This is a genomic window from Mesorhizobium sp. M0159, from assembly GCF_040322295.1.
Classification (GTDB): Bacteria; Pseudomonadota; Alphaproteobacteria; order Rhizobiales; family Rhizobiaceae; genus Mesorhizobium.
Window position 1 is genome coordinate 1 of record NZ_JAMYTF010000008.1, and the last position, 112,989, is coordinate 112,989.

Sequence of the window (112,989 nt, forward strand, 5' to 3'; positions counted from 1 at the left end):
CTGCTTTCCCGGCCTTCAAAAAAGCCCCATTAACTCACCAACCAGGATTTCGCTTCCCGTGCAAAGCCCTCACAAGGGGAGAAGGAAGACGGCGCCACGTTAAATCCTGCCGCCCAGCTCATCCTCAATATGGACGCGTATAATCTCATCAAAACTCGTCTCCGCCGCAAAGCCAAGCTCCCTCGAGCGCCGCGCCTCGAAGCGCGTCGGCCAGCCCTTGACGATCGCCCAGATCGTCTCGTCGGGCTCCTCGCGGATCAGTTTCACCGCCTTGGCGCCGGCGACACGTTCCAGCGCTTCGATCTGTTCGCCGACGGTGACGGCGACGCCCGGCATCGTCAGGTTGCGGCGCGGGCCGACGGCACTGCCGTCGATCTGAGCCGCATGGATCAGGAAATTCACCGCCGAACGCGGGCTGGCGTGTGTGTGGACGACCGAGCGCGGCACCGGCAGGATCGCTTCATGGCCGCTCAGCGGCTCGCGGATGGTACCGGAGAAGAACCCTGAGGCCGCCTTGTTCGGCTTTCCCGGCCTGACGCAGATGGTCGGCAGCCTAATGCCGATGCCGTCGAAGAAACCGCGGCGCGTATAGTCGGCAAGCAGCGCCTCGCCGATCAGCTTCTGCGTGCCGTAGGAGGTCAGCGGCGTCGGGTGGAACTCGTCCGGAATGATGTCGGGAAACGGTGCGCCGAACACGGCGATCGACGAGGTGAAGACGACGCGCGGTGTATAGGCCGCCAAGCGGATGGCATCGAACAGCGCCCTTGTGCCGTCGAGATTGACGCGATAGCCGAGATCGAAATTGGCCTCCGCCTCGCCCGACACCACGCCGGCGAGATGGAAGATCACGTCGGGGCGCGGCGCGACCAGATTTGCCGTCGCGCCCGGCGCTGCAAGGTCGCCGGTGTGGACGCTAATGCCGACGCTGTCGAGGACCGGCGCCTGCGGCGGCACGATGTCGTGAAGGTCGAGCGCGGCGATCTTGCGGCCGCCGAGCGTCCCGTCCTTGGCCAACCTGGCGATGAGCTTGTGGCCGACCATGCCTGCCGCGCCGGTAATCAGAATGCGCATGTCACTTTCCCTTTTTGCGCTGGCTGCGGCTACGCAGCCAGAACACGACGAAGATTGCCACCATGAAGATCGCCGCGACGACGCCGGCAAGCACCGTCGAGACCTTGCCGACCGCCAGCATCACTGTTGGAAGATAATAGGCTGCGATGCCGAACAGCAGCAAAACCCAGGCGGCGCCGATCGCCGCATTGCGGGTGTCGCGGTCCATCACGCGGCGCCAGGGTGGCGAGAGTTCATGTCAATCGTTGCCAATGCCCAGAACTCCCGAAGTCAGTGATAATGGCCGCGGTGCGGTGCCGTATCATGCGCATGATCGTGCTCGTCATCATGCTCATGGCTGTCGGCACATCGGCCGAATTCCGGTTCGACCGTGGCATGGGCTATGCCATGTTCCGCCGCAAGCCGCTTCTTGATCGCGCTGACCGCCATATGCGCGTCGACGCCGTCATTGAGGCAGGCATGCAACGTCGCCATGTTGCTGGAACCGTCGATCGACCAGACATGCATGTGATGCACCTCGCGCACGCCCTTGATCGAGCCTTCGATGTCCCTGGCGATCAGGTCGCGGTCGAGGCTTGCCGGCACGCCTTCGAGCAGGACGTGGGCGGCCTCGCGCATCAGCGACCAGGCCGTGGACAGGATCAGCAGCGCGACAAGCACCGACAGGATCGGATCGATGGGCGTCCAGCCCGTCGCCAGGATCACCAGCGCCGCCACGATCGCCGCGGCCGAGCCTAGCAGGTCGCCGAGCACGTGCAGGATGGCGCCGCGCATGTTCAGGCTGCCGCGGTCGCCGCCATGCAGCACGTAGAACGAGCCGAGATTGACCAGCAGGCCGGCGATCGCGACGACCAGCATCGGCCCGCCGAGCACCGGAGCCGGCGCTTGCAAGCGGCCCCAAGCCTCGTAGACGATCCACAGCGCGATGGCGAAGATGGCGATGCCGTTGGTGTAGGCGACCAGCGTCTTGACCCGGCCGAAGCCGTAGGTGAGGCGCACGGTCGCCGGCCGGCTCGCAAGGTGAAAGGCATACCAGGCAAGGCCGAGCGCGACGCAATCGGCAAACATGTGGCCGGCATCCGCCAGCAGCGCCAGCGATCCCGTCAAGAGACCGCCAAGCGCTTCGACGACCATGAAGCCGGCGGTCAGGCAGGCAGCGATCAGCACGCGCTTCTTGTCGGTCGAGCCGTGCACATGACCTGCGCGATGGCTGTGGTCGTGGACCTGCGAAGCGTGGTCGTGGGTATGCGCCATCTATAGCCCCTGCTAGAGCCTGATCCATCCCGGCAGACTCGGGATGGAGGCTCTATCTTTCTATTTGACCATGATCTTACCCGAAAAACCGGATACCACTTTTCGGGAGCATGGTCAGGCGCCGAACTCGGCGCGGAAATCCTCGAGCCGCCGCTTCTGCTGGCCATCGCTGTCGAAATTAGCCGGATCGAGCCACGCCTCATAGGCTCTGCGCAGATCAGGCCATTCCCTGTCGATGATCGAATACCACGCGGTATCGCGGTTTTCGCCCTTGACCACAAGATGCTGACGGAAAATGCCCTCGAACTTGAAGCCGAAACGTTCCGCCGCGCGCTTCGACGGCTCGTTGCGATTGTTGCATTTCCATTCGTAGCGGCGATAGCCAAGCTCGTCGAAGACATACTTCATGAACAGGAACTGCGCTTCCGTCGCGGCCGGCTTACGCGAGATCAGCGGGCCCCAATAGATGTTGCCGATCTCAATGACGCCGTAGGTGGCGTCGATGCGCATCAGCGTCTGGCGCCCGGCGACCTTGCCGCTGGCCTTGTCGATGACCGTGAAGAACAGCGGGTCTTCGCTGGCTTCCGCCTTGTCCAGCCATGGCTGGAAGGCGGCGCGGCTCTCCGGCGGGTAGTCTGGCAGCCAGGCAAAGCGGCCGTCGACATCGGCCACCGACGAGGCCTCAAACAGGCCGTCGCCGTGCTTTTCGGCGTTGAGCGGCTCCAGCCTGACAGTTCGCCCCTCCAGCACCTTGCGTTCGGGCCGCGGGCGCGGTTGCCAATTCTTGAGATTTTCCGACACCGAAAACTCCAATCCGTTTGACTTTTGCGGGCGGACGCTCACAAAAACGCACGCTCGCTGAAAGAACCACACGGACAGGAAAAATGCTCCACACGATTTCGGCCTTCGACCGCCTCGGCGAGGAAAATGCGTTCGCAGTGCTGGCGCGTGCCACGGCACTTGCCCACCAGGGCCGCGACATTGTCAATCTCGGCATCGGCCAGCCCGACTTCAAGACGCCGCAGCACATCGTCGAGGCCGCGATCAAGGCGCTGCGCGACGGCCATCACGGCTATACGCCGGCCAACGGCCTGCTGGCGACGCGCGAAGCGGTGGTCCGCCGCACGCTGGCCACTACCGGCGTCGAAGTCTCGCCCGAAGCGGTGATGATCCTGCCCGGCGGCAAGCCGACCATGTTCGCGGCCATCCTGATGTTCGGCGAGCCGGGCGCCGAAATTCTCTATCCCGATCCCGGCTTTCCGATCTACCGCTCGATGATCGAGTTCACCGGTGCTGCCCCCATCCCGGTGCCGATGCGCGAGGAGAACGGCTTTGCCTTTTCGGCTGCGGAGACCTTGGCGCTGATCACGCCGAAGACCAGGCTGCTGATTCTCAACTCGCCGGCCAATCCGACCGGCGGCGTCACGCCGCGCGCCGAGATTGAGAAGCTGGTCAAGGGGCTGGAAGCGCACCCGGACGTCGCCATCCTCTCCGACGAGATCTACGACGTGATGACCTATGACGGCGAGACGCACTGCTCGCTGCTCGCCTTCCCCGAAATCCGCGACCGGCTGATCGTGCTCAACGGCTGGTCGAAGACCTGGGCGATGACCGGCTGGCGCATGGGCTGGTCGATCTGGCCGAATGGCGACAAGGGCGCGCATCTCTACGACAAGGTGCGCAAGCTGGCGGTCAATTGCTGGTCCTGCGTCAACGCGCCGAGCCAGTATGCCGGCATTGCCGCCATCGACGGCCCGCAGGACGATGTCGACAAGATGATGCGCGCCTTCGACCGCCGCAGGAAGGTCGTGGTCGAGGGGTTGAATGCCTTGCCCGGCGTTTCCTGCATTACGCCGAAAGGCGCCTTCTATGCCTTCCCCAATGTTTCCAAGACCGGCTGGAAGGCCAAGAAGCTCGCCTCGGCGCTGCTCGAGGATGCCGGCGTGGCGCTGATCGGCGGCCCCGATTTCGGCATTCTCGGCGAAGGCTATGTCAGGCTGTCCTACGCCAATTCCGAGGAGAACATCCTGCGCGCGCTGGAGCGGATCGAGGCGTTCCTGGCGAAGTGAGGACGGCGAAAGGAGAAGCCAGATGTTCTATGCCATTCTTGCCTATCACGAGGAAGAAGCGATTACGGCACTGACGCCTGAGCAGGATGCGGCGCTGATGACCGATCTTCTCCAGATCAACGATCGGCTCTACCAGCAAGGCACCCTTGGGCCGGCGGCCCGGCTCGGCGCGACACAAGACGCCTGCACCTTGCGCGGGCCAGGCACCGGAATGGTTATCGACGGCCCCTTCGCCGAGACCAAGGAACAATTGCTGGGGCTCTATGTCGTCGACTGCGCCAACCGTGACGCCGCCATCGACATTGCGCGCGACCTTCGCCGCGTCAATCCGACCGCCGTCTACGAAATCCGCCCGATTTCGCTATATTTACCCGGCGTGCCGCTTCCGGTCACCCGGCCCTGATTTAGACCGGGTTGAGACTAATTTAGCCTCGCCCGACCAATGGCATCTTCGTCGCCATCACGGTCATGAACAGGACGTTCGCGTCGAGCGGCAGGCTGGCCATATGGAGGACGGCATCGGCGACGCGCTCGACGTCCATCACCGCTTCGGCGGCAATGGTGCCGTTGGCTTGCGGCACGCCGACCGTCATCGCTTGCGCCATGTCGGTCAGCGCGTTGCCGATGTCGATCTGGCCGCAAGCAATGTCGTAGGGCCTGCCGTCCAGCGCCAGCGTCTTGGTCAGCCCGGTGATGGCGTGCTTGGTCGCCGTATAGGGCACCGAGCCCGGCCGTGGCGCATAGGCCGATACCGAGCCGTTGTTGATGATGCGGCCGCCCATCGGCTGCTGCCTGCGCATGGCGCCGAACGCGGCGCGAGCACACAGGAACGAGCCGGTGAGATTGACCCCGACGATGTCGTTCCACACGTCGACCGGGATGTCGTCGATCAACGTCGATTTGTAGCTCGTGCCGGCATTGTTGAAGAGCAGGTCGACGCGCCCGAAAGCCGCAGCCACCGTCTCGAACAGATCGTCGACCTGATCGGCCTTGCTGATGTCGCAGGCGAAGGCCAATGCCTTGGCCTGCGTCGGCCCGGCCGCGGCGATCGCATCCTCCAGCACCGGCTTGCGCCGGCCGCAGAAGACCGTATTCCAGCCGGCCTTGAGCAGCGCCGTGGCGACGCTTTTGCCGATGCCCGTGCCGGCGCCGGTGACGATGGCGGTTTTATAGTCGGTCATGGCTGTACTCCCTGAAAGGGATGAGCCATCGCAAATGACGGGAACCATGGCAAGCCGGCCCAAAGCCTGTGCTCACAAAAAGGGCGGCCGTTGGCGACCGCCCCTGATCCGAACCGGGCATGGGAGGAGGAAAGCCGATCCGACTGCCTGAAATCATGCGCTCACCGGATTAACGAGAAGCTAACGCCAACGGCGCCGAGCTCCGAGGCTTCCTCTTCGAGCTACCAGCGCGAGCCTGCGACCGGTTTGGCCGTGCTGCCCGCTGCCGGCACCTTCGCCGCCGTCACCGTCGCCTCGACATGGTCGACCAGCGCATCCGGCAAGCCGAGACGGCCGGCAAGCAGGTCGAGATAGCCGCGTTCGGCCCGCGTGTCCGGATCGATGGCAAGACGCGAGGCGGTGTAGAGTTCCAGCTTTTGCGCATCGGTCTTGGCCCCGGCGATCAGCACATCCAGATCGAGCGGCGCCTCCAGTTCCGACATCAGGAATTTCTCCGCTTCGGCGCCGACGCCCGCTAGGCTGAGCTTGCCGGCGATCTTCTGCCGCTCTTCGTCATCGACGTGACCGTCGGCCTTCGCCGCCGAGATCATCGCCCTGACCAGCGTCAGCGTGAATTCGTCTTCGCCCTGCGGCGCTTGCGACGGATGGAAGGCGGTATCGGCCGGCGGCGGCAGCAATTCCGGTTCGCCTGCAGCTTGCGTCTCGGCCGGCACGTTGCCGTTCTTGTAGTTCTGGTAGGCCTTGTAGGCGAGGCCGCCGATCGCAGCCAACCCACCAAGCTTCACCGCCGCACCGGTGACCTGGCGGCCTGGGCCGGTTCCGAGCAGCACCGCGGCCAGCGCACCGGCGGCAAGCGGATTGTCCTTGGCCATCTGCACCGCCTGCCCGGCCTTGTCGCGGACGGTCGATCCGGTGCCGGGAATTTGCGAGCCGAGCAGATCGTCGAGGAGCTTCTTGGGATCGAACATCTATGCCTCCAGAATTGGCCCGGCCGAAGGTGCGCGGGCAGGTTTGCACGTCGAAGACCTAGGTCCCGCAGTTTGACATTACAATGACGCGGTGCATCGTTTTGCCCGCTGCCACGCATGACCTCGAATGGAGGTCTGCTGGGATTTCACGCGGAAATTAAAGTGCTGCAGCCTCCTTCCGCGCCAAAAAACGCGTGTCGAAACCAGCTTCGACTTCGAGTAATGTCGCGGCACGTCGCTTGGGAGGAGCCTGGCATGACCAATGAGACAGCCCGCCAGCCGGCACGCGATCCCCAGGAGCTGGAGCGCCTGCTGATTTCACGGCAATGGGTCGGAGACATTGACGGCATGGCAGCGCTTTTCGAGCAGCATGCCGTCATCGACAGCGGTAGCGGACAACTGACGTTCGGCCGCGAAGCCATCCGGGGGCTGTTCGCGGAGATCACCGCAACCGGCCGAAAATTTCAGTCCGGAGATCAGCGCCCGGCTGTCGTCAATGGCGACCTGGCGCTCACCTCGACCCGGCTTCCCGATGGCACCATCACCACCGAGGTCGCGCGCCGGCAGAACGACGGGACATGGCTGTGGGTCATCGATCGCTTCTCTGTTGCTTGACGTGAAGCTAACTTCCGATATGGCGATCGCCGCGCGCTTGCGCCAGCTCGACCTGGTGCTGGCGCTCGGCGTAGCGGGCGCGATCTTCGTTCGAGCGGGCATCGAAGCAATGCGGGCATGAGATGCCGGCAGCATATTTCGGCGACAGCCGGTCTTCTGCAGCCAGCGGATGCCGGCAGGCGCGGCAGAGTTCGGCCTCGCCTTCGAGCAGCCCGTGCGATACCGAAACGCGCTCGTCGAAGACGAAGCATTCGCCTTGCCACAGGCTCTGTTCGCCGGGCACGTCCTCGAGATATTTCAGAATGCCGCCCTTGAGGTGGAACACATCCTCGAAGCCGAGCGACTTCACATAGGCGGTCGCCTTCTCGCAGCGTATGCCGCCGGTGCAGAACATGGCGACCTTGCGCCCCTCGAGCTCGTGCCGATGCTGCTCGACCCAGGCCGGGAATTCGCGGAAGCTGGTGGTGGCGGGATCGACAGCACCTTTGAACGTTCCGAGCGACACCTCGTAGGCGTTGCGCGTGTCGATGACGATGGTGCCCGTATCCGAGATCAGTGCATTCCAGTCGGCCGGCGCAACATAGGTGCCTGCACCTGCCGCCGGATCGATATTGTCCACGCCCATGGTGACGATCTCGCGCTTCAACCGCACCTTCATGCGGTGGAACGGCATCGTTGCGGCGCTGCTGTATTTGATCTCGAGACCGGCGAGACCGTCGATGGATTCGAGATGATCGATGAGCGCCGCGATTGCCGGTTCACTGCCGGCGACCGTGCCGTTGATGCCCTCACGCGCCAACAGCAGCGTGCCTTTGACGCCGCGCGCGCAGCAGAAGGCGGCGAGCGGCGCGCGCAGCGCCTCGAAGGTGTCGAGCCGGGCGAAGCGGTAAAGCGCGGCAACGCGGAAGGCTTGGCTGGGAAGTGTCATCACCAAGCCACTAGACGCTCACGACAGCCTGATCAAGGCAGAGCCGGGAGCGGTCTGATCGCGGAAGGTTTCGAACACCACGCGTGACATCGCGACACGCCGCGTTTCGTGGACAGAAAAACCGCCATCTGCTAACCGGTCGACTTGATCAACAGAGGAGAGACGACGAATGCCCAGCACGACCGAAAAGCTCCTGTCGCTCCTCAACGGCCAGCCGGTCATACCGGTGCTGAAGATCGCCAATCCCGCCGACGCGGTGCCGCTGGCCCGGGCGCTGGCCAGCGGTGGCCTGCCGGTGATAGAGATCACGCTGCGCACCGCCGACGCGCTGGAGGCGATCCGCCGGGTGGCGGGCGAGGTCGAAGACGCCGTCGTCGGCGCCGGCACCATCCTGGACGCCCGCCAGTTCGGCGAGGCGGCGGCCGCCGGTTCGAAGTTCATCGTCAGCCCCGGCATCACCCGCGAGCTTCTCGCGGCAGCCAAGGACAGCGACGTGCCGTTGCTGCCCGGTGCCATCACGCCGGGAGAGGTCATGGCCGCCCGCGAAGCCGGCCTGCGCTTTCTGAAATTCTTCCCGGCCGAACAGTCGGGCGGCACTGCCTCGCTCAAGGCTTTCGCCTCGCCGCTTGCCGACGTGAAATTCTGCCCGACCGGCGGTATCACCGGCAAGAACGCCGCCGACTACCTCAGCCTGCCCAACGTCATCTGCGTCGGCGGTTCCTGGGTGGCGCCGGACGATCTGGTCAAGGCCGGCAAATGGGACGAGATCGAAGCCTTGGCACGCGCGGCAAGCAAGCTCGGGCGCTAGCATCTTCTGCATCAAAAGCCGCGGCCGATCTGGCCGATCTGGTTCGCCGGCTGGTTCCCGCTCATGGGCTCGAACCACGATTCACGCCTTCAAAGGGCGCTGTCCTACCATTAGACGAAGCGGGAGAATGCCGACCGCTGGTTAGCATCCCTGGATGAAGGAAGCCAGTGCCGGCGGTGGAGGTAGCCGCGCGAGGTGCCCAGCGCGGCCTACTCGGTCTTGAAGCGGGCCACCGACATGAACTTGACGGCTTTGCCGGTGAACCGGTTTGCGTCGGCCATCTCGTTGCCCGGCTGGAAGCCTATCGTATAGACCTCGCTCGGTGCCGTACGGACGAAGTCGTAGGCGTAGCGCGGCGCCGTTGTCGCATCTGAAACAGTTGCGACATACTCACCGCTGTGCAGCGCCCACCGGGCGGACTGCGGCGCGGCGGCGACCACCACCGGCTTGGGGCCGGGCTTCAGGTCGCGGGCGGTGGCCCTGGGTTCCTTGCGTGTGGTCTTCACGCCTGCACCGATGACGGCGGCCGGATCGGAGCCTGCCGGGCGGGCAACGATGGCCTCGCGCGGCGATGCCCCGTCGCTCGATGCCCCGTCGTCGCTCGCCGGTTCCTCGAACACCGATGCTTGCTCGGAAAGCGACGCGACCTTGTATTCGTCGGTCGCGCTGACCCGTTCCAGAACGGCCTTGACCTCGTCGGGCTGGGAACTGTCGGGCCGCGCCGACGGCAATACCGAGAATGCGTCGGTGGCGGTGTTGCTCCGCTCGGCCGCACTCGCCAGCGCCAGCAACACTTGCTTGTCCTGCGGCGCAAGACCCACCGACGAAAGATCGGCCGGCAGCGAATGATTGGGCCGCCAGCTCGGCACGGGAATGTTGTTTGCCGCGACCTGCACCGGGCCGGCCGCAGCAGACGGGTCTGCTATGCCGAACGGAACATTTGCCGGCGCCACGCTTGCCGGCGCTTGCGCGGTCGCCACCGCCTGTTCAGTCGATCCAGCCGCATCCGCCACGCCGAACGGAACGTTTTCAGGCGGCTGGGCGCCGACGTCGGTCTTCGGACGCGGAGCAAAATCCGGCAGCGGAATGCTGCGGGCAGGCAATGCCGCGATGATCGTCTCCGGCGTGTCGTTCTCCGGTTCAGGCGCAGGCGCCGGAGCATCGGCGACTTCCGGAATCTGAGCGCGCTTGGCATCCTGAGGCGCCACGATGGCAATGCCAGGCAGGTTGCTGCTCTTGGCGGACGGCGCCGGCTTCACGTTACGGGGCTTTGGCGCCGGCTCGGCCATCGCCACATCGGCGCTGTCGTCCGCCTCGTCGTCGCCACCGCCGAAGAGGGCTGCCAGGAACCCACGGGATTTTTTGGCACCGCCGCTTGCGCTGGCGAGTTCGATGGCCGGTGCGCCGGCGCCCTTGCGGGCTTTGTAGGAGGCGAGCGCCTGTTGATAGCCAGGCAGCGGCTTGCCGTCGCTCGGCACATGCAGCGTCTTGCCGTTGGGGAACACGCGCGCCAGTTCCTGGCGGCTGATGCCGGGCCAGTGGCGTACATTGCCGACATCCATATGCACGAACGGCGAGCCGGAACTGGGATAGTAGCCGACGCCGCCGCCCTGCATCCTGAGGCCGACGTCGCGCAGCTTCTTCAGCGGCACGCCGGGAATATAGAAATCCATCGCCCTGCCGAGCATGTGCTGGCTTTTTTCGGCGACGCCCCTGCTGCGGCTGCGCAGCATCGAATTCGTGGCCGGCGAACGATAGCCGCAGACGACCTGGATGTAGTCGGTCGCGCCGCTCTCCCGATAGGCCTCCCAGACCAGGTCCAGCAGGCGCGGATCCATCTTGGTCGGCTCGTTGCGACGCCAGTCGCGCAGGATGATGTTGATCTTTCGCAAGCCCGCCTGGTCGTAGCGCCCGTTGCGCTTGTAGACGATCTCCGCCTTTTCATGCGTGTGGAGATGATAGAGCTTCAGCGAACGTGTCTCGGCGCTGGCGCCGGTTGCCGCTGCTGCAAGGAACCCGACGGCAACAATCACCGCTGCCAGCCATCTCGGCCAGACGCTCATGTGATAATGCCGCCCGTTTTTGTGTCGTTCGATTCTGTTCAAATCAAAAGGCCTTGCAGGCTGCCGTTTTGTCCCCGGATTTGACCAAACGGATGCGTGGTGTGTGCATCCGAATATCGATCCTAATGGTTAATCATCGCTTATTGAAGCCGAAATGCGGTAACACGGTGGCGATATCCCGCCAAAAATATTGCGCAGGATATCTTGGTAAACCGCTGGTTTAGATCATGTTTTGGCGCCAGCTCGAAACACGATCTGTTACCGTCCGCCTTAATACGTGAACACTGTGGCGAACACCTCGTTTCGAGGCGCAGTTGCGTGGAATGATGTCCGGATGAGAACCGGCTTGGCCCTGTGACTCAGGAAGCGAGCCGTTCGACGCGGCCGGTTTCCGGGTCGATGCCGTATTCCTTGAGCTTGCGGTAGAGCGTCGACCGGCCGATGCCGAGGCGGCGGGCGACTTCGCTCATCTGGCCGTTATAGTGATCGATGGCGAGCTTGATCATTTCGAGTTCGACGTCGGCCAGCGCACGCACATTGCCGCGCTCGTCGAGCGCCCGCAGCGTGCCGAAACGAGGCTTGGCTGGTGCATCGGCGTCGGCGGCTGCGATGCCGCCAGCGGCCGATATGTTGTCGCGCGGCTGGCTGCCCGAAGCCACTCCGGAAGCTGGCCACCCTGGAGTTGGCCCCCCTGAAGCTGGCCACCCTGGAGCTGGCAAGGCGATACCCGAATCGAGATTGACCGTGCCCTCGACTTGCGCCCGGATCTGCGGGAATTCTTCTTCGGTCAGCATGTCGCCGTCGGCGAGCACCGAAGCCCGGAAGACGGCGTTTTCGAGCTGCCTTATGTTGCCCGGCCAGTCATAGGCCTGCAGCATGGCAAGCGCCGCAGCCGAGATGCCTCGCAGGCGGTGGCGCGGATCGGCGGGCGCCACCTTCTCCATGAAGTGCTCAACCAGATACGGGATGTCGTCGCGACGGTCGCGCAATGGCGGCACGAAGATCGGATAGACGTTCAGCCGATAGAACAGGTCCTCGCGGAACTTGCCGTCCTTGACCTGCTGCAGCAGGTTGCGATGGGTTGCCGAGATCAGCCTGATGTCGACCCTGACGGTCGAGCGCCCGCCAACCGGATCGACCTCGCCGTCCTGTACGGCGCGCAACAGCTTGACCTGCACGTCGAGCGGCAGGTCGCCGATTTCGTCAAGGAACAGCGTGCCGGTGTGCGCTTCGACGAACTTGCCGGTATGTTTTTCGGTGGCGCCGGTGAACGAGCCCTTCTCGTGCCCGAACAGGATCGATTCGACCAGATTGTCGGGGATGGCGCCGCAATTGACGGTGACGAAGGGTTTCGAGCGGCGGTCGCCGCTGCCCTGGATGGCGCGCGCCACCAGTTCCTTGCCGACGCCGGATTCACCTTCGATCAGGATCGGAATGTTGGACGCCGCCGCCTTGCGGCCGAGCCGGATCACCCGATCCATCGCCGGACTGTGGGTGATCATGTCCTTGAACGTCAGATGGCCGCCGCGCTGCCGTGACGAGCGCTTCACTTCGCCTTCGAGCGCTTCGACCTTGAGGGCGTTGCCGATCGACGCCTGCAGCCTATCGGGGGAGGCCGGCTTGACGACGAAGTCGAAGGCGCCGTGACGCATTGCCGAAACGACGGTTTCGATGCCGCCCTGCGCGGTCTGCACGATGACGGGAATGTGGATGCCACGCTCGCGCATCGCCTTCAGCACGCCGATGCCGTCGAGCCCGGGCATCATAAGGTCGAGGATGACCACCGACACGTCGCGCGCATTGGGTCCGTCGACAAACTCGAGACCCGCCTCGCCGCCATCGGCGACGATCGCGGTGTGGCCGAATTTCGTCACCGCCGCCTCGAGAAGCCTGCGCTGCACGGGATCGTCATCGACTATGAGTATGGAAGCTGCCATGACTGATCCGACCGTGCCCGCCCGAGAATGCGCCCTATGGATCATCTTGGCACAGGGTTCTAAATAAGCTTTCAAAAAACCCGGTGAATGAATTCCTTAGGATTTGACCGGCTTCTCGTTTCCTCGAATTTTTGTGTCTGGAAGGATCGGCAATGCGCATGGTTTTTGCTCGAAAGCTGGCGGCGGCGCCCGGTCAGGGCGTGGCGGAGCTTGGCGACCTGCCGGAATGGAATCTGGCCGATCTCTATTCGGGCATGGAAGCGCCCGAGTTGAAGCGCGACATCGCCAAGGCCGCCGTCGATGCCATCGCCTTCGAGAGCCGTTGGAAAGGCACGCTCGCCGCCGAGGCCGGGCGTGGCAGCGCCGGCAGGCTTGGCGAGACGCTTCAGGCCTATGAAGCGCTGGAGGAGCTGATCGGCCGCATCGTCTCCTATGCCGGGCTTGTCTATGCCGGCAACACGTCGGATCCGCAGCGCGCCAAGCTCTATGGCGACATCCAGGAAAAGATGACCGATGCCAGCGCGCACCTGCTGTTTTTCGCGCTCGAGCTGAACCTCATCGACGATGGCGCGATCGAAAACGCACTCGCGGCCGATCCGGCCTTCGCCCATTACCGGCCCTGGGTGCTCGATCTGCGCAAGGACAAGCCCTATCAGCTCGAAGACCGCATCGAGCAGCTCTTCCATGAAAAATCGATCACCGGGCGCGGGGCCTGGAACCGCCTGTTCGACGAGACGATGACCGATTTGCGCTTCGACGTCGACGGCGAGGAGCTGACGCTGGAGCCGGCACTCAATCGCCTGCAGGACGCAGACAGCGAGGTGCGCCGCCGGGCGTCCGAGGCGCTGGCCACGACCTTCCGCAAGAATTTGCGCGTCTTTACGCTGGTCACCAACACGCTGGCCAAGGACAAGGAGATTTCTGACCGCTGGCGCGGCTTCGAGGACATTGCCGATTCCCGCCACCTCGCCAACCGCGTCGAACGCAGCGTGGTGGATGCACTCGCCGCCGCGGTTCGCGACGCCTATCCACGCCTGTCGCATCGCTATTACGCGATGAAGGCGCGCTGGCTCGGCATGGAGGTGATGAACCACTGGGACCGCAATGCGCCATTGCCCGAGACCCCGCAGGCAGTCATCGGCTGGGACGAGGCCAAGAACACCGTGCTTTCCGCCTACCAGCGCTTTTCGCCCGACATGGCGGAGATCGCCAGAACTTTCTTCGACCGCAACTGGATCGATGCACCGGTGAGACCCGGCAAGTCGCCTGGCGCCTTCGCGCATCCGACCGTGCCTTCGGCGCATCCCTATGTGCTGCTCAACTACATGGGCAAGCCGCGCGACGTGATGACGCTGGCGCACGAGCTCGGCCACGGCGTGCACCAGGTGCTGGCCGGCGGCCAGGGCGCCCTGATGGCATCGACGCCGCTGACGCTGGCCGAAACCGCATCGGTGTTCGGCGAAATGCTGACCTTCCGCTCGCTGCTCGAGCAGACCACCGACAAGCGCGAACGCAAGGCCATGCTCGCCCAGAAGGTCGAGGACATGATCAACACGGTCGTGCGCCAGATCGCCTTCTACGAGTTCGAGCGCAAAGTGCATGCCGAGCGCAGGAGCGGCGAACTGACCTCCGACAAGCTCGGCCAGTTCTGGTTGGAAGTGCAGGCGGAAAGCCTCGGGCCGGCGATCAAGCTGCGCGAAGGGTACGAGATTTTCTGGACCTATATCCCGCATTTCATCCACTCGCCTTTCTACGTCTATGCCTATGCATTCGGCGATTGCCTGGTGAACTCGCTCTACGCGGTCTACCAGAACGCCGAGCGCGGCTTTCAGGAGAAATATTTTGCCATGCTGCGCGCTGGCGGCACCAAGCATCATTCCGAGCTTCTGGCACCGTTCGGCCTCGACGCGGCCGACCCTGCCTTCTGGCAGATCGGGCTTGGCGTGATCAGCGGACTGATCGACGAGCTGGAAGCACTGGACAATTGATGCGCAACACTGGGTGATGCGCAACACCGGATGACCGGGTTTTCCAGAACAGTTTAGCTGCAATGCATATTGGCGATGGTTCTATTCTTGTCTTGGATATTTGTTCTTAAATAACTTTCCATGGAAGTTTTCCGTTAGATTCCCGTAAGCTGTATGATAGCGTCCGCCCTCAAGCTCAGCCGGGCACGAATGGATCCGGTCGGAAAATCCCGACCGGTCATGGCGTGTCGGCGGATGCGACAACGGTTGTTGGCCAGGGGCAAACCGGTCGCCGACAGCTCGATCGAAGCCGGCTGTTCTGCAAATTGCGGAACCACCATCGAATGGTCCTTCGCCGAGGTCATGGCTCCACAGGCCAGGGCGGACGGATCGGACTGGAGAGAGAAAGACAATGGGCACTTTTTTCTACATGCTCCTGGCGTTCCTGGTAGGTGTGTTGGTTGGCTGGTTCATTTGGGGACGCCTGCGTGGCGAACTCGACAGTTTGCGCGGCGATCTAGACCGCACGCGCAGCGAACGCGACAGATTGCGGGCCGATAGCGACCGTCTGACCGGTGAGTTGGATGCATGCGGCCGCGCCCGCGCCGATCTCGAACGCCGGCTGGGCGAGGCGAAAACCACCCAGGCGCCAACCGCGAAGGCGGCAACAGCCAAGGCGCCAGCCGCCAAGACCGGCGCGACCAAAGCCGCGATGCAGGCGCCGTCAACGCTGATGTCGACATCCGCACCGGCTAAACCGGCGCCGAAGAAATCTGCAACGGCGAAGGCCGCGACCGCGCCACGCGCAAGTGCCGCGAAAACGGCAACGCCGAAACCGCCTGCATCGAAAGCGAGCGCCGCGCCGACGACCGCGCCAGCGGCAAGCAAGGCTGCGCCGGCGGCAAAGAAAGCCGCGACCGGCAAGGCAACAGCCACCGCGGCAGGCAAAGCCAACGATCTGCGTCGCCTGATCGGCATCGGCCCCACCAACGAGCGGCTGCTCAAAGGGCTTGGGGTCACGACCTATGCCCAGATAGCCGCCTGGACGCCCGACGATGTCAAGCGGATCGAGGCGACGTTGAATTTCGACGGCCGTATCGAACGTGAACGCTGGATCGAGCAGGCGAAACTGCTTGCCGCCGGCGACGAAAAGGAATTTGCGCGCCGCTTCCCGACCGCGGGAGAAGCCAGCAACACCTGATCCATCGCAGGCGGCATCTGGAACAAGGCGTCGCCCTCTGGCGCCGCATTTGTTTTTGCCGCCGCGCCTTTGCGTCTTGAGACGCCGCTCCCTCGATTGCACACGGTGGAGCCCCCATATAGATCGATCGCTGGTGACCGCAGCATCCGAGCCTTATGTCCCTGCCCCTGCCCTTTGCAATTTTCAGGAACGACGAGACCGCGCGGCAGCTCGTTTTCGACCGGCCGGCCGAGATAATCGCAGCGCATGGCGAGGCGGACTTTTTGCCTGCCCTGGAAGCCGCGCAGGTAGCACATGACGGCGGCAAATGGCTGGCCGGTTATTTCTCCTACGAGGCCGGTTACCTGCTCGAACCCAAGCTCGTTCCGCTGCTGCCGGCCGGCCGCCGCGCCCCGCTTTTCTGCCTCGGCGTGTTCGACGCGCCAGTCGAGGAGACGATCGCGCCAGGCGATCTGCCGGCTAGCAACGGCCCAATCTTCGACGCCAAGGCAGCCTGGTCTTCGGACGACTACGCCAAACGCTTTGCCAGGCTGCATGACCATATTCGCAAGGGCGACTGCTACCAGGGCAATCTGACCTTTCCGGTCCGCGCGCAATGGTCGGGCGATCCGCTGGCCGCCTTCAACGCGCTGACCGAACGCCAGCCGGTGAAGTATGGGGCGCTGGTCGCGCTCGGCGATCCGATCGTCTTGTCGCGTTCGCCCGAACTGTTCTTCGAGGTGGACGCGGAAGGCATGATCGAGACGCATCCAATGAAAGGCACCGCGCCGCGCGGCGCCACCAAGGCCGAGGACGATCGCCTGAAAGCGTTCTTGCGCAACGACGAGAAGAACCAGGCCGAGAACCGGATGATCGTCGATCTCCTGCGCAACGACATCTCACTGATCAGCGAGGTTGGCACGCTCGATGTGCCGGAGCTTTTTCGCATCGAGAGCTATCCGACGGTCCACCAGATGGTGAGCCGCGTGCGGGCAAAACTTTTGCCCGGCCTCGCCATCCGCCAGATTTTCGCCGCGCTGTTCCCCTGCGGTTCGATTACCGGCGCGCCGAAGATCCGCGCCATGGAGATCCTGCGCGAGCTGGAAGGTGGCCCGCGTGACGTCTATTGCGGCGCCATAGGCTGGATCGCGCCCGGCGGCCGGATGCGCTTTTCGGTGGCGATACGCACCATCTCGCTCTTTGCCAATGGCGAGGCGGTCTACAATGTCGGCGGTGGCGTCGTCTTCGATTCGACAGCCGAAGAGGAGTACCAGGAGTGTCTGCTGAAAGCCCGTTTCGCGACGGGAACACTGCCGATTTCGAACTGATCGAAACAATGCGCTGGGAACCCGGCTCGGGTTTCGTCCGTTTCGACCGCCATCTCGCGCGGCTTTACGGTTCGGCAAGCGAACTCGGCTTCGCCTGCGACCCGCAAAGGGTCGGCGAAGCGCTGATGAATGCGGTCGGCCGCCAGCACATCGCATTGCGCACTCGCCTCGTCCTGTCGCGCAAGGGCGAAGTGGCGGTGTCGGTGCAGCCCTACGAGCCGCTCGCCGCAGACAAGGTCTGGACCCTGCAGCTGGCGCGCGTGCGGCTTGATTCGAGCGACATGCTGCTGCGCCACAAGACCAGCGGCCGACAAACCTATACGCGCGCCCGCGCCGAATATCTCGCCAGCCGCGCCAACGAGGTGCTGCTCGCCAATGAGCGCGGCGAAATCTGCGAGGGCACGATCACCAACGTCTTTGCCGATTTCGGCGACGGCGTGCTGGCCACGCCGCGGCTCGATTGCGGCCTGCTGCCTGGCGTCCTGCGCGGCGAACTGCTGGATCAAGGCCGCGCCGGTGAAGCGGTCTACACGTGGAACGAACTGCAATCGGCCAAGGCGCTGTTCGTCGGCAACTCGCTGCGCGGATTGATCCCGGCGCGGCTGGGCTGAAGCATCTGGAGACAACAATGTTCGTGGTTTCGCTGAACTACAAGGTGCCGCTGACCGAGATCGACTGCCTGCAGCAAGCGCATGTCGAGTGGCTGAAGGCCTGCTATGCGCAAGGTATCTTTGTCGCCTCCGGGCCAAAGCGGCCAAGGACCGGCGGCATCATCATCGCGCGCGGTCCACGCGAGGAACTCGATGCCAGACTGGCGGACGATCCCTTCGCCAAGGCAGGTGCCGCCGATTACGAAATCACCGAATTCACGGCGAGAATGGCCGCCGCCGCACTGGAAGCCTACAAAGAAGCATGAGTTTCCGCACACCGACCCACACACCCTATGACGGCTCGTCGAAACTGTTCACCATCGGGCTGAAGCCGCTCAATCTCGATAGCTGGATCGAGGTCGACGAATATCTGCTGCCCTATCTTGCCGAGAAACGCCGGCTTTACGCGGAAATTCCCGACAAGGTTTTTGTCGAGGAGCAAGCAACGCGCGACGCCCAGCGCGAAGTGCTCGATCTGCTCGGTGCGCATCTGGCGGCGAACTTTCCTGAGACCCACAGGCGTACCGACAATGCGATCGAGGCGATCGGCGGCACCGACGATCTCGAAGGCTCGGGCACCGCAGCTTCTTTCAGCGATGCGCCGCTTGTCGCGGCCTCGCTGCTTGTGCAGGAGGATTTGATCCTGATGCGCCGCGACGACAGCGGCTGGCGTCTGGCGGCCGGCTCGCTCTGCTTCCCCTCGTCATGGTCGCTGATCGAAAAATTCGGCAAGCCGCTGCAGCAGATCCACGCGCCGGTACCGGGTTTCGGCCCGGGCACACGCCCGGCCGATCTCATCAACCGCATGTTCGACGGCCTCCAGGGCCAAGCCGTCGAGCGCTACAACTGGTCGATCCAGGCGGGCGACGCGCTCTACCATCCGCTCTCCAACCTCGAACGTATCGACCGCGCCAGCAGTCGCCCGTCGAGATTCCCGGACGGCGACATCGACGCCCATGTCTTTATCCGGGTCGAGCGGCAGACGCTGAGAAAGCTCCCCGTTTCGGGCGACGTACTCTTCACCATCCGCATCCATCTCGACCCGCTCGCCGTGCTGGAACGCCACCCCGACCGCGCGGCGCTCGCGGCGTCCTTGGCCGAACAACTTCTGGCGCTGGACGAGGCACAACTCGACTACAAGGGGATGACCGCCGACCGTGACCGGCTGGTCGCGTGGCTCAGGGCGCTGGCGCTGTCCTAGAGCAGTTCATCGTCTCACGGAAACGCCGAACCGCTCTATCTCTTTGTTTCTGCGCAATCCCGGACGGAAAACCGTTTCACACCTTTCCTGGAATTGCCCTAAATCGCAGCCAGGCCCAGCAGCAGGATCGCGGACATCGCGGTAAAGACGGTGACGTTGACGTCCCACCGCCAGCCCGCCGGTCCAAACGGCGGCCGGAACGGCAGATAGCCGTTCTCGTCATACAGCACGCCGCCATAGATCGGCCGCGAGAGCATGGCCGCGAAGAATGCTCCATACATAGCCGCGGCCAATCCCCCGGCGAGATAGAGCCGCTCGGCTTCGAGTTGTCCCTTGATCCAGATAAGTCCGAGCGCAATCAGCGCCACTCCGGTGTAGCTCAGCACCTGCCAGACGACATGAAACCGGGCGTGTGGGGTCCACAACGGATTGGTTGCATGTGTGGCGTTCAAGTCGGCTTTGATCGTCGCTACACCGTAACCCACAGTCGCGACGCTTAGCAGAATTCGAGCAAGCAGATGACTGTCATAAGCGAGTTCCATCGCATTTTCCTCCCCTCACGCCGGAACGACTTGAATGGCACCCTGGGCACAGAAGAGCTGCCCATCGGCCAGCCGCGCATAATTATGGACGATCCCCTGCCATCCTTTCGGTGCGACGGACTCCCGGCCCACCGATTGTCCACGTGCCCGGACAGGCAATGCGCCCGCTTCTGGCCGGCTTCCCGCTCGACGATGAAAGGCTCGACGGTTTCAAACAGGGTTTGGCGGAGGCGAATTTGTCGATCGACGATGTCCCGATCCTCGAGACGATCCCAGGCGAGCCATCTGCCGGAGCAGTGGTGTTCGACAGGGCGCCTGAAGCAACCGCGATCCTGACCATGTCGGATTGGCAGGCGATCACAATACTGGACGAGGCGGTTCGCCGCGGCATCGGCGTGCCGGGCCACGTATCGGTCGTTGGCTTCGATGGGACTGCTGAATCCGCACGCACCACGCCTCCGATGACCACTGTGGCGCAAGACGTGATCGGAAAAGGCAGGCTTGCCGCCCGAATGGTTATTGACAATGAAGCCCCCCCGCCAGGTCGTTCTGCCGGTAGAACTGGTGGTTCGAGCCTCCACAGCCGCGCCGAGGGCAAAAATCCGCTGAAACGCGCGGATGCGCCATCCGCATCTGGGGCGGCGCTGGCAGCGTCTTTTCGCTGAGCAGCGTCTGGCACTGAACGGGGCACAACTTGACTATAAGGGCCTGACAGCCGACCGTGACTGTCGGCGGAAGACAACTGTAACTTGTGGCTTGGGGGAACAATGATCCAGCATCTTGGCAGGCCGGTCACGTTCATGGCCGCGATCCTGGTACTGTCGATAGCAGCTGAGGCGGAGCCGAGGCCTGCGCCGACGATCTGCTGGACCTGCCGGTCTCCGAGGCACGTGACCTCTTCAAGCCTGAATTCGCAAGACTGGTCGAGCCGTAGCCGGGATGGCGCGGTGTAACGCCGGCCGTCCGCTTTTCGCTTTATTGTGACAATGATCTATGGTTTGTCGCGCCGCGGCCAAGCCGCTGTTCCGAAGCGTTTTTTGAGGGAGTAATCGATAAATGGCGAATGAAAACTGGCCCGTTTACGGTGAGATCACCGGCCCTGTCGTGATGATCGGCTTCGGCTCGATCGGACGGGGAACGCTGCCGCTGATCGAGCGCCATTTCAAATTCGACAAGTCGCGCATGACGGTCATCGACCCGCGCGACGCCGACCGCAAATTGCTTGACGAGCGCGGCATCACTTTCATGCAGGATGCAGTGACCAAAAAGAACTACAAGAAGCTGCTGACACCGCTTTTGACCAATGGCGGCGGCCAGGGCTTTTGCGTCAACCTGTCGGTCGACACTTCCTCGCTCGAGTTGATGAAGCTCTGCCGCAAGCTTGGTGTCCTCTATATCGATACGGTGGTCGAGCCCTGGCTCGGCTTTTATTTCGACGAAAAGGCCGACAACGCCTCACGCACCAACTATGCGCTGCGCGAGACCGTACGTACTGAAATCGCGAAGAGCCCGGGCGGCACCACGGCGATCTCGTGCTGCGGCGCCAATCCGGGCATGGTCTCGTGGTTCGTCAAGCAGGCACTGGTCAATCTCGCCACAGATCTTGGCTTCGACTTCTCGGAACCCGCGCAGCACGATCGCGAAGGCTGGGCCAGGCTGATGAAGAAGGCCGGCGTCAAGGGCATCCATATCGCCGAGCGCGACACCCAGCGCACCAAGAAGCCCAAGCCGATGAACGTGTTCTGGAACACCTGGTCGGTCGAAGGCTTCATTTCGGAAGGGCTGCAGCCGGCCGAGCTCGGCTGGGGCACGCATGAGGCGTGGATGCCGAAGAACGCCAAAAGCCACAAGAACGGTTCGAAGGCCGCTATCTATCTGGAGCAGCCCGGCGCCAATACACGCGTGCGCACATGGTGTCCGACGCCCGGCCCGCAATACGGTTTCCTGGTGACACACAACGAAGCGATCTCGATCGCCGATTTTTTCACCTTGCGCGGCAAGAAGGGCAAGGTGCAATACCGGCCGACCTGCCATTACGCCTATCATCCCTGCAACGACGCAGTGCTGTCGCTGCACGAGATGTTCGGTGTCGCCGGCAAGGCTCAGCCCGTGCATCACGTGCTCGACGAAAATGAACTGGTCGATGGCGTCGACGAACTCGGCGTGCTGCTCTACGGCCACGCCAAGAACGCCTACTGGTACGGCTCGCAGCTATCGCTGGCCGAGGCGCGCAAGCTGGCGCCCTATCAGAATGCTACGGGCATGCAGGTCACGTCGGCGGTGCTGGCCGGCATGGTCTGGGCGCTGGAAAATCCCGAGGCCGGCATCGTCGAAGCCGACGAGATGGATTACAAGCGCTGCCTCGACGTGCAGAACCCATATCTCGGGCCGGTCAGGAGCTATTATACCGACTGGACACCGCTCGACAATCGGCCTGGTCTGTTTCCCGAGGATCTCGACACCAAAGACCCGTGGCAATTCCGCAACATCCTCGTTCGATAGCAGCGTTGCCTCGACACTCCGCCAGCTTGCAATCGCCCGGAAATCGGGCGATTGAAGAGGGGCGGCCTAGAGCGACGTGCGTCCATTTGGACGCACAAAGTACGCTCTAGCACTTTGAATGTGCGCATCGTGCTTTCCGAAAATCGGATCGATTTTGGGCCGATGCGAGAGGAGAGGATCTTGAAGATGACGATTGCGCAAAGACTGCTTTCGGCTGGCATTGCCGCGGCCGCTACGGTCGCGTTGGCGGCCTGCACGACAACCGGCCCAGGCGAGCCGCCGGTGATCACCGCCAAAGGGGTTGAAGGCTCCTGGATCGACGCGCAGGGCACGGGCTTGTCCACCTTCAAGGGCGGCAGCTTCGCGACCGTCGCAACCGACACCGGCCAGAAGCTTGCCGATGGCAGCTACACCATGACCGGCGGCACCTCGGTCGAGATCCATGGCACTTCGCTGATCCGCCAGACGCCAATCAGCTTCAACTGCTTGATGGTCTCCACCAGCCAGCTCAATTGCACCAGCGCGAGCGGACAGAATTTTGTGCTGACCAGGCGCACCTGAAATCCGATTCCGAATTTACTTTGCACAAGGGCGGCGGCTTCAAGCCGCCGTCTTCTTGCGCCGGCAAAGCTGATGCCGATTTCAGCTTGCATCGACTGAAACGCGATGTGAACATGGCCTGAGAGGGCTGTTACATCCCAGTCAAACAAGAGCGTTAACGCCACTGGTCAAGTCACCCGGGAGACGAGAATGAAGAAGATTGCTGCCATCGCCGCGCTGTCGGCATCGGCGCTTGGCCTGTCGGCTGGGGTATCCTTTGCCGACTACACGCTCAACATCCTGCACATCAACGACTGGCACAGCCGCATCGAGAGCAACAACAAGTACGAATCGACCTGCTCGGCCGAGGAGGAGACCAAGGGCGAATGCGTCGGCGGTGCCGCCCGCCTGGTCACCGCGATTGCGCAGGAGCGCAAGAAGCTGGAGGGCCAGAACGTGCTGCTGCTCAGCGCCGGCGACAATTTCCAGGGCTCGCTCTTCTACACGACCTACAAGGGCAAGACCGAGGGCGAATTCCTCAACCAGATGAAATTCGACGCCGAGGCGCTTGGCAACCATGAGTTCGACGATGGCGAGTCGGCGCTGGTGCCGTTCCTCGACATGATCAAGTTTCCGGTGCTCGGCGCCAATGTGAAGGCCAATGCGCAATCCAAGCTCGGCGACCGCGTCAAGCCGTCGATCGTGGTCGAGGTCGGCGGCCAGAAGATCGGCATTGTCGGCGCGGTCACCAACGACACGCCGGAGCTTGCCTCGCCTGGCCCGAACATCGCCATTGAAGATGACGTCAAGTCGATCACCGCCGAGGTCGAGAAACTGAAGCGAGAGGGCGTCAACAAGATCATCGCGGTCACCCATATCGGCTACAAGCGCGAGCGCGACGTGATCGCCAATATCCCGGGCATCGACGTGGTGGTCGGCGGCCACAGCCATTCGCTGCTGTCCAACACCGACCCCAAGGCGGAAGGCCCATATCCGACGATGGTCGACAATCCGGACGGTTACAAAGTGCCTGTCGTGCAGGCGGCGTCCTATTCGAAATATCTCGGCGAGTTCAAGGTCGTGTTCGACGACAACGGCGTCGTCAAGGAGGCAAGCGGCGATCCCATCCATCTCGACAAATCGATCACGCCCGACCCCGCCGTGCTTGCTCGCATCAAGGAACTCGGCGCGCCGATCGAGGCCTTGAAGAACAAGGAAGTCGCCGAGACCACCAAGGCGATCGACGGCAGTCGCGAAAACTGCCGCGCCCGCGAATGCGAGATGGGCAATCTGGTCTCCGACGCCGTCCTCGACCGGGTCAAGGGCCAAGGTGTCGAGATCGTCATCTCGAATGGCGGCGGCTTGCGCGCCTCCATCGACCAGGGCACCGTCACCATGGGCGAGGTTCTCACCGTCCTGCCGTTTCAGAACACGCTGGCGACCTTCCAGATCTCCGGCAAGGATTTGGTTGCCGGCCTCGAAAGCGGCCTCAGCCAGGTCGAGGACGGCGCCGGGCGCTTCCCGCAGGTTGCCGGCCTGAAATATGCGTTCGACAAATCGGCGCCGCCTAACGGACGCGTCAAATCGGTCGAGGTCATGGAAGGCGGCGCCTGGACGCCGATTAAGCCGGACAAGGATTACCTGGTCGCCACCAACAACTATGTCCGCCAGGGCGGCGACGGCTACAAGGTGTTCGCCGAGAAGGCCAAGAACGCTTATGATTACGGCCCGGGGCTGGAACAGGTCGTCGCCGACTACCTAGGCGCGCACCGGCCCTATACGCCGAAGCTCGACGGCCGCATCACCGAGATCGCCGCGACCGTGGCCCCGGCCGCAGAACCTGCCAACCCTGCCGAACCGCCAAAGCCTGCTGAGGCTGCGCCGGCAAAGCCTGCTGAGCCGGCAATGCCCGAAATGCCGGCCGGCTCTGGCGACATTTCCAAAACACCACCGGCCGTCCCGGCTGAAACAGCGCCGGCACCCGCACCCGCCGAGCCGGCCCAGCCGGCGGCACCTGCGGCTCCGGCCACACCGGCTCCGGCGACCCCTGCTCCGGCTGAGCCGGCACCGGCCGAAAGCAGCCATGTAATCGTCGCCGGCGATACCTATTGGGATCTCGCGGTGAAGGCTTATGGCGACGGCACCAAATGGAAAATAATCTCCGATGCCAACAAAGCCTACGAGCCACGCCGCCTTCCGGTCGGCGCAACCTTGACGATCCCGGCGGCCTCGAAGTAATCCAGCCGCAGGAACGCAATGCACCCGCCCGGCAGACCGGGCGGGTGTTGCATTTCTGGGATAAGGTGCGGCCAGACGCAGCATTTGAAAACCGGCGCGGCATCGCTACTTTCGCCGCGGCACCGTTGGTTCGCGGTGTTGGAGAACCTCATGACGCTTGCCAACCCTGCTGAAATCAAAGCCGAGAAGACTGCCGCCTCGCCGTCGGCAGGGCGCCCTCTGGTCAGGACCGGCAAGGTCGGCGTCATGCTGATCAATCTCGGCACCCCGGACGGCACCGGCTTCAAGCCGATGTGGCGCTACCTCCGGGAGTTCCTGTCCGATCCGCGCGTCATCGAGCTCAACAAGGCGATCTGGTATCCGATCCTCTACGGCGTGGTCCTCACCACCCGGCCGAAGAAATCAGGGGCCAATTATGCCAGGATATGGAACCGGGAGCGCAACGAGTCGCCGCTGCGAACCTACACCCGCGCCCAGGCCGAGAAGCTCGGGCTCGCGTTCGGCGAGCTACCCAATGTCGTCGTCGACTGGGCGATGCGCTACGGCAACCCTTCGACCGAGAGCGTGGCCGAGAGACTGGTCGAGCAAGGCTGCGACCGCATCCTGTCTTTCCCGCTCTATCCGCAATATTCGGCGACGACGACTGCGACTGCCAACGACCAGCTGTTTCGCGCGCTGATGAAGATGCGCCGCGCCCCGGCCATTCGCAGCGTGCCACCCTATTACAACGAGCCGGCCTATATCGAGGCGCTCGCCCGTTCGATCGAAAAGCATCTGGCGAGCCTCGACTTCGAACCGGAAATTGTCATCGCTTCCTATCACGGCATTCCGAAACCCTATTCCGACAAGGGCGACCCCTACCAGGCCCATTGCCTCGAGACGACCCGACTGCTGCGCGAAAAGCTCGGCTGGGATGAAAACAAGCTGATTACCACCTTCCAGTCGCGCTTCGGCGCGCAGGAGTGGCTGCAGCCCTACACCGACAAGACGGTCGAAAGACTAGGGCGCGAAGGCGTGAAATCGGTCGCCATCGTCAATCCAGGATTTTCCGTCGACTGCATCGAGACGCTGGACGAGATCGGCAGGGAAGCGTCCGAGACCTTCCATCATGCCGGCGGCGAAAAGTTCGCACACATCCCTTGCCTCAACGACAGTGCCGAGGGCATGGCGGTGATCGAGGCGATGGTGCGGCGCGAGCTGTCCGGCTGGGCCTGAACAGATCACCCGTCTATGCACCCGCAATCCGTGATCACCTGATTGTAACATTGCTGAAACACACTTAAGTGTTTGGTGGAATCGGTCGCGTGGAATATCCAACATGGCCGGCCTTTGAGGGGAGAGCCAAATGGGTTTCAGTGGTTTTGATATCGCGCTTCTTGTTCTTGTCGCCCTTGTCGTGCTGGTGCTTATCAAGGGCATCCGAACAATTCCGCAAGGCTATAATTATACAGTCGAACGTTTTGGCCGTTACACCAAGACATTGAACCCAGGCCTCAACCTGATCGTGCCTTTCGTCGACCGTGTCGGCGCCAAGATGAACATGATGGAGCAGGTGCTCGACGTTCCGACGCAGGAGATCATCACCCGCGACAATGCCACCGTTGCCGTTGATGGCATCGCCTTCTATCAGGTGCTCAACGCGGCGCAGGCCGCCTACCAGGTCTCCGGCCTGCAGAATGCGATTCTCAATCTCACGATGACCAACATCCGCACCGTGATGGGCTCGATGGACCTCGACGAACTTTTGTCGAACCGCGACGCCATCAACGAGCGCCTGCTGCGCGTCGTTGACGAGGCGGCGCACCCCTGGGGCATCAAGATCACTCGTGTCGAGATCAAGGACATCAACCCGCCGGCCAATCTCGTCGAATCGATGGGCCGACAGATGATGGCCGAGCGCAATAAGCGCGCGCAGATCCTCGCCGCCGAAGGCCTCAAGCAATCGCAGATCCTGGAGGCCGAAGGCCGCAAGGAAGCCGCCTTCCGCGATGCCGAGGCGCGCGAGCGCTCGGCCGAGGCTGAAGCACGCGCCACGCAGGTGGTGTCGGAGGCGATTTCCAAAGGCGACGTGCAGGCGCTCAACTACTTCGTCGCGCTGAAATACACCGAAGCGCTGACCAAGATCGGCTCAGCGACAAATAGCAAACTCGTGCTGATGCCGATGGAGGCCTCATCGCTGATCGGCACGCTCGGCGGTATTGGCGAAATCGCCAAGGAAGTTTTCCGAAGCGAAGGCACCGCCGGTGCCGCACGACAGGCCGCCCGCCCGCCGGTCGTTCGTCCGAGCGAAACCTGAGGCCACAGCCATGCTCGACCGCATTGTTTCTGAACTCGGCCCGTGGAGCTGGATGGTCCTCGGCTTCGTCCTGCTGGTAATGGAGGTCATCGCGCCGGGCATTTTCATGCTGTGGATCGGCATTGCCGCGCTGTTGATCGGCGTCGTCTCACTGCTCGTCTGGGATGCCGGTTTCTGGACCTGGCAAGTCCAGGTCCTCGCCTTCCTCGCGCTGTCGCTGGTCTCGGCCTATGTCGGCAAGCGGCTGGTGGGCGGGCGCCATGATGAAACCGACCAGCCCCTGCTCAACCGTCGCGGCGCACAGATGGTCGGCCGGACGGCGACCCTTGCCGAGCCGATCAAGGACGGGCGCGGCCGCATAAAGCTGGGCGACACGTTGTGGCGCGTCTCCGGCCCTGACCTGCCGGCCGGCACGCAAGTGCGCGTGACGGGCGCCGCTGATACCGACCTGGAACTGACGGTCGAGGCGGTCTAGAAGCCCGCTAGGCAGCACCGATGCGCAGCAGGTCGTGCAGATGGACGAGCCCGATCGGCCGCCTGCCTTCGACCACCATCAGGCTGGTGATAGCCGAGTCGTTGATCGTCTGCAGCGCCGTCGCAACAAGCGTGTCGGGCGCGGCCATTTTCGGCTCTTTGGTCATCACCTGATCGACGCTCATTGCCAGGAGATCGCTGCCGATATGGCGCCTGATGTCGCCATCGGTGATGATGCCGATCAGCTTGCCGTCCGCGGCAGTCACGGCCACGCAGCCAAACCCCTTGCGCGACAATTCGAGGATTGCCTCGCGCATGCCGGTACCTGACGACACCAGCGGCAGCCTGTCGCCGACATGCATGATCTCGCGGATCTGCGTCAGGTTGGCTCCGAGCTGGCCGCCGGGATGGAACGTGCGGAAATGGTCCGGGGTGAAGCCGCGTGCCTCGAGGAGCGCGATGGCCAGCGCATCGCCCATCACCATTTGCAATAGTGTCGAGGTCGTCGGCGCAAGCCCGTGCGGGCAGGCTTCCGGTGCTCGCGGCAGCAGAAGCACAACGTCGGCCGCGCGCGCCAGAGCCGATTTTTCACCCGCGGTGACCGCGACCAGCGGGATCGAGAAGCGCCTCGAATAGGCGATGATGCCCTTGAGCTCAAGGCTTTCGCCCGACCACGAAAGCGCGATTATGGCGTCGTTTCTGGCGATCATGCCAAGGTCGCCGTGATTGGCTTCGGCAGGGTGGACGAAGAAGGCCGGCGTGCCGGTCGAGGCGAGCGTTGCGGCGATCTTCGAGCCGATATGGCCGCTTTTGCCGACCCCGGTGACGATGACGCGGCCATCGATCTGCGACACCATGCCGACGGCTCGTGCGAACGGCTCGGCCAGCCCGTTTTCGAGAGCGTCTGCCAGTGCCGCGACGCCGGCCTGCTCCGTCGCCACGGTTCTCAGCGCCGAGGCAATCGCGGCCTGCCCGTCATGCCGCTTCCTGTCTGGGGATTTCACGTCCATGGACGATGCGATTAGCGCTTCGGCGCGCGCCTGTCCAACGGAATTGCCGTCCCGAACCTCCTGACGGGCCATGCCTCAACGCTCCGTTAACCATCCCCATTTACGGTTTCGTAAGTATGGCGCGCGTGCGCCGCGCAAGCAGTGGTGCCGATGTCCGGGTTTCAGCCTCAAAACAAAATGGGACGAAAGGGCAAGGCGGTTTGCGCTTTGCTGCTGGCAACCAGTGTCTTTGCGTTGTCGCGGCCGGCACTGCTTTGCGCCCAGGAAACCGAGCTGCGCGGCGAGGTTTCGGAATCGACAATCCTGGACGACCAGCAGTACAAGATCAGGCAATCGAGCATAGCCGGAACCCAAGCCGCACAGGCTGCTGCAACCGCCAACGACAATACGCCGCTGCCTACCTATCGCCCGGCCAGCCAAGGGGCGTTGCCTGACGACGGCACGGGCGAGGCGGCCAAAACCGGCGGCACTTTCGATCAACCAGCGGCCATCGGCGATCCATTTCCCGACAACCCTGCTCCGCCCCCCCGACGGCGGCCAAGCGCGACGCAACGCGCCGCCAATGCGGCCAACGCCGAAGACGAGACCGCTGACAGCCAGAAGCGCAAGAGAACCGCGACTGCAGCCGCGGCGGCGACCGACGACACCGATACCGCCGCCATAGACGAGCAGGATACGGTCAACCGCCGTGCCGTCACCATCGATTCCGCCGAGAGGCTCAAGCTCGACCCTGGCGCCGAGCGCACCGAAGCCATCGAAGGCCAGGACAACAAGAACGAGGACGACCCGTTCGCCGCCACCGGCATCAAGCTCGGCTCCTTCGTGATCCGGCCGACGCTCGAGCAAGGCCTGACGTCTTCGACAAACGCCGATTCGAGCAGCCTCGGCAAGCCGGCCTTGCTGTCGGAAACGACGCTGCGCTTCAACGCCGTCTCCGACTGGCGGGAGAATTCGGCGACGGTTGAGGGCTATGGCATCTTCCGCGAAACCTTGTCCGGCTATGACATTCACGAGGCGCAAGGCCGCGTCGACGGCACACTCAACATCGATCTCGACAATGATCTGCGCGCCATCGCCAAGCTGGGCTATGAGGCCTTGCCCGAATCGGCCTCGGCGCCGGACGCGGTCGTCGGCGCCGTTGGCCAGCCGGTGCGCCAGACCGTGAACGGCAGTCTCGCCGTCGAGAAGGATGCCGGCAAAATGCGCTTCGCGCTGACTGGCGCGGTCGAGCACGACATCTTTGGCGACGCCAAGCTTTCGTCGGGCGGATCGCTGTCGCAGAAGGGCCGCGACTCGACGCTCTACACGGCCATTTTGCGTACCGGTTACGAGATCTCGCCTGCCATCACCCCGTTCACCGAAATCGAGATCGGCCGGCGCGCTTATGATTTGCGCGTCGATCCAAACGGCTTCCAGCGCTCCTCGACCAGGCTTGGCGCACGGGCCGGCGTCGAGCTCGATCTCCGCGAGAAGCTTAGCGGCGAGTTCTCGGTCGGCTGGCTGCGCGAAGCTATCGACGACGATGCCCTGCCGGCTATTTCGGGCGCGACGGTCAATGCCGATCTCAAATGGTCGCCGGAACGCGGCACCACGATCGGGCTCACCGCACAGACGACCGCCGAGAACACGACGAATGCGGGCGAAAGCGGCGACATGCTCTATTCCGGCAGCCTCACCGGCGAGCGGCAGATCCGCGCCAACCTGACCGGAAATGCCGCTCTCGGCCTTGAATGGCGCGACTATACCGGCTCCGACGATCATGATTTGACGCTGAGCGCCGAGGCTGGGCTGACGTGGTGGCTGAACCGCTACACCGGGCTCACCACCCGCGCCAGGACTGAAAAACTGACCAGCAACCTGGTTGGGCGCGACTACACGGCCAACAGTATCTTCGTCGGCTTGAAGTTGCAGCGCTAAATGCATGTCGCGCAAAAGTGTGCAGCGGTTTTGCGATAACGACTTGCGTAAAACAAGAACCTAAAGCGCGTCGCATGAGGCCGGTCGAACGCGGCGCGCTTTAGCCGATCAGCGCGGCAACCGGTGTTGAAACTACAAGGCTACGCCGCGGCGTTCTGACGGCGCGAGTTCGTCGAGAAGCGTGCGAATGACACCGGCCATGCTGGCATTCATGTCTCTGCGCCACAGTGCGAAGGCAACGTTGGCCTCGACGAAGCCTTCGGGCGAGCCGCAGTCGAACGTCCGCCCGCGGTAGTGGTAGCCGTAGAAGGACTGTTGCTTCTGCAGCTTCAGCATTGCATCGGTGAGCTGGATCTCGTTGCCGGCGCCTTTTTCCTGACCTTCGAGTATCTTGAATATCTCCGGCTGCAGGATATAGCGCCCGTTGATGTAGAGGTTCGACGGCGCCGTGCCGGTCTTCGGCTTTTCCACCATGCCGGTGATGCGGAAACCGTGATGCGCGTCCTCGCCGCGGCCGACAATGCCGTATTTGTGCGCCTCGGCCGGATCGCATTCCTGCACGGCGACGATGTTGTTGCCGGTCTCGGCGTAAAGCTCGACCATGTCCTTCATGCAGCTTTTTTCCGACTGCATGATCATGTCGGGCAACAGCAGCGCAAAGGGCTCGTCGCCGACGAGCTCGCGCGCGCACCAGACGGCGTGACCAAGGCCGAGCGGTACCTGCTGGCGGGTGAAGCTGGTCTGCCCCGGCGCCGGCTGCAGCCGCTGCAGGCGGGCGAGCTGGTCGTCCTTGCCGCGCTGCGCAAGCGTGTCGTAGAGCTCGAACTGGACATCGAAGTGATCCTCGATGACCGCCTTGTTGCGGCCGGTCACAAAGATGAAATGCTCGATCCCGGCTTCGCGCGCCTCATCGACCACATACTGGATGACCGGCCTGTCGACGACAGTCAGCATTTCCTTGGGAATGGCCTTGGTGGCGGGGAGAAAGCGCGTGCCGAGACCGGCAACCGGGAACACTGCCTTGCGAACTCTCTTCATGTGCCAATTATCCATTTGCATGACTGTTCGGCAATCCCGATTCGAGACATTTTCATGCCGAAATCGAGGATTACTGAACGGCGGGTCAGAAATCTCAGCTGGTAAAGCATTGACGCATCTTTTCACCCCGGACGACACCTATGGTAAACCAAATGCTAACCGGGTTCGGCGATGAATAGTCTTCCTGAGATGAAGAAGGAGGAAAAGATGTCCGTTCGCAACGCCGCAAGGCGCTTCACCAGCGTCCTGACGGCCGCCAGCCTCTCGCTTGCCTTGCTCATGCCCAGCGGGTCGGCTTTTGCCGATGCCGGCTTCCGCCAATGGGTCGCCAGCTTCCGTGCTACCGCCGTGGCGAGCGGCGTTTCCGGCTCCGTCTACGACCAGGCATTCAAGGGCATCAACGATGCTGACCCGGTGGTGCTGGAAAAGGCCCGTACTCAACCCGAATTCACCGCACCCGCTTGGGATTATTTCGACAACCGCGTCCATGACCAGTCGGTCGCCGTCGGCCAGCAGATGGCAAGGAAATGGAAGCCTTGGCTGGACAGGATCGAGGCAAGATACGGCGTCGACCGCTACATCCTGCTGGCCATCTGGTCTATGGAATCTAACTACGGCGAAACCCTCAAGCGCGATGATATCATGCGCAATGTGGTGCGCTCGCTGGCGACGCTTGGTTATGCCGACCCGAAGCGAGCGAAATTTGCCCGCACCCAACTGATCGCGGCGCTGAAGATCCTGCAGACCGGCGACATCGACGAAAGCCATCTCAGCGGCTCATGGGCCGGCGCGATGGGCCATACCCAGTTCATCCCCACCAGCTACCAGTCCTATGCGGTCGATATGGACGGCAACGGCAAGCGCGACATCTGGAATTCGATTCCCGACGCACTGGCGACAGCCGCCAATTTGCTGAGGAAGAACGGCTGGCAGGCAGGCAAGACCTGGGGTTATGAGGTCAGCCTTCCGGACGGCAAGAAGCTGCCCGGAGGCTCGAAGTCGCTGTCGCAATGGCAGGCGTTGGGGGTCAGCCGTGCCAACGGCAGGCCGTTCAAGAACGGTGCGGACAAGGCGACGTTGAAGCTGCCCGGCGGCCGCGGCGGGCCGGCTTTCCTGATGATCAAGAATTTCTCGGTCATCAAGCGCTACAACAATGCCGACAAATATGCGCTCGCCGTGGGCCTTCTTGCCGACGAAATTGCCGGCTATGGCGGGCTTGTGCAGGACTGGAAACGACCGTTTACCAAGCTCTCCTTCGAGGAAAGGCAGGAGCTTCAGAAGCGACTTTCCGAGCACGGCTATTACGACGGCAAGTTCGACGGCAAGATCGGTGACGGATCGAAAACCGCCATCATGGCCTTCCAGGCAAAGGCTGGCTTGACCCAGGACGGGTATCCGAGCAAGGAAGTGCTCAAATGGCTCAGGCAGAACTAGAGCCGGTTGCGGGATGGAGAGGGTGATTGGTTTCGGCTGCGCGCATCCGGTTAATCGTTCGTCGCGTGCCGATCCTCGTTCTGGCGATCGCCGTTCTGGCAGTCGGCTCCGCCAGTGCCTTTCATACCGCGGCCATGGCGCAGGAGCCGGAAAGTCGTGGCTGGTCGCTGCGCGACCTGTTGTTTCCGCGCAGAAGCGAGCGGTTTGAGCAGCCGCCGCCCGAATTCCAGAGAGAATTCCAGAGAACAAAGCCCAGGCCCAAGCTGAGAAAGCCCCGGTCAGTTCGCCGGCCGCCGCCGGCCGAGCCGACAACCCCGGTGGCCGAGAAGGCGCCGGATGCACGCGTCGTTCTGGTGGTCGGCGATTTCATGGCGTCTGGGCTGGCTGAGGGGCTCGACGCCGCCTTTGCCGAGAACACCGGCGTCAGGATCGTCGTCCGTGCCAACGGATCGTCCGGCTTCGTGCGTGACGATGTCTACAACTGGCCAGACCAGGTCAAGTCGCTGATCGCCGCCGAAAAACCGGCAGCCGTCGTCGTCATGCTCGGATCCAACGACCGGCAGCAGATGCGCGTCGGCGATGTGCGCGAGCAGCCGCGATCCGAAAACTGGACCAAGGAATACGAGCGCCGGACCGAAGCGTTCGGCAAGGCCATCGCAGCAACCAAGGTGCCGTATCTGTGGGTTGGCATGCCGGCCTTCCGGGTCTCGAAAATGACCTCCGACATGCTGGCCTTCAACGACATCTTCCGCTCGTCCGCCGAAAGCCACGGCGGCGAATTCGTCGACGTCTGGGACGGGTTCGTCGACGAGAACGGCGCCTTCATCACCAGCGGACCGGACATCAACGGCCAATCGGTGCGCCTGCGCTCCGACGACGGCATCAACATGTCGAAGGCCGGCAAGCGCAAGCTCGCCTTCTATACCGAAAAGCCGCTGATGAAGATCCTTGGGCTGGCCGCGCCGGGAAGCGTGGTCCCGGCTTCTGCCCCGGCCGGCGCTCCCGTCGAGGCGCCGTCACCTGCTGCCGCACCGATAGCTGTCGATCGCACCGTGCCGATGCTGCTCAGCGATCCGGCGCTGGACGGCGGCTCGGAACTTCTCGGCGCCGCCCCGCCGGCAAAAGCGGACAAGCATTTGCCGGGCGAAAGGCTGGTAATCGAGGGCAAGGCGCCCGACGCCTCACCGGGCCGTGCCGACGATTTCTCGTGGCCACCCAAGACACAGCCTGCGACGGCGGCCGCATCCGATACGACGACGGCGATCCGCCAGTAAACAGAACCTCTTCGGAACGGGCTCAGCGCGGCAGCACGCTCGATCCCATCAGCGCCTCGTCGATGGCGCGCGCCGCCTGGCGGCCCTCGCGGATCGCCCAGACGACCAGCGACTGGCCGCGCCGCACGTCGCCCGCCGCATAGAGCCTTTCGACGCTGGTCCTGTAGTCCCGGTCATTGGCCTCGACATTCTTCGAACGGCGGCTGTCGGTGACGATCTTCATCTGCCCGTCGAGTTCCGAGACCGGCCCGCGAGCGGCTGGCCCGGCAAAGCCGATGGCGATGAACGCGAGATCGGCGCGGATGACGAATTCGGTGCCGGCGATTGGCTTGCGCTTTTCGTCGACCTCGCAGCATTTGACCCCGGTCAGCTGGCCGTCCTCGCCGATGAATTCAAGCGTCGCCACCTGGAATTCGCGCTCGGCGCCTTCGGCCTGCGACGATGACGTGCGCATCTTGGTCGCCCAGTAGGGCCAGACCGACAGCTTGTCTTCCTTTTCCGGCGGCTGCGGCCGGATGTCGAGCTGGGTGACGCGCACCGCGCCCTGGCGGAAGGCGGTGCCGACGCAGTCTGAGGCAGTGTCGCCGCCGCCGACGACGACGACATGCTGGCCGCCGGCGACGATCGGGCGCGACGGCCATGCGACCGACTGGATCGGCTCGCCGCCGATACGCTTGTTCTGCTGCACCAGATAGGGCATGGCGTCGTGCACGCCGTCGAGATCGTCGCCCGGGATGTTGGCCGGGCGCGGCGTTTCGGAACCGCCGCAATAGAGCACGGCATCATATTCGGCGAGCAGTTCGGCGACCGGCTTGTCGACGCCGACATTGACGCCGCAATGGAAGCTGACACCTTCGCCCTGCATCTGCTCGATGCGCCGGTCGATATAATGCTTCTCGATCTTGAAATCGGGGATGCCGTAGCGCATCAGCCCGCCCGGCCGGCTCTCGCGCTCATAGACGTGAACGTCATGGCCTGCGCGGCCGAGTTGCTGGGCAGCCGCCATGCCTGCCGGCCCCGAGCCGATGATCGCGACGCGCTTGCCGGTCTTCCGTTCCGGCGGATAGGGCCGGATATGGCCGGTTTCATAGGCTTTGTCGGCAATCGCCTGCTCGATCGTCTTGATGGCGACCGGAATATCCTCGAGGTTCAGCGTGCAGGCTTCCTCGCAAGGTGCGGGGCAGATGCGGCCGGTAAATTCCGGAAAATTGTTGGTCGAATGCAGGTTGCGGATCGCGTTTTCCCAGTCGCCATTGTAGACGAGGTCGTTCCAGTCCGGGATCTGGTTGTGGATCGGGCAGCCGGTCGGTCCATGGCAATACGGAATGCCGCAATCCATGCACCGCGCGGCCTGTTTCTCGACCTCCTTGTCCGACATCGGCAGCGTGAACTCGCGGAAATGCCGGATGCGGTCGGAAGCCGGCTGGTACTTGTGCACCTGCCGGTCGATCTCGAGAAACCCTGTTACCTTGCCCATAGTCCAGTCCCTACTGTCCGGAAGGCACGCCTGGCGACGCACCCGTTAACCTCATAAGGCAGCTGTGGCAACCTTCAGTCCGAGGTCAGGATTCTTGATGAAGATGGTTGCCGGGACGCACGGCCTCCCGGCAATTTCCAAATCTATTCCGCCGCCACGTTCATGCGCATCCGCTCCATCTCGATCAGCGCGCGGCGGTATTCGACCGGCATGATCTTCCGGAATTTCGGCCGGAAAGTCGCCCAGTCGTCGAGGATTTCGCGACCTCGTACCGAGCCGGTGTAGTGGACGTGGTTGGAGATCAGCTGATAGAGCCGCTCCTCGTCATGGCTGGTCATATCGCCGGATACGTCGACACGGCCCTTATGGTCGAGATCGCCGCCATGGTGGAGCAGCTTTTCCATCAGGTCGTCCTCTTCCGGAACCGGCTCCAGCTCGACCATCGCCATGTTGCAGCGTTCGGCGAAATCACCCGCCTCGTCGAGCACATAGGCGACGCCGCCCGACATGCCGGCGGCGAAGTTGCGGCCGGTCTGGCCGATGACGACGACGATACCGCCGGTCATGTATTCGCAACCATGGTCGCCGACACCTTCAACGACGGCGGCGACACCCGAATTGCGCACGGCAAAACGCTCGCCGGCAACGCCGCAGAAATAGGCCTCGCCCTCGGTTGCGCCGTAGAGCACGGTATTGCCGACAATAATGGACTCGGCAGCAACGATTTTCGTGTTCTCCGGCGGGCGGATGACAATGCGGCCACCCGACAGGCCCTTGCCGACATAGTCGTTGGCAGCGCCCACCAGTTCGAACGAGACACCGCGCGCCAGGAAGGCGCCAAAGGACTGGCCGGCCGTGCCGGTGAGCTTGACCGAGATCGTGTCCTCGCGCAGTCCCTTGTGCTTGAAGCGCTTTGCCACCTCGCCCGACAGCATGGCGCCGGTCGAACGGTCGACGTTGCGGATCGGCAGTTCGATACTGACCGGCTGCCTGGCTTCGAGCGCCGGCTTTGCGAGTTCGATCAGCTTGCGGTCGAGCACGTCGTCGATCGGATGCTTCTGCCGCTCGGTCCAGTGCACCGCCTCGTGCGGCGCATCGGGCTTGTAGAACATCTTGCTGAAGTCGAGCCCGCGTGCCTTCCAGTGCTGGATCAGCTCGCGCTTTTCCAGAAGGTCGGTGTCGCCGATGATCTGGTCGAGATGGGTGTAGCCCATCTCGGCAAGCAGCGCCCGCACCTCTTCCGCCACATAGAAGAAGAAGTTGATGACGTGCTCGGGCGTGCCCTTGAAGCGCTTGCGCAGCACCGGGTCCTGTGTCGCGACGCCGACGGGGCAGGTGTTGAGATGGCACTTGCGCATCATGATGCAGCCGGCCGCGATCAACGGCGCGGTCGAAAAGCCGAACTCGTCGGCGCCGAGCAGTGCGCCGATAATGACGTCACGCCCGGTGCGCAGGCCGCCATCGACCTGCAGCGCGACGCGCGACCTGAGGCCGTTGAGCACCAGCGTCTGGTGCGTCTCGGCAAGGCCCATCTCCCACGGGCTGCCGGCATGCTTGAGCGAGGTCAGCGGCGAGGCACCGGTGCCGCCGTCATAGCCTGATATGGTGATGTGGTCGGCACGCGCCTTGGCGACGCCGGCCGCAACCGTGCCGACGCCGACTTCCGAGACCAGCTTGACCGATACGTCGGCCGCCGGATTGACGTTCTTCAGGTCGTAGATGAGCTGCGCCAGATCCTCGATCGAATAGATGTCGTGATGCGGCGGCGGCGAGATCAGGCCGACGCCCGGCGTCGAGTGCCTGACCTTTGCTATGGTCGCATCGACCTTGTGGCCCGGCAGCTGGCCGCCCTCGCCGGGCTTCGCCCCTTGCGCGACCTTGATCTGCATCATGTCGGAATTGACCAGATACTCGGCCGTGACGCCAAAGCGTCCCGAAGCGACCTGCTTGATTGCCGAGCGTTCGGGGTTCTTGCCGCCGCCCGGCAGTGGCAGATAGCGGTCGGCCTCTTCGCCGCCCTCGCCGGTGTTCGACTTGCCGCCGATGGCGTTCATGGCGCGCGCCAGTGTCGTGTGCGCTTCCCTTGAGATCGAGCCAAAGGACATCGCCCCGGTCGAGAAGCGCTTGACGATATCGGCCGCCGGCATCACCTCGTCGAGCTTGACCTTCTTACGCCCGGTCTCTTGCGCAAGCTTGATCTTGAACAGGCCGCGAATGGTCTGCGCCTGCGCCGTCTCGCTGTCGATCTGGGCGGAATAGTCCTTGAACGTCTCCCACGAGCCTTGGCGCACGGCGTGCTGCAAGGTCGCCACTGCGTCGGGCGACCAGATATGGGCCTCGCCGCGCATGCGGAACATGTATTCGCCGCCGACCTCGAGGCTGTTGCGCAGCACCGGGTCGTTGCCGAAGCCGTCGGTGTGGCGGCTGACCGTTTCGGCGGCGATCTCGTCCAGCCCGACGCCTTCGATCAGCGTCGCCGTGCCGGTGAAGTACTTCTGCACGAAGTCCGACTTGAGCCCGATGGCGTCGAATATCTGCGCGCCGCAATAGGACTGGTAAGTGGAGATGCCCATCTTGGACATCACCTTCAGGATGCCCTTGCCGATCGACTTGATGTAACGGGAGACGACTTCGTAGGCGTCGACCTCCGCCGGCAATTCGCCACGCTTGTGCATGTCGAGCAGCGTGTCGAAAGCGAGATAGGGATTGATCGCCTCGGCGCCGTAGCCGGCGAGACAGCAGAAATGATGCACCTCGCGCGGCTCGCCGGATTCCACGACGAGCCCAACCGACGTGCGCAATCCCTTGCGGATCAAATGATGGTGCACGGCCGCAGTCGCCAGCAGTGCCGGAATGGCGATGCGGTCCGGGCCGAGCTGACGGTCCGACAGGATGATGATGTTGTAGCCGCCGGCGACCGCCGCCTCGGCGCGCTCGCATAGCCGGTCGATGGCGCCCTGCATGCCGGCCGCGCCTTCATTCGAACCGTAAGTGATGTCGATCGTCTTGGTGTCGAAACGGTCTTCGGTGTGGCCGACGGAGCGCAGCTTCTCCAGATCGCCATTGGTCAGGATCGGTTGGCGCACTTCGAGCCGCTTGCGGCGCGAATTGCCGACAAGATCGAAGATGTTGGGCCGCGGCCCGATGAAGGACACCAGGCTCATCACCAGCTCCTCGCGGATCGGGTCGATCGGCGGATTGGTGACCTGTGCGAAATTCTGCTTGAAATAGGTGTAGAGCAGCTTCGATCTGTCCGACATTGCCGAAATCGGCGTGTCGGTACCCATCGAGCCGACCGCTTCCTGGCCGGTGGTCGCCATCGGCGACATCAACAGCTTGGTGTCCTCCTGGGTGTAGCCAAACGCCTGCTGGCGGTCGAGCAGTGAGACATCCCTGCGCAGGGCGCGCGGCTCGACCGGGTTCAGATCCTCGAGGATGAGCTGTGTGTTGGCGAGCCAGCTCTTGTAGGGGTGCCTGGTCGCGATCTCCGACTTGATCTCCTCGTCGGAAACGATGCGGCCCTTGTCCAGGTCGATCAGCAGCATGCGGCCGGGCTGCAGCCGCCACTTCTTGACGATCCTTTCCTCCGGCACCGGCAGCACGCCGGCTTCCGAGGCCATGATGACGCGGTCGTCATCGGTGACGATGTAGCGCGCCGGCCGCAGCCCGTTGCGGTCGAGTGTGGCACCGATCTGGCGGCCGTCGGTGAAGGCAACCGCCGCTGGCCCGTCCCACGGCTCCATCAGGGCTGCGTGATACTCGTAGAAGGCCTTGCGGTCCTGACCCATCAGCTTGTTGCCGGCCCAGGCTTCCGGGATCAGCATCATCATGGCGTGGGCGAGCGAATAGCCGCCCTGCGTCAGGAATTCGAGCGCATTGTCGAAGCAGGCGGTGTCGGACTGCCCTTCATAGGAGATCGGCCACAGCTTCGAGATGTCGTTGCCGAACAGTTCGGAATCGACCGAGGCCTGCCGCGCCGCCATCCAGTTGACGTTGCCGCGCAGCGTATTGATCTCGCCATTGTGGGCGACCATGCGGTAGGGATGCGCCAGCTTCCACGACGGGAACGTGTTGGTCGAGAAGCGCTGGTGGACCAGGATCAGCGCCGTCTCGAAACGCGGGTCGGTGAGGTCCTTGTAGTAGGCGCCGACCTGATAGGCCAGGAACATGCCCTTGTAGACGATGGTCCGCGACGACATCGAGACGACATAGAAGCCGTTGTCGACGCCTTTGGTCTCTTCGTGGATACGGCCGGAAATGACCTTGCGCAGGATGTAGAGCCGCCGCTCGTAATCGTCGTCGTTCTCGATCTCGGCGCCGCGGCCCAGGAACACCTGCCGGTGCACCGGCTCGGAAGCGGCGATGTCGGGCGCCTTGGACAGCGATGAATTATCGACAGGCACGTCGCGAAAGCCGAGCAGCGGCTGGCCCTCGAGTTGCGCCACCTCGGCGATGATGCCTTCGATATGCGCCTGCAGCTCCGGGTCGCGCGGCATGAACACGTGGCCGACGGCATAGTGGCCGGGCTTCGGCAGTTCGACCCCTTGCTTGGCCATCTCCTCGCGGAAGAAGCGGTCCGGCAGCTGCACCAGCACGCCGGCGCCGTCGCCCATCAGCGGATCGGCGCCGACGGCGCCGCGATGCGTCAGGTTTTCGAGCACGGCAAGGCCGTCCTCGACGATCTGGTGCGACTTCACGCCCTTCATGTTGACGATGAAGCCGACGCCGCAGGCATCATGCTCGTTGCGCGGATCATAGAGGCCGTGCGCGGCATAGCCGGTGCTGGTTCGCCCAATATTGGTCAGGGACGGATTTTTGACGACTGCCGCTTTCGTCTGCGCGGCCTTCGTCGCAGATGGCGTCATGTCCGTCATCGTCCTGTCCTCCGTTCCGTCCCCTTCGGGCGCTGGTTTCCGTCGGGAAGCGCGTGGCTCCCCTTTCAATCTTGCGGCACGTCTTGCGAAATTCTTGCCGACCGTGCGGCTTTCCGCATGGTTCGCATATGGTATTCGTACAGGCCGGAGCCAGGCTGTCTAGCTGTCGCTCGCGGCAATGCCGCAGAGGCGCAATCATATGCCAATGCGGCCAGTTTTGTGCGACAAAATAAGACAGCACTACTGTCCTAAATTTTTATGACAGAAATTTTGGATGCACACAAGACCGATTCACAAAATTCTTGAGGCTTTCGCGATAGAAAATTGCGCGGAACGCCGTGTCAGCGTAGCCTTCAGTCGCTGCATCTACGCTCATGCGTTTCGCTGGCTTTAGCGGATTTTCGGCATCTGCCACTTGCGGCCGGCATGCGAAAGCGGCCAAGCTCGCATCGATTTCCCCAGCATAGGCAGACGCATGATTTTCGCTTCCGACAATTGGGCAGGCGCCCATCCCCGTATCGCTGCCGGCCTGTCGGGCCATGCCGACGGCTTCTCCACCGCCTATGGCGACGGTGCCCTCGACAAGGCCGTTTACCAGCGCTTCAATGAAATCTTCGAATGCGAGGTCGCGGTGTTTTTCGTCGCCACCGGCACCGCTGCCAATTCGCTGTCGCTGACTACCTATAACAAGCCAGGCGGCATTTCCTTCTGCCATCGCGAATCGCACGTCATCGAGGACGAATGCGGTGCACCGGAATATTTCACCGGCGGTTCGCGGCTTTATACAGTCGAAGGCGCACTCGGCAGGATCGATGCCAGCAATCTGGAACGGGCGGTGGACCGTTTCGCACCCGAAAACGTCCATTCCGGGCGGCCGGTTGCCGTTTCGATCACCCAGTCGACCGAAGTCGGCACCGTCTACACGCTGAACGAAATCGCCAGGATTTCGGCGATCGCAAAGCAGCACGGATTGCCGCTGCACATGGATGGGGCCCGCTTTGCCAATGCGCTCGTCGCGCTGGAAACGACGCCGGCCGAAATGACCTGGAAGCACGGTGTCGACATCCTCTCCTTTGGCGGCACCAAGAATGGCTGTTGGTGCGCCGAGGCGATCGTGCTGTTCGACCTCGAGCGAGCCAAGGAATTGGCCTTTTTGCGCAAGCGCGCGGCCCAGCTGTTCTCGAAATCGCGCTTCATCGCCGCGCAATTCGATGCTTATTTCAGGGGTGGGCTATGGCTCGACACAGCACGGCACGCCAATGCGATGGCGGCACGGCTTGCCGCGGCGATAGAAGATTCCCCTTCGGCCCGGCTGGCCTGGCTGCCGCAGGCGAACGAGGTCTTCGCAGTCATGAAAAAGGCCGAGGCCGAAAGAATGCAAGCGGCAGGGGCGGCCTTCCACGACTGGCACAGGCCGCTCGGCTACGACGGCTACATTGGCGAAGACGAAGCGCTCTATCGCTTTGTCACCAGCTTCGCGACCACGCCCGACGAGGTCGACCGTTTCGGCTACCTGCTCGCCGGATAGCAAGCCTTGCCCACCAGCAAAAGAGCGGCGCATTGCTGCACCGCCCTTTCTTCCCGGGGAGTTGGCGTCCCGGAGTTTAGCTGCCTGGCTTAGGCGGCAGTCTTGGCCTCGATCTGCTTGGCCTTGGCCGGAGCCGAGGTGATCGCGATCTTGCGCGGCTTCAGCTCTTCGGGGATGTTGCGCTTGAGGTCGACGAAGAGCAGGCCGTTCTTCAGCGCGGCGCCGACAACCTCGACGTGATCGGCAAGCTGGAAGCGGCGCTCGAAGGCTCGACTGGCGATACCGCGATAGAGCAGTTCGGAGCCTTCGCCATTGCCTTCCTCCTTGCGCTCACCCTTGACGGTCAGCACATTGCGGTGAGCTTCGATCGAAATCTCATCTTCCGAGAAGCCGGCCACAGCCATCGAGATGCGATAGGCATCCTCGCCCGTGCGCTCGATGTTGTAAGGCGGATACGTCTGGCCTTCCGGCTGCGCAAGCGAATCGAGCATGGTGAACAACCGGTCAAAACCGACGGTCGAACGGTAGAGCGGGGAAAAATCAACGTGACGCATGGTGTGTTCTCCTGTTGAGCAACAAGGTTGCGTATGGCCGGTGCGAAACCCGTGACGGCGTTCCGGATGGGCCAGCGGCCCCGACATTGGCGACCGCATGACAAATTTGGGAAGCCGGCGACGGCATTTCAAGATTTTCCCGCGTCCGAACGGAACCGGTCCCGGCCCACGTCCCGATGCCGATGAACGGCAGATGAACCGTGGCTTCGGCGAGCGTTCAGCCAGGCGGCACTAAAACTGTTCTCGAGATCACGAACAGGTCGCCGGAAAAGGCGACACGACGAGGCCGAACCGGGTGTAACGTCCCTTCCTCCCGGTCGACAGAGGCCGGAAGCACGCCAAGGCTGCTTCCGGCCTTACTTGTTCGCTGCCTGGGTCGACCTCCCCGGCGTCCCGAATTCCTTTTGCTTTTGGCGCATGGGCGTTTATGCCTGACTTGCGCCCACGCCGGCACCGACACCAACCAAACACCGTATGACCGATCTTCTCCACCAGCCCCCTCTCTTCCACGAAACTCCGGGCAATCCGCTGCCGGAAAACACGGCCGGCGGCTTCTTCACCACGCGCGACGGCAAGAAGATCCGCTATGGGCTGTTTGCCGCGGTTGCCCGCCCGATGAAGGGCACCGTCGTTGTCCTGACCGGCCGCAACGAGTGCATCGAGAAGTATTTCGAGACCATTCGCAACCTTACCGACCGGGGCTTTGGCGTGGCAACCCTCGACTGGCGCGGCCAGGGCGCTTCCGACCGGCTGATCGGCGACCGACAGCGCGGCTTCGTCCGGAGCTTCTTCGACTACACCGGCGATCTGGAGCAGTTCTTCGAGGAGATCGTGCTGCCCGATTGCCGAGGACCCTACTACATACTGGCCCACTCGGCCGGCGCGGTGATTGCGCTGCTCGCCGCGCCCTCGATGGCGAACCGCGTGCGCCGCATGGTGCTGATCGCACCGTTCTTCACCGTGCCGGACCTGCCGGTTTCGGTAAAAACCGTCCGCCGCATCTGTTCGCTGTTCTGCCTTCTCGGCCTTGGCCGACTCTATGCCGCATGGGGGCCGCGGCCCAAGGAATCGGTGCCCTTCGCCATAAACAAGCTGACCAGCGACCCGGAACGCTATCGGCGCAATACGCTGATCTACGAAACCTATCCGCAGCTGGCGCTCGGCGGACCGACGATCCGCTGGCTGAAGGCGGCGACGGAGGCGTCCTTGATCGTCAGCGACCCGGATTTCATGGCCAAGATCCACGTGCCCTTGCTGATGATCGCCGCCGGCGCCGACCAGGTCGTCTCGACCAGGGCAGTCGAGGCCTATGCGAGACGTCTGCGCGTCGGCTCGCTAGTGATGATCGACGGCGCCCGCCATGAGATCCTGCAGGAAGCCGATCTCTATCGCGAGCAGTTGCTAGCCGCATTCGATGCCTTCATCCCCGGAATCGGTGACGTCTGAGCCACATACCTTGTCCGGCTTCAGCTCGTGCGGGCGAAATCCATGATCCAGTTGGTCTCCCATGCCTTGCCGCCGTCCGGCGAAAAGGCCTGCTCCCAGCGCGCCGACCCGTCCGTGATCCGCGACCACAGGAAGCGGACCTGGATCGGCTGGCCGTCGAAGACGTCTTCGCACAGGAACGTGCCGACGCCCGCCACGAAAGTGCCGCGCATCGGAACATCGATGGTCGACGGATTGCGGCCGTCGATCCACCAGATCGACCATTGCCTCGCCGCAGGGTCGAAGGTCCGCAAGGTGGCGGCGCGATAGGGCCCGCCGGGCAATTCAATCCAATTGTCGTCGACATTGCCGAGGCCGCCAAGGATCGGCCGCACCTCGCACGTGCCGCCAAACACATCCCAGTTGCCGTCGCCCTGCAGCCGCTTCTGCAATCTTCGATGGCCGACGGTCCAGCGCCCGAAAAAGAAATCGAAATCGCTCCGCCCGTCCGCCGGAGCATCGGAATGGCTGGCTGCTGGCTGCGTCGGCATCTATGGTCCTCCCCGGCTGACAGCGTTCCATAGCGCATGCCAACTGACATCATCCTGTCAGGAGGTATGGCAACGATCTTGCCTGGGCAGCAATGGCCAATCTCAGCCGCGCAGCGCCGCCATTGCTGCCGCGTGCAGCTCCGGTGTCGCCGCTGCCAGAATGTCGCCGCCCTTTTCCGCCGGTCCGCCTTCGAAAGTGGTGATGACGCCGCCCGCCTTCTCGATGATCGGGATCAGCGCGACGATGTCGTAGGGCTTCAATCCGGGATCGGCGACGATATCGACGCTGCCCGCCGCCACCATGGCGAAGGCATAGCAGTCGGTGCCGTAGCGGGCGAGTTGGACCTGTTGCTCGAACAGGTCGTAGCGCAGGCGCGCGTCTCCCTTGAACAGCGCCGGCGTGGTGGTGAACAGCGTCGCCTCGGCGAGATTCGTCGTCTTGCGCGTCGCGAGTTTTCGCGGGCCACCGGGACCTTCATAATGCGAGCCCGAGGCATTGGCGTAGAACAGCTCGCCGGTGAAGGGCTGCGACATCATGCCGGCGACGGCATCGCCGTCGACCGTCAGCCCGACCAGCGTGCCCCATACCGGCAGGCCGGAAATAAAGGCGCGCGTGCCATCGATCGGATCGATCACCCAGACATGCCGGCTGGAGATGTTTTCGCCGCCATGTTCCTCGCCGAGAATGCCGTGATCGGGGTACTGCGCTGATATCAGCGCCCGGATGGCGCGCTCGGCCTCGCGGTCGGCCTCGGTGACCGGGTCGAAGCTGCCGCGCTCCTTGTTGGTGACCGCGCCCTGGTTGCGGAAGCGCGGCAAGGTCTCGGCTGCGGCGGCACGCGCAATGCGCCGCATGAACTCGATGCTGATGTCCAACTGATTCTCCCGCTCCAGCATGTTTGGAGATGCCCGTTTGCCTACGGATTTATGCCGAAACAAAGGCGTTCGGAGCCTTTCGCATGGTGCCAACTGTTGCTCGAATGCAACGCCGCCGTCATGGAAATGCAATTTCCACTTCACAGTGAATTAAAAAAGCCGGAACGTGCCTTGACATTTGTGCAGCGCACAATACGTTTGTTCTCGGACAGGGGTTCCTGTCCATGCCCTCCTTGGGCGTTTCCTCCCTAGACTTCGACCGTGTCGTGCAAACGATGCGGTCTTTTTTTACGCTGCCGCATGAGCGGCGAGTACCGCGATTCCGCGGCTATTCGGCGGCCAGCGGCAGATCCATGAAATTGTGATCGGGCATCGCCATCAGTTCGGCCGAAAACCGCGCCAGATCGTCGGCCAGGGCGTCGAAACCAGCCGATCTCTGGAACGTCCGCTCATTCATGTAGAGCCCGCGATTGACCTCGATCTGCAGCGCATGCAGATGGCGCACGGGGCGGCCATAGTGCTCGGTAATGAAGCCTCCGGCATAGGGCTTGTTGTGGGCGACGCTGTAGCCCATGCCGGTGAGCAGGCCGATCGCCGTCTCGGTCAACGCCGCCGCGGCGGAAATGCCAAAGCGGTCGCCGACGATGAAGTCCGGCCGCAATCCGCTGTCGCCGACCCTTATGCTTGCCGGCATCGAGTGGCAGTCAATCAGCACGGCGTAGCCGAAGCGCGCATGGGTTCTGGTCAAAAGCCGTTTCAGCGTCTCGTGATAGGGCTTGTAGACCGCTTCGATGCGCGCCACGGCTTCCGCCAGCGGCAAGCGGCCGGAATAGATGTCGAGCCCCTCGCCGACCAGCTTGGGCACGGTGCCGAGCCCGCCGGCCACCCGCGCCGAGCGGATGTTGCAGAATGACGGCACCGGTTCGGCGAACATGCGCGGGTCGAGTTCCCACGGCTCCCGGTTGACGTCGAGATAGGCGCGCGGGAAGTTTGCCGCCAGCATCGGCGCCCCGAGCGCGACGGCGCCGCCGAACAATTCCTCGACATAGCAGTCCTCTGAGCGGCGGATGGCGTTGCGGTCCAGCTTGGCCATAGCCATGAACCGGTCCGGATAGTAGCGGCCGCTATGCGGCGAGTTGAAGAGGAAGGGAACGCGCTGTTCGGCGCCCGATCGGATTTCGAAGGGTGGAACGACCGAAAAATCCTCGGCTGCCGTTTTCAATTTGAACGAACCCGGAAATACCAATGCATCATGATAGGAAAGTGCCACCTCGCCGCCCGCATGTCCAGCCGCCGAAGCGCCAGCCAAATCAGGATTGTGCGGCCAACGTTCACTTGATGTTTACCGTCACCTCCTCATATACAGCATGGTTAACGGGCTTGCCGCACGGCATTGTCGGTTGGGTGATTCGGACGGGACAAGATGGCACGCATTCTGCTGGCGGAAGACGACGACGACATGCGCCGGTTCCTCGTCAAGGCGCTGGAGCGCGCCGGTTATCAGGTCAGCGATTTCGACAATGGCGCCAGTGCCTATGAGCGGCTGCGCGAGGAACCTTTTTCGCTGCTTTTGACCGACATCGTCATGCCCGAGATGGATGGCATCGAGCTCGCCCGTCGCGCCACGGAGATCGATCCCGACCTCAAGGTGATGTTCATCACCGGCTTCGCCGCCGTCGCGCTGAACCCTGATTCCAAGGCGCCGAAAGACGCCAAGGTGCTATCGAAGCCGTTCCACCTGCGCGACCTCGTCAACGAAGTCGAAAAGATGCTGCAGGCCGCCTGACGCGCTTTTTGTCGCGTCTTGACCGACGCCGCAAGCCAGCCATTCTTTCCCCTTTCCCGCTATTGACGTGCAGAACCAAAAATGGTGTATGCGCGGCTTCGGATGGGCGTGTAGCTCAGCGGGAGAGCACTGCATTGACATTGCAGGGGTCACAGGTTCAATCCCTGTCACGCCCACCATCCAGACAATCCCTCAATTGGCCGTCGGTATTTTTCGTCGACTGACGTTCCCGGCCTATACCGGCCTCAGGCGGCGCCGAGGCGGAGATCGCCGCTCTCGACGTGCTCCAGAAACCACGCATAGGTCTGTTCCAATCCGCTGCGCAGCGAATAGCGCGGGCGCCAGCCGGTGGCGAACAGACGCGACACGTCCATCAGCTTGCGCGGCGTGCCGTCCGGCTTCGTCGCATCGAACGTTATCGCGGCATCGGCGCCAGCGACCGACACGATGGTGCGGGCAAGGTCGGCAATGGTGATGTCTTCCCCAGAGCCGACATTGATGTGGCTGTCGCCCGAATAATTCTTCAGCAGCCAGACCAGCGCGTCGGCGGCGTCGTCGACATGCAGGAATTCACGCATCGGCGTGCCCGATCCCCACACCTCCAGGGTCTTGCGGCCGGCGCGCCTGGCCTCGTGCGCCTTGCGCATCAGAGCGGGCACGACATGGCTGGAATTGAGGTCGAAATTATCGCCCGGCCCGTAGAGATTGGTCGGCATCGCCGAGATGTAGTCGACGCCGTATTGGCGCCGATAGGCCTGGCACAGTTTCAGCCCGGCGATCTTGGCGATCGCATACCATTCGTTGGTGGGCTCGAGCGGCCCGGTCAGCAAGGCGTCCTCGGAGATCGGCTGCGCCGCGAATTTGGGATAGATGCAGGATGAACCGAGAAACAGCAGCTTCTGCACCTCGTTGCGGAAGGCGCTGTCGATGACATTGTTCTGCATGACGAGATTGTCCTGCAGGAAATCGACGGGAAGCCTGTTGTTGGCCAGGATACCGCCGACCTTGGCCGCCGCCATCACCACTGCATCCGGCTTGCGGTCGGCCATCCAGCGCCGCACGCCGGCCTGGTCGAGAAGATCGAGCTCGGCGCGCGAGGCGGTCAGGATTTCGCAATCCTCGTCGGCCAATCTGCGCAGGATGGCCGAGCCGACCATGCCGCGATGTCCGGCCACGAAAACGCGCTTGCCCTGAAGGTCGAAGGTCATCAGCTTACCCCATTGCAGAACGGCAGCTATGCCAGTTGGCCGGCGGAGCGCCGGATCGGCTTCTCTGTTGCCGGACGCATACCGCATACAGATTTGCCCAGACAAGGCAAATCGCAAAGCCACCCGAAGCAACCTTTGGATCGGACGCTGTGGCGCTCGCGATCAGACGCCCGCTACCGCGCAGAGGCTTGTCATTCTGGCAATGGCAAGCTCGGGGTCGGCCAGCAACCCTGCCTGGTCGGCAAGGCGAAAGACATCGGCATAGTGACGGATGCCGCGCGCCGATTGCATGCCGCCGACCATCGAAAAATGCTCCTGGTGGCCGTTCAGCCATGCCATGAAGACGATGCCGGCCTTGTAATATTCGGTCGGCACCTCGAAGATTTTGCGCGACAGCGGCACTGTCGGCGCCATCAGCGCGTCATAGCCGGCGCGGTCGCCGTCGGCCAGCCTTGCCAGCGCTGCATTGGCGACCGGCGCGATGGCATCGAAAATGCCGAGCAGCGCGTGCGAATGTCTGTCGCCGTCGCCGGCGATCAGCTCGGGGTAATTGAAATCGTCGCCGGTGAACATCAGCACGCCCTCAGGCAGCCGGTCCCTGAGCGCAATCTCCTTGCCGGCATCGAGCAGCGATATCTTTATGCCTTCGACCTTGCCGGCATGGCGTTCGATGATCGCGACCACCGTCTCCAGCGCAGTTTCGAAATCGCTGCTGCCCCAGTAGCCTTTCAGCGCCGGGTCGAACATGTCGCCCAGCCAGTGCAGGATGACCTTGCCGGAGGCCTGGGACAGGATGCGGTCGTAGACGCCGATATAGTCGTCGGGGCCTTTGGCGACCGCCGCCAGCGCCCGGCTGGCCATCATGATCGCCTTGCCGCCAAGCCCTTCGATGAAGCCGAGCTGTTCTTCATAGGCCGCGATGACATCGTCTAGCCTGCTGGCGCCCCCCGCCAGATGGTCGGTGCCGGCGCCCGACGCAAGATCGGCGCCTTCGACGCTGCGCGCCTCGGCGATCGAGCGGCGGATCAATTCCTTGGCATTCGCCCAGTCGAAACCCATGCCGCGCTGAGAGGTGTCCATCGCTTCGGCGACACGGAAGCCAAGCCGCCAGAGGTGATGGCGAAACGCCATCGTCTTGTCCCAGTCGACCGCGGGCCTCGACCACGGATCGGCCATGGCGAGGGGATCGGCAGCGACATGGGCGGCGGCGTAGGCGATGCGCGAGAAGCGAGCGCCGGCCACAGGCTGCACCGGCTGGCCGACAAGCCGGTAGCGGACACGGCCGGCGCCTTCCCCGGGCAAGGTGATGTCCATGGCTCTCTCCCTTACCAACGCCTATTAAATGGAACGTTCCAACAAATCAAGATATTTTGCCGCCCTGCCTCGTGCAGCAAAAATTGCTGCATCGCAGCAGCCGAAAGCCTGCTTGCCGGAGGATTGCGCCACCGAGCCGCATTTTTCCCGGGTTCGCAAAAACGCGATTGACTCAAATGCGCCCCAGGGATTAGATCGTTCCAATAAAATCGCACAAGAAACCACCGGGAGGACAGATCTGGATGGCCAGCCGGGCCAAGGCAACGATACTCGACATAGCCCGTGAGGCGGGCGTGTCCAAATCGACGGTATCGCTGGTGCTGCAAGGCAGCGGGCTGATCCGGCCCGAAACCGCGCTCAAGGTGCGCAAGGCGATCGAGGACGTCGGCTATGTCTACAACCGCGGCGCCGCCAATCTGCGCAAGGCCCATTCCAACGTCATCGGCATGGTCATCAACGATCTCACCAATCCGTTTTTCGCCGAGCTCGCGGTCGGCATGGAGCGCGTCTTCCAGTCGGCCGGCGTCGTGCCTTTCATCGCCAATACGGCTGAAAACCCGGTGCGCCAGGAAGAGGTTCTGAAATCGTTGATGGAGCAGGGTGTCGCCGGGCTCGTCGTGTCGCCGGCGCGCGGCACCACGCCTGGCGCGTTCCGTCGCCTTGAGACCGCAGGCGTTCCGGTCGTCTTCGTCATGCGCCGGCTTCCCGAAAGCCGTATCCCGGTGATCACGCCCGACAATCATCGCGGCGCCTATCTCGCCACCGCCCATCTGATCGGCAAGGGCCATCGCCGGCTGGCCTTCTTCGGCGGCTCGTCCGACCTTGTCGTCTATCACGAGCGCCTGGGCGGCTTTCGCGAGGCCTGTGAAGCGCTCGGCATCGAACCGGCCGACAGGCTGGTCTTCGAGGGCGAAACCAGCCGCAAGGGCGGTATTGCCTGCCTGGAAACCGCACTTGCCATGGCCGCGCCGCCGACCGCGGCCCTTTGCTTCAACGATGCGGTCGCCTTCGGCGTCTTGCTGGCGCTGCGCAAGCGCGGCCTGGAACCCGGCGCGGACTTTGCCGTCGTCGGCTTCGACGACGTCGCCGAGGCCGAGCACTATATGCCGGCGCTGACCAGCGTCGCGGTGAACACCGCCGGCCTCGGCGAGCGCGCCGCCCATGTCGTGCTGAAGATGATCCAATCGCGCACCACGCGCGCCGAGGATCATATCGGCGCCGTCAACCTCGTGGTCAGGGAAAGCTGCGGCCCCGATCGCAACGAGCATGGCTGTGCAGGAATGGGAGACGCGGCATGACCGTCAGTTGGGGGCTGATCGGCGCCAGCACGATCGCAAGACAGTTCATGATCGGCGCCATCCGCGCGCAGAAGGACGGCGAGATCGCCGCGGTGATGAGCTCCAGCCCGGAGCGCGCCGCCACTTACGCCAGTGAAAACCGCATTCCGGCGGCGGTCTCGACGCTCGACGCCCTGCTCAAATCCGATATCGACGCCGTCTACATCTCGACCACTAACGAATTGCATCTCGAACAGGCACTCGCCGCCATCGAGGCGGGAAAGCATGTGCTGTGCGAAAAGCCGCTGGCGCTGACCAGCGCCGACGCGCGCAAGATGGTCGCGGCGGCCAGGGCCGCCGGCGTCGTGCTCGGCACCAATCACCATCTGCGCAATGCCGGCTCGCATCGGGCGATGCGCGAAGCGATCGCTGCCGGCCGCATCGGCAGGCTGATCGCCGCGCGCGTCTTCCACTCCGTCTATCTGCCGGAAAACCTGCAGGGCTGGCGCATCACCAGGCCGGACGCCGGCGGCGGCGTGGTGCTCGACATCACCGTCCACGATGCCGACACGCTGCGCTTCGTGCTCGGCGACGATCCCGTCGAGATCTCGGCATTCACGCAGTCGGCCGGCATGGCCGCCGGCGGACTGGAAGACGGCGCCATGTGCCTCTGGCGCTTCGCATCGGGCGTCATCGCCCAATCGCATGAGGGCTTCACGACAAAATTCGCCGGCACCGGCTTCGAGGTGCATGGCAGCGAAGGCTCGCTGATCGCCAAAAATGTGATGACGCAGAAGCCGGTCGGCTCGGTCTTGCTTCGCACGGCACAGGGCGAGGAGGAATTGAGCTTCGACCGCGAAGACCTCTATGCCCGTTCGCTGCGCGAATTCCACGCAGCGATCCGTGGCGACGGCCAGCCGTCCGCCACCGGCGAGGACGGCGTCTGGTCGCTGACATCAGCCGAGGCGGCATTGCAATCGGCCAGGTCCGGAAACGCCGTTGCCATCGACCCGAAGCTCGGGAGCGCCGCGTGAGCAAGCTCGTTTCAGCGGCTGAAGCTGCCGGCCTGATCAGGGATGGCATGGTCGTTTCCGTGTCATCGTCGAGCGGCCTCGGCTGTCCGGATGCGGTGCTGGCTGCCGTCGGCGAGCGCTTCGACGCGGAAGGCCATCCCAGGGACATCACGACGCTGCATCCGATCGCCGCCGGTGACATGTACGGCATCAAGGGCATCGACCATCTAGCCAAGCCCGGCCTGTTGAAGCGCACTTTGTGCGGCTCCTATCCGTCCGGGCCGTCATCGTCGGAACCGCCGCAGATCTGGAAGATGATCGGCGACAATTCAGTCGCCGCCTATAACGTGCCGTCCGGCATCCTGTTCGACATGCATCGCGAGGCCGCGGCCAAGCGCCCCGGCGTGCTGACCAAGGTCGGGCTCGATACCTTTGCCGACCCGCGCCATCAGGGTTGCGCCATGAATGCTGCCGCCAGCGAGCCGATCGTTTCGGTGCAGCAGTTCGACGGCGAGGAATGGCTCTATTTCCGCTCGATCGTACCGCAGGTCGCGATCATCCGCGCCACCACGGCGGACGAGCGCGGCAACCTTACCTATGAGCATGAGGGTGCCTATCTCGGCGGCCTCGAACAGGCGCTGGCCGCCCGCAACAATGGCGGCATCGTCATCGCGCAGGTCAAGCGCGTCGTCGCGAACGGCACGCTGAAGCCGCACGATGTGCGCGTGCCCGGCGTGCTGGTCGACCATATCGTGGTGGCGCCCGACCAGTTGCAGACGACGCTGACGCCTTACGATCCGGCCATCTCCGGCGAGATCTTCCGGCCGCTGTCGAGCTTTCGCAACGCCGAGATGAACGTCCAGAAGGTCATTGCGCGCCGCGTCGCCATGGAGCTTGCCGACGGCATGGCGGTCAATATCGGCTTCGGCATCTCGGCCAATGTGCCGCGCATCCTGCTCGAGGAAGGCCAGCACGGCAAGGTCACCTGGGTCATCGAACAGGGCGCGGTCGGCGGCGTGCCGCTGCTCGATTTCAAGTTCGGCTGCTCGTCGAACGCCGACGCCTTCATGCCTTCGCCGCACCAGTTCATCTATTTCCAGGCCGGCGGCTTCGACGCCTCCCTGCTGTCCTTCCTGCAGATCGACCGGCACGGCTCGGTCAATGTTTCGAAGCTTTCGGCGCGGCCGCATGTCACCGCCGGCGCCGGCGGCTTCGTCGACATCACCGCGCGGGCGAAGAAGATCGTCTTTTCCGGTTTCTTCAATGCCGGCGCCAAGCTGTCGCTTGCCGGTGGCGGCATCCGCATCGACCAGGAGGGCAAGGTCAAGAAAGTCGTCGGCGAGGTCGAGCATATCTCCTTCTCGGGCAAGCGTGCCGTCGCGCAGGGACAGGATATCACCTATGTCACCGAGCGCTGCGTGATGAAGCTGACGCCTGCGGGGCTGATGGTGACCGAGTTGGCGCCGGGCATCGACCTCGAGCGCGATGTGCTGGCGCAGGCCGAGATCCCGCTCGCCGTCGCCAACGACCTGAAAGTGACGCCGGATGCGCTCTACCGGGACCGGCCGATCGGCCTATCGCTCAATGGCGGCGTGTCGCTTGGAGCCGCACATGGCTGAGCGTCTGGTAACCTTTGAAACCGACGGCGCCATCGGCATTGTCACGCTGCGCCGGCCGGAGAAATTCAACGCGCTCGATATTCCGATGCTGCGGGCGCTGGAAGCGGCACTCGACGAGGCCGAGACAGCAACCGGCGTCCGCGTCGTGCTGGTCTGCGGCGAAGGCAAGGGCTTTTGCGCCGGCGGCGACGTCGAGGCTTGGGCAGAAATGAGCGCTGCCGATTTCCAGGTGCAATGGGTGCGCTACGGCCACCGCGTCTTCGACCGGCTGGCGCGGCTGCGGCAGCCGACGATCGCCGTTCTTGCCGGCCATGCGCTGGGCGGCGGGCTGGAACTGGCGGCGGCTTGCGACTTTCGCGTGGCGGAAACGCAGGTGAAGTTGGGGTTCCCCGAAACCTCGATCGGCGTCGTTCCCGGCTGGTCCGGCACCCAGCGCGCCGTGCGCCGCTTCGGTGCGCAGGCAGTGCGGCGGATGGCGCTCGGCGGCGAAGTGTTTCTGGCTACCGAGGCTCTTGCTCTGGGGATTGTCGACCGGGTGGTCGAGACCGGTAAGGCATTCGCCGAAGCCAAGGCCTGGGCCGGCAAGATCGCCGAGCGCGGCCCGCTCGCGACCGAAGCCGCCAAGCTGATGATTACAATCGCCGAGGGCGAAGAGAGTGCTGCCGCGACCGAAGCGCTGGCCAGCGGCTTCATCGCGCTGACAAGCGATCTCAGGACCGGCGTCGAGGCTTTCAAGACCAAGCAGAAGCCGGCGTTCTCAAGATCTTAGGAACCTGGAAATCACATGAACGCACCCCTCAACATCGCCATGCCCGCCGAGGCAGCCGCAGCGCCGAAAAGCTACCGGCTGCTGATCGGCGGCAGGTTCATCGACGCCCAGGACGGCCGCACGCTGGAGCGCAGCAGCCCCGGCCACGGCTTCACCGTCTCGCGCTATGCGCAGGCCGGCGCGGCGGACGTAGAGGCGGCAGTTCAGGCCGCGCACAAGGCCTTCGACACCGGCCCGTGGCCGCACATGAAGGCCGCCGAACGCGCCACGATCCTGCTCAAGGCTGCTGACCTGATCGAGGCGCGGCTGGACGAGATTGCCCGGCTCGACGCGCTGGAATCCGGCAAGCCGATTGCGCAGGCGCGCGGCGAGATCGGCGGCGCCGTCGACATCTGGCGCTATGCCGCGGCACTTGCGCGGACGCTTCACGGCGAAAGCTACGCCAATCTCGGCGATGCCATGCTCGGCGTCGTGTTGCGCGAACCGATCGGCGTCGTCTCCATCATCACGCCGTGGAATTTCCCGTTCCTTATCGTCAGCCAGAAACTACCCTTCGCGCTCGCCGCCGGCTGCACGGCGATGGTCAAGCCGAGCGAGATGACCTCGGCCTCGACCTTTGTGCTCGGCGAGATCCTGATGCAGGCCGGCTTGCCGGATGGCGTCGTCAACATCCTTGCCGGGTTGGGCGCCGATGTCGGCGCACCGATGGTCAGCCATCCGCTGGTCGAGATGGTGTCGTTCACCGGCTCCACCCGCGTCGGCAAGATGACCATGGCGTCTGCCGCCAACTCGCTGAAGAAAGTCGCGATGGAGCTCGGCGGCAAGAACGGCCAGATCGTCTTTCCCGATGCCGACCTCGAGGCCGCCGCCGACGCGGCGGTGTCCGGCGGCTTCTTCAATGCCGGCGAATGCTGCAATGCCGGCAGCCGGCTGATCGTCCATGAGGCGATCGCCGACGAGTTCCTCGGTGCCGTCAAAGCCCTCACCGCCAAGGTGGTTGTCGGCGACCCGCTCGACGACCGCACCAAGGTCGGCGCGATGATCTCTGCCGACCATGTGGCCAAGGTCACCGGCTACGTGACGGCAGCGGAAAACGGCGGCGGCCGGATCTGTAGCGGCGGCAATCAGCTTGCTTCGAGCGCCGGCCAGTATCTTGATCCGACCATCGTTCGCGACGTCACCGAAGACATGGCCATTGCACGCGAGGAAGTGTTCGGTCCGGTGCTCTCGGTGCTGACTTTTGAATCGATTGAAAGGGCGTTGCACATCGCCAACAACACGCCCTATGGTCTGTCGGCGGGCGTGTGGAGCGCCAGCATCGATACCTGCATGTCGGTGGCGCGGAATGTGCGTTCGGGAACCGTTTGGGTGAACACGTTCATGGAGGGTTACCCCGAGCTGCCTTTCGGCGGCTACAAGCAGTCCGGTCTCGGACGCGAACTCGGCAAGCGCGCCGTCGAGGATTATACCGAGGAAAAGACAATCCAGTTTCATCGCGGCCAGCGCACCGGATGGTGGGTCGGCTGAGTTGGGAAGAACCCGGTGGGCATCCGCCGGTCGTGTAAGTTCAACAAGGGAGGAAGTACATGTTGCGCAAACTGCTTATCGGGACGGCTCTCGCATCGGGCGTTGCGTTCGCGGCCCATGCCGAGGACGTCAAGGAAGTCCAGATGCTGCATTGGTGGACGTCGGGCGGCGAAGCTGCCGCTCTGAACGTGCTCAAGCAGGATCTGGCCAAGGAAGGCTTTGCCTGGAAGGACGTGCCGGTGGCCGGCGGCGGCGGCGACGCCGCCATGACGGCGCTGAAGGCGATGGTGGCAGCGGGCAACTACCCGACCGCCTCGCAGATGCTTGGCTATACCGTGCTCGATTACGCCGCAGCCGGCGTTATGGGCGACCTGACCGAGACGGCGATAAAGGAAGGCTGGGACAAGTCCGTTCCCGCGGCCCTGCAGAAATTCTCCGTCTATGACGGCAAGTGGGTCGCGGCTCCGGTCAACGTCCACTCGGTCAACTGGCTATGGATCAACAAGGCGGTGATGGACAAGATCGGCGGCACCGAGCCCAAGACCTTCGACGACTTCATTGCGTTGCTGGACAAAGCCAAGGCGGCGGGCGTCATCCCGCTCGCGCTGGGCGGCCAGAACTGGCAGGAAGCGACAATGTTCGACTCAGTCGTGCTGTCGACCGGCGGGCCTGAGTTCTACAAGAAGGCCTTCAACGACCTCGACGAGGAGTCGCTGAAGTCCGACACGATGAAGAAGTCGTTCGACAATCTCGCCAAGCTCGTCACCTATGTCGACCCGAACTTCTCCGGCCGGGACTGGAACCTCGCCACCGCCATGGTCATCAAGGGCGATGCGCTGGTGCAGGTGATGGGTGACTGGGCCAAGGGCGAATTCAACGCCGCCAAGAAGGTCCCGGGCACCGACTTCCTGTGCTACCGCTTCCCGGGCACCGACGGCAGCGTCGTCTACAACTCCGACATGTTCGGCATGTTCAACGTTCCGGAGGACCGCAAGGCCGCCCAGATCGCCCTGGCCACCGCCACGCTGTCGAAGAGCTTCCAGTCGGCCTTCAACGTCGTCAAGGGCTCTGTTCCGGCCCGCACCGACGTGCCGGACACCGATTTCGACGCTTGCGGCAAGAAGGGCATGGCCGACCTGAAGGCCGCCAATGAAGGCGGCACGCTGTTCGGTTCGCTGGCGCAGGGCTATGGCGCGCCTCCCGCGGTTGCCAACGCCTATAAGGATGTCGTCTCGAAATTCGTGCACGGCCAGATCAAGACCTCGGACGAGGCCGTGACCCAACTGGTCAGCGCGATCGAAGACGCCAAGTAAGGCACCCGCCCATGTGAATGATCTCCCCGGCGCAAGCCGGGGAGATCCCCTGCGGCGAGGTTTTGCGGTTGCGCCGACCGGCACGCTTTCGTGCCGCAGAGCCCGAGACAGCAGAATTCCGGACCCGCCATACGGAATGGACAGATGAGCACAGTTGCTGAAACCAGTATCACGCTGACGCCGGAGCACGATGCCCGTCCGGGCGCCACGGTGCGCTCGCGCCTTCAGGACGCGCTGCCGAAGCTCGTGCTGGCGCCGAGCTTCGCCGCCACTATCGTCTTCGTCTACGGCTTCATCCTGTGGACGATCTATCTGTCCTTCACCAATTCCAAGACCTTTCCCTCCTATGCGATCACCGGGCCACGCGCCTATCAGCGGCTATGGCGCTGGACTTTCGAAAGCGATCCGCCGTCCTCCTGGTACACGTCGATCACCAATATGGGGATTTTCGGCTTCCTCTATATTTCCATCTGCCTGGCGCTCGGCCTGTTCCTGGCGATCCTGCTCGACCAGAAGATCCGCGGCGAAGGTGTGCTGCGGCCGATCTACCTCTACCCGATGGCACTGTCGTTCATCGTCACCGGCGTTGCCTGGAAATGGTTTCTGGACCCCGGCCTCGGCCTCGAGCAGACGCTGCACCAATGGGGCTGGACGAGCTTCCATTTCGACTGGATCAAGAACAAGGATTTCGTCATCTACACAGTGGTCATCGCCGGCGTCTGGCAGGCGTCGGGCTTCATCATGGCGATGTTCCTGGCCGGCCTGCGCGGCATCGACGGCGAGATCCTGAAGGCGGCGCAGATCGACGGCGCCACCACCTTCCAGCTCTACCGTCGCATCGTCATCCCGCTGCTGCGGCCGATCTTCCTGTCCGCCTTGATCGTCCTCGCGCATCTCGCCATCAAATCCTACGATCTGGTGGTCGCGCTGACCAGCGGCGGGCCGGGCGGTTCGGCCTGGCTGCCGTCCAACTTCATGTATGAGTACACCTTCAAGCGCAACGAGATGGCCGTCGGCTCGGCCAGCGCCGTGATCATGCTGATGACCATCACCGCGATCATCGTTCCCTATCTCTATTCCGAGCTTCGGGAGAAGCCGCGATGAGCGCCGTGGCCACTCCTGCTCGCCAGAGCACTGGCGGTATCAGCGCCAGGACGGTCAACCGTATTGTCATCTACGGGCTGCTGGCGCTGTTCGCGCTGTTCTATCTGATGCCGCTGTTCGTCATGCTGGTGACCTCGTTCAAGACCATGGACGAAATCCAGAACGGCAACATGCTGGCGCTGCCGCAGGAGCCGACCTTCGCACCTTGGATAAGGGCGTGGAGCGAGGTTTGCTCGGGTCTCACCTGCGTCGGCATGAAGGGTTATTTCTGGAACTCGATCAAGATGGTGGTTCCGGCCGTCATCATCTCGACCCTGCTCGGCGCGCTCAACGGCTATGTGCTGACGAAATGGCGCTTTCGCGGGGCGACGCTGGTGTTCGGGCTGATGCTGTTTGCCTGCTTCATTCCGTTCCAGTCCGTCCTCTTGCCGATGGCAACGATCCTCGGCAGCCTCGGCCGGTTCGGCGTCAAGCTGCAGAACGCGACCGGCCTCACCTTCGGCTTCGGCAATCCGACCGTGAACCTGGTGTTCGTTCACGTCGTCTACGGCATCGGCTTCACCACCCTGTTCTTCCGCAATTATTACGAAGCGTTTCCGAACGAGCTGGTGAAGGCGGCGCAGATCGACGGCGCCAGCTTCTTCCAGATCTTCCGGCGCATCATGCTGCCCAACTCGCTCCCGATCATCGTGGTGACGGTGATCTACCAGTTCACCAACATCTGGAACGACTTCCTCTTCGCTTCCGCCTATGCCGGCTCAGGCGACGTGATGCCGATGACGGTGGCGCTGAACAATGTCGTCAACACCTCGACCGGCGTCGTCGAATACAACGTCAACATGGCGGCGGCGATGATCGCCGCGCTGCCGACGCTCCTCGTCTACGTGCTCGCCGGCCGCTATTTCGTGCGCGGCCTGATGGCCGGCGCCGTCAAAGGATAATCGCATGGCTTTTCTGGAAATTGACGGGCTGAAGAAGCGTTTCGGAGCGGTCGAGATCCTGAAAGGCATCGACCTCGACCTGGAAAAGGGCGGCTTCCTCGTGCTGGTCGGGCCTTCCGGTTGCGGCAAGTCCACGCTGCTCAACACTATTGCCGGCCTGGAAACCATCACCGAAGGGGAAATCCGCGTCGACGGACGCACGATCAACGATCTCCACCCCTCCAAGCGCGACATCGCCATGGTCTTCCAGAGCTACGCGCTCTATCCGAACATGACCGTTGCCGGCAATATCGCCTTCGGCATGGAGATGCGCGGCGTGCCGGCCGGCGAGCGCCAGAAGGCGATCGACAAGGTGGCGAAGGTCCTGCAGATCGGCCATTTGCTGAAGCGCAAGCCAAGCCAGCTCTCCGGCGGCCAGCGCCAGCGCGTCGCCATGGGCCGGGCGCTGGTGCGCGATCCAAAGCTGTTCCTGTTCGACGAGCCTTTGTCCAATCTCGATGCCAAGCTGCGTGTCGACATGCGCATCGAGATCAAGCGCCTGCACGCCACCACCGGCACCACCATCGTCTACGTCACCCACGACCAGATCGAGGCGATGACGCTGGCCACCAAGATCGCGGTGATGCGCGACGGCGAGGTGCAGCAGTTCGGCACGCCAGCCGAAATCTATAACAATCCGGTCAACCTGTTTGTTGCCGACTTCATGGGCTCGCCGGCGATGAACCTGATCCCGGCGACGATCGGCAGCAACGGCAGCGGCTTCTCCGTCGTCATGGAGCGCGAGGCGCGCCAGCCGATCTCGCTGCCGCTGGGCAATGCGCCGGCCGGCCTGTCGGCATTCCAGGGAAAACCGATCATCTTCGGCGTTCGCCCGGAAGCACTGACCGATCCCGAGGGTGCCGAACGCAACGCCTCGAACATCGCCCGCGCCGACTGTCACATCGAGGTCATCGAGCCGGCCGGCTCGGATACGTTCGCGGTCACCAATCTCGGCGGCAAGGCGGTGGTGGCGCGGCTGCGCGCCGATGCCAAAATCCAGCCCGGCACGGTCACGCCGCTCGCCTTCAACCTGACCAAGGCGGTGTTCTTCGATCCGGCGACCGAGAAACGCATCGTCTGACCGCCATGACAAATCCCGACATCGTCATCATCGGCTCCGGCATCGGCGGCGCCACGATCGCCTCCGGCCTTGCCGGCGGTGGCGCCTCGATCCTGATGCTGGAGCGCGGCGAACCACTGCCAGCAACGCCGCACACACGCGACACCCGCGCAATCTTCGTCGATGGTCATTATCGGCCGAAGGAGATGTGGCTCGAGGCCGGCGGAGCGCCGTTCAACCCGGGCAATTACTACTATGTCGGCGGCAATTCGAAATTCTACGGCGCGGTGCTGATCCGCTACCGCAGGGAAGACTTTTCGGAGATGGAGCATTATGGCGGCGTCTCGCCGGCCTGGCCGTTTTCCTACGAGGAATTCGAGCCCTGGTATTCCAGGGCCGAGCAGCTTTTCCGCGTGCGCGGTGCACTCGGCGAAGACCCGACCGAGCCGTTCCACTCGATGCCCTACCCTTTCGGGCCGGTACCCGACGAGCCGCCGATCGCGCGTGCGCGCGCCGAGCTTAGGAGCCTGGGCCTGCACCCGGCATCGCTGCCGCTCGGCGTCGACATCGAAGCCTGGCTGAAAGACGGCAGCACGCCGTGGGACGCTTTTCCCAACACCGGCGTCGGCAAGGTCGACGCCCAAACGGGGCCGCTGACCGCCGCCCTTGCCGACCAGAAGATCAAGCTCGAGACCGGCGCCCATGTCGAATATCTCGAGGCATCGCCGGATGCGAGGACGATCATCGCCGTCCATTATCGACAGAACGGTACGCTGAAGAAAGTCGCGCCGAAGCTGGTCATCCTATCGGCCGGCGCAGTCAATTCCGCCGCCATCCTGCTGCGCTCGCCCACCCCTCAGGGCAGAGGCGGTGGCAAAGGCCTGGCCAACCGCTCCGACCAGGTCGGCCGCAACTTCATGAACCACAATTCGAGCGCCATGCTGGCGATCGATCCACGCCGCCGGAACAAATCCGTCTACCAGAAGACGCTGATGCTGAACGATTATTATCTGTCCGACGGCAAGGGCGGCAACCCGCTCGGCAATGTCCAGCTCCTCGGCAAGATCGACGGCAACATCCTCAAGGCCAATGTCAGGCGCGCGCCCAAATTCGCGCTCGATTTCATGGCCGGCCACGCCGTCGACTGGTATCTGATGTGCGAGGACCTGCCCGATCCCGAGAGCCGCATCATGATCGACGGCAAGGACATCGTCATGCAGTGGCGGCGCTCCAACATGCGGTCGCTCGACGGACTGACCAAGGTGATGCGCGAGAATTTCCGCGCCTGCGGCTATCCGATCGTCCTGTCGCGTCCGTTTGACAAGCGCACGCCCTCGCATCAGTGCGGCACGGTGAAGATGGGCAACGATCCGGCGACCTCGCCGCTGGATCCGTTCTGCCGCTCCTTCGACCACAGCAATTTGTTCGTCGTCGATGCCGGATTCCTGCCGAATTCGGCCGCCGTCAATCCGGCGCTGTCGATCGCCGCACAGGCGCTGCGCGTCGCCGATCATATCCACAAGACGGAGCTTGCAACATGACCCGCCCGGCAGCGATCGTCACCGGCGGCGCGCGCGGCATCGGCCTTGCCTGCGCCGAGGCGCTGGCCGACGCAGGCTTCGACATCCTCCTCTCAGACCTTGCCGACGAAGCCGCCGACGGGCTCGCCGCCGACATCAGAGGGCGCGGCGCGAAGTTCGCCTATGCCAGCAGCGACATCGCCGACCTCGACGGCCACGCAGCGCTGATTGATGCCGCCACAAGCGCCTTCGGCCGCATCGACTGCCTGGTCAACAATGCCGGCATCGGCGCCGTCCTGCGCGGCGATCTGCTCGAGCTCAAGCCCGAAAATTTCGACCGGGTGCTCGGCATCAATCTCCGCGGCACCGTATTCCTCAGCCAGGCCGTCGCCAAAGCGATGCTCGGCCTGCCAAGCGATGATGCGAGATCGATCATCACCATCACCTCGGTCAGCGCCGCCATGGCCTCGCCGGAACGTTCCGATTACTGCATCTCCAAGGCTGGGCTTTCGATGTGGGTGAAGAACCTGGCGCTGCGGCTTGCCACCGAAAACATCGCCGTGTTCGAGGTGCGCCCGGGCATCATCCGCACCGACATGACCGCGGGTGTCACCGCCAAATATGACGGATTGATCGACGGCGGGCTGGTGCCGGCAATGCGCTGGGGCGAGAGCGAAGATATCGGTGCCGCCGTGGCAGCACTCGCCGGTGGCAAGTTCGGCTTTTCGACCGGCTCGGTCATCAATGTCGACGGCGCGCTGTCGGTGCCGAGGCTATGAACAGGTGACGCCATGACCGACTACATCATCGTCGGCGCCGGCCCGGCCGGCTGCGTACTCGCCAACCGGCTGAGCGAAGATCCGTCGCATCAGGTGCTGCTGCTCGAAGCCGGCGGCAAGGACTGGAATCCGCTGATCCACATGCCGGCCGGTTTCGCCAAGATGACCAAGGGCATCGCCGCCTGGGGCTGGTCGACGGTGCCGCAAAAGCACATGCAGGACCGTGTCTTCCGATACACGCAGGCCAAGGTGATCGGTGGCGGCTCTTCGATCAACGCCCAGATCTACACGCGCGGCAACGCCCGCGACTACGACGCCTGGGAGAAGGAAGAAGGCCTTGCCGGCTGGGGCTATCGCGACGTGCTGCCCTATTTCAAGCGCGCGGAGAACAACCAGCGTTATGCCAACGATTTCCACGGCGACCAAGGCCCGCTCGGCGTGTCGAACCCGATCGCGCCGCTGCCGATCTGCGAGGCCTATTTCCGTGCCGGACAGGAGATGGGCATCCCCTTCAATCCCGACTTCAACGGGGTAGCCCAGGAGGGCGTCGGTTACTATCAGTTGACGCAGAAGGACGCGAAGCGCTCCTCCGCCTCGGTCGCCTATCTCAGGCCGATCCGGGAGCGCAAGAATCTCACCATCAGGACCGGCGTTCTAGTGACACGCATCGTCGTCGACAAAGGCCGCGCCGTCGGCGTCGAGATCGTCGACAGGCCGGGCGGCCAGCCGGCGATCCTGCGCGCCGAGCGCGAGGTGATCGTCTCGTCCGGCGCCATCGGCTCGCCGAAGCTTTTGCTGCAGTCGGGCATCGGCCCGGCCGACCATCTGAAGACGATCGGCGTGACACCGGTGCACGATTTGCCCGGCGTCGGCTCCAACCTGCAGGATCATCTCGACCTGTTCGTCATCGCCGAATGCACCGGCGACCACACTTACGACAACTATGCCAAGCTGCACTGGACGGCTTGGGCCGGCCTGCAGTATCTGCTCCTGAAGAAAGGCCCGGTAGCCTCCAGCCTGTTCGAGACCGGCGGCTTCTGGTACGCCGATCCGACCGCCGCCTCTCCCGACATCCAGCTGCATCTCGGCCTCGGCTCCGGCATCGAGGCCGGCGTCGAGAAGCTGAACAATCCGGGCGTGACATTGAACTCGGCCTTCCTGCGTCCGCACTCGCGCGGCACGGTGCGGCTGAACAGCGCCGACCCGGCCGACCGCCCGCTGATCGATCCGAACTATTGGTCCGATCCCTATGACCGCGACATGTCGATCAAGGGGCTGAGGCTGGCGCGCGAGATCATGCGGCAGAAGGCGCTGCAGCCCTATGTGCTGCGCGAGGTATTGCCGGGACCCGACCTGCAGAGCGGCGACGAGTTGTTCGACTACGCTTGCCGCAGTTCCAAGACCGACCACCACCCGGTCGGCACCTGCCGCATGGGCTACGATGCAATGAGCGTGGTGACGCCCGATCTCAAGCTGCGCGGTATCGAGGGCATGCGCGTCTGCGACGCCTCGGTGATGCCGCGCATCCCCTCCTCCAACACCAATGCCCCGACGATCATGGTTGGCGAAAAAGGCGCCGATCTGATCCTTGGCCGCGAGCCGCTGCCGCCGGCGGTGTTTTCCACCAACCGAGCGGCATGAGGGACAAAGAATGATCAGGCACTGTGTCTTCGTCAGATTTCGCAACGATGTCGCCGACGCCGAGCGCGCGGCAATCCATGCCGATCTCGAAGCGTTGCGGGCGGTGATCGACGGCATGGGCAAGGTCGAATTCAGCGCCAATACCAGCCCGGAACCCTTCGCCCGCGGCTTCACGCACGGCTTCACCATCGACTTTCGCGACGCTGCGGCACGCGATGCCTATCTGGAGCATGAAGCGCATCAGCGAGCCGGCGCAAAACTGGTCGCGGCGCTCGAAGGCGGCACCGACGGGCTGATGGTGTTTGATCTGGAGATCGCGTGACTATCCCATTCTCAGCGCAACGACGCCGGCAACGATGCTAAGCACCGCGGCACCTCGCCATGCCGTCATCTTCTCGCCGAGCGCGAACACCGAGATCATCATGGCGAACAGGATCGATGTTTCGCGCAGCGACGCCACCGAGGCGATCGGCGCCTTGGTCATCGCCCACATCACGATCCAGTAGGCGCCGCCGCTGAGCACGCCGGTATAGATTCCGGCCTTCCAGTCGCGCGCCAGCACCGGCAGCGCCTGTGGGCCGCGAAAGACGACGCATAGCACCAGCGCCCACAGCGCATCGCAGACGAACAGCCAGGCGGCATAACTCGACGCGGTGGCGGCCAGCCGCGCGCCGCTGCCGTCCGACAGCGTGTAGCTGGCGATGAAGATCGATGTGCCCAGCGCGAAGCCGACGGCGCGCAGGTTCAATTTCTCCAGATGCGCGCCGCCGCGAAACGACAGCACCAGCGTGCCCGCCGACAACAAGAGGATGCCGAGAATGGCGAGCGGCGCCGGCATCTCGGCAACCACCACAACGCCCCCCAAAGCGGCCAGCAATGGCGCGGTGCCGCGCGCCAGCGGATAGGTCTGGGCGAAATCGCCGGCCTTGTAGGCGCCGATCAGGAACGTCCTGTAGCCCATGTGGAAGACAACCGAGGCGAGGATGTATGGCCACACTTCCGGCTTCGGCACCTCGACGAAAGGCAACGTCACCAGCGCAGCGGCACCCATGCCGAGCGTCATCAGTGTGATCGACAGGAAACGGTCGAGATGGACCTTGACCAGCGCGTTCCAGATCGCATGCATGGAAGCGGCGGCGAGCACCGCGAAAAAGACAAACAGGCTCATCGGCGCTTCATCCGCCGCCCGTCCCGATGACGATCGGCGTCTCCAGGTCGATATCGACCCAGAGCGGAAAATGGTCGGAAGCGATTTGGCCGATATCGGCGCTGACCGAGCGCACGCGCCCGGCAAACATGCCGCCGACGAAGCAATGATCGAGCCGGCGCTTTGCCAGCCTGCCATCGATAGTCTTCACATGGGTGTGGAAATCCGCTGTCGGTTCCATTGCGACGGCGGCGGCATCGACAAAACCGTCGAGATAGGCGGCACCGCGATGATAGGGCGCGCTGCCGACAATGCGCCGGTACTCGGCGCTATCCGGCTCCATGTTGAAGTCGCCCAACCAGATCGCCGCTACGGGGTTTTCTGGCTCCTGTTCGCCATTGCTCCAGTTGCGCGCCGGCTCGTCGTCGGCGCCGCTCCATGGGCCGCCCTCGGACGGCGCGCGGCGATGCTCGGCCAGCAAATAGTCGATCTGCTCCAGCCGCTCCTCGGCCGCGATATGCGCCAGATGCAACGACAGCACCCGCACCGGACCGGCAGGGGTGCGGATCATGCATTCGAGTGCGGCATTGCGGGTGTTGAGCGGCCGCAGCGTGCGCCTGAGCGGCAGCGTATGCAGCCGCGACCAGACGATCGGAAGCTTCGACAGAACCATGGTGCCGAATTGCCGCCGCCGGTTGACGATGCGGCCTTCATGCCGGTGGCTGGCATCCATGTCGAAGGCCGGCCCGTAGACCCAATGATAGTCGGGCAGCAATTGCGAAAGAAGTTCCGGCTGGTCGTCCTCGTTGCTGCGCAACCAGTGCCGTTCCACCTCCTGCAAGGCGACGATGTCGGCGCCGGCCACGACCTTGGCACAACGCGCCAGGTCGTAGCGGCCATCGCTGCCGAAGCCGTACTGGATGTTATAGCTGACCAGCTTCATTGCTTATCCGGCTCAGTTTCCTGCTGGCAGTAGCCGTTCGCTGACAGCCTTGCAATGTGCAGCCGGGCGGAGGGAGCTTGGGCCAGATGCTAAGTGGTCAGCGGCTGGAACCGACCGGGCGGGGATGCTGCCAGTTCCGACCAGTCGATTTCTTCCTCAAGGCGGTGGTAGGCTTCGTCGCCGATCGTTCCGTCGATGCGCAAACGCTCCAGCGCATCGCGCTGGCTCTTGATGGCGTAAAGACGCAATCTGTCATACTCGGTCGCCGCCTGGGCATCCTCCGGGTTTTCGGCGATGGCGCGCTGGGCGGCATATTGCTCTCGCACCGCCCCGGCCGCGCTGGATGTCTTGCCGCTGAGCACGTCCAGCGCCGCCTGCATGATGGCGACGCGCGCCTGCGCCACCTCCCGGTCGACCGTCCGGTCGAGGTCGAGATTGAGCAGAAGCAGCAACGGTTTCAGGCTGACGCCTTGCAGCACCAATGTGCCGAGCACGACCGTGAAAGCGGCGAGCACGATCGGATCACGGCCCGGAAAGTCGGCCGGCAAGGCAAAGGCTGCCGCAAGCGTCACCAGGCCACGCATGCCGCACCAGCCGATAAGCACGCCGCCGCGAAATGTCGGCGCGTCTTTTTGCCTGTCCTCGTCACCCAGACGTGCCAGCGCTCTGAGGATCGCGCCGCAGCCCAGCACCCAGACGAGCCGTGATACGATGACGACGGCCAGCACAGCCAGGGCAAAGACGAACGCCTCGCTTTGCCCTTGCTCGGCAAGTCGACCGACGATCGACCGCGCTTGCAGGCCCATCAGAACGAAGGCCAGCACGTTGAGCACGAACACCGCCGTCTCCCAGACCGAGTAGGAGCTGACACGATTCCTTGCCGGCATGCGGCGCGGCGATGTACGTGCGATCGTCATGGCATAGACGACGATCGTGATGATGGCAGAAAGCCCTATCCTGTCGGCCAGGATCCAGACGCCGAAGGTTGAGGCGAATTGCACCACGGTGCCGCTCGCCGGGTCGTCGATGCGGCCGAGTATGGCGAGAGACAACCGGCCGAGCACATAGCCTGCGGCAAGGCTGCCGACCGTCGACAGCAGGATCATTGGAACGGCACTGCTCAACAGGATGGAGCCGGCGGCTGCGGAAACCGACATCCTGTAGATCAGCAGCGCCGTGGCGTCGTTGAGCAGGCTCTCGCCTTCCAGGATGGCGGTGATGCGGTGCGGCACCTTGAACTGTCCGAGCACGGCCGCCGCCGCCACCGCATCGGGCGGCGCTACGATCGCGCCGAGCGCTATGGCCGCGGCAATGGGCAGGCCTGCCATCGTCCAGCCGACCAGCGCGACCGTCACGGTGGTGAAGATGACGGCGCCAAGCGCCAGCAGGATGAGCGAAACCTTGTAGCGGTTGAGATCGCGCAGCGACGTGTCATAGGCCGCGTCGAGCAGAACCGGCGCGATGAACAGAGCGAGCGCCAGCTCCGGGTCGATCTCGATGGTCGGGGCAAACGGCAGGAAGGCGATGCCGGCGCCGGCCAGCGCCAGCAATGACGGATAGGGAATCTGCAGACGCCGCGACAGCGCGGTCAGGGCGACTGCGATGAGAAGCAGGACAAGGGTGAGTTCGAATAGCGCCATGCCTTATCGTAGCGGTGAAGCCGGGCGATTGGCACTGCAAAAACGGCGACGGCTTTGGCTGCTCGTGAATGGTGAATGGTGAATGGTGAATGGTGAATGGCTGCGTGCAGAGGAATTTCGGCGCGTAAAGCGCATTCTTACTATTCACTATTCACTATTCACTATTCACCATTCACTCTTCTCCTAGTGCAGCACCAGCATGTCGCCCGACGAGAACGAAATCTCGGCCTTTTCGCCGACGGCAGGCGGCGGTGTGGCCGGACTGTTGAACGTGTCGAGCGAGACCGTGCTGCCGCCGATGCCGACGCGAACCCGGATGACCGAGCCGAGGAAATGCACCTCGGCGATTTCGCCCGAAAGGCTGGAATCGCGGCCGGGGTGTCGGCCGAGCGAGATCGCCTCGGGCCGCAGCGCCAGCGACAGCGTGTCGCCGGATTTCGAGCCGTTGAGCTTGCCCTTGAGCGAGACCTCTTGCGAGTTGACGCGCACCTTGCCCGAAGCGGCGTCGGTGACCGTGCCTTCGAGCACGTTCAGCGTGCCGACGAAATTGGCGACGAATTTGGTTGCCGGCCGGTTGTAGATCTCGAACGGCGTGCCGACCTGCTCGGCCTTGCCGCCATACATGACGGCGATGCGGTCGGAGATCGACAGCGCCTCTTCCTGGTCGTGGGTGACGAAGATGGTGGTGATGCCGAGCTTCTTCTGGATCGAGCGGATTTCCTCGCGCAGTGACACGCGCACCTTGGCGTCGAGCGCCGACAGCGGCTCGTCGAGCAGCAGCAGTTTCGGCTTGGGCGCAATCGCCCGCGCCAGCGCGATGCGCTGCTGCTGACCGCCGGAGAGCTGATAGGGATAGCGGTCGCCCATCTGTGGCAGCTTGATGATGTCGAGCATCTCGGCAACGCGCCTGTCGGCATCGGCCTTCGGCATACCGGCGACCTTCAGCCCGAAGCCGATATTCTGCGCCACGGTGAGGTTCGGAAACAGCGCATAGGCCTGGAACACCATGCCGACATTGCGCTGGTTGGGCTTGAGCCGGGTGATGTCCTTGCCGGCCACGACGATCTTGCCGGCGGATGGCTCTTCGAAACCGGCGACCATGCGCAGCACCGTCGTCTTGCCGCAGCCCGACGGGCCAAGGAAGGAGACGAATTCGCCCGGCTCGACGTCGAGGTTGAAATCCTGCACCACGGTGATGGGGCCGAAGGATTTTCGCACATGCTGGATTGAGAGGAATGGCTCGGTCATGGCTTTTTCTTTCGGGTCAGTTCGGACGGTTCGCCGATCGCGGCGCGAAGCGCGACAGGATCTGGATCAGCGACATGCAGCCCCAGGTGATGGCGAAGGCGATGATGGCAAGCGCCGCCGGCTCGTAGGCGCGATTGGCGCCGACGTTCTGCAGATAGGGTCCGAAAGCAGGCCGGTTGAGCAGGCTGGCCATGGTAAATTCACCGATGACGATGGCGAAGGTCAGGAAGGCGCCCGACAGCACCGCGATCAGCACGTTCGGCAGGATGACCCGAGCGATGATCGTGCCCCAGCCGGCGCCGAGGATCTGCGCCGCCTCAGTCAGTGTCCGCACGTCGATGGTGCGAAGCCCGGTGTCGACGGCGCGATACATATAGGGCAGCGCCAGTGTCGCATAACCGATGACCAGCAAGGCATTGGCTCCTGTGTCGCTGGCCAGGAACGGCAGCGGTGAGTTCGACCCGTACATTCTGATGTAGCCGAAGACGATAACGATGGCCGGGATGACCAGCGGCAACAGCGTGATGAACTCGACGACGGGCCTTAGCTGCGGCAGCCGCAGACGAATCCAGTACGCCGCCGGCACCACCACCAGCACGCCAAGGATGATGGTGAAGATGGCGGCGACCACCGAATAGATGAAGGTCGCCTGGAAGCGGGGATCGCCGAGCACGACCTGATAGGCATCGAAGGAATACGCGCCGCGCCGCATGCGCATGGAGAATTCCACGGTCGCGATCAGCGGAATGAAGAAATAGGCCGCGCCCAGCGCGAAGACGATCCAGGCCCAGAATCTGCCGGACTTCATTTGAGCCACCTCTCAGAGCGCGTCCTGAACCAGATGTAGAAGACATTGGCCAGCCCAGTGATGACGATCATGCCGAAGGCGATGGCGTAGCCGAGATGGGCATTGTGCAGCACGTCACCGCGGATCTGCGCGTAGAGCAGGATAGGGACGATGTTAAGCGAGGAGCCGGTCAGAGCGTAAGCGGTGGCGATGGCACCGAAGGCGTTGGCGAACAAGAGGATGACGGTGCCGAGGAAACTTGGCCAGATCACCGGAATGACGACCATGCGCCAGAACTGCGCCTGGGTCGCGCCAAGCGTTGCCGCCGCTTCGCCCCATTCCTTCTTCAGCCCATCGATCGCCGGCACGATGATCACCACCATCAGCGGGATCTGGAAATAGACATAGGTCAGCGTCAGGCCCCAGAACGACAGGATGTTGAAACCATGGGCATAAATGTTGAAGCCGACCAAGACGTTGAGCAGCACCGTGGCGAGCCCGAGCCGGCCGAGCGTCGCGAGAAAGGCGAAGGCCAGCGGCACGCCGGCAAAATTGGAGGCCACGCCGGAAAAGGTCAGTGTCGCCGAGCGTATCCACTCCGGCAGCCCGCCGCGGACGATGGCGATGGCAATGGCAAGTCCCGCGAAAGCACCGATCAGCGACGAGGCGAGGCTGACCTTGATTGAGATCCAGTAGGCGGCAACGATCGACGGCTGCGCCAAGGCCGCTATGTTTTCGAAAGTGAATTCGCCGGCATCGTTCCGGAATGCGCCCAGCATCAGATAGAGCGTGGGCAGGATCAAGAACATGATGGCGAAGATGAAGAAAGGCGCAACGCCAAGCCATTGCGTCGGCAGCCTCATGCTGCGGGCGTCGGCAGGAGGCGCGGTCTTCCCGGCAACAGCGTGATCGGACAACGAGATATCGGTCATGCGCCGGCTACCGTCCTGGAGGTATGCCGGGCGGCGATCTAAGCCGCCCGGCTGATCTCAAGTCTTACTTGACGTTGGCGCCGACGACGGCATCCCAGTTCTTGGTGATGGCTTCCTTGGCCTTGCCCTGCTCGTCGAGCGTCGGGAACACCGCGGCTGCATAGGACTCGGCCGGCGGCAGCTTGGCCATCACGTCAGCCGGGAGCTTGCCATTCTTGGCGAGGTCGTTGAAGCGGATCGGGTGACAATAGCCCTTCAGCCAGCCGATCTGGCCTTCGTCGGAATAGAGATATTCCAGCCATAGCTTGGCAGCATTCGGGTGCGGCGCGTAGGCACTAATCGCCTGAACATAGACGCCGGCGACGACACCGGTCTTCGGCACGACGACGTCGACCGGCGGATTGCCCTTCAGCGTATCGCGGCCGGCAAGCGCGTTATAATCCCAGGTCACCAGGATTGGCGTCTGGCCTTGGGCAAGCGTCGCGGGCTTGCCGATGACCGGCACGAAATTGCCGGCGGCGTTGAGCTTCTTGAAGAAGTCGAGACCAGCCGTGCCGGCGGCTTCGCCGGCAGCCGCACCGCCGGAAAGGCCGGCGGCATAGACTGCCTGGATGGCCTGGTTCGAAGCACGCGGGTCACCGGCGAGCGCCACGGTATTGGCGAATTCCGGCTTCAGCAAGTCGGCCCAGTCGGCCGGCGCTTCCTTGACCAGGTCCTTGTTCACCAGAAACGAAAGCACGCCGTAATAGTCGCCGGTCCAAAAGCCTTCGGCATCCTTGGCGCTGTCCGGGATCGAGTCCCAGGTTGATACTTTATAAGCCTGGATCAGGCCATCCTTCTTTGCGGTCGGGCCGAAGCTCAGGCCGACGTCGATGACGTCGGGCGCTTGCGGGCCCTTGTTGTCCTTGTTGGCCTTGATCGCCTCGACCTCGTCGCCGGAGCCGGCATCCGGGTTGAGTTCGTTGATTGTGATTTCCGGATATTTCGCCTTGAAGCCGTCGATGACCGCGCCGTAGCCGCACCAGTCATGGGGCAGCGCGATGGTGGTGAGCTGGCCTTCAGCTTTGGCTGCGGCGACCAGTTCATCCATGGACTGGGCCGACGAGATGGCAGAGGTCGCCATCAGGGCGACGGCCGAAAGGGAAAGCAGTTTTCCCGTGAATTTGAACATGTGTTCTCTCCGTTGAACTGACGCCGTTGGACGCCTGCGATGCGGTATCGTTTTCGTGTGACAGCCAGATGAAAACTTTGTGAAAGCGATGCCCCGCAGTATGAAAAAGTAAACTCTTTTTAACCGGCTGTAGCAATCGCTTCGCGATTCTTTTTCCGGCTAACTAGTTTCGATCTTGCCTTTCATCTTTCCCCCTTTCCTTTGCCTCTTTCCCAAGTCGATTTCCGATGCGAAAATTGTCTCAGACGGTGCCGGCGATGGCGTTTTCGAGCAGCGTCAGCGCCGCCTTTTTGGTCAGCTTGACGGGGTTGCCGCCGGCGGTCGGGTCGACCACCGCCATGTCGGCAATCAGGCCCTTGCGCTTCTTGTCCATGTCGAGGCCCTTGATCAGGCCGGGCAGCGCGTGCGGCACCTTGAGCTCCTTGCGCAGCTTGACAACAGCCTTGGCAAAACCGTCGAAGCCGCCCTTGATGCCGCAATAGGCGGCGAGCCGGGCTATGCGCGGCTCGATCGCCTCTCGGTTGAAGGCCAGCACATAGGGCATGAACACGGCGTTGGTCATGCCATGGTGGGTGTCGTAGAGCGCGCCGATCGGATGCGACAGCGAATGAATCGCTCCAAGCCCTTTCTGGAAGGCGGCCGCTCCCATGGCAGCGGCGCTCATCATGTTGGCGCGGGCGACCAGATCCTTGCCGTTGGCATAGGCTTTCGGCAGGTTTTCGAAGACCAGCCTGATGCCTTCCACGGCGATGCCGTCGGCCATCGGGTGATAGCCCGGCGCGCAATAGGCTTCGAGGCAATGGGCAAGCGCATCCATGCCGGTGCCGGCTGTGATGAAGCCCGGCATGCCGACCGACAGCTCCGGATCGGCAATGACGATCGCCGGCAAAAGCTTTGGATGGAAGATGACCTTCTTGGTATGGGTCGCTTCATTGGTGATGACGCCGGCGCGGCCGACTTCCGAGCCGGTGCCGGCCGTGGTCGGCACGGCGATGATCGGCGCGATCGCATCGGCATCGGCGCGTGTCCACCAGTCGCCGACGTCCTCGAAATCCCAGACCGGCCGTGTCTGCCCGGCCTGGAAGGCGATGAGCTTGCCGAGATCGAGCGCCGAGCCGCCGCCAAAGGCAATGACGCCGTCATGCTTGCCCTTCTTGAACACGGCAATGCCGGCGGTCAGGTTGGAATCCACCGGGTTCGGCTTGACCTCGGAAAATACGCCATACGGCACCTTGGCGTCGTCGAGGATCTTCAGCGTCGAGGCCACCACCGGCAGTCTGGCCAGTCCCGGATCGGTGACGAACAGCGGCCGCTTGATGCCGGTCGCCGCCAGCACCTCCGGCAGCTCCTTGATGCGTCCGGCGCCGAAGCGGACGGTCGTCGGGTAATTCCATTTGGAAACGAGTTTTGTCATTTCGACCTTCTTGACTGCTTTCGTGCTCTTGGATGTCATTAGTTCACAAAGGTGTTGGCCACACGTTCCGACCGCATCATGTACGGAACCCAGATGACTGCGGCCCATATCGAGCGCGAAATTCCGCCCACGGTGTCTGCGTCGTACGCATCGGCCAATTCTGGAACGACGGTGGGAAAAGCCAGATGCACAGCCCATGGATCGAGAACGGCATATACCGGCATCGCGAATGCCCAAATCATGTACCAGCCGGGGAATATCTGCCAGCGCTTGAACATGAAGAACAATATTAGGGCCGGGGCCGTAAGGTTTAGTATGCCGGATATCACCAATTCGGCAAGAATCAGCACACCTTGGGACAAACTGTAGGCCTGCCAGTTCTGTAACATGCCGAGATAGTCGGAATTGTGCAGTTGTACCAACCCCAGTATCGGCGTGAGCATCAACCCGAGCATCGGCAGGACAAGCCATCCGCCGATACTCTCGGGACCCTCACGATCTGGCAGCGCCGATTGTTGTGTATCCGCCATTACTCCCCCTCAACAGCGATCGCATGCTTGTCGATCGCCACCTTAGATCACCTCGCGCAGATGGTATGATTTCGGCCTGGTCAGATTGTCGTAGCCGATGGCCGACAGTGCCGCGCCCTTGCCGGTGTCCTTGACGCCGGTCCAGACCAGCGCCGGGTCGAGATAGTCGCAGCGGTTCATGAACACGGTGCCGGTCTCGACGCGATCGCCGATCGCCGCCGCATGGCCGGTGTCGCGCGTCCAGATCGAGGCCGTCAGCCCATAGGGGCTGTCGTTCATCAGCGCGATCGCTTCCTCGTCGTTGCGCACCTTCATGATGCCGACGATCGGGCCAAAGCTTTCCTCGCGCATGACGCTCATCTGGTGGTCGACCTGGGTCAGCACTTCCGGCGCCAGATAGGGGGAACCTTGCCTGTCGTTGGCCACCTTCATATTGATGTGTGCCCTGGCGCCCTTGCGCAACGCCTCGGCCTTCTGCTCGCGGATCAGGTCGGCGAAGCGCGCCTGCGCCATCGGCCCCATGGTGGTCGCCTGGTCGAGCGGATTGCCGACGACGTAATTCCTGGTCTCGGCAATGAAGCCCTCGACGAATTCATCGTAGACCTTCTCGTGGACATAGACGCGTTCGATGCCGCAGCAGCACTGGCCGGAATTGTAGAAGGCGCCGTCGACCAGATTGGCAACGGCATGGTCCATCTTTGCGTCCGGCAGCACATAGGCCGGATCCTTGCCGCCGAGTTCGAGGCCGAGCGTCATGAAGGTGCCCGCCGCCGCCTTTTCGATGGCGCGGCCGCCGGCGACCGAGCCGGTGAAGTTGACATGGTCGATCTTGCCGGAGCCGAGCAGCCTTTCAGTCTGCGCGTGGTTCAGGACGAGGTTCTGGAACAGGCCCTTGGGCAGGCCGGCCTTATCAAACGCCTGCTGAAACCGTTCGCCGACCAACAATGTCTGTGCCGCATGCTTGAGGATGACGGCGCTGCCCGCCATCAGCGCCGGGACGATGGTGTTGACGGCGGTGAGATAGGGATAGTTCCACGGCGCGATCACCATGACCACGCCGAGTGGCACCTTCTTCACATAGCGGCGAAAGCCGTCCTTCGGATTGGAGGCCATGACCGGCTTCAGGGCCGCCTCGGCGATCTCGACCATGTAGCTGACGCGTTCCCTGACGCCGCCGAACTCGCCGCCATAGCGCACCGGCCGGCCCATCTGCCAGGCGATCTCCGGCACGATCTCGTCGGTCATGGCGACCAGCGCTTCCAGCATGGCAAGCATGTATTTGCCGCGCTCGACGACCGGCGTCTCAGCCCACTTCTCCTGCGCCGCCTTGGCACGTTCGACCGCGGCACCGATCGCCTGGTCGGTGGCAAGAGGCCGTTCGGCATAGATCGAACCGTCGACGGGGGATTTTATCTTCACGGTTTCCAAGGAGGTCTCCAAATCAACAAGGCACTGTTTTGACGAAGCCGGCCGCGCCATAGGCAAGGATTGCGCGATCGCGGGTGATGATCTCGAGGTCTTTCGAGCGCGCCGTGGCTATGATGATCCGATCCGTTGGATCGTTGTGAACGACGCCGGGCAGGAACGAAGACTCGACCAAAAGCTCACTGTCGATCCCCTCGACGCTCGCTGCCCCGGTCTGCACGAACCGTTCGAACCATGCGAGCGGTGACTTGATGAATGGCAACCGGCCCTTGGCTACAAGCATGCCGATTTCCCAGGCGGACATCACGGAAACGGCGATCACGCTGCCATTTTTGCGTGCGCTGGTCACCTTCTCGACCGCAGCCCTCGTGACCGGCTGCTCCGTTGACAGCCACAGCATGAAGCATGTGTCGAGCAGAACCCCCTCACTCGTCATAGACATTGCCCCAATCCGGATCGGCGGGCGCGGTATAGTCGACGTCCGGAAGCAGGGTGAGCGTCCCGGCCATGCATCCAAACAACGGATCGGCACCCCGAGGCGGCACGATGTACTCTTCCTTGTTGCCGTTCATGTCGTCCACGAAATCCACTTGCCCCTCCTTGAAACCAGACCGGCGATCAGGCTCCGGTGGCTTCGCCGCATCATTGGAACTTCCCAGGTGCACCAATATCTCGCTTTCCTGCCGGTCGAGAATTTCAGCAATCTTGCGTATCTCGTCGACCTGCATACGCCGCTCACCGTTCAGTGTCCGCGACAAGGCGCTGTAGTGTATGTTCATGCGGCCGGCCATGCTGCGTACCGTGAGCTTGCGCTCGTTCATTCGACTCATGAACCACGCCTTGTCGACATGGGCTCTACCTTTGGGCAAACGCTGCCTCCTGCGTGTTGCTGGTGCGATAACCGCAACAATATTGCGTAAAGCGCAACGCCGTCAATACCGCTCGAACCCCCTGTGCAGTTCCCAGTCCGTAATCCGGCGGTCGTACTCCAACTGTTCCCAGTGTGCCGTGTGGACGTAATGTTCCAGCACATCGTCGCCGAGCGCCTGCCTCAGCATTTTCGATTCCGCCAGCGTCGCGGTGGCGTCGCGCAATGTCTTTGGAATTTCAGGCAGCTGCGAGGCCTGGTAGGCATCACCGACGAAGGGCTTCTGCAGTTCAAGCTTTTCATCGATGCCGGCAAGCCCGGCCGCGATCAGCGCGGCGAAAGCCAGATAGGGGTTCAAATCGGCGCCGCCGATGCGGCATTCCATGCGGATGCCCTTGGTGCCCTCGCCGCAAAGACGGAAGCCGGCGGTGCGGTTGTCCTCGCTCCACATGATCTTGGTCGGCGCAAAGGTGCCGGCCTGGAAGCGCTTGTAGGAATTGATGTAGGGCGCCAGGAACCAGGTGAATTCCTTGGCATATTTGAGCTGGCCGGCCGCCCATTGCTGGCCGAGTGTCGACAGCGTCCACTCGGCATTTTTGTCGTAGAACAACGGCGTCTTGCCGTCGGCGCTCCACAGCGAATTATGGATGTGGCTGGAATTGCCGGCGAGCCCGTAATTGTACTTGGCCATGAACGAGATCGCCTTGCCTTCGGACTCGGCGATTTCCTTGGCGCCGTTCTTCAGGATGACGTGGCGGTCGGCCATGTCGAGCGCCTCGGCGTAGCGGACATTGATCTCTTCCTGGCCTGGCCCCCACTCGCCCTTCGAATTCTCGATCGGGATGCCGGCCGCCTCCATCTCGTTGCGCAGCCGGCGCATGACGCCTTCTTCCTTGGTGGTGATGCCGATCTGGTAGTCGCCGATGTAGGGCGATGCCGTCTCGAGGCCCTGCCAGTGCTTCTTGCGGGCGGAATCGTAGGTTTCGCTGAACAGATAGAATTCGAGCTCGGAAGCGAAATAGCCGATATAGCCGCGATCCTGCAGCCGCTTGACCTGCTTCTTCAGCATGGCGCGCGGCGAATGCGCCAGGTCGTCATGGGTATGGTGGTCGAGCACGTCGCAGATCACCAGCGCCGTCTTCTCCAGCCACGGAACGAGCCGCAGCGTCGCAAGGTCCGGCTTCATGACAAAATCGCCATAACCCTTCGACCAGCTCGCCGCCTTGTAGCCGGGCACCGGTTCCATATCGATGTCTGCCGCCAAGAGATAGTTGCAGCCATGCGTCTCGTCATGCGCGGAATCGACGAAATAACGGGCCAGGAACCGCTTTCCCGCGAGCCGGCCCTGCATATCGACGATGCAGGCCAGCACCGTGTCGACCTCGCCGCTGGAGACCGCTTGCTTCAACTGATCGAACGAGAAATTTCCGGCCATTCCTTTGGCACTCCAGCGCTTGTCGTTTCGGGCTTGTCACTTTGAAAAGGAAACGGAAATCCATGGCCGGCACGATGCCGGCCATGGTCATCAGAGAGCGTCAGGCGCCGGCTTCGCCGACGGCTATCTCGGCTGCCTTGATCGCCGCCTGGCGCTTTGCGATCTGGTCGCCGATGGGCGGACCCTGGAAGCGGCGGTTCTCGAAACCGAACCAAAGCACCGCGGTCAGCACAATGAAGCCCAGGGTGATATAGAGCACTTTGTCGTTCGGCGGCTGGATGGCGATGTAGAAGATGATCGCCATGCCGATGACCGACAGGATGCAAAACAGCTTGAACAGGCCGGCGCCGAGATTCCATGGGCCGGGGTTCGGCCATTTCTCCGTTCCGAAAGCCATCATGCCGAGCACGATCGGAATAATGAAGGACAGAAACAGGAACACCAATGTCGAATTGACGACGATGGTATAGATGTTCGTGCCGCCGACCGAGATGAACTGGGCAAGAAAGACATAGATGACCTCGAGCACAGCAGCCGTCCAAATCGCATTGACCGGCGTGCGCCAGGTCGGGCTGACCTTGGCTAGCGAGGCCGAGCCGACCGGCATGCCGCCGTCACGCGAAAAGGCGAAAAGCATGCGCGAGGCAGAGGTGACCGTTGCCAGACCGCAGAGGAACTGCGCGATCAGAATGCCCAGATAGAGCAGTGTCTTCAGCCACGCCGGCAAGATTGCGTCCATCGTGGCGAAGAACACGCCCCAGCCCTGCTTGGCGCCGGCCGCCAGATCCGGAATCGCCAGTACGATCGCGCACAGCATCACCCAGCCGATCAGCGACGACCAGAGTACGGACGAAACGATTGCCCGCGGAACCGAGTGGGCCGCCCTCAACGTTTCTTCCGAAGTATGCGCCGACGCGTCATAGCCAGTGATGGTGTAAACCGGCAGCAGCAGGCAGAGCAGGAAGAGATACGTCATGGAATCGGACTGCGGGAAAACACCGCCCCCCGCATCGCCCGAATAGTTCGTGAACGTCCACAGCCGCGTGATGTCGATCGCTGGCGCAAACACCAGGCAAGCGACGATCAGCACGGCTGTCGTTGCCAGGATCAGGAAGCCGGAGGCGTCCGTCAGCATAGCCGTCAACCTGATGCCGAAATGATTGAGCAGCGCCTGCAACACCGTGATGAAGGCGACAAACCCGACGATCTCACCAGGCGTGCCGGTCATGCCGAAGGCTGCGCCGAAAGTGCCGACGAAAAAGAAAGCCGTGCCGATGTTGATCGCACCGAGCACGGTGATCAGGCCGAGCAGGTTGAGCCATGCGGTCAGCCAGCCAGTGAAACGGTTCCCCAGAATAGATGCCCAGTGATAGAGGCCGCCCGCGGTCGGAAATGCAGAGGCGATCTGGGCCATGGCGAGCGCGAAAAGTCCCGAAACCATGCAGCCGACGATCCAGCCGATACCAGCGCCCGCGCCACCAATGGACGATGTCGCTTGCGCGAAGGAATTGATGCCGCCTGAGAGAATGCAGATGATCGAGAACGAGATCGCGAAATTCGAGAAGCGGCTCATGCTTCGAGAAAGTTCCTGAGCATAGCCCATTCCATGGAGAACTTTCAGGTCCTCCTTCTTATCAACTTCACTGTAACCCGGTGCTACCATTTTGAAGTCCCCTTTTGGTTTCTTAGCTGGCCGATTGAACTGACTTTCCGACTGCGCTTGGTCTGGGGCCATTGGCCGCCTCGGGCTCCAGATTGAGAAAAATGCCGGTGAGCAGATCCGCCCATTTCCGCTGCCCGGCCGCGCCGGAGATCTCGTCGTTGCGGATTTCGATCATCGCGCAAGGCAGCCCGCGCGAGCGCGCATGGCGTTCCAGCGTGAAATAGACCCGGTCGGCCGGCGAATAGGGTTCGTTGACGCCGACGGTGACGCCGGCGAGCCGCTTCAGCGCCGCGATCAGCGGCGCCGCCAGCCGGCGGTCCTCGTCATGGATGATGCCGATGTGCCAGGGCCGGCTTTTGCCTTTGTAGAGCGGCGTGAAGGAATGGATCGAGACCAGCCTGGTCTCCCGCCCGGCCGCCAGGCGCTCGTCTACGATCGTTGCGATCCGCTCGTGAAACGGTCGCCACGCCAGCGCGATGCGCGCCTCCCGCTGGTCGGCCGAAAGTCCCTGGTTGGCCGGGACCACGGTTTTTTCGCTGGCGCTGACCGTCACTATCAGGTCCGGCGCGTCGAGCGGGCGGTTGCAGTCGATGACGAGCCGCGAGATGCAGGTCTCGACCAGCGTCGCATCGAGCGCCTCGGCCATGCGGCGCGCCACCGGCAAGGCGCCGGGATCCCAGGCGATGTGGCGGGAAAGATCCTCGGCGGCAAGGCCGAGCGTTCCGAATTCCGGTGGCAGGAAATTTGAGGCGTGGTCGCAGGTCAGCACGAAGGGGCTCGATCCGCCGGGGTTCGTCACCCTTACGGTTTCAGGCGATGCAAGGCTGGCGGGCCGTGCTGTCTCCATTGTCTGCTGTCCCCGGGGAGCGCTGTATCGTATGTTACGTATTTTGCCTCATTGCGTCCCTGCGGATGATTTCATACAGTTTGGCCGGCTTTGTCAAACGCGATTTCGATAATGCGCTAACGGCACGGCCAGGGTGGGGAAAAACATGGTTTCCAGCATTGCCGAACTGATCTCCGACCGCATCGGCACCATGCCGGCAGGCGAGCGGCGCGCAGCGCAAGCGCTGATCGCCAGCTATCCGCTGATCGGGCTGAAGACGGTCGCCGAATTCTCGGCTACGGCCGGCGTATCATCGCCCACGATCCTGCGTTTCGTCGCCCGGCTCGGCTTCCAGAACTATCCGGAATTCCAGTCGACGCTGCAAGACGAGCTGGCGGCGCAATTGCAGTCGCCGGCCTCGCGCACGCTCAATCCGCCATCGCCGGGCAGCAGCGCCGTGTCGCCGATGCTGGAGGCGACCCTCGACAACATGCGCGAGACCTTCCGGCATCTCTCGGACAAACAGCTTGCCGACATCGTCGCCAAGCTTGCCGACCGGCGCGGCAAGACATTCCTGATCGGTGGCCGCTTCACCGACCCGCTGGCGCGCTACATGGCCGCCCACCTCGCCATCATCCAGCCCAACGTTTTTCACCTCGGCGGGCAGGAAAGCGTCTGGCGCGACCGACTGATCGACATGGGTAAGCGCGACGTGCTGGTGATCTTCGACATCAGGCGCTACCAGGACAGCCTGGTCCGCTTTGCCGAGACGGCCAACCAGCGTGGCGTGCAGATCGTGCTGTTTACCGACCAGTGGCTGTCGCCGATCGCCCGCTTCGCCCGCCACGTCATCGCCGGGCGCACCGCCGTGCCTTCGGCCTGGGACTCATCCGCCGCCCTTTTCGTCGTTGCCGAAGCGCTGATCGGCGCCGTCACAAGGCAGCTCGAGGCCGACGGCGCCAAACGCATCCGCGAGCTGGAAAGCCTGCGGTAGAGCCCCTCCGGAAAGGGACGCGTTTCGCTTCGGTCTAGTCCTCTAAAAAACTGATCATCTGCAGGATCAGGATCAGCAAAAAGACGCCAAAGACAGTCGCAAAAACCGCTGCCAGCAGGACGGTGCATTGTTTCTTACCCATGGCTTTCCCCCCGAAAGCATAGTCCCCGTCCACGAATACGAATGTCAGTCCCGCCCCACTGCTCGGCCACCTCCCAACTCCTCAAGACCCGCCTGCGGCTGGGGCGGAGGAGTAACGACGACTGGTTCACGCGCGAAATGAACAGCTTACCAAGGTGCTCGCTAACGGGCACGGCCGCATCATTCATCCGACCCATGTCACGGCCGAATGACCACCTTGCATTTCGGGCTTAACCATTCAGCCGCTAAAGCGTGCCCCACCCCAGCTACTTTACCCATGGCAAGCATGATCGAAGTTCGGCTAGCCTTGTCGACGCGAAGCCGCTTCCTGAACCAAAGCGCGGTGAACTGCACGGAGGAATTCGATGAGCTATCTGGACGAGCTGTTCTCAGTCGCCGGCAAGACGGCGCTGGTCACCGGCGCCGCGACCGGCATCGGCCGCATGGCGGCGACCGCTCTGGTCATGGCCGGCGCCGCGGTGATGATCGCCTCGCGCAAGAGCGAGGATTGCGTCAGGGTAGCGGGCGAGTTGAACGGCCTTGGCGCATCCGGCCGGGCGGAAGGTTTTGCCGGCGACGTCTCCAGCGAGGCCGGCATTGCGGCGCTTGTGGCCGAGGTCAGGGCGCGGACCGAGCGGCTGCATATCCTGGTCAACAATGCCGGCATCTCCTGGGGCGCGCCGCTGGAAAGCTTTCCCTACCATGCCTGGGCCAAGGTGTTCGGCGTCAACGTCACCTCGGTCTTCCACCTGACGCGCGAATTGCTGCCTCTGCTCGAGGCCGCGGCCAGCGACGCCGACCCGGCCCGGGTGATCAACCTCGGATCGGTGATGGGCACGCAGCCTTTAGCCGAAGATGCCTACTCCTACTCGGCCTCGAAGGCCGCGGTTCACCACCTGACGCGCATCCTGGCAATCGAGTTCGCCGCCCGCCGCATCACCGTCAACGCCTTTGCGCCTGGCCCTTTCCAGAGCCGGATGACGGCCTTCGCCACCGGCACCGAGGACCAGGCAAGACATATCGGCAACCACGTTCCGATCGGCCGCATCGGCGCACCGGATGACATTGCCGGCGCAACGCTCTATTTGTGCAGCCGGGCCGGCAGCTATGTCACCGGCGCCATCCTGCCGATCGATGGCGGGCAGTCGGTGCAACACGGGCTGACATTGTTCAAGGAATGAGACGCACGCCATCCGGCGAGTGAAATGCCGGGGGTGAAGATGGAGGACATCAGCGTGGAACCGATCAGTCTCGATGTGCTTCTGGCCAACGTCGGCAAGGAAGTCGGCGTGTCGCCATGGCGGGTCGTCACCCAGCGCATGATCGACCAGTTCGCCGATGCCACCGACGACCATCAGTTCATCCATTGCGATCCGGAACGCGCCAGCCGCGAAACGCCGTTCGGCGGCACCATCGCGCATGGCTTCCTGTCGCTTTCGCTGTTGTCGGCGATGACCTTCGAAACCATGCCGCCGCTGGAAAACAGCAAGATGGGCGTCAATCACGGCTTCGATTCGCTGCGCTTCCTGGCGCCGGTGAAGACCGGCTCGCGCATCCGCACCCGTTTCGTGCTGGCCGACGTCAAGGTCAGGCCGTCGGGGTGGGTGCAGACGGCGCACGACGTGACGATCGAGATCGAGGGCTCGAAAAAACCGGCGCTGACCGCGCGCTGGCTGACGCTGACCCTGATCGAACGCCAGCCGGAAGCGGTCTGACTCTCGTCAGGCGGAGAAGCCCAAATCTATCTGTGCCAAATCTATTTAGCTTCGGCCGCGACGTACTTCATGTGGCGGCTGACCTGCAGCGCAATGTAGACGACCAGTGAACAACCGATTGGGAACACGATCTCGTTGAGGCCGGTTGCGATCGCCTGTGGCATTGCGAGAGCAGCGTCATTTGCCGCGGCCGTCTCGATGGTCAGCACCGTGGTGCCGCCGCCGAATACCGCGCCTATCAGGGCGCCTGCCAGCGCGAAATGGAGCGGACGCGGTTCTTCCTTCGATGCCAGCGACGCCAGTGCCCAGCCGAGCAGCCCGTATTCGATCGCCCGCAGCACACCGAGCGTCGTGAGCGACAGGATGGCCGGCTTTGCCGCCGCGTCCAGCGCGCTGACCATAACCTTTTGCGTCCCTTTGGCGATGCCCATCGCCAGTGGCTCCGAAATCGCACCGATCAGGCCACCGAGCGAGCCTCGCACCTTGGTGAGCGCCGTGCCGAGGCTGACGCCGGCGCAGACGAAGAACGACCAGGTCACGCCTTGCGCCAGTTCGATCAGAAACTGCGTCGTCGCGGGGTTGGCACCTGCCGCAAATCTGACGGTCAGAATGAGAGCTTCCATGGCGAAGCCGAGCGCGATCGCCAGCCATGCGACAGTCAAGCTTCTGCTTCGTGCCACCCTTGCCCGACGCCGTACAGCGTATATATGCTGCATCCAGCCATCAGTCATAAGGCAGTAGAAAGTTGCAGCTAAGCGTCCAGGAGCGCCGCGAAAAACAAAAGGCTGAACTGCGTTCCGAACTTGTCGACGCCGCGCACAAGCTTGTCCAGGAAGAAGGCTATGACGGCCTCACCATCCGCAAGCTCGCCAAGCGCGTTGGCTATGCGCCGATGTCGGTCTATTCCTATTTCGCCGACAAGCAGGACATCCTGTTCGCGCTGGCCGAGGATGCCTTCGAGACCTTGGCCAGGCGCATCGCAAATCATACGGCCGACGACCCGATCGAGGCGCTCAAGGCGGTGCTTGTCGAATACGCCGCCTTTGGACTGGAAAATCCCAACGAATACCGCACCGTCTTCATGACCGAAAAAGTCAGGCCGCCAGCCGGAAAGACCTTCGCCGAAATGGAGAGCGGCAACCCGGCGATGAAAGTGCTGATCGCGAGGGTCGAAGCCTGCGTTGCCGCCGGCAGGCTCAAAGGCGATCCACGCGCCATCGCCACCATGCTGTGGGCGGTCGGCCACGGCGCCATCTCGCTGCTGATCACCTTCCCGTTCTACCCGTTCGGCGACCAGACGACGTTCATCACACGGATCGGCGACATCATGCTCGAAGCCATCGCCGCGCACGAGATTGCGCCGCTCACGCCGCCGGTCAACTGCTGAAGAGCGGCGCTCCTCCCGATCTGTAATTTCTCCGAACGCTCCGGCGCCGAGCGTCCGGCAATTCCTGCGCTCAATTTCTCCGTACATGTACGATTTTGCTTGAACTCCCTAAGTCCTGGGCGTATCTGTACGCAATTCCGTACATGTACGAATCCAATAACTGGAAACCGGAGACAGACCATGAAGAAGGCAATCCTCGCGCTCGCCGCCCTGCTGGCGCTCTCTGGCGCCGCATTTGCCGGCAGCAGTCAGACAGGCAAGCAAGAAGCGGCCTGCATCGACACCAAGGTCGATGTGAAGCTCGATTGCGCGCCGACCGGATCGCTTGAAAAGGCGGACGCCGCGACCCACAAGGCCGACAGCAAGGGCCCGAGGCTCGGCATCGGCATCGACCCGTGGATCGTGCCAAGCAGCTTCTGAGCCGATCGGGCGACAATACGCGGTGAGGAAACGAAAGGGCGGCAGCAATTTCCGGCCGCCCATCGTGCCGGCCTCAGCCCTGCTTTTTGTCACCCCGCGCAGATCATTTCTTGCGCTTCTGTCCCACCACGCTTTTGGGCTTGCCGGGTCTTGCCGGTGCGCCGGGAATGGCCGTTCCGGTGATCGACACCGGATCGCTGGCCGGGAATGTATCCTCGAGGCCTTCCTCGAGTTCCTCTTCGATATCCGTCCCAGTGCGCTGCTCGTCTTCGAAAGAGCGCACGGCCGGCGTCTTGACCGGCGACTTCGGCGCGGAGTTCGGCGGCATTTGGATTCTCCCTCGGCTCGCTGTCGCAGAACGGCCGGGCGCGGCGAACATGCCTATGCTGCCGCGTCGCGCGCTGCCTCCGACAGAAAAGTAAAGACATAATCGGAAAAGGAACGCCAGCATTCGACGCGGAACGCGTCGGCCGCCGTGCGCACGAGCACGATTTCGACCTTGCCGAGAATGGTGCGCGACGCCGCCCCGACCGGAAAGGCGCCGAGCGACAGATCCTGCGGGCAGCCGGCATTGATCGTCGTCGCGGCAGCCGGACCGGTAACCGATATGGCGACGTTGCGGTGCGAGATGCCGACCGCCGAATGCAGCTCGGAAATCTTGGCGCAATCGACGAGTGGATCTTTGCCGCTCTCATCGATGACCAGCCATTCGTCCGGCCCGAGCCACAAGGCCGTGCGTCCGGCCTTTGCCGCCGAGGTTTTCGGCCTTTGCGGCAGGACGACGCCGAGCGCTTTCGAAAGAGCCGCAATCGAGGCTTCCGGCGCGCGCAGCGATATGCGCTCGGCCGGCGGCAGCACGGCAAGTGTAACGCCGGCGGCGGAAAGCGACTGGCCGGCGAGAGCCGGACGGCGTTCGACTGAGGGTCCGGCGGCGTCGGTTTTCAAAGCGGCCTTAGCCATTGAGGCGCTCCCCCTTCTCGTCGAAGAACACCATGCCGGTGACCTCCACCTCGATCACCCCGTTCGGCATCGGCACATAGAGCGTCTCGCCCGTGCGATCGCGGCCGCCGGCGACCAGCCCCAGCGCGATCGAGCGGCCGCAATTTTGCGACCAATAGCTCGAGGTGACATGGCCAATCATCTTCATCGGGATTGCCTGCTTCGGGTCCGCCACGATCTGCGCGCCCTCCTCCAGCACCACCTTGGGATCCCTGGTCTTCAGGCCGACAAGCTGCTTGCGGCCCTTGGCGATCAGATCCGGCCGCGCCATGCCGCGAATGCCGACGAAGTCGGTCTTCTTCTTGCCGACCGCCCAGTCGAGCCCGGCGTCGTTCGGCGTCACCGTGCCGTCGGTATCCTGGCCGACGATGATGTAGCCCTTTTCAGCGCGCAGCACATGCATGGACTCGGTGCCGTAAGCACAGGCGCCATGCTTCTGGCCCTCGGCCCATAGCGCTTCCCAGACTGCCTCGCCGTAATCGGCCGGCACGTTGACCTCGAAGCCGCGCTCACCGCTGAACGACATGCGAAACAGCCTGGTCGGCACGCCGCAGATCCGGCCTTCGCGCACGGACATATGCGGCAGCGCCTCATCCGACATGTCGATGCCCTCGACCAGCGGCGCAATGATGTCGCGAGACTTCGGTCCCTGCACGGCAATCACCGCCCATTGCTCGGTGATCGAGGTCAGCCAGACGTTGAGATGCGGGAACTCGGTCTGGAGATAGTCTTCCATATGGTTCATGACGCGCGGCGCGCCGCCGGTCGTCGTCGTCACATGGAAACGGTCGGGTGCAAGCCTGCCGACGACACCGTCGTCATAGATGAAGCCGTCCTCGCGCAGCATGATGCCGTAACGGCAGCGGCCGGGCTCGAGCTTCTCCCATGGATTGGTGTAGAGCAGTTCCATGAATTTGGCCGCATCCGGCCCGACCACCTCGATCTTGCCCAGCGTCGAGGCGTCAAACAGGCCGGCTGTCTTGCGCACCGTGACGCATTCGCGGTCGACGGCGGCATGTATGTCCTCGCCCGGCTTCGGGAAATACCAGGCGCGCTTCCATTGGCCGACATCCTCGAATACAGCGCCCTGGCGCTCGGCCCAGGGATGGATCGCGGTCTTGCGGGTCGGGTCGAACAGCGGACCCCGCGCGTGCCCGACGATCGAGCCGAATGTCACCGGCGTATAGGGCGCGCGGAACGTCGTCAGCCCGACCTGCGGGATCGGCTTGCCCAACGTCTCGGCGGCAATCGCCAGGCCGTGCATGTTGGAGGTCTTGCCCTGGTCGGTCGCCATGCCATTGGTGGTGAAGCGCTTGACGTGCTCGATCGAGCGCATGCCCTCATGCACTGCCTGGCGGATGTCCTTAGCGGTGACGTCGTTCTGGAAGTCGACAAAGGCCTTGACCGTCGTATCCGATCCGGCACCGGGTGCTGCACCCAGCATGCCGCGCGACCAGCTCTCGCCGGCGTCGACCTTCGGCTTGGTGCCCTTGGCCGGCCTGCTGCCGGCGTCCTTGGCCGCCTTGGCGCCCGCTGCATAGGCCTCGTCGATCGTCGCCGACAGCCCGTCGGTACCGTTGCAGGCGCCGACCGAGACGCAGTCCTGCGCATAAATTCCGGGCACGAAGCGCTTGGTCTCGTCATTGAAGGCGACCTTGCCGCGCGATTGCGAGAACAGATGCACCGATGGCGTCCAGCCGGCCGACATCAGAATCGCGTCAACCGGCATGGTGCGCTCGCCGCCGCCATTCTTCGGCTGCACAGTCATCGACGACACCCGCAATTTGCCGCCGGCGCGGATCACCGCGCGGCCGAAATTGACCTCGATGCCGAGCGCCCTCGCCTCGTCGATCGCCGGCCCGGTCGGGTTGTCGCGCAGGTCGACAATCGCCGCCACGTTGATGCCGGCCTTTTTCAGGTCGATCGCCGCCGCATAGGCGGAATCGTTCGCCGTATAGACGCCGATATTCCTGCCGACGGCGACGCCGTAATGGTTGAGATAGGTGCGCGCCGCCGACGCCAGCATGATGCCCGGCCGGTCGTTGTCGGCAAACACCATGTGGCGCTCGATGGCGCCGGTCGCCAGCACCACGCGTTTGGCGCGAACCTGCCACAGCCGCTCGCGCGGCAGGTCGCGGCCGGGGTTCTGCAGATGGTCGCTGACGCGCTCGACCAGCCCGACGAAATTCTGCGCGTAATAGCCGAAGGCCGTGGTACGCGGCAGCACGCGGACATTGTCCATCGCGCTCAACTTGGCGAGAGCCGATTGCGCCCAGGAAAAGCCGTCCTGGCCTTCGATCTTCGCGCCGCTCTCGAAGCGCAGACTGCCGCCGAATTCCGCCTGCTCGTCGGCAAGGATAACGCGCGCGCCGGTCTCGGCCGCGGCCAATGCCGCTGCGATGCCCGCGGCACCGCCGCCAAGCACCAGCACCTCGCAATGGGCGAAGCGCGCCGAATAGTGGTCGGGATCCGGCTGGTCAGGAGCGACGCCGAGACCGGCGGCGGCGCGGATCTTGGGCTCGTAGAGGTTTTTCCACGCGGCCTTCGGCCACATGAAGGTCTTGTAGTAGAAGCCGGCCGAAAGCATCGGCGAGGCAATACTGCTGACGGCACCGATGTCGAAAGCGAGCGACGGCCAGCGGTTCTGCGACTGTGCGGTCAATCCGTCATAGAGTTCCTGCACCGTGGCACGCACGTTCGGCGTCTTGCGTGCCGCGTCGCGCTTGATCTCGACCAGCGCGTTCGGCTCTTCGGCGCCGGCCGACAGAAAACCGCGCGGCCGGTGGTACTTGAACGAGCGGCCGACGAGATGGACGCCGTTTGCAAGCAGCGCCGAGGCCAACGTATCGCCCTCGATGCCGGTATAGGGGCGGCCGTCGAAGCTGAAGCCAGCTATCTTTGCCTGTTTGAGCCGCCCGGCGCCGGCAATGCGGAACGTGGCGCTCATTTGGCGGCTCCCGGCAGCTTGGTGGGCTTCGGTTCGCCGGCCTTGTAAGTCATCAGGAACCTGTCGCTGACGGTGTCGCGCACGGCATTGAAGAACCGCGCACAGCCATGCATGTGCCGCCAGCGCTCATAGATGATCCCCTTGGGATTGGAGCGGATGAAAAAGAACTTTTCAAAATCGTCGTCGCTCTCGCCGGCGATGTTTGGGGATCGCGCGATATGCGCCTCGCCGGCGTTGCGGAATTCGAGCTCCGGACGCTCTTCCTCGCAATAGGGGCAGCGGATGAGAAGCATGGTTGGTCCTACAGTTCGCCGTGGCCGACGCGAGCGCCGGCAGGTTGGTCGCAAAGCCTCTGGCCCATCGTCACGAAGGGCGCCACCAGCCGGATGCGCTCCTCGATGCTGGCTACCGGGCGGAAAAGGTCGCGATACGCCATATTGCCGACCGAAAGCGTCATCGGTTCGGTCGTCACGATGACGTAGCGCCGCTCGAATTTTTCGCCTTCCTCGAGATCGGCTGGCCGGTTCTCCATAAAGGTGACCACTCTCTGACCGGCGCTCCAGGCGCAGGCGAGTACACCCTCGTCGACGGAAAACGGCCAATCCGCTTCATTGCCGGCGCGGCTGATGGGCTGCAGGCGCACCTCCTCTGGCGTGGGGATATGGAACAGGCCTTGCTCGCCGGCGAGCATCAGCGGCATGGCGACGGCCATCTCGGTCATCATCAGTGCGCCACCGCCGCCGCCGCCGCCTCGTCGATGAGGCGGCCGGTGCGGAAGCGCTCGATGGTGAAGGGCGCGTTGATCGGGTGCGGATCGTCCCTGGCGATCGTATGGGCAAAGACATGGCCCGAACCCGGCGTCGCCTTGAAGCCGCCTGTGCCCCAGCCGCAATTGACATAGAGGCCGGGCACCGGCGTCTTGGCCAGGATCGGCGAACGGTCCGGCGTCACATCGACGATGCCGCCCCATGAGCGCAGCATCTTCATGCGCGTGAAGATCGGGAACATCTCGCAGATGGCGTCCAGCGTATGCTGCAAAATGTGCAGCCCGCCGGTCTGCGAATAGGAGACATACTGGTCGGTGCCGGCGCCGATGACGAGCTCGCCCTTGTCGGATTGCGAGATATAGGCATGCACGGTGTTCGACATCACCACGCAAGGCACCACCGGCTTGACCGGCTCCGACACCAGCGCCTGCAGCGGATAGCTTTCCAGCGGCATGCGCACGCCGGCCATGTTCATGATCACCGATGAGTGCCCGGCGGCAACCACGCCGACCTTCCTGGCGCCGATGAAGCCGCGCGTCGTCTCGACGCCGGTGACCGCGCCGTTCGGCGCCCGTTTGACGCCGGTGACCTCGCAATTCTGGATGATGTGGACGCCGCGCGCCGAGGCGCCGCGCGCATAGCCCCAGGCAACCGCATCGTGACGCGCCGTGCCGCCGCGGCGCTGCAGGGAGGCGCCCATCACCGGATAGCGCGCACCGGGCGAAATGTTGAGCGGCGGGCAGAATTCCTTGGCCTGCTCCGGCGTCAGCCATTCATTGTCGATGCCGTTCAGCCGGTTGGCATGGACGTGGCGTTTCAGCACCTGGATGTCGTGGATGTTGTGGGCGAGCATCATGACGCCGCGCGGCGAATACATGACGTTGTAGTTGAGCTCCTGGCTGAGCCCGTCCCACAGCTTCAGCGCATGGTCGTAGATGCCGGCGCTCTCGTCGTAGAGATAGTTCGAGCGGATGATGGTGGTGTTGCGCCCGGTATTGCCGCCGCCGAGCCAGCCTTTTTCCAATACCGCAACATTGGTGATGCCGTGCACGGTGGCGAGATAATAGGCGGTGGCCAGGCCGTGGCCGCCGGCGCCGACGATGACGACGTCGTACTCCTTCTTCGGCTCCGGCGAGGACCACTGTTCCTCCCAACCCTTATGGCCGCGCATGGCCTCGCGGGCGATGGCGAATACCGAGTATTTCTTCAACGTCGCAGGCCTCGCAAATGGCGGCCGGGCAGATCAGCCAACCCCGGCGCGCGAGCTTGTATCACTAGCGAAACCGTGCTGCCAGCCTTGCACTGTTTGCGACGGCGCTTGCCGTTTTGCGCCGTGGTGAAAAAGCCGCATCCGGGCAGGTTGATGCAATTGCCTTCCACCGCTATCCGTCGCCTGACGATCGGAGGATTATGGCGGTGGGTAACGTCTGGTGGAATCTGACATTGCGCTTCTTGCTGGAGCTCGCCGCTTTGCTCGGCCTCGGCATGGCGGGCTGGAGCCTCTCAGCGGGCATGTGGCGCTGGATCCTTGCCGTGGCATTGCCGTTCGTTGCCGCCGCGCTCTGGGGAGTCTTCGCGGTGCCGAACGATCCGAGCCGCTCGGGGCGGGCACCGGTTCCGGTGCCGGGCGGTTTGCGGCTGGTGCTCGAACTCGTCATCCTGTTCGGCGGCGCTGCCGGATTCCACCTGGCCGGCTACACGACGGCCGGCATGGCCGTCGCCCTGCTGATCGCCGTCAGCTACGCATTTTCGCTCGATCGGCTCGGCTGGCTGCTTAGGCAATAGTGGCCTTGCACCGTTTGCGACGGCGCTTGCCGTTTGCGCCGTGCTTTCACTGGTCGCTGTTCTGAGCTTCGCTTTTCGTTGGGTCAGCCGGAGCACGCTTCACGATGCACGGCCCGATTGCATAGATCGATCGCAAATAACCCTCACGGCAATCGGCCGCGATTTTGCGAACTTCCGCGTCGTTCGACTGCTCCGCCATGGCAACGAAGCGCTCGACGATCACCTCGCGTGGCCTGATCGCCACTGCCGCCGCAAAGCGCCGCAAAACCGCATCCGGATGTTCGAGTAACCGTGGCAGGTCCTTGGAACTCGGCATGACATAGTGACCATAGGCGTCGACCAGTGTCGTGAAAGCTGAGTCCAGACGAAGCGCGGCGGCATTTTCCACCGCAAGCCTTAGCTGCCAGCGCTGTGCAAGGCAGATGAATTGGACGACCCTCCACCGAACGCCGGCATGTTCGTCATCCAGCCGCAGCATCACGCGGCCGAGAATGGTGCCGTCCGCAGGCGTGGTGCACCCTAGAAGCGCCTCGATCGCGTCGCACCGGATGCCCGAAGATTCGCTGTCGAGCAGATCGGCTATTTCCGCGACAACGCAATTCATCTTGTAGCTTGTTTTGGGACTGGCTTCGGCCACCAAGAAAGCGGCGGCGGCTTGGGTATGAAGGTTGCCGGACGTCAGCAGCGGCCGGAGATTTTCTATCGGAAAGCCTTTGCCAAATTCCGATTGAAGGGCGGACGTCAACTCGCTGTCGCCCTCGAAGCCGGGGGCCAACAACCTGCTCATTATGTCTTGGGGGGTCATTGGAATGGGTGGCGCGTCCACCCGCGAGTTTTGGATGACGATCCGTAGCCTGGTGGCAAGCGGACGTCAAGAAGGGCTGTCGAGGGCAGCGCAGGTATCGGGTGGCTCGCGCCGCCCCGATTTGCGACCAAGCATCCCGATTGCCGGCCAGAGCCGGCGCGAAAAAAGGATGCAGAAAATGTTCGCACTCACCAACAAGGTCGCCATCGTCACCGGCGCCAGTTCCGGGATCGGCCGCGCCACGGCAAAACTCTTTGCCGAGCAAGGCGCCAGGCTCGTCGTCGCCGCCCGCCGCCGGGCGGAACTCGATGCGCTGGTTGCCGAAATCGAAGACGCCGAGGGCACCGCCATTGCGCTTGCCGGCGACGTCCGCGACGAAGCCTACGCGAAAGTCCTGGTCGACCTGGCGGTCGAGAAATTCGGCGGGCTCGACATCGCCTTCAACAATGCCGGCTCGGTCGGCAGGATGGGGCCGGTTTCTGAGCTGTCGCTGAAGGGCTGGCGCGAGACGCTCGATACCAATCTGACCAGCGCCTTTCTCGGCGCGAAATACCAGGTGCCGGCGATGGTCGAACGCGGCGGCGGGTCGTTGATCTTCACCTCGACCTTCGTCGGCCACACGCTCGGCATGCCCGGCATGACCAGCTATGCCGCGAGCAAGGCCGGACTGATCGGATTGACGCAGGTGCTGGCCGCCGAATTTGGCGCCAAGGGCGTCCGGGTCAACGCGCTGCTGCCGGGCGGCACCGACACGCCTTCGGCGACATTCAACACACCTGAATCGCGGGCGTTCGTCGAAAACCTGCATGCCTTGAAGCGCGTCGCCGAGCCAGAGGAGATCGCCCGCTCGGCGCTTTACCTGGCTTCCGATGCATCGAGCTTCACCACCGGCACGGCACTGTTCGCCGACGGCGGTGTCTCGATCACCCGCACGTGAAGCGTTTCGCGGTTGGCGTCGGCCCGCCAGCCGCAATGTCAGCCCGCCAGCCGCAATGCCGGAAAAACCGGTCTTGCTTTTCCCGGCGATTTGACGATTCCGTCTTCTCCTCGAAAACGGGTTGGAAACATGCTGCTGATCAGGACGTATATCGCTGCAAGCGCAATCGAAGGCGTCGGCGTGTTCGCCGCCGAGCCGATCCGGAAAGGGGCGCAGATCTGGCGGCTCGATCCGGACTTCGACCGGCTGATCCCGATGGAAAGATACGAGACGGCGCCGCCGCACCTCAAGGAATTGCTCGACAGATATGCCTATCCCAGTCCGGACCGGCCGGGCTTCATGGTCTATGAGGTCGACAATGGCCGCTTCATGAACCACGCCGACAAGCCGAACACCGACTTTTCGCAATATGGCGGGGCCACCGCGACCCGCGACATCGCCGCCGGCGAGGAGATAACCTGCGACTACGGCGAGTTCTTCGAGGGTTTCGAGCAGCTCCACCTGGACACGGCATAGCCGCGCCTATCTGACCCAAGGCGAATTTTGTTCTTGCTTTGTGCCGGCAGCTATGCTACTAAATTGCGTATGGTGCTGATTCACCAGAGACCCGCCGCCGAGGCGGGTTTCTCGTTTCGGGATCGGCACCGCCTCTCAATCGGCTGTGGACAGCGCCCCTTGATTCTGCTATCAGCCGCCCCAATTCGTGGTGTAACGCGCCGCGGAGGCTTGCGGCTATGGCCGCTTGCCTGTTGATTTCAAACCGAAAGACAGGATTGCACGTGCAGGTACTCGTCCGCGACAACAATGTTGATCAGGCGCTTCGCGCGCTCAAGAAAAAGATGCAGCGCGAAGGCATCTTCCGCGAAATGAAGATGCGCGGACATTACGAAAAGCCCTCCGAGAAGCGCGCCCGTGAAAAGGCGGAAGCCGTGCGCCGTGCCCGCAAGCTGGCCCGCAAGCGCGCCCAGCGTGAAGGCCTGCTGCCGATGACGCCGCGTCCGGTCGCGGCCGGTGCTGCCGGTGCCGGTGCTCCGCGTCCGCCGCGGTTCTGACGTCAATTTTTCGTCCTTTTCCAAGGATATCCAAGGTGGCGCGATGCGGAATCGCCGCCACCTTTTTGTTGTGAGTTCGATCCGGTCCGAGAGGACCGGTTGGGAGAGATGCCGGTTCGGAGGGGGAACGGACCAGACGGCGCAGTAAGGACAGGGCAGACATGGACGCAATCACCGTAGAGCGCAGAACCGCGTGGCGCGGCCTCGCCCTGACGGCAGCCCTGCTTTCCGGGATGGCGCTTGCCAGCTGCCAGAGCGTTCCGACCGGCGAGTTCAACAACATCGACAAGGCGCAAGCCTCGACCGAGAACATCTCCTCACTGTCGGCGGTGATCCAGCGCAACCCCCAGGATCCGGAAGCCTACAATGTGCGCGGCTCGGCCTATGGCCGCGGCGGCCAGTACCAGGCGGCGCTCAAGGACTTCAACACCGCCATCCAGCTCAATCCGAATTTCTACCAGGCCTATTCCAACCGGGCGCTCATCCAGCGCTTCCTCGGTGATCAGGCAAGCGCGCTTGCCGACTACAACCGCTCGATCCAGATCAATTCCAACTATGACGCCGCCTATATCGGCCGCGGCAATCTCTACCGCAGGGCGGGCCGGGTCCAGGAAGCCTTCAACGATTTCCAGAAAGCCATCCAGCTCGACACGACCGATGCGCGCGCCTATCACAATCGCGGCCTGATCTACCAGAGTCAGGGCCAGCACGCCTTTGCCATCGAGGATTTCTCGACCGCCATTTCGCTGGCGCCGGATGCCTCCGAGCCTTACAACGGGCGCGGCCTCTCCTACCTTGCCATGAACGACGAGGACAATGCCTTCGCCGACTTCAACATGGCCATCAAGCTCGACGGCAAGAATGCCGAGGCCTGGTCCAACCAGGCGTTGATCTACGAGCGGCGCGGCGACAAGGTCAGGGCCGCGAAATCCTACCGCGAAGCCGTGCACCTCAATCCGACCTACCAGCCGGCCAAGGACGGCCTGGCCCGCACCAGTGCCGGCTCAGCGGCCGGTTAATCGGGCCTCCGTTTCCGCACTCCGACAACCCTGCGTTTAGCTTCGCCTTGCTGGCGCCAAGTTTTCGGCGGAACGCTCGGCGTGCTCAGCCGTTTGTACAAGGCAATTTCGAAAGGACCCTGCCATGATCAAGAAACTCGCTTGTGCCGCTGCTCTCGCCACGACCGTCGTTGCCGCTCCCGCCAGCGCCAGCAAGCTCCAGCTCGGCGTGCTCGACTGCACCATCGACGGCGGCACAGCCTATCTCGTCACCTCCAACAAGGGTGTTTCCTGTGTCTTTCGTCCGCATCGTGGCGGCCCCTCCGAAGTCTATACAGGGGTGATTTCCAAGCTCGGCGTCGATGTCGGCCGGACGCATCAGGGCCAGCTGGTATGGGCGGTTCTGGCGGCGACCCGCAACCACGATGAAGGTGACCTTGCCGGCAGCTACTATGGCGTGAACGCCGAGGCCAGCGTGGTCACCGGTGGCGGCGCCAATCTCCTGGTCGGCGGCCTCGACAGCGCCTTTTCGCTGCAGCCGCTCAGTGTCCAGGCACAGACCGGCGTCAACCTGGCGGTCGCCGTCACTTCGCTGGACCTGATCCATTCGTTCAAATAGCGGCCTCTGGCAAATACGGCCGTGGCCTTTCATCATGCGCCGGGATAGGACGGTTCCGCGTCGCGTAGTCGCCGGCGCGTGGCAGCCTTTTGATTGGGCGCCTTGCGGCTTCGAAATTGACCGATGATCGCGCGGTGGCGCCAAACTCATTCTGCGCGCAGCGCTTCGATCGGCTGTAGGCTTGCGGCCTTGCGGGCGGGATAGTAGCCGAAAAAGACGCCTACAGCCGCGGCAAAGCCGATAGCCAGCAGGACGGCGCTGAGATCGATGATCACCGGCCATTGAGCGATAGACCCAAGGGCGATTGCAGCAACAATCCCAATACCAGCACCTAGAATACCCCCGAGCAGGGCAAGCGTTGCTGCCTCAACGAGAAACTGGGCAAGGATATCTCGCCGTCGCGCGCCCACCGCAAGCCGCAGTCCGATCTCGCGGACCCGCTCCGTCACCGTCGCCAGCATGATGTTCATGATGCCGATCCCGCCCACGACCAGCGAAATTGAGGCCACCGCCGAAAGCAGCAGCGACACCACGCGTGTGGTCGAACCTTCGGCATTCGCAGCTTCGGCGAGGTTGCTCACCATGAAGCTGTCTTCCTGACCCGTCCGCAACCGGTGACGCTGCCACAGGAGTTGGCGGATCGCTGCCATCGTGTCCTCGGCCGAGGTCCAATCGGCGAACTTGACGGTGATGTTGTGTACGAAGGTCGGATTGGCACGGCTCGTGCCAATGAACTGACGTCGCGCCGTCCTCAGCGGCACAAGTGCCACATCGTCCTGGTCATCGCCCCACACGCTCTGGCCCTTCCGCTCCAGCAGTCCGATCACCGTGAACGGCACGTCGCGGATGCGGATCGCGGCGCCCAGCGGATCGGCTTTTCCGAACAACTTCTCCCGCATCGTCGTTCCGAGGAGCACCACGTTGGCGACGCGGTTGTTGTCCTCCGGGGTCATCTCCTGCCCGGCAATAACCCTCCACTCGCGCGCTGAGAAATATTCCGGCGTCACGCCGCGAAGCACGCCTTGCCAATTGGCGGAGCCGATCGTGAACTGCTCGCGGGCGTAGAGGAGTGGCGCCGCCACCACGACGCCGGGGATTTCCATTCCGATCGCCGCCGCGTCCTCTTCACTCAGCCGCGGCGCGCCACCGGCCCCAAGCCGCACGCTGCCCATCTTCGCACTGCCCGGACTGACGCTGATGAGGTTGGCGCCGAGGCTGCGGATCTGCGCAGTGATCCGTTCGCGCGCACCAACCCCGATCGCGATCATCACCACGACAGCGGCCACACCGATGATGATGCCCAACATGGTGAGCGCGCTGCGCATATGATGGGAGCGTAATGATCGCAGGGCGGTTCTTGTGCTACCGGACATTGTTGTACGCCAGCGCTAGACGGCGAGTGTCATCCAAAGGTCGGACCTGCTGTATGACAGGGGTGTCTGACAGAACGCGGCCGTCTCGAAAGGCTACAATGCGATCCGTATGGGCAGCTATCTCAGCCTCATGGGTGACCAGCACAATGGTCAGGCCCTCTCCATTGAGTCGGCGGAAAATTGCCATGATCTCCAGCCCTGTCTGGCTGTCGAGCGCACCAGTGGGTTCATCGGCCAGTAAAAGTAAAGGCTCCGTCACCAGGGCGCGGGCAATGGCAACGCGTTGCTGTTGTCCGCCCGAGAGTTCGGCAGGAGTATGTCTGGCCCGATCGGCGAGCCCTACCTTGGCCAGCATCGCCAGCGCTGCGCGCCGCCGCTCACCAGCCCACATGCGGCGATAGACAAGCGGCAGTTCCACATTTTCTAGTGCGCTGGCCCGCGGCAGCAGATTGAACGACTGAAACACGAAACCGATGTTCCTATTGCGGATCGCAGCGAGTTCATCGTGATGGAGTCCACCGACGTTTACCCCGTTCAGCCGATAGCGGCCTTCACTCGGACTGTCGAGGCAGCCCAGTATGTTCATGAAGGTAGACTTGCCCGATCCTGAAGATCCGATCACCGCGACGAATTCGCCTCGTTGAATCGTCATGGTCACCCCTTCGAGCGCCCACACCGGCTCTCCGCCAACACGGTAGCAATGGCGCAGCCGGTCGACGTCAATCAGAGCCATGGATACCTCACCACAACCGGAACTTGACCAGGACGGAAGACGCGTCATCGTCCCGACGCGGAGCAGTGGCAAGCCCCATAATGACCTGCTGCCCCTCAGTCAGGTCGCCTGCCAGCACCTCTGTTGCACGACCGTCGGTGATTCCAAGCCGGAGCAAAACAAGCTTCGGCTCGCGGTCTGGCCCAAATACAAATACCTCGCCCGGGCTTCCCGCCTCTACGCCCGTTTTGGCAATGGCCGGCGCGGTCGATCGCGCCACGTCCCCGGTATCACTCGGCGGCCGAAAACGCAGGGCCGCATTGGGCACTTTCAAGACCCCATGTCGCTTAGCCATTACCACGCTCAGATTGGCGGTCATGCCGGGCAACAGCAGCTCATCGGAATTTTGCGTACCGACCACCACTATGTATGTGACGACGTTTTGAACGACCTGCGGTGCCTTGCGTATCTGTTTTACCGTGCCGGTGAAAATTCGGTCGGGATAGGCATCGGCAGTGAAAGTAACCGGCTGCCCGAGCGCAAAACGGCTAATGTCGGCTTCCACCACAGAAGCTTCCACCTGCATCTCAGTCAGGTCTTGAGCTATGGTGAACAGTATCGGGGTCTGCAGGCTAGCCGCCAGGGTCTGACCGCCACTGACGGCGCGATTGACCACCGTGCCGGTGACCGGCGCGCGTACATAGGTGCGGTCAAGATCAATTTGGGCCTGCTGAAGCACCGCTTCCTTCTGCTTCACCTGGGCAAGCGTGTTGGCGAGCTCCGCTTCTGCCATGTTGAGGGTCGCCTTGGCGGCTCGAACGACTGCCGATTGCGACAGTTCCTCGGCCTGGGCGGCAGTCGCCTGCGCCTTGGCAGAATTATGCGCGGTATTCTCCCGCTCCCATTCACCCACCGCGATGATCTTCTGCTTAGCCAGGGAACGTTTGCGGTTCACTTCCTGCGCCGCACCATCGAGCGCGATTTCGGCGCGTGTAGTCTGTGCGGCTGCAGAATCATATCTGGCCTCGGCGGTCTCCATCTCTGCCCTGGCCCGCTCGATTTGCGCCCGATGTACCGAAACCTGCGTTTGCGCCATCTCCCGTTCGGCAAGGGCTTGCGCTACTCTCGCTTCGTAAATCTCCGGCTCAACCCGGGCTATCACCTGGCCTTTGGTGACCTTGGAGTTGAAGTCGACATAGAGTTCCTTCACCCGACCCGAGAGCTGAGAACCGACTTCCACCATAACTAGCGCGTTCAGCGTGCCAGCCGCCTGCACCGTTGTGACGATATCGCCGCGCTCCACCGCTTGCGAGCGAAAGGCGGGGGTATCGGGCCTGATCGAGGACGGCTTGAGGAGAGCTGAGAGATTATTGAAGGCCGATAAAACCTGGCCGGAAGTCGCCGATGACGTCGGTCCCATCGAACTCCCTGGCGTCACCGCCGCGCCGAGGATTACCGTAACGAACAAAACGCTGCGCATCATGTTCTGACCACCTCTGAGCCGGAAGGGAAAGGTAATCCCTTCCAGCTCTTTAATCTGCACTTGGCAGTGCCGCAGAGGAATTCTACAAACCTATAGAATAAACCCGTCAACAGCCAAATACATAGATGTTTGTTCGAAATTTCGGATATTACTACTTGCAGTGGCCGGGATTACCCTCGCAGGCCGTCTCGGTCTTGTTGCCAATGTTGCCTTGGCCTTCAGCCGTATCCTGCGTTACCGTGCCGAATGCATTGCCATTCACATCCTTCTTGGTCTCCGTGCATACGCAGTCGGGAGTGGCGCCGGTCTTCGTGCAAGACGCCACCGTGGATCCCCCGGCGGCGCAGAAGTCTTCGCACTGTGTCTGCGATACGCCGGGACAGGTCTGCGCTAGCGCTCCGCCTGTTCCAAGCAACAATGCCCCACCCATGAAAGCCGCAGCCGCGGCCACCTTTAAACCACTACATCTACATCCAATAATCATGTTCTCCTCCGATTTTGCCAGAGCTAGAGTGTGCTGCGCAGGCCATCTCTGGCACTGGTCGGCAGCATGAGGGCGCAACAAAGCCCTCGATTCGGCTCGATCGATTATGCTGTGGGGGATGCGGAAGTTATGAGGCCGCCAGCAACGGCTTTAAGCCGCCGGGCCTCCCAAGACTCTTTCGGGTGACAAGACTCTTTCGGATGAAGGGCCCTCTGCGGCGCACAGAATCGCCGCAATACTTGGCCTGCGCAAATCGGCAGCGCCCATTGTCGTGCTCCAGTACGACTGTAAGCGGGAATATTTCTTCTTGCTAATATATTAACCATATTTGCGGAAGCTGGCAACCAGTATCTGGGATATACGTCGGTTGAGGTGCTGCTAAATCGATTGGTAGAACGGCGTGAACATCGCAATCGGCGTCAACCAGTATCAGTTGCGCCGCAGAGCGGGTTGATCGTGGAGCCGAGATGCACGATCACCCTGGCTTCCCGCCTACATCATCATCTCAGCACACCGGAAACCGCTTGAACTCAACTGCGGTTGAGGTTTTACAAGCCGTCCCCGAAGCGCCGCGTGCCCATCTGGAGACGAAGAGCGCTCCAATATTTTAGACCAGCGTCTAGGGAAGCTCGGGGGACTGGATGACCAAAACAAGCACAAACGGGGTCGATTGGCGCGCGCTGTGGGCGAGCGGCGATCTGGCGCGCTTCTGCTTCATCAGCCTCGGCATTCTGCTGCACGCCACCAACGAAACCATGGTAGCAACGGTCATGCCGGCCATGGTCGGCGAACTTGCCGGCGTGCAACTGGTCGGCTGGTCGCTGGCGATCTACGAGCTCGGCGCCATCGTTGCCGGTGCGGCCGCCGGACGGCTGGTGAGCTATGTCGCGCTGCGTACCAACATGATGGTCGCCACAATGCTCTATGCCGCCGGCGCGCTGGTCTGCGCCACCGCGCCTTCGATGCCGCTGTTCCTCTGCGGCCGCCTGATCGAAGGGCTCGGTGGCGGCGCGCTGGTGTCGCTGGCCTTCGTCTCGGTCGAGCGGCTGTTTGCCCGCGCGATCTGGCCGCAGCTTTTCGGCGTCATGTCGGCGATCTGGGGTGTCGCCGCCTTCAGCGGGCCAGTGCTCGGCGCGGTCATGACCGAATTCTCGTCCTGGCGCTGGGCCTTCGGCGTCTTCACCCTGGGAGGCACGGCCATGGCGCTGGCAAGCTTCCTCGTGCTCGATACGCCTGAAGCAACGAGGCCGCAGGCGACGGGCGGCTCGGCGCCGCCCTTCCCCTTTGCGGCACTTGGCTGCCTCGCCGGCAGCGTCGTGCTGATTGCCACTGCCGGCGTCGACATCGCCCTGCTGCGCTCGTCGCTGCTGCTCACCCTCGGCCTGATCGGCCTGGCGCTGTTTATCTATATCGACGCACTGAAGCCGCGCTCGCGCCTGTTCCCGTCGCGGCTGTTCTCATGGCGCTCGTCGGTCGGCGCGGGCATGACCATGGTCGCGGCGTTTTCGGTGGCGACCTGCTCGTTCGCGGTCTACGGACCACTGCTTCTGACCAGCCTGCACGGCATTCCGATCCTGACCACCGGCTACATCATCGCCGCCGAATCGATCGCCTGGTCGATCCTGTCGATCCTCGTCGCCAATGCGCCACCGGAGCGCGAGCGGCTGATCATCGTCGGCGGGGCGCTGATGGTCGCCACGGGCGTCGCCGGTTTCGCCTATACGGTGCCGGCCGGCTCGATCCCGCTGATCCTGTTTTGTGCTTTGTTGCAAGGCGGCGGCTTCGGCATAGCCTGGCCGTTCGTCACGCGTGTCATCGTGGCATCGGCCAAGGAAGGCGAGCAGACGATCGCCTCGGCCGCCGTGCCGACCATGCAGCGCATCGGCTATGCCGTGGGTGCGGCACTGACCGGCATCGTCGCCAACGCCAGCGGCTTTTCCGAAGGCCTGAACCGCGAGGCCGCGGCGAACGTCGCCGCCTGGCTGTTCCTCGCCTTCATACCGCTCGGCATCCTGGGATGCCTCGCCGCCTTGCGGATTTCGGGGGCGACCGACACGAAGCCGGCGAAGCTGTCAATCTCCGTGGGGGAGATTGACTAGACAACGACCGTCTTCAGCCGGTCGGCGATTAGTGCCGCGAGCCGCGTCGCCACCTCGTCCTTGCTCATCTCCGGCCATTCCTCGACGCCGGCCTTCGAGACGATTCGCACCTTGTTGCGGTCGCCGCCCATCACGCCCGGAGAACCATCTTCATGCGAGACATCATTGGCGACGATAAGATCGGCACCCTTTTTTGCGAGCTTGGCCTCGGCATTCCTGACCAGATCCTGCGTCTCCGCGGCGAAACCGACCACCAGCATCGGCCGCTTTTTGTGATGCCCGACACCGGCAAGAATATCGGGATTTTCCACCATCTGCAGCGCCGGTGGCCCCTCGCCCGCCACCTTCTTGATCTTTTCCCCGGCCGAACTTTGTGTGCGCCAGTCGGCGACAGCCGCGACGAACACTGCCGCGTCGGCCGGCAGCAGCTGCTCGACCGCGTCCTTCATCTCGACGGCCGTTTCGACGTGCAGCGTGGCGACGCCGGCCGGATCGGCAATGCCGACCGGGCCGGAGACGAGACGCACGTCGGCGCCGAGCCTGGCCAGCGCCGCCGCGATGGCGTGGCCCTGCTTGCCCGACGAGCGGTTGGCGATGTAGCGCACCGGGTCGATCGGTTCATGCGTCGGTCCGGAAGTGACGATGATCCTCCTGCCTGCCAGCGGCTTTGGCCGGCTGTCGAGCAGCGCCTCGATCGCGGTGACGATCTTCAGCGGCTCGGCCATGCGGCCCTCGCCCACCTCGTTGCTTTCGGCCATCTCGCCTTTCGCCGGGCCGACGAATGCGACGCCGTCCTTGCCCAGCATCGCGCGGTTGCGGCGGACCGCCGGATGCGCCCACATTTTCGGGTTCATCGCCGGCGCCATCAAAACCTCCTTGTCGGTGGCGATGAGCACCGTCGAGGCAAGGTCGTTGGCGTGGCCGTTGGCGAGCTTTGCCATCAGGTCGGCGGTGGCCGGCGCCACGACCAAAAGGTCGGCCTCGCGCGACAGCCTGATATGGCCGATGTCGTGCTCGTCCTGCCGATCGAACAGTTCGGTGAAAACATGGTCGGCGGACAGCGCCCCGGCCGACAGCGTAGTGACGAACTCCTGCGCCGCCGCGGTCATCACCACCCGCACTGCCGCACCGCGCTCGCGCAGCCGGCGGATCAGGTCGAGCGCCTTGTAGGCGGCGATGCCGCCGCCGATGATCAGCAGGATGCGCTTGCCGGAGAGGATGCCTCGCGGGCTGGAGACGGCGACCACCGACGTTGCCGGACTCTGCGAACTCGTCAGTTCGCGCAGTGTTTTCTCGATCTGGTCGATGCGACCGGCCGAACCGAACTGACCTTCGACCGCTGCGCGGATCATCACCCGCGCTTGGTCTTCCATCGACCGGCCATTCTCCGCCGCCAGTCGGCGCAGCAGGTCCTTGACCTCGTCATCAAGGTTGCGGATCGTGATGCTGGCCATCTGATTGCACCTTGCCCGGAATTGCTGAGTGCAATGATAGCAATGCAATCACTTTGCAACAAGCGCTAGAATATACGCCAGGCGATATACACCAGCGTCAGCGCGATCACCCACAGCGCCAGCCGGCCGGAGCGGGTGTGGCGCGCCTCGGCTTTGCCGATCGCGTCCGCCGTCCCCTCGTCGAAGCGCAGGCCGTTTTCGGCCATCAAGTCGATTTCGCGCGACAGCCGCTCGGTACGGGCTGCGAGGTCCGGCGCCTGACGGGCCAGCGCCAGCAGCGCGTTGGCACCGTCGCGCGCATCGGCCAGCAGGGCGCGCGGGCCGAGATTGCGGGCAATCCAGCCGCTCACCACCGGCTCCGACGTCTTCCACATGTTGAAGGCCGGGTCGAGGGTGCGGGCGACGCCTTCGACAACGACCATGGTCTTCTGCAGCAGCACCAGCTCGGACCGCGTCGCCATGTCGAAGAGGTCGGTCACCTCGAACAGCAGCGTCAACAGCTTGGCCATCGAGATGGTCTCGGCCGGCTGGCCGTGGATCGGTTCGCCGATCGCCCGGATCGCCTGGGCGAAAGCCGCGACATTGTGCTGGCGCGGCACGTAGCCGGCCTCGAAATGAACTTCGGCGACGCGCTGGTAATCGCGCGTGATGAAGCCGTAGAGGATTTCGGCGAGGAACCGGCGCTCCTTCCTGCCGAGCCGGCCGGCAATGCCGAGATCGACGGCGACGATGGTGCCGTCGGCCTCTATAAACAGGTTGCCCGGGTGCATGTCGGCGTGGAAGAAACCGTCACGCAGCGTATGGCGCAGAAACGACTGAACGAGGTTGGCGGCAATCGCCTTCAGGTCGTGGCCGGCGGCGGCAAGGCCGGCAACATCGTTCATCTTGATGCCGTCGACCCATTCCATGGTCAGCACGTCACGACCGGTGCGCTCCCAGTCGACCGACGGCACACGGAAGCCGGGATCGTCCTTGGTATTCTCGCCGAGCTCCGAAAAAGCCGCCGCCTCCAGCCTCAAATCCATTTCGATTTTGGTCGTCTGGGCCAGTGTCTCGGTCACCTCGACCGGCCGCAGCCGGCGCGACGACGGGATGTATTTTTCCTGCAGCCGGGCGGCGAGGAAATAGCTCTCGAGATCGCGAAAGAAGCGGCGGCGCACGCCCGGCCGGATGACCTTTACTGCTACCCGGGTAATGACGCCGTCCTGCAGGGCTTCGGCGGTATGAACCTGGGCGATCGAGGCGGCGGCGACGGCCTCGCCGAAACTGACATAGAGCTCCTCGATCTTGCGTCCGAGCGAGGCTTCTATCGCTGCAACGGCCTCGGCCTTCGCAAACGTCTCCATCTTGTCCTGCAGCATGGCGAGATCAAGCGCGATATCGTTTCCGACGACATCCGGCCGTGTCGCCAGGAACTGGCCGAGCTTGACGTAGGACGGGCCGAGCCGCACGACCGCCTTGGCCAGCCTGTCGCCGCGCTCATAGGCAAGCGCGCGACGGCGGGTGAACAGCCGGGCCATGCGCCAGCCGAATTTCGGCAAGCCGAAGAGCTCGTCACCGGGCAAAGCCGCGATGACACCCTCGCGGACCAGCACCCAGCCGGCCCGTACGAGCCTGAAACCAGCGCCGATGCTGCTCATGGCTGGCTTTGCCCTGCCGGTTTCCTGAACTGGCGCAAGGCACGTCGGAAAATGCGGGCCAGCCTCAAAGCTTCCAGCCCGAATGAAGCGCGGCGATGCCGCCGGAATAATTGCGGAATGAGGCGCGCTCGAAGCCTGCGCGCGAAATCATCGCCGCGAAATTCTGCTGATTGGGAAACTTGCGGATCGATTCGACCAGATAGGAATAGGGCTCGTCATCGCCGGTCACCACCTTGCCGATCCGCGGAATGGCGTTGAACGACCATGCTTCATAGACCTTGTCGAGCAGCGGCATCTCGACCTCGGAGAATTCAAGGCAGAGAAAGCGCCCGCCAGGCTTCAGCACGCGATAGGCTTCGGCAAGCGCCACATCGATGCGCGGCACGTTGCGGATGCCGAAAGCGATGGTGTAGGCGTCGAAAGTAGCGTCGGCAAAAGGCAGTTCCTCGGCATTGGCTTCGACGAAATCGGTATTTGCCGACAGGCCTTTTTTCTCGGCCCGGTCGCGGCCGACGGCGAGCATCGAGCCGTTGATATCGAGAACCGTTGCATGAGAGTGCCTGCCGCTCGCCTCGACGATGCGGAAGGCGACGTCGCCGGTGCCGCCGGCAACGTCGAGAACGCTCCAGCCCGGCCGCTTCGGTGGATTGAGCCAGGCGACCATGGCGTCCTTCCACAACCGATGCAAGCCGGCCGACATCAGGTCGTTCATCAGGTCGTAGCGGTTCGCCACCTTGTGGAAAACATCATTGACCAGGGACTGCTTGTCGCCTGGCCCTACCCGCTTGAAACCATAGGAGGTTTCCATGCCGCCCGCAGCAGTGGTTCTTTCAACCGACATCGTTTTGATCCGCCATAAAATCGGCGGGACCATAGCCGATCGATGGTGCGGGCGCTATTGTTTAAGGCGCGGTGTTCGGCCGCGCTTCGAAGCAGGTTCCGGAAAAGTGTCACACGGTTTTCCGACAGGAACTTGCGTCATAAGAAAAAGCCTGACGGGATAATTGAATGCCTTTGAAAGCAGAACTGCACTGCCACATCGAAGGGGCAGCGGCGCCTGAACTCGTCCTCCGCCAGGCTGAGAAATACGGCAAGGATGCCTCGCCCTACATCCAGGACGGCTCCTTCGTCTGGCACGACTTCACCTCTTTCCTCGCCGCCTACGACTTCTCGTCGGACCTGTTCCGCACCGAAGAAGACTATGCGCGGCTGGCCGATCATTACCTGACCAGCCTCGCCCGCGACGGCGCCATCTATTCCGAGGTTTTCACCTCGCCCGACCATGCCAGCAAGGCCGGGCTGTCGCCGAAGGCCTATACCGACGCGCTCGGCGAAGGCATGGCCCGCGCCAAGGCGAAGACCGGCATCGAAGGCCGCATGATCGTCACCGGCGTGCGCAATTTCGGTGTCGAATCGATCGAGCGAGCGGCGCGTTTCGCCGCGCGCTGCGGGCATCCGCTGGTCACCGGTTTCGGCGTCGCCGGCGACGAGCGGATAGGCGACCTGGAAGATTATGTCAGGGCCTTCGAGATCGCCCGCGAGGCCGGCCTCGGCATCACCGTCCATGCCGGCGAATTGATGGGCTGGGAGAGCGTCGAGGCGGCACTCGACCACATCCGCCCGTCTCGCATCGGCCATGGCGTGCGCGCCATCGAGAACCCCGAGCTTGTGCGGCGCATCGCCGACGAAGGCGTCGTGCTCGAATGCTGCCCTGGCTCCAACATCGCCCTGAAAATCTTCGACAGCTTCGCCGACCATCCCTTCCCCGCCTTGCGGGCAGCGGGCTGCAAGGTGACGCTCAACTCCGATGACCCACCCTATTTCTGGACCTCGCTGAAACGCGAATACGACATCGCTGCCGAGCATTTTGCGATGGACGACAAGGCGCTCACCGCCGTCACCAGGACGGCCATCGAGGCAGCCTTCGTCGACAGGAAGACCAGGGCGGTGCTGCTGGGCAGGCTCGGCGCCAAGGGCAGGTGAATGGTGAATGGTGAATGGTTCACCCGGCGCTTCGGTTCGTCAACCGCGAGTTTTTCCGCGCAACCAAGGACTCGCAAACCAGTTCACTATTCACTATTCACCATTCACCATTCATTTGCGCAGTTGGAGAACACCATGAAGGGCGTCACCGTCGTCGACCATCCGCTTGTCCAGCACAAGCTGACCATCATGCGCAAGAAGGAAACCTCGACGGCCGGCTTCCGGCGGCTGCTGCGCGAGATCTCGCTGCTGCTCGGCTACGAGGTCACCCGCAACCTGGAACTGACGACGACGACCATCGAGACGCCGATCGAGACGATGGAGGCGCCGACGCTGGAGGGCAAGAAACTGGTCTTCGCCTCGGTGCTGCGCGCCGGCAACGGCTTGCTCGAAGGCCTGCTCGATCTGGTGCCGGCGGCGCGTGTCGCCCATATCGGCCTCTATCGCGACCATGAGACGCTGGAAGCGGTCGAGTATTTCTTCAAGGCGCCGGGCGACCTCGCCGACCGGCTGGTGATCGTCGTCGACCCGATGCTGGCGACCGCCAATTCGGCGATCGCGGCGATCGACAAGCTGAAAGGCCGCGGTGCCACCAACATCCGCTTCCTCTGCCTGCTGGCGGCACCAGAGGGCCTCGAGCGGTTTACCCAGGCGCATCCCGATGTTCCGGTCTTCACCGCTTCCATCGACCGCCAGCTCAACGAAAAGGGCTATATCATGCCGGGTCTCGGCGATGCCGGCGACCGCATGTACGGCACCAAATAGATCCGTTTACCGATTGTTTACGCAAACGGCTGGTTTCCGCACTCGTTAAAGCGGCAATCACCATGTCGGACTAAGGATCGGCAACCACAAAGGCCGGTCCATGCTGCGCAAGCTCCTCATCCTTGGCGTGTTTGCCGGAACGTCGGCATCGCTGCCGATCGTCTATCAGTCCAATTCACAGGTAATCGAGCGGCTGTTGAAATCCGCCATCGGAGCCAGGCCGGCCGACACACAAACCGACCTGAATCTCGCCGCCGTCCCGGACAGGCCCACAACGCCGCAGCCGCTCGGCCGCAAGGTCGTGGTCACCGCGGACTCGCGCGGGCATTTCATGTCGGTCTTCAAGTTGAACGGCCGCCAGATCGACGGCATGATCGATACCGGTGCCACGCTCGTCGCCATCAACACCTCGACTGCGCGCAGGATCGGCATCTCGCTCAATTCGACGGACTTCAGCCATCAGGTCAACACCGCCAATGGTGCGATCAAGGCCGCCGTGGTGACGATTGATCGCCTGCAGATCGGCAAGATCACCGTCGAGGGCGTCGAGGCCGTCGTGCTCGACGACAGGGCGCTGCACACCAACCTGATCGGCATGAGCTTTCTGCAGCGACTCGAAAAATACCAGGTCGAAGACGGCAAGCTGCTGCTGGTTCAGTAAAACGTGATCCCGAACCGCAGGTCCGCGCCAGCGAAAAGTGGGGACCGGTTTTCGGACAAGATCGTGGTCCAAAGAAAGATAGAGCCCATCCGATACCATCGGAATGGCTCTACCCGCGCGGCAGGATCCGCCGGATGACGGTTTTCTCCGTGGCCGGTTTGGAAGTGCCGATGGTATAGGCCGAAAGCACGGCGGCCGCGGCCGCTTCGGCATCCCCGATATTGCGGGCATGGACCAGCGCCAGCGCTTCGCCGGCCCGCACTTCAGCGCCGACCGGCAACAGCCTGGTGATGCCGACGGCGTGATCGATCCTGTCGTCGGGCCGCGTCCGCCCGCCGCCAAGCCCGACCACGGCAAGCCCGATCTCGCGGGTCGCGATGCCGGTGACAAAGCCATTCGCGCTCGCCTTGACCGCGAATTCCGTTGCCGCTTTCGGCAAATATTTTTCCGGATTGTCGACAAAGTCGACGGGACCACCCAGTGCCGCCACCATGCGCGCGAAGATGGAAGCGGCGCGGCCGCCGGCCAGCGTTTCGGCGGCGCGGCGCAGGCCGTCCTGGTTGGACGATACCAGGCCTGCCGATTGTAGCATCTCGGCGGCCAGCGCCAGTGTCACGTCCTCCAGCCGCCGGTCGCGAAAGCGGCCGGTGAGAAAATCGACGGCGTTGCGCACCTCGACCGCATTGCCGGCGGCGGACGCCAGCGGCTCGTTCATGCCGGTGACCAGCGCCGAGGCCTTAAGGCCGGCGCCATTGGCGACGTCGACCAGGCTGTTGGCCAGTGCGGTTGCGTCGCGCGATTTCTCCATGAAGGCGCCGTTGCCGACCTTGACATCGAGCACCAGCGAACCAAGGCCGGCCGCCAGCTTCTTCGACAGGATCGAGGCGGTGATCAGCGGCACCGATTCCACCGTTCCCGTCACATCGCGGATCGCGTAGAGCCTGGCGTCGGCGGGTGCCAGGTCGGCGGTCTGGCCGATGATGGCGCAGCCGGTTTCGAGCACGGTCTTGCGGAAGCGCGCAACATCCGGCTGGCTGATATAGCCGGGGATGGCATCCATCTTGTCCAGCGTGCCGCCGGTATGGCCGAGACCCCTGCCGGAAATCATCGGCACATAGGCGCCGCAGGCAGCGACGATCGGCGCCAGCATCAAGGAGACGTTGTCGCCGACGCCGCCCGTCGAATGCTTGTCGGTGACCGGGCCGGGCAGATCCGACCAGTCGAGCACATCGCCGGAATCGCGCATCGCCATAGTCAGCGCCACCGCCTCGTCGCGGCTCATGCCGTTGAAGAACACCGCCATGGCAAAGGCGCCGACCTGCGCGTCGGTGACTGTGCCGGCGGTCAGACCCTCGATGAAGAACGCTGTCTCCTCAGCCGAGAGCTTCTGGCCATCGCGCTTGCGGCGGATGATTTCCTGTGGAAGCATCAGGCGTCGACCCTGTGCTCCGGAAGCCCGTCCTGAAAAACACGCTGCAGAATGGTCGCCAGCCGCGCGCCGCCGACCGGCGCCATGTCCTTGGTCTCCTGGTGCGACAGCTCGGCTCCGGTCATGCCGGCGGCAAGGTTGGTCACGACCGAACACGCGGCGACGCGCAGCCCAAGGAAGCGGGCGAGAATGACCTCCGGCACCGTCGACATGCCGACCGCGTTGGCGCCCATGACGCGCGCCATGCGGATCTCGGCGGGCGTCTCGAAGCATGGGCCGGAGAACCACATATAGACGCCCTTGTGCAGCGTGGTACCGGTGGCCTTCGCCGCCTGCTCGATGGCGGAGCGGAGACCGGCGTCGTAGGCTTCGGTCAGGCCGACGAAACGGCGGTCGCTCGGTTCGCCGATCAGCGGGTTGGAGCCCGAGAAATTGATGTGATCGGTGATCAGCATCACCGAGCCCGGGCCCATCCCGGGATCGACCGAACCGGCGGCGTTGGTGAGGATCAGCCTGGAGATGCCGAGGCCGGCGAGCACCTCGAGTGCCGGCCGCATCGCCGCGGCGTTGCCGTGCTCGTAATAATGCGCCCGGCCGGACAGCATCAGCACCGGCGTGCCGGCAAAGAGCCCCGCCACCACCTCGCCGGCATGGCCGCTGACTCCGCTTCGGGGAAACCCCGGCAAGTCGGCGTAGGAGATGCGCACCGCATCCTCGACCTGGTCGACAAGCCCGCCAAGCCCTGACCCCAGCACCAAGGCGGTGGTCGGCGCCAGCCCGTCCAGCCTTTCGACGAGGTGATCGAGCGCTTCCTTCATTTCAGCACATCGCCTTCAAACCCGTATGGCAGCAACTCGCCCATGGTCACGGTCTCAACCACGCCGCTATCATCGCAGAGATAGAATTTCGTCTCCGGCCGGCAGAATTCCGCCAGCCGCTGCCGGCAGCCGCCGCAGGGCGAGCATTTTGCCACGCGTTCGGCGATCACGGCGATTTCCGTGATCTTGCCGCCGCCGCCCATGACGTAGTGGCCGAGCGCGGTGGTTTCGGCGCACCAGCCCTCCGGATAGGACGCGATCTCGACATTGGCGCCGGTGAAGACACGGCCGTCCTCGGTGCGCAACGCCGCGCCGACCGGAAATTTCGAATAGGGCGCATAGGCCTTGGCCATGGCGGCTTTCGCCGCTTCGAACAGATCATGAGCCATGATAGATCAGCGTTCCTTGACATACGGCACGCCGCCGGCGCGCGGCGGGATTGCCTTGCCGATGAAGCCGGCAAGCAGGATGACGGTCAGCACATAGGGCAGCGCCTGCATGAATTGCACCGGCACCTTGCCGATCATTGGCAGTGGCGTGCCTTGCAGGCGGATCGACGCCGCGTCGAGGAAGCCGAACAGCAGGCAGGCGAACATGGCGTTGACCGGTTTCCATTTGGCGAAGATCAGCGCGGCCAGCGCGATGTAGCCCTTGCCGGCGGTCATGTCCTTCACGAAGCCGCCATTCTGCACCATCGACAGATAGGCGCCGGCAATGCCGGTGAGCACGCCGGTGCAGATCAGCGCCCGGTAGCGCAGCCAGGCGACTGATATGCCGGCGGTGTCGACGGCGGCGGGGTTCTCGCCGACGGCGCGCAGGCGCAAGCCGAAGCGGGTGCGAAACAGCACCCACCAGGTGAACGGCACGGCCAGGAAGGCGAGATAGACCAGCACGGAATGGCCGGAGATGAGTTCCGAATAGATCGGCCCGAGGATCGGCACGCTCCTGAACGCCTCCGCGCCCGGCCAGGTGATTGCCTCGAACCGCTCGCCGGCGGCCAGCGCCGGCGTGCGCCCGCCTTGCTGGAACCAGGCTTGGCCGAGCATGATCGTCGATCCGGCGGCAATGAAATTGATCGCGACACCCGAGACGATCTGGTTGCCGCGATGGGTGATCGAGGCAAAGCCGTGGATCAGCGCGAAGGCAACCGAAATGAGGATGGCCATGCCGAGGCCGAGATAGGCCGAGTGGAAGACCGAGGCGGCGGCCGCACCGGCGAAGGCGCCGACCAGCATCTTGCCCTCGAGCCCGATGTCGAAGACGCCGGCGCGCTCCGAATAGAGGCCGGCGAGGCAGGCGAGCAGCAAGGGCACCGACAGGCGGATGGTCGAGTCCAGGACCTGCACGATGGCGTTGAAGAAATCCATCTCAGGCGCCCTTCCCCTTGACCGCTTCCATGCCGACCGATCTCGGGCTGAGCGAGGCGAACAGCGCCTGGACATAGGGCCGGAACATATGCTCGAGCGCACCGGCGAACAGGATGACCAGGCCCTGGATGATGACGATCATGTCGCGGCTGATCGCCGGCATCTCGAAGGCGAGTTCGGCGCCGCCCTGGTAGAGCATGCCGAACAATATTGCCGCCATGACGATGCCGACCGGATGCAGGCGGCCCATCAGCGCCACCGCGATGCCGACGAAACCGGCGCCCGAAACGAATTCGAGTGCGACATTGTGCTGGTCGCCCATCGTCGGGTTGAGCGCCATCATGCCGGCTAGCGCGCCCGAGATCATCATCGCGATAATGATGATGCGGATCTCCGAAATGCCGGCATAGCGCGCCGCTTTCGGGCTGTGGCCATAGGTGCGCATC

General features: G+C 63.3%; 107 protein-coding genes and 2 tRNA genes (1 of these 109 only partly in view). 53 read left to right on the forward strand and 56 right to left on the reverse strand.

What is annotated here, in order from left to right:
* Positions 1–99 precede the first annotated feature (99 nt).
* The 4 genes from denD to NKJ32_RS10760 all read right to left on the reverse strand — a co-directional run bounded on the left by denD (position 100) and on the right by NKJ32_RS10760 (position 3,126).
* Complete coding sequence (gene denD / locus NKJ32_RS10745; RefSeq protein WP_352827542.1) at positions 100–1,071, reverse strand: D-erythronate dehydrogenase; 972 nt, start codon at positions 1,069–1,071, stop codon at positions 100–102.
* Between the two features lies 1 nt (position 1,072).
* A complete protein-coding gene (locus tag NKJ32_RS10750; protein WP_352448198.1) occupies positions 1,073–1,279 on the reverse strand; it encodes a hypothetical protein in 207 nt (68 codons plus the stop codon).
* A gap of 62 nt (positions 1,280–1,341) precedes the next feature.
* Positions 1,342–2,325 carry a cation diffusion facilitator family transporter gene (locus NKJ32_RS10755; RefSeq protein WP_352755003.1) on the reverse strand — a complete coding sequence of 328 codons (984 nt, stop codon included), beginning with the start codon at positions 2,323–2,325 and terminating at the stop codon, positions 1,342–1,344.
* A 114-nt stretch (positions 2,326–2,439) separates the two neighbouring features.
* Positions 2,440–3,126, reverse strand: coding sequence for a GNAT family N-acetyltransferase (locus NKJ32_RS10760; RefSeq protein WP_352568119.1), 687 nt, complete (start codon positions 3,124–3,126; stop codon positions 2,440–2,442).
* A gap of 83 nt (positions 3,127–3,209) precedes the next feature.
* Between NKJ32_RS10760 and NKJ32_RS10765 the strand changes: the two genes are divergently transcribed.
* Together NKJ32_RS10765 and NKJ32_RS10770 are read left to right on the forward strand one after the other, a co-directional pair.
* Positions 3,210–4,394: a pyridoxal phosphate-dependent aminotransferase gene (locus NKJ32_RS10765; protein ID WP_352568120.1), complete on the forward strand. Its 1,185-nt coding sequence runs from the start codon at positions 3,210–3,212 to the stop codon at positions 4,392–4,394.
* Between the two features lie 22 nt (positions 4,395–4,416).
* Complete coding sequence (locus tag NKJ32_RS10770; protein ID WP_352568121.1) at positions 4,417–4,797, forward strand: YciI family protein; 381 nt, start codon at positions 4,417–4,419, stop codon at positions 4,795–4,797.
* A gap of 22 nt (positions 4,798–4,819) precedes the next feature.
* Here the strand turns inward: NKJ32_RS10770 and NKJ32_RS10775 are convergent, their stop codons facing one another.
* Together NKJ32_RS10775 and NKJ32_RS10780 are read right to left on the reverse strand one after the other, a co-directional pair.
* Positions 4,820–5,575, reverse strand: coding sequence for an SDR family oxidoreductase (locus NKJ32_RS10775; protein ID WP_352827545.1), 756 nt, complete (start codon positions 5,573–5,575; stop codon positions 4,820–4,822).
* Between the two features lie 221 nt (positions 5,576–5,796).
* On the reverse strand, positions 5,797–6,543 hold the full coding sequence (locus tag NKJ32_RS10780) for a tellurite resistance TerB family protein (RefSeq protein WP_352568123.1): 747 nt from the start codon (positions 6,541–6,543) through the stop codon (positions 5,797–5,799).
* Between the two features lie 255 nt (positions 6,544–6,798).
* Here NKJ32_RS10780 and NKJ32_RS10785 point away from each other — a divergent pair, with 255 nt between their 5' ends.
* Positions 6,799–7,158 (forward strand): YybH family protein, encoded by a 360-nt coding sequence (locus NKJ32_RS10785; protein WP_352568124.1) that lies wholly within the window; start codon positions 6,799–6,801, stop codon positions 7,156–7,158.
* 7 nt (positions 7,159–7,165) lie between these two features.
* Here NKJ32_RS10785 and trhO read toward each other — a convergent pair whose 3' ends face one another.
* On the reverse strand, positions 7,166–8,086 hold the full coding sequence (trhO, locus tag NKJ32_RS10790) for an oxygen-dependent tRNA uridine(34) hydroxylase TrhO (RefSeq protein ID WP_502894478.1): 921 nt from the start codon (positions 8,084–8,086) through the stop codon (positions 7,166–7,168).
* Positions 8,087–8,255: 169 nt separating this feature from the next.
* Here trhO and NKJ32_RS10795 point away from each other — a divergent pair, with 169 nt between their 5' ends.
* Entirely contained in the window at positions 8,256–8,894 is a 639-nt protein-coding gene (locus tag NKJ32_RS10795) for a 2-dehydro-3-deoxy-phosphogluconate aldolase (protein WP_352568126.1), read from the forward strand.
* Positions 8,895–8,945: 51 nt separating this feature from the next.
* Here NKJ32_RS10795 and NKJ32_RS10800 read toward each other — a convergent pair.
* The 3 genes from NKJ32_RS10800 to NKJ32_RS10810 form a co-directional block, all read right to left on the reverse strand.
* Positions 8,946–9,019: transfer RNA gene (locus NKJ32_RS10800), tRNA-Gln, on the reverse strand.
* A gap of 84 nt (positions 9,020–9,103) precedes the next feature.
* Positions 9,104–10,957 carry a peptidoglycan L,D-endopeptidase MepK gene (mepK, locus tag NKJ32_RS10805; protein WP_352568127.1) on the reverse strand — a complete coding sequence of 618 codons (1,854 nt, stop codon included), beginning with the start codon at positions 10,955–10,957 and terminating at the stop codon, positions 9,104–9,106.
* 359 nt (positions 10,958–11,316) lie between these two features.
* Entirely contained in the window at positions 11,317–12,894 is a 1,578-nt protein-coding gene (locus NKJ32_RS10810; protein WP_352568129.1) for a sigma-54-dependent transcriptional regulator, read from the reverse strand.
* Positions 12,895–13,046: 152 nt separating this feature from the next.
* On the opposite strand from NKJ32_RS10810, the gene NKJ32_RS10815 reads away from it, so the two are divergent.
* The 6 genes from NKJ32_RS10815 to NKJ32_RS10840 all read left to right on the forward strand — a co-directional run bounded on the left by NKJ32_RS10815 (position 13,047) and on the right by NKJ32_RS10840 (position 19,220).
* Positions 13,047–14,882: a M3 family oligoendopeptidase gene (locus tag NKJ32_RS10815; protein ID WP_352454076.1), complete on the forward strand. Its 1,836-nt coding sequence runs from the start codon at positions 13,047–13,049 to the stop codon at positions 14,880–14,882.
* A gap of 391 nt (positions 14,883–15,273) precedes the next feature.
* On the forward strand, positions 15,274–16,062 hold the full coding sequence (locus NKJ32_RS10820; RefSeq protein WP_352454075.1) for a helix-hairpin-helix domain-containing protein: 789 nt from the start codon (positions 15,274–15,276) through the stop codon (positions 16,060–16,062).
* A gap of 155 nt (positions 16,063–16,217) precedes the next feature.
* Positions 16,218–17,369, forward strand: a complete 1,152-nt coding sequence (locus NKJ32_RS10825; RefSeq protein ID WP_352454074.1) for an aminodeoxychorismate synthase component I — start codon at positions 16,218–16,220, stop codon at positions 17,367–17,369.
* Positions 17,318–17,980 carry an aminotransferase class IV family protein gene (locus NKJ32_RS10830; protein ID WP_352568132.1) on the forward strand — a complete coding sequence of 221 codons (663 nt, stop codon included), beginning with the start codon at positions 17,318–17,320 and terminating at the stop codon, positions 17,978–17,980. Before NKJ32_RS10825 ends, NKJ32_RS10830 begins: the two co-directional genes overlap by 52 nt.
* 17 nt (positions 17,981–17,997) lie before the next feature.
* Complete coding sequence (locus NKJ32_RS10835) at positions 17,998–18,285, forward strand: YciI family protein (RefSeq protein ID WP_352454072.1); 288 nt, start codon at positions 17,998–18,000, stop codon at positions 18,283–18,285.
* On the forward strand, positions 18,282–19,220 hold the full coding sequence (locus tag NKJ32_RS10840) for a heme-dependent oxidative N-demethylase family protein (protein WP_352568133.1): 939 nt from the start codon (positions 18,282–18,284) through the stop codon (positions 19,218–19,220). The genes NKJ32_RS10835 and NKJ32_RS10840 overlap by 4 nt, the downstream gene beginning before the upstream one ends.
* A gap of 98 nt (positions 19,221–19,318) precedes the next feature.
* Here the strand turns inward: NKJ32_RS10840 and NKJ32_RS10845 are convergent, their stop codons facing one another.
* The gene (locus tag NKJ32_RS10845; protein ID WP_352568134.1) at positions 19,319–19,762 is read right to left on the reverse strand and encodes a DUF6640 family protein; all 444 of its coding nucleotides are present in this window, start codon (positions 19,760–19,762) and stop codon (positions 19,319–19,321) included.
* Positions 19,763–19,920: 158 nt separating this feature from the next.
* On the opposite strand from NKJ32_RS10845, the gene NKJ32_RS10850 reads away from it, so the two are divergent.
* The 7 genes from NKJ32_RS10850 (at position 19,921) to NKJ32_RS10880 (ending at position 27,813) form a co-directional block, all read left to right on the forward strand.
* A complete protein-coding gene (locus NKJ32_RS10850) occupies positions 19,921–20,427 on the forward strand; it encodes a substrate-binding domain-containing protein (protein WP_352568135.1) in 507 nt (168 codons plus the stop codon).
* Positions 20,428–20,818: 391 nt separating this feature from the next.
* Positions 20,819–22,264, forward strand: a complete 1,446-nt coding sequence (locus NKJ32_RS10855; protein WP_352568136.1) for a homospermidine synthase — start codon at positions 20,819–20,821, stop codon at positions 22,262–22,264.
* A gap of 186 nt (positions 22,265–22,450) precedes the next feature.
* The gene (gene omp10 / locus NKJ32_RS10860) at positions 22,451–22,825 is read left to right on the forward strand and encodes an outer membrane lipoprotein Omp10 (protein WP_023720183.1); all 375 of its coding nucleotides are present in this window, start codon (positions 22,451–22,453) and stop codon (positions 22,823–22,825) included.
* Between the two features lie 189 nt (positions 22,826–23,014).
* Positions 23,015–25,042, forward strand: coding sequence for a 5'-nucleotidase C-terminal domain-containing protein (locus NKJ32_RS10865; protein ID WP_352568137.1), 2,028 nt, complete (start codon positions 23,015–23,017; stop codon positions 25,040–25,042).
* Positions 25,043–25,192: 150 nt separating this feature from the next.
* Positions 25,193–26,257, forward strand: a complete 1,065-nt coding sequence (hemH, locus tag NKJ32_RS10870; protein WP_352568139.1) for a ferrochelatase — start codon at positions 25,193–25,195, stop codon at positions 26,255–26,257.
* A gap of 130 nt (positions 26,258–26,387) precedes the next feature.
* Positions 26,388–27,338, forward strand: a complete 951-nt coding sequence (locus NKJ32_RS10875) for an SPFH domain-containing protein (protein WP_352568140.1) — start codon at positions 26,388–26,390, stop codon at positions 27,336–27,338.
* A 10-nt stretch (positions 27,339–27,348) separates the two neighbouring features.
* The gene (locus NKJ32_RS10880) at positions 27,349–27,813 is read left to right on the forward strand and encodes an NfeD family protein (RefSeq protein ID WP_352568141.1); all 465 of its coding nucleotides are present in this window, start codon (positions 27,349–27,351) and stop codon (positions 27,811–27,813) included.
* Between the two features lie 7 nt (positions 27,814–27,820).
* Here NKJ32_RS10880 and NKJ32_RS10885 read toward each other — a convergent pair whose 3' ends face one another.
* Positions 27,821–28,822: a KpsF/GutQ family sugar-phosphate isomerase gene (locus NKJ32_RS10885; protein ID WP_352568315.1), complete on the reverse strand. Its 1,002-nt coding sequence runs from the start codon at positions 28,820–28,822 to the stop codon at positions 27,821–27,823.
* A gap of 150 nt (positions 28,823–28,972) precedes the next feature.
* Here NKJ32_RS10885 and NKJ32_RS10890 point away from each other — a divergent pair, with 150 nt between their 5' ends.
* On the forward strand, positions 28,973–30,739 hold the full coding sequence (locus NKJ32_RS10890) for an outer membrane beta-barrel protein (RefSeq protein ID WP_352568142.1): 1,767 nt from the start codon (positions 28,973–28,975) through the stop codon (positions 30,737–30,739).
* 132 nt (positions 30,740–30,871) lie between these two features.
* Here the strand turns inward: NKJ32_RS10890 and galU are convergent, their stop codons facing one another.
* A complete protein-coding gene (gene galU, locus NKJ32_RS10895) occupies positions 30,872–31,777 on the reverse strand; it encodes a UTP--glucose-1-phosphate uridylyltransferase GalU (RefSeq protein WP_023675387.1) in 906 nt (301 codons plus the stop codon).
* A gap of 207 nt (positions 31,778–31,984) precedes the next feature.
* Here galU and NKJ32_RS10900 point away from each other — a divergent pair, with 207 nt between their 5' ends.
* Entirely contained in the window at positions 31,985–33,211 is a 1,227-nt protein-coding gene (locus NKJ32_RS10900) for a lytic murein transglycosylase (RefSeq protein WP_352568143.1), read from the forward strand.
* 26 nt (positions 33,212–33,237) lie between these two features.
* On the forward strand, positions 33,238–34,485 hold the full coding sequence (locus NKJ32_RS10905; RefSeq protein ID WP_352568145.1) for an SGNH/GDSL hydrolase family protein: 1,248 nt from the start codon (positions 33,238–33,240) through the stop codon (positions 34,483–34,485).
* A gap of 22 nt (positions 34,486–34,507) precedes the next feature.
* Here NKJ32_RS10905 and NKJ32_RS10910 read toward each other — a convergent pair whose 3' ends face one another.
* Complete coding sequence (locus NKJ32_RS10910; RefSeq protein WP_352448228.1) at positions 34,508–35,962, reverse strand: glutamate synthase subunit beta; 1,455 nt, start codon at positions 35,960–35,962, stop codon at positions 34,508–34,510.
* 143 nt (positions 35,963–36,105) lie between these two features.
* Complete coding sequence (gltB, locus tag NKJ32_RS10915) at positions 36,106–40,836, reverse strand: glutamate synthase large subunit (protein WP_352568147.1); 4,731 nt, start codon at positions 40,834–40,836, stop codon at positions 36,106–36,108.
* A 475-nt stretch (positions 40,837–41,311) separates the two neighbouring features.
* Here gltB and NKJ32_RS10920 point away from each other — a divergent pair, with 475 nt between their 5' ends.
* Positions 41,312–42,364, forward strand: coding sequence for a threonine aldolase family protein (locus NKJ32_RS10920; protein WP_352568148.1), 1,053 nt, complete (start codon positions 41,312–41,314; stop codon positions 42,362–42,364).
* 89 nt (positions 42,365–42,453) lie between these two features.
* Here the strand turns inward: NKJ32_RS10920 and NKJ32_RS10925 are convergent, their stop codons facing one another.
* On the reverse strand, positions 42,454–42,918 hold the full coding sequence (locus NKJ32_RS10925; RefSeq protein WP_023675381.1) for an Hsp20 family protein: 465 nt from the start codon (positions 42,916–42,918) through the stop codon (positions 42,454–42,456).
* Positions 42,919–43,392: 474 nt separating this feature from the next.
* Here NKJ32_RS10925 and NKJ32_RS10930 point away from each other — a divergent pair, with 474 nt between their 5' ends.
* Positions 43,393–44,364, forward strand: a complete 972-nt coding sequence (locus NKJ32_RS10930) for an alpha/beta fold hydrolase (protein ID WP_352755015.1) — start codon at positions 43,393–43,395, stop codon at positions 44,362–44,364.
* A 20-nt stretch (positions 44,365–44,384) separates the two neighbouring features.
* Here NKJ32_RS10930 and NKJ32_RS10935 read toward each other — a convergent pair whose 3' ends face one another.
* The 3 genes from NKJ32_RS10935 to NKJ32_RS10945 form a co-directional block, all read right to left on the reverse strand.
* Positions 44,385–44,894, reverse strand: coding sequence for a DUF1579 domain-containing protein (locus NKJ32_RS10935; protein WP_352588141.1), 510 nt, complete (start codon positions 44,892–44,894; stop codon positions 44,385–44,387).
* A gap of 102 nt (positions 44,895–44,996) precedes the next feature.
* Entirely contained in the window at positions 44,997–45,770 is a 774-nt protein-coding gene (gene hisN / locus NKJ32_RS10940) for a histidinol-phosphatase (protein ID WP_352568152.1), read from the reverse strand.
* A gap of 328 nt (positions 45,771–46,098) precedes the next feature.
* Complete coding sequence (locus tag NKJ32_RS10945; protein WP_352488728.1) at positions 46,099–47,040, reverse strand: N-formylglutamate amidohydrolase; 942 nt, start codon at positions 47,038–47,040, stop codon at positions 46,099–46,101.
* Between the two features lie 153 nt (positions 47,041–47,193).
* On the opposite strand from NKJ32_RS10945, the gene cpdR reads away from it, so the two are divergent.
* Together cpdR and NKJ32_RS10955 are read left to right on the forward strand one after the other, a co-directional pair.
* Positions 47,194–47,556 (forward strand): cell cycle two-component system response regulator CpdR, encoded by a 363-nt coding sequence (gene cpdR, locus NKJ32_RS10950; protein WP_006199474.1) that lies wholly within the window; start codon positions 47,194–47,196, stop codon positions 47,554–47,556.
* Between the two features lie 104 nt (positions 47,557–47,660).
* Positions 47,661–47,735: transfer RNA gene (locus tag NKJ32_RS10955), tRNA-Val, on the forward strand.
* A 66-nt stretch (positions 47,736–47,801) separates the two neighbouring features.
* Here NKJ32_RS10955 and fcl read toward each other — a convergent pair.
* Positions 47,802–48,764, reverse strand: coding sequence for a GDP-L-fucose synthase (fcl, locus tag NKJ32_RS10960; protein ID WP_352785633.1), 963 nt, complete (start codon positions 48,762–48,764; stop codon positions 47,802–47,804).
* A 162-nt stretch (positions 48,765–48,926) separates the two neighbouring features.
* On the reverse strand, positions 48,927–50,078 hold the full coding sequence (locus tag NKJ32_RS10965; protein WP_352785630.1) for a dihydrodipicolinate synthase family protein: 1,152 nt from the start codon (positions 50,076–50,078) through the stop codon (positions 48,927–48,929).
* A 28-nt stretch (positions 50,079–50,106) separates the two neighbouring features.
* On the opposite strand from NKJ32_RS10965, the gene NKJ32_RS10970 reads away from it, so the two are divergent.
* The 14 genes from NKJ32_RS10970 to NKJ32_RS11035 all read left to right on the forward strand — a co-directional run bounded on the left by NKJ32_RS10970 (position 50,107) and on the right by NKJ32_RS11035 (position 65,002).
* The gene (locus tag NKJ32_RS10970; RefSeq protein ID WP_352785627.1) at positions 50,107–50,364 is read left to right on the forward strand and encodes a hypothetical protein; all 258 of its coding nucleotides are present in this window, start codon (positions 50,107–50,109) and stop codon (positions 50,362–50,364) included.
* The gene (locus NKJ32_RS10975; protein WP_352454053.1) at positions 50,321–51,376 is read left to right on the forward strand and encodes a LacI family DNA-binding transcriptional regulator; all 1,056 of its coding nucleotides are present in this window, start codon (positions 50,321–50,323) and stop codon (positions 51,374–51,376) included. Before NKJ32_RS10970 ends, NKJ32_RS10975 begins: the two co-directional genes overlap by 44 nt.
* On the forward strand, positions 51,373–52,389 hold the full coding sequence (locus NKJ32_RS10980) for a Gfo/Idh/MocA family protein (protein WP_352568156.1): 1,017 nt from the start codon (positions 51,373–51,375) through the stop codon (positions 52,387–52,389). The genes NKJ32_RS10975 and NKJ32_RS10980 overlap by 4 nt, the downstream gene beginning before the upstream one ends.
* Positions 52,386–53,987, forward strand: coding sequence for an acyl CoA:acetate/3-ketoacid CoA transferase (locus tag NKJ32_RS10985; protein WP_352568157.1), 1,602 nt, complete (start codon positions 52,386–52,388; stop codon positions 53,985–53,987). Before NKJ32_RS10980 ends, NKJ32_RS10985 begins: the two co-directional genes overlap by 4 nt.
* On the forward strand, positions 53,980–54,756 hold the full coding sequence (locus NKJ32_RS10990; protein WP_352568158.1) for an enoyl-CoA hydratase/isomerase family protein: 777 nt from the start codon (positions 53,980–53,982) through the stop codon (positions 54,754–54,756). Before NKJ32_RS10985 ends, NKJ32_RS10990 begins: the two co-directional genes overlap by 8 nt.
* A gap of 15 nt (positions 54,757–54,771) precedes the next feature.
* Positions 54,772–56,283, forward strand: a complete 1,512-nt coding sequence (locus NKJ32_RS10995) for an aldehyde dehydrogenase family protein (RefSeq protein ID WP_352827557.1) — start codon at positions 54,772–54,774, stop codon at positions 56,281–56,283.
* Between the two features lie 59 nt (positions 56,284–56,342).
* Positions 56,343–57,596: an ABC transporter substrate-binding protein gene (locus NKJ32_RS11000; RefSeq protein WP_031194023.1), complete on the forward strand. Its 1,254-nt coding sequence runs from the start codon at positions 56,343–56,345 to the stop codon at positions 57,594–57,596.
* 144 nt (positions 57,597–57,740) lie between these two features.
* Entirely contained in the window at positions 57,741–58,700 is a 960-nt protein-coding gene (locus NKJ32_RS11005; RefSeq protein WP_023675368.1) for a carbohydrate ABC transporter permease, read from the forward strand.
* A complete protein-coding gene (locus NKJ32_RS11010; RefSeq protein ID WP_023675367.1) occupies positions 58,697–59,641 on the forward strand; it encodes a carbohydrate ABC transporter permease in 945 nt (314 codons plus the stop codon). Before NKJ32_RS11005 ends, NKJ32_RS11010 begins: the two co-directional genes overlap by 4 nt.
* 4 nt (positions 59,642–59,645) lie before the next feature.
* The gene (locus tag NKJ32_RS11015; protein WP_023675366.1) at positions 59,646–60,761 is read left to right on the forward strand and encodes an ABC transporter ATP-binding protein; all 1,116 of its coding nucleotides are present in this window, start codon (positions 59,646–59,648) and stop codon (positions 60,759–60,761) included.
* Between the two features lie 5 nt (positions 60,762–60,766).
* A complete protein-coding gene (locus NKJ32_RS11020) occupies positions 60,767–62,281 on the forward strand; it encodes a GMC oxidoreductase (protein ID WP_352827559.1) in 1,515 nt (504 codons plus the stop codon).
* Entirely contained in the window at positions 62,278–63,039 is a 762-nt protein-coding gene (locus NKJ32_RS11025) for a 3-ketoacyl-ACP reductase (protein WP_352454047.1), read from the forward strand. Before NKJ32_RS11020 ends, NKJ32_RS11025 begins: the two co-directional genes overlap by 4 nt.
* A gap of 12 nt (positions 63,040–63,051) precedes the next feature.
* Positions 63,052–64,680, forward strand: coding sequence for a GMC family oxidoreductase (locus NKJ32_RS11030; RefSeq protein WP_352827562.1), 1,629 nt, complete (start codon positions 63,052–63,054; stop codon positions 64,678–64,680).
* A 10-nt stretch (positions 64,681–64,690) separates the two neighbouring features.
* Positions 64,691–65,002 (forward strand): Dabb family protein, encoded by a 312-nt coding sequence (locus NKJ32_RS11035; protein WP_352448247.1) that lies wholly within the window; start codon positions 64,691–64,693, stop codon positions 65,000–65,002.
* On the opposite strand, the gene NKJ32_RS11040 is transcribed toward NKJ32_RS11035, so the two are convergent.
* The 15 genes from NKJ32_RS11040 to NKJ32_RS11110 form a co-directional block, all read right to left on the reverse strand.
* The gene (locus NKJ32_RS11040) at positions 65,003–65,848 is read right to left on the reverse strand and encodes an EamA family transporter (protein ID WP_023675361.1); all 846 of its coding nucleotides are present in this window, start codon (positions 65,846–65,848) and stop codon (positions 65,003–65,005) included.
* A gap of 7 nt (positions 65,849–65,855) precedes the next feature.
* Positions 65,856–66,770, reverse strand: coding sequence for an endonuclease/exonuclease/phosphatase family protein (locus NKJ32_RS11045; RefSeq protein ID WP_352755026.1), 915 nt, complete (start codon positions 66,768–66,770; stop codon positions 65,856–65,858).
* Between the two features lie 89 nt (positions 66,771–66,859).
* Entirely contained in the window at positions 66,860–68,410 is a 1,551-nt protein-coding gene (locus NKJ32_RS11050) for a cation:proton antiporter (RefSeq protein ID WP_352568165.1), read from the reverse strand.
* A gap of 183 nt (positions 68,411–68,593) precedes the next feature.
* The gene (locus tag NKJ32_RS11055; RefSeq protein ID WP_023675358.1) at positions 68,594–69,658 is read right to left on the reverse strand and encodes an ABC transporter ATP-binding protein; all 1,065 of its coding nucleotides are present in this window, start codon (positions 69,656–69,658) and stop codon (positions 68,594–68,596) included.
* Positions 69,659–69,674: 16 nt separating this feature from the next.
* Positions 69,675–70,466, reverse strand: a complete 792-nt coding sequence (locus NKJ32_RS11060; protein ID WP_352588181.1) for an ABC transporter permease — start codon at positions 70,464–70,466, stop codon at positions 69,675–69,677.
* Positions 70,463–71,377 (reverse strand): ABC transporter permease, encoded by a 915-nt coding sequence (locus NKJ32_RS11065; RefSeq protein ID WP_023675356.1) that lies wholly within the window; start codon positions 71,375–71,377, stop codon positions 70,463–70,465. The genes NKJ32_RS11060 and NKJ32_RS11065 overlap by 4 nt, the downstream gene beginning before the upstream one ends.
* A gap of 64 nt (positions 71,378–71,441) precedes the next feature.
* Complete coding sequence (locus NKJ32_RS11070) at positions 71,442–72,548, reverse strand: ABC transporter substrate-binding protein (protein WP_352588184.1); 1,107 nt, start codon at positions 72,546–72,548, stop codon at positions 71,442–71,444.
* A 241-nt stretch (positions 72,549–72,789) separates the two neighbouring features.
* Positions 72,790–73,962 (reverse strand): iron-containing alcohol dehydrogenase, encoded by a 1,173-nt coding sequence (locus NKJ32_RS11075; RefSeq protein WP_352588187.1) that lies wholly within the window; start codon positions 73,960–73,962, stop codon positions 72,790–72,792.
* Positions 73,963–74,000: 38 nt separating this feature from the next.
* Positions 74,001–74,492: a DUF2569 domain-containing protein gene (locus tag NKJ32_RS11080; RefSeq protein WP_352588190.1), complete on the reverse strand. Its 492-nt coding sequence runs from the start codon at positions 74,490–74,492 to the stop codon at positions 74,001–74,003.
* 42 nt (positions 74,493–74,534) lie between these two features.
* Complete coding sequence (locus NKJ32_RS11085; RefSeq protein WP_352588193.1) at positions 74,535–75,971, reverse strand: aldehyde dehydrogenase family protein; 1,437 nt, start codon at positions 75,969–75,971, stop codon at positions 74,535–74,537.
* Entirely contained in the window at positions 75,934–76,359 is a 426-nt protein-coding gene (locus tag NKJ32_RS11090) for a type II toxin-antitoxin system VapC family toxin (RefSeq protein ID WP_352588196.1), read from the reverse strand. Before NKJ32_RS11090 ends, NKJ32_RS11085 begins: the two co-directional genes overlap by 38 nt.
* On the reverse strand, positions 76,343–76,738 hold the full coding sequence (locus tag NKJ32_RS11095; RefSeq protein ID WP_352588199.1) for a helix-turn-helix domain-containing protein: 396 nt from the start codon (positions 76,736–76,738) through the stop codon (positions 76,343–76,345). Before NKJ32_RS11095 ends, NKJ32_RS11090 begins: the two co-directional genes overlap by 17 nt.
* 111 nt (positions 76,739–76,849) lie before the next feature.
* On the reverse strand, positions 76,850–78,220 hold the full coding sequence (locus NKJ32_RS11100) for a glutamine synthetase family protein (protein ID WP_352588202.1): 1,371 nt from the start codon (positions 78,218–78,220) through the stop codon (positions 76,850–76,852).
* A gap of 100 nt (positions 78,221–78,320) precedes the next feature.
* On the reverse strand, positions 78,321–79,883 hold the full coding sequence (locus NKJ32_RS11105; protein ID WP_352588205.1) for an amino acid permease: 1,563 nt from the start codon (positions 79,881–79,883) through the stop codon (positions 78,321–78,323).
* A 22-nt stretch (positions 79,884–79,905) separates the two neighbouring features.
* On the reverse strand, positions 79,906–80,730 hold the full coding sequence (locus NKJ32_RS11110) for an N-formylglutamate amidohydrolase (protein ID WP_352588208.1): 825 nt from the start codon (positions 80,728–80,730) through the stop codon (positions 79,906–79,908).
* Positions 80,731–80,875: 145 nt separating this feature from the next.
* Here NKJ32_RS11110 and NKJ32_RS11115 point away from each other — a divergent pair, with 145 nt between their 5' ends.
* The 3 genes from NKJ32_RS11115 to NKJ32_RS11125 all read left to right on the forward strand — a co-directional run bounded on the left by NKJ32_RS11115 (position 80,876) and on the right by NKJ32_RS11125 (position 83,559).
* Positions 80,876–81,703 (forward strand): MurR/RpiR family transcriptional regulator, encoded by an 828-nt coding sequence (locus NKJ32_RS11115; protein WP_023675348.1) that lies wholly within the window; start codon positions 80,876–80,878, stop codon positions 81,701–81,703.
* A gap of 506 nt (positions 81,704–82,209) precedes the next feature.
* Positions 82,210–83,025, forward strand: coding sequence for an SDR family oxidoreductase (locus NKJ32_RS11120; protein WP_023675346.1), 816 nt, complete (start codon positions 82,210–82,212; stop codon positions 83,023–83,025).
* Between the two features lie 39 nt (positions 83,026–83,064).
* Positions 83,065–83,559, forward strand: a complete 495-nt coding sequence (locus tag NKJ32_RS11125; RefSeq protein WP_031211357.1) for a MaoC family dehydratase — start codon at positions 83,065–83,067, stop codon at positions 83,557–83,559.
* 41 nt (positions 83,560–83,600) lie between these two features.
* Here the strand turns inward: NKJ32_RS11125 and NKJ32_RS11130 are convergent, their stop codons facing one another.
* Entirely contained in the window at positions 83,601–84,221 is a 621-nt protein-coding gene (locus NKJ32_RS11130; protein WP_352755030.1) for a hypothetical protein, read from the reverse strand.
* Positions 84,222–84,304: 83 nt separating this feature from the next.
* Between NKJ32_RS11130 and NKJ32_RS11135 the strand changes: the two genes are divergently transcribed.
* Both NKJ32_RS11135 and NKJ32_RS11140 read left to right on the forward strand, forming a co-directional pair.
* Entirely contained in the window at positions 84,305–84,946 is a 642-nt protein-coding gene (locus NKJ32_RS11135; RefSeq protein ID WP_023675343.1) for a TetR/AcrR family transcriptional regulator, read from the forward strand.
* A 180-nt stretch (positions 84,947–85,126) separates the two neighbouring features.
* Positions 85,127–85,366: a DUF680 domain-containing protein gene (locus NKJ32_RS11140; protein ID WP_352755032.1), complete on the forward strand. Its 240-nt coding sequence runs from the start codon at positions 85,127–85,129 to the stop codon at positions 85,364–85,366.
* Between the two features lie 103 nt (positions 85,367–85,469).
* Here the strand turns inward: NKJ32_RS11140 and NKJ32_RS11145 are convergent, their stop codons facing one another.
* The 6 genes from NKJ32_RS11145 to NKJ32_RS11170 are packed head-to-tail and all read right to left on the reverse strand — an operon-like array spanning position 85,470 to position 91,289.
* The gene (locus NKJ32_RS11145; RefSeq protein ID WP_023675341.1) at positions 85,470–85,694 is read right to left on the reverse strand and encodes a hypothetical protein; all 225 of its coding nucleotides are present in this window, start codon (positions 85,692–85,694) and stop codon (positions 85,470–85,472) included.
* 53 nt (positions 85,695–85,747) lie between these two features.
* Entirely contained in the window at positions 85,748–86,326 is a 579-nt protein-coding gene (locus NKJ32_RS11150) for a sarcosine oxidase subunit gamma (protein WP_352755035.1), read from the reverse strand.
* Complete coding sequence (locus NKJ32_RS11155; RefSeq protein ID WP_352827571.1) at positions 86,319–89,312, reverse strand: sarcosine oxidase subunit alpha; 2,994 nt, start codon at positions 89,310–89,312, stop codon at positions 86,319–86,321. Before NKJ32_RS11155 ends, NKJ32_RS11150 begins: the two co-directional genes overlap by 8 nt.
* The gene (locus tag NKJ32_RS11160) at positions 89,309–89,605 is read right to left on the reverse strand and encodes a sarcosine oxidase subunit delta (protein ID WP_292519105.1); all 297 of its coding nucleotides are present in this window, start codon (positions 89,603–89,605) and stop codon (positions 89,309–89,311) included. Before NKJ32_RS11160 ends, NKJ32_RS11155 begins: the two co-directional genes overlap by 4 nt.
* A gap of 8 nt (positions 89,606–89,613) precedes the next feature.
* Positions 89,614–90,036: a hypothetical protein gene (locus NKJ32_RS11165; RefSeq protein WP_023675337.1), complete on the reverse strand. Its 423-nt coding sequence runs from the start codon at positions 90,034–90,036 to the stop codon at positions 89,614–89,616.
* Positions 90,036–91,289, reverse strand: coding sequence for a sarcosine oxidase subunit beta (locus NKJ32_RS11170; RefSeq protein WP_352755039.1), 1,254 nt, complete (start codon positions 91,287–91,289; stop codon positions 90,036–90,038). The genes NKJ32_RS11165 and NKJ32_RS11170 overlap by 1 nt, the downstream gene beginning before the upstream one ends.
* Before the next feature lie 200 nt (positions 91,290–91,489).
* On the opposite strand from NKJ32_RS11170, the gene NKJ32_RS11175 reads away from it, so the two are divergent.
* The gene (locus tag NKJ32_RS11175) at positions 91,490–91,864 is read left to right on the forward strand and encodes a YrdB family protein (RefSeq protein ID WP_352755042.1); all 375 of its coding nucleotides are present in this window, start codon (positions 91,490–91,492) and stop codon (positions 91,862–91,864) included.
* 46 nt (positions 91,865–91,910) lie between these two features.
* Here the strand turns inward: NKJ32_RS11175 and NKJ32_RS11180 are convergent, their stop codons facing one another.
* Positions 91,911–92,651 carry a hypothetical protein gene (locus NKJ32_RS11180; protein ID WP_352588231.1) on the reverse strand — a complete coding sequence of 247 codons (741 nt, stop codon included), beginning with the start codon at positions 92,649–92,651 and terminating at the stop codon, positions 91,911–91,913.
* A gap of 196 nt (positions 92,652–92,847) precedes the next feature.
* Here NKJ32_RS11180 and NKJ32_RS11185 point away from each other — a divergent pair, with 196 nt between their 5' ends.
* From NKJ32_RS11185 to NKJ32_RS11205, 5 genes are all read left to right on the forward strand, one after another.
* The gene (locus NKJ32_RS11185) at positions 92,848–93,606 is read left to right on the forward strand and encodes an SDR family oxidoreductase (protein WP_352755045.1); all 759 of its coding nucleotides are present in this window, start codon (positions 92,848–92,850) and stop codon (positions 93,604–93,606) included.
* A gap of 129 nt (positions 93,607–93,735) precedes the next feature.
* Positions 93,736–94,122, forward strand: a complete 387-nt coding sequence (locus NKJ32_RS11190) for an SET domain-containing protein (RefSeq protein ID WP_352755047.1) — start codon at positions 93,736–93,738, stop codon at positions 94,120–94,122.
* A gap of 263 nt (positions 94,123–94,385) precedes the next feature.
* Complete coding sequence (rpsU, locus tag NKJ32_RS11195) at positions 94,386–94,658, forward strand: 30S ribosomal protein S21 (protein WP_023675331.1); 273 nt, start codon at positions 94,386–94,388, stop codon at positions 94,656–94,658.
* Positions 94,659–94,819: 161 nt separating this feature from the next.
* Entirely contained in the window at positions 94,820–95,677 is an 858-nt protein-coding gene (locus NKJ32_RS11200; protein ID WP_352755050.1) for a tetratricopeptide repeat protein, read from the forward strand.
* A 124-nt stretch (positions 95,678–95,801) separates the two neighbouring features.
* Positions 95,802–96,275, forward strand: a complete 474-nt coding sequence (locus NKJ32_RS11205) for a DUF992 domain-containing protein (protein WP_023675329.1) — start codon at positions 95,802–95,804, stop codon at positions 96,273–96,275.
* Positions 96,276–96,421: 146 nt separating this feature from the next.
* Here NKJ32_RS11205 and NKJ32_RS11210 read toward each other — a convergent pair whose 3' ends face one another.
* From NKJ32_RS11210 to NKJ32_RS11225, 4 genes are all read right to left on the reverse strand, one after another.
* A complete protein-coding gene (locus NKJ32_RS11210; RefSeq protein WP_352640830.1) occupies positions 96,422–97,600 on the reverse strand; it encodes an ABC transporter permease in 1,179 nt (392 codons plus the stop codon).
* A gap of 37 nt (positions 97,601–97,637) precedes the next feature.
* Complete coding sequence (locus tag NKJ32_RS11215) at positions 97,638–98,381, reverse strand: ABC transporter ATP-binding protein (protein WP_352588246.1); 744 nt, start codon at positions 98,379–98,381, stop codon at positions 97,638–97,640.
* A gap of 7 nt (positions 98,382–98,388) precedes the next feature.
* Positions 98,389–99,903 (reverse strand): efflux RND transporter periplasmic adaptor subunit, encoded by a 1,515-nt coding sequence (locus NKJ32_RS11220; RefSeq protein WP_352755052.1) that lies wholly within the window; start codon positions 99,901–99,903, stop codon positions 98,389–98,391.
* Between the two features lie 91 nt (positions 99,904–99,994).
* Complete coding sequence (locus NKJ32_RS11225) at positions 99,995–100,168, reverse strand: hypothetical protein (protein WP_352755054.1); 174 nt, start codon at positions 100,166–100,168, stop codon at positions 99,995–99,997.
* Positions 100,169–100,968: 800 nt separating this feature from the next.
* Here NKJ32_RS11225 and NKJ32_RS11230 point away from each other — a divergent pair.
* On the forward strand, positions 100,969–102,426 hold the full coding sequence (locus tag NKJ32_RS11230) for an MFS transporter (RefSeq protein ID WP_352755056.1): 1,458 nt from the start codon (positions 100,969–100,971) through the stop codon (positions 102,424–102,426).
* Here the strand turns inward: NKJ32_RS11230 and coaBC are convergent.
* The 3 genes from coaBC to ubiE all read right to left on the reverse strand — a co-directional run bounded on the left by coaBC (position 102,423) and on the right by ubiE (position 106,361).
* Positions 102,423–103,880, reverse strand: coding sequence for a bifunctional phosphopantothenoylcysteine decarboxylase/phosphopantothenate--cysteine ligase CoaBC (gene coaBC / locus NKJ32_RS11235; protein WP_352755058.1), 1,458 nt, complete (start codon positions 103,878–103,880; stop codon positions 102,423–102,425). The genes NKJ32_RS11230 and coaBC overlap by 4 nt on opposite strands.
* 65 nt (positions 103,881–103,945) lie before the next feature.
* On the reverse strand, positions 103,946–105,520 hold the full coding sequence (gene ubiB / locus NKJ32_RS11240) for a 2-polyprenylphenol 6-hydroxylase (protein WP_352568185.1): 1,575 nt from the start codon (positions 105,518–105,520) through the stop codon (positions 103,946–103,948).
* 64 nt (positions 105,521–105,584) lie between these two features.
* Complete coding sequence (ubiE, locus tag NKJ32_RS11245) at positions 105,585–106,361, reverse strand: bifunctional demethylmenaquinone methyltransferase/2-methoxy-6-polyprenyl-1,4-benzoquinol methylase UbiE (protein WP_352698522.1); 777 nt, start codon at positions 106,359–106,361, stop codon at positions 105,585–105,587.
* Between the two features lie 167 nt (positions 106,362–106,528).
* On the opposite strand from ubiE, the gene NKJ32_RS11250 reads away from it, so the two are divergent.
* The 3 genes from NKJ32_RS11250 to NKJ32_RS11260 all read left to right on the forward strand — a co-directional run bounded on the left by NKJ32_RS11250 (position 106,529) and on the right by NKJ32_RS11260 (position 108,929).
* A complete protein-coding gene (locus tag NKJ32_RS11250) occupies positions 106,529–107,503 on the forward strand; it encodes an adenosine deaminase (protein ID WP_352454014.1) in 975 nt (324 codons plus the stop codon).
* A 135-nt stretch (positions 107,504–107,638) separates the two neighbouring features.
* Complete coding sequence (upp, locus tag NKJ32_RS11255) at positions 107,639–108,268, forward strand: uracil phosphoribosyltransferase (RefSeq protein WP_023675320.1); 630 nt, start codon at positions 107,639–107,641, stop codon at positions 108,266–108,268.
* 100 nt (positions 108,269–108,368) lie between these two features.
* Positions 108,369–108,929: a TIGR02281 family clan AA aspartic protease gene (locus NKJ32_RS11260; RefSeq protein ID WP_352568187.1), complete on the forward strand. Its 561-nt coding sequence runs from the start codon at positions 108,369–108,371 to the stop codon at positions 108,927–108,929.
* A gap of 109 nt (positions 108,930–109,038) precedes the next feature.
* Here NKJ32_RS11260 and deoA read toward each other — a convergent pair whose 3' ends face one another.
* The 5 genes in view from deoA to NKJ32_RS11285 are tightly spaced (at most 6 nt apart) and all read right to left on the reverse strand, a layout consistent with a single transcriptional unit that may run on beyond the window.
* Positions 109,039–110,358, reverse strand: a complete 1,320-nt coding sequence (deoA, locus tag NKJ32_RS11265) for a thymidine phosphorylase (protein WP_352755060.1) — start codon at positions 110,356–110,358, stop codon at positions 109,039–109,041.
* Positions 110,358–111,176, reverse strand: a complete 819-nt coding sequence (locus NKJ32_RS11270; protein WP_352448279.1) for a purine-nucleoside phosphorylase — start codon at positions 111,174–111,176, stop codon at positions 110,358–110,360. The genes deoA and NKJ32_RS11270 overlap by 1 nt, the downstream gene beginning before the upstream one ends.
* Positions 111,173–111,565, reverse strand: a complete 393-nt coding sequence (cdd, locus tag NKJ32_RS11275) for a cytidine deaminase (RefSeq protein ID WP_023675315.1) — start codon at positions 111,563–111,565, stop codon at positions 111,173–111,175. The genes NKJ32_RS11270 and cdd overlap by 4 nt, the downstream gene beginning before the upstream one ends.
* Positions 111,566–111,571: 6 nt before the next feature.
* The gene (locus tag NKJ32_RS11280; RefSeq protein ID WP_352576206.1) at positions 111,572–112,543 is read right to left on the reverse strand and encodes an ABC transporter permease; all 972 of its coding nucleotides are present in this window, start codon (positions 112,541–112,543) and stop codon (positions 111,572–111,574) included.
* Position 112,544: 1 nt separating this feature from the next.
* Positions 112,545–112,989 carry the end of an ABC transporter permease gene (locus NKJ32_RS11285; protein WP_352576208.1) on the reverse strand. It continues 695 nt past the right edge of the window, so 445 of the gene's 1,140 nt are visible here — the last part of the coding sequence; the start codon falls outside the window, past its right edge — the gene reads right to left on this strand; its stop codon occupies positions 112,545–112,547.

What these genes read in the sequence shown, in the direction of transcription:
- NKJ32_RS11085 (WP_352588193.1), bottom strand. Translation starts at nt 75,971, where the DNA reads ATGGCGCGGCCGGCTTCGTCAAAACAGTGCCTTGTTGATTTGGAGACC.
- NKJ32_RS11145 (WP_023675341.1), bottom strand. Translation starts at nt 85,694, where the DNA reads ATGCCGCCGAACTCCGCGCCGAAGTCGCCGGTCAAGACGCCGGCCGTG.
- hemH (WP_352568139.1), top strand. Translation starts at nt 25,193, where the DNA reads ATGACGCTTGCCAACCCTGCTGAAATCAAAGCCGAGAAGACTGCCGCC.
- NKJ32_RS11120 (WP_023675346.1), top strand. Translation starts at nt 82,210, where the DNA reads ATGAGCTATCTGGACGAGCTGTTCTCAGTCGCCGGCAAGACGGCGCTG.
- cdd (WP_023675315.1), bottom strand. Translation starts at nt 111,565, where the DNA reads ATGGCTCATGATCTGTTCGAAGCGGCGAAAGCCGCCATGGCCAAGGCC.
- NKJ32_RS10890 (WP_352568142.1), top strand. Translation starts at nt 28,973, where the DNA reads ATGTCCGGGTTTCAGCCTCAAAACAAAATGGGACGAAAGGGCAAGGCG.
- NKJ32_RS10855 (WP_352568136.1), top strand. Translation starts at nt 20,819, where the DNA reads ATGGCGAATGAAAACTGGCCCGTTTACGGTGAGATCACCGGCCCTGTC.
- NKJ32_RS10780 (WP_352568123.1), bottom strand. Translation starts at nt 6,543, where the DNA reads ATGTTCGATCCCAAGAAGCTCCTCGACGATCTGCTCGGCTCGCAAATT.
- NKJ32_RS11020 (WP_352827559.1), top strand. Translation starts at nt 60,767, where the DNA reads ATGACAAATCCCGACATCGTCATCATCGGCTCCGGCATCGGCGGCGCC.
- NKJ32_RS11050 (WP_352568165.1), bottom strand. Translation starts at nt 68,410, where the DNA reads ATGGCGCTATTCGAACTCACCCTTGTCCTGCTTCTCATCGCAGTCGCC.
- NKJ32_RS10775 (WP_352827545.1), bottom strand. Translation starts at nt 5,575, where the DNA reads ATGACCGACTATAAAACCGCCATCGTCACCGGCGCCGGCACGGGCATC.
- NKJ32_RS11025 (WP_352454047.1), top strand. Translation starts at nt 62,278, where the DNA reads ATGACCCGCCCGGCAGCGATCGTCACCGGCGGCGCGCGCGGCATCGGC.
- NKJ32_RS11230 (WP_352755056.1), top strand. Translation starts at nt 100,969, where the DNA reads ATGACCAAAACAAGCACAAACGGGGTCGATTGGCGCGCGCTGTGGGCG.
- NKJ32_RS10785 (WP_352568124.1), top strand. Translation starts at nt 6,799, where the DNA reads ATGACCAATGAGACAGCCCGCCAGCCGGCACGCGATCCCCAGGAGCTG.
- NKJ32_RS10815 (WP_352454076.1), top strand. Translation starts at nt 13,047, where the DNA reads ATGCGCATGGTTTTTGCTCGAAAGCTGGCGGCGGCGCCCGGTCAGGGC.
- NKJ32_RS10935 (WP_352588141.1), bottom strand. Translation starts at nt 44,894, where the DNA reads ATGCCGACGCAGCCAGCAGCCAGCCATTCCGATGCTCCGGCGGACGGG.
- NKJ32_RS11190 (WP_352755047.1), top strand. Translation starts at nt 93,736, where the DNA reads ATGCTGCTGATCAGGACGTATATCGCTGCAAGCGCAATCGAAGGCGTC.
- NKJ32_RS11030 (WP_352827562.1), top strand. Translation starts at nt 63,052, where the DNA reads ATGACCGACTACATCATCGTCGGCGCCGGCCCGGCCGGCTGCGTACTC.
- NKJ32_RS10885 (WP_352568315.1), bottom strand. Translation starts at nt 28,822, where the DNA reads ATGGACGTGAAATCCCCAGACAGGAAGCGGCATGACGGGCAGGCCGCG.
- NKJ32_RS10965 (WP_352785630.1), bottom strand. Translation starts at nt 50,078, where the DNA reads ATGGACATCACCTTGCCCGGGGAAGGCGCCGGCCGTGTCCGCTACCGG.
- NKJ32_RS10970 (WP_352785627.1), top strand. Translation starts at nt 50,107, where the DNA reads ATGGAACGTTCCAACAAATCAAGATATTTTGCCGCCCTGCCTCGTGCA.
- NKJ32_RS11070 (WP_352588184.1), bottom strand. Translation starts at nt 72,548, where the DNA reads ATGTTCAAATTCACGGGAAAACTGCTTTCCCTTTCGGCCGTCGCCCTG.
- upp (WP_023675320.1), top strand. Translation starts at nt 107,639, where the DNA reads ATGAAGGGCGTCACCGTCGTCGACCATCCGCTTGTCCAGCACAAGCTG.
- NKJ32_RS11125 (WP_031211357.1), top strand. Translation starts at nt 83,065, where the DNA reads ATGGAGGACATCAGCGTGGAACCGATCAGTCTCGATGTGCTTCTGGCC.
- NKJ32_RS11055 (WP_023675358.1), bottom strand. Translation starts at nt 69,658, where the DNA reads ATGACCGAGCCATTCCTCTCAATCCAGCATGTGCGAAAATCCTTCGGC.
- gltB (WP_352568147.1), bottom strand. Translation starts at nt 40,836, where the DNA reads ATGACGGACATGACGCCATCTGCGACGAAGGCCGCGCAGACGAAAGCG.
- NKJ32_RS11140 (WP_352755032.1), top strand. Translation starts at nt 85,127, where the DNA reads ATGAAGAAGGCAATCCTCGCGCTCGCCGCCCTGCTGGCGCTCTCTGGC.
- NKJ32_RS10875 (WP_352568140.1), top strand. Translation starts at nt 26,388, where the DNA reads ATGGGTTTCAGTGGTTTTGATATCGCGCTTCTTGTTCTTGTCGCCCTT.
- NKJ32_RS10990 (WP_352568158.1), top strand. Translation starts at nt 53,980, where the DNA reads ATGGCTGAGCGTCTGGTAACCTTTGAAACCGACGGCGCCATCGGCATT.
- NKJ32_RS11270 (WP_352448279.1), bottom strand. Translation starts at nt 111,176, where the DNA reads ATGAAGGAAGCGCTCGATCACCTCGTCGAAAGGCTGGACGGGCTGGCG.
- NKJ32_RS11110 (WP_352588208.1), bottom strand. Translation starts at nt 80,730, where the DNA reads ATGGAGACAGCACGGCCCGCCAGCCTTGCATCGCCTGAAACCGTAAGG.
- NKJ32_RS10835 (WP_352454072.1), top strand. Translation starts at nt 17,998, where the DNA reads ATGTTCGTGGTTTCGCTGAACTACAAGGTGCCGCTGACCGAGATCGAC.
- deoA (WP_352755060.1), bottom strand. Translation starts at nt 110,358, where the DNA reads ATGCTTCCACAGGAAATCATCCGCCGCAAGCGCGATGGCCAGAAGCTC.
- NKJ32_RS10925 (WP_023675381.1), bottom strand. Translation starts at nt 42,918, where the DNA reads ATGCGTCACGTTGATTTTTCCCCGCTCTACCGTTCGACCGTCGGTTTT.
- NKJ32_RS11010 (WP_023675367.1), top strand. Translation starts at nt 58,697, where the DNA reads ATGAGCGCCGTGGCCACTCCTGCTCGCCAGAGCACTGGCGGTATCAGC.
- mepK (WP_352568127.1), bottom strand. Translation starts at nt 10,957, where the DNA reads ATGAGCGTCTGGCCGAGATGGCTGGCAGCGGTGATTGTTGCCGTCGGG.
- NKJ32_RS11015 (WP_023675366.1), top strand. Translation starts at nt 59,646, where the DNA reads ATGGCTTTTCTGGAAATTGACGGGCTGAAGAAGCGTTTCGGAGCGGTC.
- NKJ32_RS10810 (WP_352568129.1), bottom strand. Translation starts at nt 12,894, where the DNA reads ATGGCAGCTTCCATACTCATAGTCGATGACGATCCCGTGCAGCGCAGG.
- NKJ32_RS10865 (WP_352568137.1), top strand. Translation starts at nt 23,015, where the DNA reads ATGAAGAAGATTGCTGCCATCGCCGCGCTGTCGGCATCGGCGCTTGGC.
- NKJ32_RS11005 (WP_023675368.1), top strand. Translation starts at nt 57,741, where the DNA reads ATGAGCACAGTTGCTGAAACCAGTATCACGCTGACGCCGGAGCACGAT.
- NKJ32_RS11160 (WP_292519105.1), bottom strand. Translation starts at nt 89,605, where the DNA reads ATGCTTCTCATCCGCTGCCCCTATTGCGAGGAAGAGCGTCCGGAGCTC.
- NKJ32_RS11260 (WP_352568187.1), top strand. Translation starts at nt 108,369, where the DNA reads ATGCTGCGCAAGCTCCTCATCCTTGGCGTGTTTGCCGGAACGTCGGCA.
- NKJ32_RS11040 (WP_023675361.1), bottom strand. Translation starts at nt 65,848, where the DNA reads ATGAGCCTGTTTGTCTTTTTCGCGGTGCTCGCCGCCGCTTCCATGCAT.
- NKJ32_RS10995 (WP_352827557.1), top strand. Translation starts at nt 54,772, where the DNA reads ATGAACGCACCCCTCAACATCGCCATGCCCGCCGAGGCAGCCGCAGCG.
- NKJ32_RS11165 (WP_023675337.1), bottom strand. Translation starts at nt 90,036, where the DNA reads ATGATGACCGAGATGGCCGTCGCCATGCCGCTGATGCTCGCCGGCGAG.
- NKJ32_RS11075 (WP_352588187.1), bottom strand. Translation starts at nt 73,962, where the DNA reads ATGACAAAACTCGTTTCCAAATGGAATTACCCGACGACCGTCCGCTTC.
- NKJ32_RS10920 (WP_352568148.1), top strand. Translation starts at nt 41,312, where the DNA reads ATGATTTTCGCTTCCGACAATTGGGCAGGCGCCCATCCCCGTATCGCT.
- NKJ32_RS11000 (WP_031194023.1), top strand. Translation starts at nt 56,343, where the DNA reads ATGTTGCGCAAACTGCTTATCGGGACGGCTCTCGCATCGGGCGTTGCG.
- NKJ32_RS11200 (WP_352755050.1), top strand. Translation starts at nt 94,820, where the DNA reads ATGGACGCAATCACCGTAGAGCGCAGAACCGCGTGGCGCGGCCTCGCC.
- NKJ32_RS11105 (WP_352588205.1), bottom strand. Translation starts at nt 79,883, where the DNA reads ATGGTAGCACCGGGTTACAGTGAAGTTGATAAGAAGGAGGACCTGAAA.
- NKJ32_RS11115 (WP_023675348.1), top strand. Translation starts at nt 80,876, where the DNA reads ATGGTTTCCAGCATTGCCGAACTGATCTCCGACCGCATCGGCACCATG.
- NKJ32_RS10840 (WP_352568133.1), top strand. Translation starts at nt 18,282, where the DNA reads ATGAGTTTCCGCACACCGACCCACACACCCTATGACGGCTCGTCGAAA.
- NKJ32_RS10880 (WP_352568141.1), top strand. Translation starts at nt 27,349, where the DNA reads ATGCTCGACCGCATTGTTTCTGAACTCGGCCCGTGGAGCTGGATGGTC.
- NKJ32_RS11210 (WP_352640830.1), bottom strand. Translation starts at nt 97,600, where the DNA reads ATGCGCAGCGCGCTCACCATGTTGGGCATCATCATCGGTGTGGCCGCT.
- NKJ32_RS11205 (WP_023675329.1), top strand. Translation starts at nt 95,802, where the DNA reads ATGATCAAGAAACTCGCTTGTGCCGCTGCTCTCGCCACGACCGTCGTT.
- NKJ32_RS11155 (WP_352827571.1), bottom strand. Translation starts at nt 89,312, where the DNA reads ATGAGCGCCACGTTCCGCATTGCCGGCGCCGGGCGGCTCAAACAGGCA.
- NKJ32_RS11095 (WP_352588199.1), bottom strand. Translation starts at nt 76,738, where the DNA reads ATGAACGAGCGCAAGCTCACGGTACGCAGCATGGCCGGCCGCATGAAC.
- fcl (WP_352785633.1), bottom strand. Translation starts at nt 48,764, where the DNA reads ATGACCTTCGACCTTCAGGGCAAGCGCGTTTTCGTGGCCGGACATCGC.
- NKJ32_RS11100 (WP_352588202.1), bottom strand. Translation starts at nt 78,220, where the DNA reads ATGGCCGGAAATTTCTCGTTCGATCAGTTGAAGCAAGCGGTCTCCAGC.
- NKJ32_RS10770 (WP_352568121.1), top strand. Translation starts at nt 4,417, where the DNA reads ATGTTCTATGCCATTCTTGCCTATCACGAGGAAGAAGCGATTACGGCA.
- NKJ32_RS11060 (WP_352588181.1), bottom strand. Translation starts at nt 70,466, where the DNA reads ATGAAGTCCGGCAGATTCTGGGCCTGGATCGTCTTCGCGCTGGGCGCG.
- NKJ32_RS11250 (WP_352454014.1), top strand. Translation starts at nt 106,529, where the DNA reads ATGCCTTTGAAAGCAGAACTGCACTGCCACATCGAAGGGGCAGCGGCG.
- ubiE (WP_352698522.1), bottom strand. Translation starts at nt 106,361, where the DNA reads ATGTCGGTTGAAAGAACCACTGCTGCGGGCGGCATGGAAACCTCCTAT.
- denD (WP_352827542.1), bottom strand. Translation starts at nt 1,071, where the DNA reads ATGCGCATTCTGATTACCGGCGCGGCAGGCATGGTCGGCCACAAGCTC.
- NKJ32_RS10795 (WP_352568126.1), top strand. Translation starts at nt 8,256, where the DNA reads ATGCCCAGCACGACCGAAAAGCTCCTGTCGCTCCTCAACGGCCAGCCG.
- NKJ32_RS11185 (WP_352755045.1), top strand. Translation starts at nt 92,848, where the DNA reads ATGTTCGCACTCACCAACAAGGTCGCCATCGTCACCGGCGCCAGTTCC.
- NKJ32_RS10765 (WP_352568120.1), top strand. Translation starts at nt 3,210, where the DNA reads ATGCTCCACACGATTTCGGCCTTCGACCGCCTCGGCGAGGAAAATGCG.
- NKJ32_RS11045 (WP_352755026.1), bottom strand. Translation starts at nt 66,770, where the DNA reads ATGAAGCTGGTCAGCTATAACATCCAGTACGGCTTCGGCAGCGATGGC.
- cpdR (WP_006199474.1), top strand. Translation starts at nt 47,194, where the DNA reads ATGGCACGCATTCTGCTGGCGGAAGACGACGACGACATGCGCCGGTTC.
- NKJ32_RS11180 (WP_352588231.1), bottom strand. Translation starts at nt 92,651, where the DNA reads ATGAGCAGGTTGTTGGCCCCCGGCTTCGAGGGCGACAGCGAGTTGACG.
- trhO (WP_502894478.1), bottom strand. Translation starts at nt 8,086, where the DNA reads ATGACACTTCCCAGCCAAGCCTTCCGCGTTGCCGCGCTTTACCGCTTC.
- NKJ32_RS10930 (WP_352755015.1), top strand. Translation starts at nt 43,393, where the DNA reads ATGACCGATCTTCTCCACCAGCCCCCTCTCTTCCACGAAACTCCGGGC.
- NKJ32_RS10845 (WP_352568134.1), bottom strand. Translation starts at nt 19,762, where the DNA reads ATGGAACTCGCTTATGACAGTCATCTGCTTGCTCGAATTCTGCTAAGC.
- NKJ32_RS11090 (WP_352588196.1), bottom strand. Translation starts at nt 76,359, where the DNA reads ATGTCTATGACGAGTGAGGGGGTTCTGCTCGACACATGCTTCATGCTG.
- NKJ32_RS11150 (WP_352755035.1), bottom strand. Translation starts at nt 86,326, where the DNA reads ATGGCTAAGGCCGCTTTGAAAACCGACGCCGCCGGACCCTCAGTCGAA.
- NKJ32_RS10755 (WP_352755003.1), bottom strand. Translation starts at nt 2,325, where the DNA reads ATGGCGCATACCCACGACCACGCTTCGCAGGTCCACGACCACAGCCAT.
- NKJ32_RS10900 (WP_352568143.1), top strand. Translation starts at nt 31,985, where the DNA reads ATGTCCGTTCGCAACGCCGCAAGGCGCTTCACCAGCGTCCTGACGGCC.
- NKJ32_RS10825 (WP_352454074.1), top strand. Translation starts at nt 16,218, where the DNA reads ATGTCCCTGCCCCTGCCCTTTGCAATTTTCAGGAACGACGAGACCGCG.
- NKJ32_RS11280 (WP_352576206.1), bottom strand. Translation starts at nt 112,543, where the DNA reads ATGGATTTCTTCAACGCCATCGTGCAGGTCCTGGACTCGACCATCCGC.
- NKJ32_RS10820 (WP_352454075.1), top strand. Translation starts at nt 15,274, where the DNA reads ATGGGCACTTTTTTCTACATGCTCCTGGCGTTCCTGGTAGGTGTGTTG.
- NKJ32_RS10975 (WP_352454053.1), top strand. Translation starts at nt 50,321, where the DNA reads ATGGCCAGCCGGGCCAAGGCAACGATACTCGACATAGCCCGTGAGGCG.
- NKJ32_RS10980 (WP_352568156.1), top strand. Translation starts at nt 51,373, where the DNA reads ATGACCGTCAGTTGGGGGCTGATCGGCGCCAGCACGATCGCAAGACAG.
- omp10 (WP_023720183.1), top strand. Translation starts at nt 22,451, where the DNA reads ATGACGATTGCGCAAAGACTGCTTTCGGCTGGCATTGCCGCGGCCGCT.
- NKJ32_RS10750 (WP_352448198.1), bottom strand. Translation starts at nt 1,279, where the DNA reads ATGGACCGCGACACCCGCAATGCGGCGATCGGCGCCGCCTGGGTTTTG.
- NKJ32_RS11080 (WP_352588190.1), bottom strand. Translation starts at nt 74,492, where the DNA reads ATGGCGGATACACAACAATCGGCGCTGCCAGATCGTGAGGGTCCCGAG.
- NKJ32_RS10850 (WP_352568135.1), top strand. Translation starts at nt 19,921, where the DNA reads ATGCGCCCGCTTCTGGCCGGCTTCCCGCTCGACGATGAAAGGCTCGAC.
- NKJ32_RS10910 (WP_352448228.1), bottom strand. Translation starts at nt 35,962, where the DNA reads ATGGGCAAGGTAACAGGGTTTCTCGAGATCGACCGGCAGGTGCACAAG.
- NKJ32_RS11065 (WP_023675356.1), bottom strand. Translation starts at nt 71,377, where the DNA reads ATGACCGATATCTCGTTGTCCGATCACGCTGTTGCCGGGAAGACCGCG.
- galU (WP_023675387.1), bottom strand. Translation starts at nt 31,777, where the DNA reads ATGAAGAGAGTTCGCAAGGCAGTGTTCCCGGTTGCCGGTCTCGGCACG.
- coaBC (WP_352755058.1), bottom strand. Translation starts at nt 103,880, where the DNA reads ATGGCCAGCATCACGATCCGCAACCTTGATGACGAGGTCAAGGACCTG.
- NKJ32_RS11215 (WP_352588246.1), bottom strand. Translation starts at nt 98,381, where the DNA reads ATGGCTCTGATTGACGTCGACCGGCTGCGCCATTGCTACCGTGTTGGC.
- NKJ32_RS11035 (WP_352448247.1), top strand. Translation starts at nt 64,691, where the DNA reads ATGATCAGGCACTGTGTCTTCGTCAGATTTCGCAACGATGTCGCCGAC.
- ubiB (WP_352568185.1), bottom strand. Translation starts at nt 105,520, where the DNA reads ATGAGCAGCATCGGCGCTGGTTTCAGGCTCGTACGGGCCGGCTGGGTG.
- NKJ32_RS11175 (WP_352755042.1), top strand. Translation starts at nt 91,490, where the DNA reads ATGGCGGTGGGTAACGTCTGGTGGAATCTGACATTGCGCTTCTTGCTG.